Below are 115,343 nucleotides of genomic sequence, written 5' to 3'. Positions count from 1 at the left end.
AGGCTCCTTTCACCGCGGCCGCTGCCGCCTTATCGTCGGTTTCTACAATCCAGGTATCTTTACTGCCGCCGCCTTGTGAAGAGTTCACCACCAGCGATCCTTCTATCAAAGCCACCCGCGTCAAACCACCGGTCGTGACATGAATTTCAGGCCCTGAGAGTATGAAAGGGCGTAAATCCACATGGCGCGGCTGCGGCAACCCATTCGCTAGCGTAGGCGTAGTAGAAAGCGCCAGGGTGGGCTGGGCCATATAATTGCGTGGATTTGCCTTGATCAACTGCGCAAACTCATCGCGGGTCTCTTTGGTTGAGCGCGGGCCAATCAACATGCCGTAGCCGCCCGACTCATTGGCGGGCTTGACTACCAATTCATCCAGGTGGTCGAGCACATAGCGGCGGTCGTCTTCAAACATGCACAGGTAGCTCGGCACGTTGGGCAACAGCGGCTCTTGATCGAGGTAATAACGAATCAGCGCAGGGACGAAAGCGTAAACCACCTTGTCATCCGCCACCCCAGCGCCCGGCGCGTTGGCCAGCGCGACTTTACCCGCCCGCCAAGCGCGCATCAGGCCCGCAACACCCAGCATAGATTCAGGATTAAACGCTTCCGGGTCTAGAAACTCATCATCAACACGGCGGTAAATAACATCCACGCGGCGCATGCCCTCGACGGTGCGCATATACACCACATCATCGTCATCCACTAACAGGTCACTTCCCTGCACCAGCTCTACGCCCATTTGCTGGGCAAGATAGGCGTGCTCGAAGTAGGCAGAGTTATAAATCCCTGGGGTCAGCACCACAATTTGCGGGTCATCGCCGGGGCGCGGCGACATCGACGCTAGCATGTCGTAAAGCTGCGCTACGTAATCATCAACCGGCAAAATCTTGCCCGAAGCGAATAACTCCGGCAGCACTCGCTTAGTGACATTACGATTTTCAAGCATGTAAGAGACGCCGGAAGGAATGCGTAAGTTATCTTCCAACACATAGAGCGTGCCGTCGCCATCGCGCACTAGGTCTGACCCGCAAACATGCGCCCACACGCCGTGAGGGGGATTAATACCCACACACTGAGGGCGAAAATTAACCGACTGCGCCAATACCTCAGCGGGTAACACTTTGTCCTTGATCACCTTTTGGTCGTGGTAGAGATCATCAATAAATAAGTTTAGCGCCTGCACGCGCTGCTTGAGCCCCGCCTCGGTTTTACGCCACTCATTGGCGGGAATAATGCGCGGCACAATATCAAACGGCCAGGCACGGTCGATCATTGCCCCTTCTGAATAAACGGTGAAAGTAATTCCCATGGTACGGATAGCGATCTCCGCCGCCGTTTTCCGCTCTGCTAACTCTTCTGCGCTAAACCTTGCCAACATGTTGCACAATTCACCCGCTGACTCGCGTGGCTGACCGGGCGCGGCCATCAGCTCATCGTAAAAATCACGACACGCATAGTTATTCCAATTCACTTGGCTCATGGGCGCTCTCCTGGCGCTGGGGTGGAAGCGGCAACTTCCTCAATGCTCAGTGTAGGCCTGCCGCGTGCAAAACAATCAAACAATTGAGAGCAAAATACGTACCATCTTTTGCGATATTTCAACGTTCGCTTACTTAAACACTACTCAAACATTACTTGGCAGAACTTCAGCGCCCAACAAAACCTTTTATGCTTCTTTTGGTGCGTCTAGTTGGCTTCAAGTTGGTGCATAACGCCATTTCCACTTTAGTTAAACGTCTTACTTAAGATAGCGGCTGCAAAAAAGTAAAAGTGGAACGATACTTGCGAAACGTTCGGTTATTCCCTAACCCAGCCGACTATCCGGTTGATAACGGTTCTCTTGAGGGTGGCCCATGACCATTCGCGTTGCCTTGCATCATCGTACGACTTACCACTTTGACCGCCCGGTACGTCTATCACCCCATGTTATTCGGCTGCGTCCGGCGCCCCACTGTCGCACGCATATTGAGGCGTACTCACTCAAGCTCTCCGGTGATGACCACTTTTTAAATTGGCAACAGGATCCGTTTGGCAACTTCAATGCCCGCGTGGTGTTCCCCGAACCGCGTAAAGAATTAACCATTGCGGTCGAACTCATCGCCCCGATGACGGTGATTAACCCGTTCGATTTCTTCTTGGACGACATTGCGCAAACGATTCCCTTTGCCTACCCCGAAGCGCTGCGCCAGGAACTAAGCCCCTATCTGGAAATAACGGAATCCGGGCCGCGGTTGATGGAGTGGCTCAAGGCTGTTCCCCGCGAGCCCACCACCACCGTCGATTTCCTGGTCGCGCTGAATCAACGCCTGCAGGATGATATTGGTTATCTGGTACGCATGGAGCCCGGCGTACAGAGCTGCGAAGAGACCTTAACGTTCGCCAGCGGCTCCTGCCGAGACAGCGCCTGGCTGTTGGTGCAAATTTTCCGCCACCTGGGCCTCGCCGCACGCTTTGTCTCCGGCTACCTCATTCAGCTCAAGTCCGATGTTAAAGCGCTGGATGGCCCCAGCGGGAGCGAAGTAGATTTCACCGACCTACACGCCTGGACCGAAGTATTCCTCCCCGGCGCAGGCTGGGTGGGGCTCGACCCCACCTCGGGACTGTTCGCTGGCGAAGGCCATATTCCCCTCGCCGCCACCCCGACGACCGGCAGTGCGGCCGCGATTACCGGGTTTTCGGATAAGTGTGAAGTCACTTTCGATGTCACCATGGAAGTGGAGCGTATCCACGAAGACCCACGGGTCACCAAGCCCTATAGCGATGAGCAGTGGCAGCGTATCTGCGCGCTGGGTGACGAGGTAGATGCCGAACTGCTCCACCAGGACGTACGCCTGACCATGGGCGGCGAACCCACCTTTGTCTCGGTCGACGATATGGAGAGCCCACAGTGGAATACCGAAGCCCTGGGCGAGCACAAACGCGAACGCGCTGAGGCACTGCTAACCCGGCTCCAGGCCGCTTACGCCCCCGGCAGCGCTATTCAGCAACAGCAAGGCAAGTGGTACCCCGGGGAACCACTGCCCCGCTGGGCGCTCGCCTGTTACTGGCGTAAAGATGGCGTACCACTATGGCGTGATCCCCAGTGGCTGGCCTGCCTAGACGGCGCACCGGAGCTCCATGTAGATGATGCAATGGCCCAGCGCTTTACCAAAGCGCTAAGCGAACGCCTGGGTGTGGCCGAACGCTACTGGATTCCGGCGTTCGAGGATGCCTACTACTATCTATGGAAAGAGCAGTCGCTACCGGTGAACGTTGACCCACGCGAAGCCAATCTCAAAGATGACGCCGAACGTCACCGTTTAGCCCGCTTATTAGAACAAGGCTTAGACGAAGTGGTTGGCTATGCCCTACCGCTGCGCCACTCGCTTAGCCAGGCCCACCGCTGGGAGAGCGGACGCTGGCCGCTCAAGCGTGAACACCTGTTCCTGGTGCCCGGCGACTCCCCCATGGGCTTGCGTTTACCGCTTTCGGCGCTGCCTTGGGCTGCCCCAGAAGAGCAGCCTCAACCGGAATCGCTGTTCGCGCCTCGCCCAGAGCTGGGCGACATTCACGGCGAAGTTGCTCGCCGCAACGCCGAACAACACCACCTCAGCGATGCCGAACGCTTGGGTCGAACCAGCCACCCGAGCCCATCACACCCAGAGGGCGAATCGGTTCAGCAGCAGCCACGGGCGGAAATCGACACGGAAAGTGGTGTTATTCACACCAGCCTATGTGTGGAACCCCGGGATGGCCGCTTGCATATTTTTCTGCCGCCGCTAACCAGCTTGGAGCACTACCTCGACCTACTCAGCACCGTTGAGGAGTGCGCCAAGGAGCTCGCCTGCCCGGTGATGGTAGAGGGTTATTCACCGCCTCGGGATCCGCGACTGGAAAACTTTATGATCACCCCCGACCCGGGCGTGATCGAAGTGAATATTATGCCCGCCGCCAGTTGGCAAACCCTGGTCGCGCAAACCGAACGGCTGTATGCCGAGGCACGTGAAACCCGTTTGGGCACCGAAAAATTTATGCTTGATGGCCGCCACACCGGCACCGGCGGCGGCAACCATGTCACCCTTGGCGGGATTACCCCTGAGGATTCACCTTTTTTACGCCGCCCAGACTTGCTTGCCAGCCTAGTCACCTACTGGCAGCACCACCCTAGCCTCTCTTACCTGTTTTCAGGCCTGTTTATTGGCCCCACTAGCCAAGCCCCGCGGGTAGATGAAGCGCGCCACGAGGCACTTTACGAGTTGGAAATCGCCCTACAGCAAATGCCTGAAGGCGAAGTAGTGCAGCCCTGGCTGGTGGATCGCTTGCTGCGCCACCTACTGACTGACTTAACCGGCAACACCCACCGCGCCGAGTTCTGTATCGACAAGCTCTACTCGCCGGATAGCGATAGCGGGCGGCTAGGATTACTGGAACTACGCGGCTTTGAGATGCCACCCCATGCCCGCATGGGGCTGATGCAAATGCTGCTGATCCGCGCCCTTGTTGCGCGCTGCTGGAAAACACCCTATCGGGCCAAACCGGTGCGCTGGGGCAGCGCCTTGCAGGATCGCTGGATGCTGCCCCACTACTTGTGGAACGATCTTGACGATGTGCTCAGTGATCTACGCCACCACGGCTTCGATTTTGATCTTGAGTGGTTCGCTCCCTTCCTGGAGTTCCGCTTTCCGCTCCACGGGCGCTTGCACACGCCGATGCTGGATATCGAACTGCGTCAAGCTATCGAACCCTGGCATGTATTGGGCGAAGAAGCCTCTGCCGGGGGCACCGCCCGCTACGTCGACTCATCAGTCGAGCGCCTGGAAGTTAAAGTCAGTGGCATGAGCGGCGACCGCTACGTGGTGACCTGCAACGGTCGTAGGGTGCCGCTTTCAGCCACCGGCAGAAACGGCGAAGCGGTGGCTGGGGTGCGCTACCGCGCTTGGCAGCCACCGTCTGCGCTGCATCCGCAAATTCCCATTCACGCGCCGCTGGTCTTTGATGTCATCGACACCTGGAACCAGCGCTCCGTGGCAGGCTGCACCTACTACGTGGTACACCCGACCGGACGCAATTTCGACACCTTCCCGGTTAATGCGTTTGAAGCGGAAGCGCGCCGACTGGGGCGTTTTAGTGACAGCGGTCATCGCCATGGTCATCAGGTGCCCAAGCTGGAAACACCCAGCCTGGAACTGCCGCAAACCCTCGACTTACGCTGGACACCAAGCTAATGCTTTCCTCTTAGCGGCTAGTGCAGGATAATCCGCCCACCTTTCTCAGGATTACAAGGATAATGACGGCCCCTGTCTCTCCCTCACTTCTCGCGCCCGTGGCTAACGGGCTCGTTGAGGATTACTTACATCAGCTAGGCAAGGGACAGCCCGGCACGTTTGACGCCATGCTCGATGGCCAGGGGCAGCTACGCCCCGGCTGGCAGAGCTTACTGAGCTCACTGGAAGGCATGGGCCCTACGGGGCGCTTACAGCAGCATGAAGAAATACAGCGGCTGCTGGCTGAAAACGGCGTGATTTTTAATATGCATGATGACACCCAGGGGCGTTCGTGGCGGCTTGATCCGCTGCCCTGGGTGATCGATGAAGCACAGTGGCAAGCATTAGCCGTGGGGCTAACCCAGCGCAGTCGCCTGCTAAGCGCCCTTTATGATGATATTTATGGGCCCAAAACACTTTTTGAGGCGGGGCTGCTACCCACCCAGGAACTGCTTGCTTCAGCGCATTTGTTACTGCCCTGCCACCAGTCGCTACCCAATGACCGTGCAGCGATCAACTTTCACGGTGTGGATGTCATTCTGGATGCAAAAGGCCAGTGGCGGGTGATGGCAGACCGCCTACAGGCGCCATCAGGCACCGGTTTTGCGCTTGAAAATCGCATACTGATGGCCCGCGCCCTGCCGGATATGTACCGCAATGCACCATTAAAACGGTTAGCGGGGTTTCTCGACCTGCACCACCGTACGCTGATCGCCATGGCCTATCAGCATCGCGATAACCCCACGCTTATCCTACTAACGCCGGGGCCGGCCAGCCCACGCTACTTTGAGCACGCCTACCTGGCCAACTATCTCAATATCGCGCTGGTGGAGGGGCAGGATTTAGTCGTACGCGATACCCAAGTGTGGCTGCGTACGCTGGGCGGTTTACAGCCAGTGGATGTGATACTGCGCCACTGCGACGACGCTTACTGCGACCCGTTGGAACTGCGTGGCGATTCGCAGCTGGGCGTACCCGGGCTACTCCAGGCCATGCGCGCAGGCGGCGTAGCGCTATCGAACGCCTTGGGGGTGGGCATTTTGGAAGCCCCCGTATTAGCCGATTACTTACCGATGCTGTGCGAACACCTGCTGGGTGAAACCCTGCTGCTGTCCAACGCCGATGCCACGACGGTGTCCGCCACCGCACCGGTTTTTGATAGCTACCTACAGCGGCTCGAGCCCACCACCCTCAACCTACGCTGCTTTGTGACCCGCACGCCAGTCAGCGCCACGATCCACAGCAACGCTACTGCCAAAAGCAGTGAAGCCAGTGAGTACCAAGTAATGCCCGGCGGTTTAGCCTGGGTGGGAGAACCTGGCCTGCCATCACTAAGCAGCACTATCGTTAAGGATGTGTGGGTCACCGCCGCCGCTCCCCAGCCCCATGTTAGCCAGTTGCGCCAGGCCCGCGGCCCGGTGGTGGCCACCCGTGACGGCACCGACCTACCCAGTCGAGTAGCCGAAAGCCTGTTTTGGTTAGGCCGCTACGGCGAGCGCTTAGACACCCGCGCGCGACTGCTGCGTGAAGCGCTGATGAGGCTGATGGAGTACGACCAGGATGAGATCGCCGATCAACTGCTTGATGAACTCCTGTTAGCACTGGATATCACCACGCTAAACGAAGAGGACGAACAGCGGCTACAAGCACCGCTGATTGGCTTTGATTTAAAGCGCGCCGCGCTGCTGGCCCAGTTTGATGACGTAGATCCTCAGGCGTTGCAGCCCCTTTTTGCACAGTTAATGCGCAATGCACGCAGCGTGCGCGACCATTTAGGCGACGACTCCTGGCGGGTAGTCCACCAGTTGCGCCAGCGCATGGCCACCTTCAACCCCAGCTTAGGGGCCAGCGCTGCAAGGCGCGCCTGCGAAGGGTTGTCGGCCCAGCTAGCCGCCTTCTTTGGGCTGTGCAACGAAACCATGCCCCACCACTACGGCTGGCGGTTTATGGATATTGGTCGCTTTTTGGATCGTGTGCTGGGCTTGCTCTCACTGCTCAAGCTCACCCTCAATGCGCCGCACACACCGGGCTTAGCGCTATGGGAAGTGGTGCTCGCCACCACCGATAACTTTACCGCCTATCGCCGCCGCTACCGCAGCGAGCTTCACCCGGCGGCGATTCTCGATCTACTGCTATTCGATGAAACCAATCCCCGCTCGGTGGGCTATATGCTCAAGCGCATTGAGCGCCAGATGGATCGCCTGCCTGGCAGCACATCGCCCTATCGCAACGCTGAGCGACGGCTATTGATTCAAGCCAATGCGGCGCTGCACCTGGCGGATATTGATCGTTTAAGTCACTTGGCCGAGACGCCAGAGGCACAAGAGGCTTTAGAGCAACTGCTGGATGCGTTGATTGAACCCTTAAGCGCGCTTTCTGAAGCCATCAGCCAGAGTCATTTCAGCCATGTGGAGCGGCCACGCCAGTTAGTCAGCATGGAGCCTGATGCATGAACTACACGCTGCGCCATACCACTCGCTACCACTACAGCGCCCCAGTGACGCTATGCCATAGCGAGGCACGCGTGCTGCCCCGTAAAACGCCGCACCAGCAATGTGGCGCCTCGGAACTACAGGTCAGCCCTGTGCCCCAGGTGCAGATGGAGCGCCGCGATGTATTTGGCAATCGGGTGCTCTATTTCGCTATGGAGGATGTCCATCAAACGTTGGATGTGACGGTGGTAACACCACTAAGAACACAGCCCTTGGCAGCACTGCCGCCTACTTCCTCAGCGTGGGAAAGCGTTGCTCAGCACCTTAGCCAGGCAAACAGCTTTGACGTTCAGCTCTACCGCCTAGACTCACCGTTTATCCGCCGAAACGCGGAGCTAGCCAGCTTTGCCCACAGCTGCTTCACCCCAGGCAGACCGATCGTTGAAGCGGCATTAGCGCTTAATGAACTGATTCACCAAACCTTTGAGTACGACCCCAGCTTCACCACGCTGGCGACACCGCTAAGCGAAGTGCTCGCCAACCGCCGCGGCGTATGCCAAGACTTCGCTCATCTGGCGATTGGCGCATTGCGCTCGGTGGGTCTCGCCGCCCGCTATGTCAGCGGCTACTTAGAAACCCAGCCGCCGCCTGGGCAGCCACGCCTGATCGGCGCAGATGCTTCCCATGCATGGCTGGCAACCTGGATTCCTGAATGGGGTTGGCTGGCCCTCGACCCCACCAACGGCACCGTGGCTGGCGAGCAGCATCCGGTGCTGGCCTGGGGGCGTGATTACGCCGATGTCGCCCCGCTCAAAGGCGTTATGAATGGCGGTGGCGAGCATCAATTGGAGGTCGAAGTCGATGTGATGCCGCAGGCTATGATGCCGCCGATAGCCTCGACGGGACGCTAGGCCGACTCGTAGGCGGCCTTTAAGCGGTAAAACTCTTCTACTATCGCGGCCATTTCATCGGCGTCGTAGTCACACAGGCCACTCACCACAAGCTTCTTGGAACCGACGCCCACCGCTTCCCCAGCGGATTCAATCGAGAACTCCAGCAGCGCATCGGCGCGTTTCCCGTGAACCTCTAACGAAGAGTGGTTCAGCATTAAGCCCGGCGAAAAGGCATCTAAACGCTCAAGCGAAAACCCCATGCTATCGTAGATCACCAAGGGGCGTTTGGGGTTAAACATGACCCCATGTTGCTCCATCAGCGGTTTGAGATAGTGCGGAAAGTTCTTGCCTGAAAACGCGACATAGCAACGCGCAAAGGCTTCCACTACCGCGGGATCGTGAGTAATGTCACCACTACGCACCACCTGCAAGTAGCATTTGCCGCCCTCATCGCAAACGTGAAGTGCACCGTTTTCTGCTTCGCTAAACTTAAGCGGCGTGTCAGCGCCCACCATGTTGGTGAAACGAAATTCCATTTGCCGCGACAACCCAAACTTTGTGAGTATCAGCACAAACAGTAGATCACCGGGCACACAAAAGCGCCGTGCATCCGGGTTATGAATAGGGTTGTAGTCACCCGCCACGCCTTTGGCGAAACGACTGGCCTGCTCTGCAGAGATCACTACATACTCTCCGCGCTGCGCGTAAAAATCCTTGAACATGGCGTTTGTTGCCTGCCTAGCGTTGAAATCGAAAACCCGTCACTGCCCAACGCCGCGCATAATGCCACAAAACACGCCCCAACAGGAGTTCTCTGCTAGGGAAGCCACTATGTCAGACGCGAACACTGCTAAAAATCGCCTACCCCGCCTGCTGCTGAGGGTGTTGATTGGCCTGCTGTTTCTCATCCTTATATGGGTGGTAGGCAGCTATTGGCTGCTCAATAGCCAATGGCTTCCGGCACGCATTTCGCAATTCGAAGGTGTCGATATCCGCTGGGAAAAAGGCGCCAGCCGACACCCAGGCCGCTGGGAAGTCGAGGGGCTTTATCTAGCCCGTGAAGATAAAGCACTGCCCATCTCGATTGAGGCCGAACGCGCCACCCTTTCGCTGTCGTTACTGGCCCTGCTGCGCGGCGAGCTGCATATCGGTGCACTGGATGCTGAGGGTATACGTCGCCTGACCGTTGGTGACATCGCCCTCGAAGCTGACGGCGAGCTACAGGTCGCAGAGACCACCTTAAGTCGCGACACACTAGCGATCCCTCAGGTTTCCCTCGCTATCACTAATGGTCGTTTAGTTCGCCTAAGCGATCAAGCCACCTTAGTGCGCGCTATCAATCTTAACGCAGATGCCACGCTCAAAACGATAAACCCTGTCGATGTTGAGAGCGGTGAGTTGAACCCCAATCTACTGGCAACGCTCTCCGCACAACTTCAGTTGGATGCCCAGGCGGATGCCTGGGATGTCTTTATGCCCTACCTAGACGCCCTACCCTGGCTAACCTTGGAGGGGCGCGGGGCGCTGACGGGAGAGCTGGAGCTAACCGCAGGCAAGTTACAACCCGGTAGCGAACTTATGCTGGACGCACCTGAGCTGCGCTTAGCCGTTGATGAGCAGCATTTACGCGCACCGAGTGATTCGCCGCGCTGGATAGTGGCGGATAACCCGTCACCACGCCATACGGCTACCGGGGAGGGCCAAGTTCGCCTAGCGGTTAAAAACGATCAGCTGCATTTTTCGACGCAGTTGACCGATGTCGTATTAGCAGAAGAAGAGCTAGCCGATTCACACCTCGATTCACACACATATGCAGAGCACGCTGAGCTACGCCTGGCCAGCCAAATTCCCAATCAGCGCTTGGATCACCTCGACCTTCCTACAGCAGCAACACTGGCGCTTCAGGGCGATATTACCCGTTTGGATATGCTTAACCGCTACCTGGATACGAGTTTGGACGGACAGGGCGTTCGCCTTTCTGGCCATGGTCAAATCGAGGCCAATGCAAGCATTCGCGGGTCGCGACCTTTTGATGCCCAGCTGAGTATTCAAGCCCCTGAACTAGCAGCCGACACGCTTGGTTTTACTGCCCAAGGCAGCGGCTCACTGAACGCCCAGCTAACCCCCCAAGAAATGATTGAGGCAACGCTGAATTTTAGCCAGGCCACGCTGCATCACCAAGAGCGCCTGCTGCTTGACGATGCCGACATCAGTGTCGTCGCCACGAGCCCCATCGATGCACAACGAGCCCGTGAAGATGCATCCGCGACACTCAGTTGGCAAGCCGCGCGCCTGCCTGATATCAGCGTGCTACAAACTTACTTGGGTTCCATGCTGCCAGCCCCTGCGCCGTTGCAATTGCTTAGCGGCCAAGCCGCCAGTCACGGCCAGCTCAACATCGCTTCAGAACAGCTCAGCGGCGAGGTAAGCTTAGCCGGAGAAGCGCTGACCACTCGCTGGCAGCACGGCGACGAAAGCGGCACCTTAACCAGCGATATGCAGCTTTTACTGCCCATTGAGCAGGCGGCAATAGATGGCTCAGCGCTGAATATCAGTGGCGCTCGATTAAGCTGGCAAGTGGCCGATATCGAGCAACCTGGTGAGCGCTTACAGAGCGTATTGGTCTTGACCGACGGCCAACTTCAACGCCGCGACAACGTACCCAGCGGGCAGTTTGCGCTTGAAGGCAGCGTGCAACGGCTTAGCTTTTTAAATGCTTTTTTACCTGATGCGCACGGTTTAACTATCGCTGGAGAAGGCCAACTCTCCGCTCAAGGCGCCTTTCGCGATAACCGCTTACTGGCACCCACTCGGCTGCGGGTCAACGCCGACCAGCTAGAGGTCTCGTTTTTAGACTATACCGCCACCGGGCGTGGTGAGCTTACCGCCCAATTGGATAGCCCCGAGCAGGCCCAACTCTCGCTTGGCATTCCCCGCTTTGCGCTAAGGCGCCAAGATGATGACAGTCCTCACTTGGAAGGGCGCCACTTCGCCCTCACCACGCAAACCGAGCGCTTTAGCGATGTACTGGAATCCCCCCAGCCCGAGCATTTCACCACCCGCATTGCGCTGCCGATTACCGAGGTGCCCGACTTCACCCGCTACAACCGCTACCTGCCAGAAGGCGCGGGGATTACCTTACTGGATGGCCAGGCCAGCCTGGAAAGCGAGTGGCTGCTGGAGGGGTTAAACGCCCAGGGCGAAGTCACGCTGCGCGCTTTTGGCGCTGAGCTAGCGTTGCTGGACCAGCGGCTTAGCGGCGACTTACAACTCTATCTACAGCTAACCGAAGGTGACCTGGAAACACGACGCTTTACCGCCGACGACTCGTTCTTACGCCTGGAAAACGTTAATCGCCAGAGTGAAAATGGTTCTTCAGATGCTGGTTGGTGGGTGCAGCTTTCAATGAAGGAGGCAACCTTGGCCTGGGAAGATCCTATTCGCCTCGCCAGCCAGCTCCGCCTTGAGATGCGCGATACCGGCTTACTGGCCCGGCTGTTTCTCGCCCGGGCAAGGGACAGCGACTGGCTAGGACGACTGTTGAATGTTCACGATATCGAGGGAACGGCACAACTAGCGATCAGCGGCGAGCAAATTAGCCTGAGTGGCTTAACACTCACCGGCGGCCCACTGTTGCTCCTTTCGGATGTCACGCTGGCCGAGCGCAGTGCCAACGGCGCGCTCTATGCCCGGCTTGGCGTGCTTGGGTTAGGGGTGGAGCTTAACGACAGCGAGCCCACCTTGCGGGTGATTCAGCCGCGCCGCTGGTTTGACCGTTGGCGTGAAGCAAACCGCTCCCGAGGCCCTAACAATTAGACGTTAATGATTAGCCCTTAGGCTTTGTCTGAAAAGTCGGCGAGCGAAGGCCAGACAAGGCAAAAATCGGCGAAAAGACGGAGTTTACGTGTTGTAAATGAGTACTTTGAGCCGATTTTTAACGCCGTATGGTCGAGCGCAGCCAGTTTTCAGACAGAGCCTAGCGTTTTTTGCGCTCACGGCGAATTATCCTCACTCGCTCTTTAGCCTTTTGCGGCGTAGAGAGCGGAGCAGCCTCGTCTTGGATTTTCGGCGGCACCGTGACCCAGGCAAACACCGGCAACGCCAAGTGCCAATGGATCGCCGCCAAACGCAGCCCAAGGGTAACGCCTAGCGAGGCGGCAATCGCTATCGTCAGTGGTGCTTCCAGCGCATGCAGCGCCACGTAGACAATTCCTCCGGCCATCGCCGCCGTGGCGTACACCTCTTCGCGCAGCACCATGGGCACTCGCTGGGCCAATACATCACGGATCATGCCGCCGGCTACCCCGGTCATCATGCCCATCAATACCGCCACCGTGCCTGAGCTCCCCAGCAGCAGTGCTTTATGCGTACCAATCACCGTAAACAGCGCCAACCCAAACGCATCGGCGATGGGCAAAAACCCCCGCGAAAGGCGGTGGATATAGTGAAACCCCATCAACGACACGCCCACCGTGGCTAAAATCACCCAAAGGTAGGTCGGATCCGTCACCCAAAACACCGGCCTAACGCCCAGCACTAAATCCCGCAGCGTGCCCCCGCCAATGCCAGTGACCGCCGCCAACACCAGCATACCAATCGGATCCATGCGCGACCGGCACGCCAAAATCACGCCCGACAGCGCGAACACGATGACACCCGCCATATCCAGCCAGTAGACCACGCCCGACACGCCCTTCTCCTTTTGCTCGCATCTATGAAGGCAGGCAGGATAGCACTCCTGACTGACCAGTACCTCGACCAACACTGCTTAGCAGCTATTTAGAACACCGCCTGTTTAAATGCGGTACGCTGAGCGTTAGATGTGGATAACATTATAAATAGGAGAGCACATGGACTGGAATCCGGCTTATAGCTGGCTAGTACTCGCCTTGTTGCTGAGTTTGGCAGAGCTGACCTCTGGCGCTATGGTGCTACTTGCACTGGGTATTGCCGCTGCGCTCACAGCAGCGGTGACGGCGTTGGGATTAACGCTTCCCTGGCAACTGCTCAGCATGGCGATTTTTACCGGAATATTGTTGCCGATATCCATCATGGTGATTCGTCCGCGCTTCTCTCCGCGTGGAGTGGCTTATGGCACAACGGGCACAGGCGTGGAGAAAGGCAATCACTACATTACCCTTCGCCGCGATTTTGATGATGCCACGGGCATTAAAGTGAACGGCGATTTCTACCGTTTACGTGTACTTGATAACGGTGAAACCGCTTTACCCAGCGGCACCCCAGTCGTATTTAGACGTTTTGAGGGCACCACTGCACTGGTCACGCTACATCAGCCCGCAGATGTCGACTCTCAAGACGACAATTCCCAACGCAAGGAGCCCTAAAAATGGATTTACCGATTAGCCCAGGCTTAATAATAAGCCTTATTATTGTTGTGATCGCGGTAGTGATCATCTCTAAAGGCCTGATCATTATCCGCCAATCTGAAGTAATGGTGGTTGAGCGTCTTGGCTCGTTCCACCGCGTGCTAGAAAGCGGTATTAACATCATTATTCCGTTTATCGAGCAGCCCCGCGCGATCACCATGCTGCGTTATCGCAAAATGGGGGAAGACTATACCGCCATCACCACAGACGAAACCCGTATTGACCGCCGCGAAACGGTAATGGATTTTCCAGGCCAGCCGGTCGTTACCACGGATAACGTCACCGTGCGTATCAACGGTGCGCTCTACTACCAAATCATCGACCCTAAGCGGGCCGTTTATGAAGTAGAAAATATGAGCCAAGCCGTAGAAGTACTGGCCAAAACCACACTGCGTTCGGTGGTCGGTAAGATGGAGCTGGATAAGCTGTTTGAGTCCCGGGCTGAAGTGAATAACGAGATCCAGGCGGCGATGGAAGAGCCAGCCTCCAAATGGGGGGTCAAAATCTCGCGGGTCGAGGTGCAGGATATTGCTATGCCGGAAGAGGTGGAAACCGCTATGCGCCTACAAATGGCTGCCGAGCGTAAGCGCCGTGCGACCGTTACCGAAGCAGAAGGTGAAAAATCAGCAGCGATTGCCATGGCCCAGGGGCAGCGTGAATCTTCAATTCTAAATGCCCAAGGTGATAAAGAGTCGGCGATTCTGCGCGCTCAGGGCGAGCAAGAGTCGATTAAGCTGGTGCTTAGTGCCATTGGCGACAGCGAAGAGAATAAACGCACAGTTGTGGGCTACCTGCTTGGCCAGAGTTATATCAAGGTGTTACCCAATATGGCAAAAAATGGCGAGCGCGTTTTCGTACCTTACGAGTCCTCTGCTCTGCTGGGATCGATGGGTATGTTCCGTGAAATGGCGGGCTCACCTGAGGATACCGTGGCTAACCACCTTAAAAACCGCAGCGACAGCGACTTTCGCAGCGGGATCGTAGGCGGTGCTGCCAGCGGTCACTAATCGCGTTAGCAATGCGTACGCTGAAAAAGCGATAGGCCGGGCCACTGAGTGGCTCGGTTTTATTTTGCCCTGATGGCAAATAACCGGGCGGCTCAACGTTGAAGTAGATGTCATCGCCTAAGCTAAGTTTTTAGGTAAACTGTTAGTGGTTCAAGCCTATAGACCTTCCACAGCATCCACGCGAGGTAATCAGCCAAGTGACTGCATTGATGAGTAGATTGAACGCTACCCGTAGATGAGGACTCTCACCATGCTGCCCTGTGGGTTAGTCTTACGCCATGGCATTCTGCTAACGATGGCCTTTGTCATGCTGTTGGTGTTTTCTGTTGGCCTTCAAGCCGACACCTCTTCTCAACCACTGCAAAGCTGGGAGTATCGCTGGGGTGACTCTCCTTTCGATGCTGATAACCACCCCCAATGGCTGCAAAGCGACTCAACCGAGTGGCAAGGGATCGATACCCCTTCTAATCCACCCGGTCGCAACGGGCACGAACACCTCTGGCTACGCACTACAGTGCCCGCCGGTGATTGGAGCGATCCTGTCCTTTTTATCACCAGTATTAATTTGATTGGGCAAGTTTATCTAGGCGACGAGCTCATTTATCAATATGGTGAATTTGACGATCAAGGCAAAGGCGATTTTGCGGGTTGGCCCTGGCACATGATCGATCTACCCGAGAATGCCGCCGGTCAGACGCTCACCTTCCGCTTCTACTCTTACTACACCAGTATTGGCTTATGGGGCCAAGTTCAGATAATGGAGCGCATTGAGGTTCTAAAACAAGTTATCCACGACTCCACCCAGGATCTCGGTGTCAGTGCGTTGGTATTGGTACTCGCTATCCTGGCCACTATTTTCGCGCTAATAGGCCCCGAACGACGCGGCTTTGGGTCAATTGCCTTGTTTGCCTACGCTTCGGGGTTAATGCTGCTGGCTGAGACGCCTGCTCGTCAATTCATTGCCGATGGGCCACTCGCCTGGGACACGCTGCGCGCAGGTAGCTATTACACCTTGCCAGTGGCATTAGGCTTGCTACTCAGCCACTGGCTGGAAGGCACCGCTAAGCGTTGGATAACTCACTTGTGGGTTATTCACTTAGCGTACTTGATTCTTGCAATTGGTTTGGTTCAACTGGGGGTCTTGAGCCTTTCACTAACCTTCCCGGTCTTTGATGTCATGCTAGCCTTTACGCTTCCCGTGATGTTGGCGCTTGCGCTCATGCGTTTTAAAAGGCTCAGCCTTGAACAACGGCTTTTAGTAGTGAGTTTTACCTTTTTTGCCCCGCTGCTGTTGGCCGACATGGCGGTCGCCCACGGTTTTGTAGGCTGGCGTAGTGTGCCTTTGAGCTATGGCACACTGGCTTTTTCTTTGGCTAACGCGGCTATTTTTCTGTGGCACTACCGGCATACACAGCAACAGCTTGCGATGGCCAATGAGACCCTTGAGCAGCAAGTGGCTGCGCGAACCGCCGACCTTGACCGGCTAGTTCAAGAACTGGAAGGACTCTCACGCAAAGACCCGTTAACAGGCCTGCATAACCGACGCCATTTCGACATGGCATTTGAACACCAGTGTCAGCGAGTTAAGCAGCATGCCAGTCAACTTTCCGTGCTAATGCTGGATGTGGATCATTTCAAACAGATTAACGACGATTTTGGTCACGATGCAGGAGACGCTGTACTGGTCGAAATCGCTCTGTTACTGCGCCACCACCTACGGGATATGGACGTGATCTGTCGCTTTGGGGGTGAAGAATTTATTGCCCTGCTGCCCGCGACCTCTCGAGTTGCTGCTGAATCACGCGCCAAAGCGCTGTTAACATCCATTGCTCATCAGGCATTTGTCCATCAAGGCACCCCACTACGTAAAATCACGCTCTCTTGCGGTGTTGCAACGTATCCTGATCACTCTCAAGACCCTAAGAAATTACTGCGCCTTGCTGATGAAGCGCTTTATCAAGCCAAGCACAGCGGCCGTAACCGCTGTGTGGTATGGGAAGAGACACTTGAAGAGCAGGGGTTTATGCTCGGTAAACAGCAGCCTCAATAATCACTCATGGTATTGGTTTGATTATGCAGAACCCGTCGCCAGAAAGTGATCGATAAACACAGCGTAATCCTGCTCTGTGCAGTCAGCGTAGGCCACCGCCAGTGTTGACACTACCTCAACAAACAGGTCTTCACGACCTTTTAATCGTTGGCAAACGGCCTTTGCAAAGCGTGTTGAGTCACCTTGGTTAAGCGCCTTAGCACCGCGCAGGTGTTCACGGGCGAGAATTTCTCCCCACTGCTTTGCCAGTTTTCTATATGACTTAGCTCCCGAGAGCTTATGGGTAGGAAAGTCTTTCTTGAACGGCGAGCGCTCACGCACCGAAAACACCTTTCCGTTCATGGTTAGCCAACCAAGATAGGCGTCTGGGTGCTCGGCAATGGCGTGGAAGGCAGCTGCATGACGGATGGCTTCGTTGGGAAACAACTTACGCCACGCCTGCTGCTGGTTTTTATCCATTAATCGAAACGCTTCAGGGGGAACCTGCTCTTTGACATCCAGGATGATGTCATCGTGCTCGTGTTCAACACCACCTTCAATCAAGACGTAATAGCGCTCCACACCTAACGAACCGGTACCTGCATCCAAGCGTCGTGCCGTATCTTTGACGCGGAAATGGTGGGGATCGCTCTCTTTAATAGCGTGTTGCAGCGTTTGCTGATACTCCTGCTCAATTAAGCGGCGGAGTTGGCTGGCCACATCCGCCGGCAGGTTAGCGAGCTTGCCAGGCCGCTCAGCGAAATGGCGGCCTTGCTGCTCATCAAGTGTCGTCCACTTTTCGAGCATGCGAGCACGACTCTGTTTATCGGCCACTTTACTCATAAAGGGCTTTAGTGGACCTTTGGCGCTATCAAGCGTGACCGCTTCCACCGGCTTGCCGTCGACGTGGTCAGCCAGCGTTTGGCAATAGCCCTCTATTAACTTTTTAAGCGCTTTATCGATCGCTTTTGGATCTAACTCCGCGTTTTCACGACCATCAAGCACGGCACTTATGGCCAGTCGCCACAGATCGTATTGGTAGTCGCCAATCAACGCATCGTCGAAATCATCCATGCCATAGCGGACTTGATCATCATGATGACCATAGGCGCCGAAGTTGTAGACATGAGCATCGCCTTGCAGCCAAGTTTGAGTTTCCGGCCAGCCGCCAAACAGGGCAAAGCGCCAATCGTGCCATACATCATTCCAGTACAGATGGTTGCTACCGCGGTAAAAGCGGTAGGGCGACGCAGCCATTTTGGCGTACTTGGCTTGGCGGGTGGCCGCTGGCAAGGTCTTATTCGCCTGATGGGTTGCCTCAATTACCCGCTGAGGGCGGTTATGTCCAGTCAATGCATGACTCATCGAATTACCTTAGTTAATGCACAAAAGTTAATGCAAAAAAATTGATGCAAAAAAACACTTTGTTATAAAGGTAGTCGATAACCATGAATAGATTAAGTCAGTGGCTGCCCTACACTTATTGACTCAAGCGAGTAAATCCACGAGGGGCGGCAATACGAAAAAATCGCTCGACCACCTCCTCGTGGGTAACCGGTGTCATCAATGAGACCGCCACAAACACCGGTAGGTTGAGCATCAGCCCCCAGAACCCCGCATGTATCCCCAGCGGGTGCGGCCAAAGGGTAGTAAACGCCACGGTAATCAGAAAGCCCGCCACGATACCGGCCATCACGCCTAAGCGAGAAGCGCGGGGCCAAAAGAACATACCGATAAAGGCAGGCAGTACCTGGGAAGCAAACCCCAGCCCAACCAACAGAATCATTACCAAACTGCCGGGCTCGGCAATCGCCAACGGCGCTACCACTAAGAACATAATAGGCAGAATCAGCAGCCGGGCTAGTTTGCCGGTCACACCATCAGAGAGTTTTAACACCGGCTGAAGCACATCTTTGCTCAGCGACAGCGATACCGAGTGAATAAACGGCTCGCTAGAAGACATTGAGGCTGCCAGAGTGCCTGCGCCGAGCAGTCCAACCAGCGCCACCGGTAAGTGTTGCATGGCGTATTCGAGTACCACGGTATCGGCCCGGGCCAGCTCCGGCAAGGAGAAAATGCCGATAAAACCAACAACAACCATCGGCAGAATGACGACATAATAAGTGGGCAACCAAGTAGCGCTGCGACGAATAGTGCGCGCCGAAGAGGCGCTCATCCACTGGGTCCATACCGGTGGCATAAACGAAAACATCGAAACGATGATCGAGGTCGTCCAGAAGCTAAAGCTCATATCGCCGCCTGCGCCTGGCAGAGTGAGAAACTCGCTATGCTCCGTTTGAATGCGTTCGAATACCCCGGCAAAGCTCAGCCCGCCGGTAGCGCTGTGCACAGCCCAGAGACCGACCGCCCAAGCCACAATCAGCATCAACACGCCTTGAAAGGCATTGGTGCGACCAATCGCGCGTTGACCACTGGCATAGAGGTAAACGGCAATGCAGGCCAGTACCAGCACGACACCTAGCCAAATCGGAATCAAACCGCCGCTCATCACAAACAGAATATACGCCGAGCCAATGGTTTGCAGCACCGCGTAGGCAGTAGAGCCGATCGCCATTACGAGCGCCGCCAGTGCGCCCAGCGCGGGGCTCTGGTAGCGGTCGGAAATGGCGCTTGCCTGAGTCACGTGACCAAACTGTTCACCAAACTGCCACACCTTGGGGCCAAAGTACCACGCTACCAACGCCAGGTAAGCAAGGTAGATCGCTACATAAAATACTGCGACGCCTTTGGAGTAAGCCCAGCCGGGCGCACCCATAAAGGTGTAAGCACTCACACTGCCCGCGGCAATCAACAGGTAGAGCGTCACCGGCCCCATGCTGCGTCCTGCCACGCCCCACTCTTCCAGGCTATTCATGGAGCGCCCTGCCCTGGCGCGTAGGCCAATCACCATCGCAATGGCAACATAGGTCAAGGTAATCAACAGTGGCCAGGGGCTACTCATGGTCGTCTCGCTCCACAATGCGGTTGCCGATCAGCATCACCACCACGCAGGCAAAAATCACCAGGTAGCTCCACACCACTATCAACGGCAGGCCCATCACCAAGGTGGCCCGGTTCACTAACCCAATCACCGGCCACGTACCCGCCAGCAACAGCGCCACGAACGCGATTAACAGCCCCCAGCCCGCCCGAGAGGTAGGCAGCACCAATAATCGTCCCATGAGTATTCCCCTAAGTTTTAAAGACGGTTTTAAAGACGGTTTTTAACAACCGCTGTTTAATAACCGTTGTTTACGATGGTTGTTCTAAACGGTTTTTTAAAACGGCTTTATTGTGCCCCCATTTTATCCGTTGGCAGCGTTGGCCAGCGCATGGGTAGCGCCAAGCGCTCTTCAAGCTGTCGCGCCAGCTTGAGTACAAAATGATCCGCAAAACGCGGGCCAACCAACTGCACCCCCATAGGCATATTGCCGCTACTGAACCCAGCGTTAAGGGAAATAGCGGGCTGCTCGCCCATATTCCACGGCACGGTATAGGCAATGTGCTCAAAAGGCTGACGCGGATCATTAGTCGGCGATGGCCACTCAGCCGGAAAGGCGATATTGGGGGTGGTGGGTGAAATCACCGCATCGACCTCATCAAATACGCTTTCGGTAGCGCGTCGCATCATCATGGTTTGCTGGAAACCTTGCACCGCGTCTACGCCACTTAAGCGTGCGCCGCCGTCGGCCCAGGCTAAAATGGCGGGTAATACCTGCTCACGCTCTTCTGGTGAGAGCTTTAACAACTCGCTCCACTGGCGGGCCTGCCAGAAGTGATCCAGCCCATCCAGCATTTCACGGGTCAGCACGGGTGCCAAGGGCACTAGCGTTGCCCCGGCGGCTTCTAACTGCTTGGCAGCCTGCTCGACATGTTGGCGAATCTCATCATCCAACGCCAGCCCACAGCCCGCCTCCATCATCACGCCAATCCGCAGGCCTTTTATGTCTAGCGCTAGGTTCATCCAGTCGATCTCTTCGGGGGGCAGGCGCATCGCGTCGCGCCGATCCGTGCGGGCAAGCGCCGTCATCATAAGCGCGGCATCCCCGACGCTGCGGGTCATGGGCCCGGCACAGCGGCCCACATAATACGGATCTATGGGTACCCGGCCCAGCGTAGGCTTAAAACCGACGACCCCGCACCACGCCGCTGGCAGGCGTACCGAGCCACCAATATCGGTACCCACATGCAGCGGCCCTAGCCCAGCGGCGGCCGCCGCGCCCGCGCCCGCGCTTGAACCACCGGTATTGCAGGTCAAATCCCACGGATTGCGGGTTAGGCCATGAAAAGAAGAAAGCCCGGATGAGAGCATGCCAAAATCAGGGCAGGTGGTTTTTGCCAACAGCAGGGCATTGTCTTCCGCTAGGCGCGCAGCCGGGGGTGCATCCTCATTGGCAGTAGCCTGCTCACCCAGCCCCGTGCCCACCGGCACCGGCATCCCTTTAGTGGCAATCAACTCTTTAAGGGTGACCGGAACACCATCCAAACCACCGCTTGGCTCGCCTTTTGCCCAGCGTTGGGTAGACGCTTCTGCAGCTTTAATGAAGGCATCGGGCTGATAGGCATACAGCGCGTTAATGTGCGGCTCCCAGCTGTTGATATGCTCAACCAGGGCGCCTGCTACCTCACTTGGCGAGAACGTATGGGTTCGGTAGCCCACTAGCAACTGCGTGGCGGTTAGTTGGTATAGTTCAGGCATCACATCACCTTTTGCTGTTGTTGTCAGACGGCTGTTTTCAGGCAGTCGTTATCAATAAGCTCAGCATGAACCCACACAGCGCCCTCTGCCATTTCAATATTGACCGCAGCGTGTCCACTTTTTGTGTGCACTCCACTCTTTCGAGATCTTTCAGGTTCAAGATCTCTTAGGCTCAAGCCCTTTCAGGATGGCGGGTCTTGCCGGGTTTGCAGTGCACTCGCCAGCAGCGAAAGGCATGCCTCGGTGGCAAAGCTGCGCTGGCGATGGCGATAAACACAGAGATCAATCCGCGCTGCTTCGAGCTCTAAAGGAGATAAGGGAATGCTGACGAGTTCGCCTAACTGACACTCTCGAGCTACCGCCATCGGCGGCAATACCAGCACGCCTGCGCCGTTAAGGGCGAGTGCTTTTTGGGTTTCCAGTGAAGCAGTTTTGAAGGTGGGAGCCAGCACTATCCCGGCCTGATGAGCGGCGCGCTCCAGCGCTTGGCGAGCGCCATAGGATTCATCAGGTAGGATCAGCCGGTGCTCTGCCAAGGTGTGAAGACTCACCTCAGAAGCCGCGGCCAAAGGATGGCCTGGGGCCATCACTGCATGGTGATGCAACTCGGCACTCGCAAAGGGCACAATGTCATCATGGCGGGGCATAAAGAATGACAGACCAATATCTGCATCGCCTCGGCGCAGTGCCTCCACCATTTGGCTAGCGCTGGCGATGCCGATATCAAAACTCAAATGAGGATAGCGCTGCCCCATCTTGGCTAACGCTGGGGCTAACAGGCCAGCCACAACACCTTCCGCCACCTGCAAACTGACCCGGCCAGTGCGTAAACCTTTAAGGTCGGCAATATGCTCCTGCACCCGCTCAAGATCACGGAGGGTACGCTGAGCTTGGGCGGCTAACAGTTCCCCCGCGGCGGTGAGGCTAATGCCATTGGGGCCGCGTTCGATTAGCGGTGCGCCAAGCTGATGTTCCAATAAATCGATCTGTCGGCTAATCGCCGTGGGGGCGATATGCAGCTGCGCCGCAGCCTGACGTAAAGAACGGCAGCGAGCCACGGTATCGAAGTAGCGCAATGCACGGCCACTGATCATAAGGGCCCTTAAAGCTCCATCTGCCTCAACATTACTGTAATGGTTTCGCCCCTGTATTCAAAGCTTGTTAAGGCCAAGGGTATTCAGGAAGCTCGACTCCTTCACTAGCAAGACGCTGCGTGATACTGCGACGAAGTTCAACAACATCCGCCACTTCCTGGCTCCTTAGGTTATCAACCTCCTCTTCAGTAAAGTAATTAACTTTTTGGTCAGCTTGTCCCCAACGATCTACGAGATAGTTCATGACAGATGCTATGTCATTATTCGGCATACCAGCGCCGACTACTCCAGGAACATGCATTAAATAGAGACGCCCCTCTTCATCTTCAAAAAACCTGTTAATGAACCCAGGAAAAGGTGGAATACCTGCGTGTTCCACCCCCGTTCCATTCTGCCCATGACACCCTGCACAATGCAGTGAGTAATTGACATGAGGTGAACGTCCTGATTTTAAGTTCTGAGCCCCTGTTGGCTGCCATTGCTGAGTTGAATTATGATCTCTGGCTAGTAGCAGCCCAGCGTGGCCCATTGCTATAGCTGAGACCATCAACCAGGGCGCTATTGATTTACTGTTCATTGCCCCCCCCAGCACTACTTCGCTTAGCTCTTAATAAGCCATGATTCATCGGCTCGTTTTGGAGCGCTTCAACATCGCTTTCTGACGTAGTTACTGACAGGCCATTGAGGTCAGAAAGTACATAATCTGCGATATTGACAAGATCTGATGATTCAATGTGCGCCAATGGTGGCATCACTAATCCCTGATACACTTGACCATCAACTTCTAATTTGCCACTCATGCCGTTAGTAACGACGCCAACTAAGTAGTAGAGAGACGCTTGGCTACCTAGAGATTGCCATAGTTCCGGGTTTTTTAGTGGTGGCGCCAACCCTGGGGTTCCTATGGCGCCTACTCCATGGCAACTGCTACAATTTTGCTGAAATAACGATTCTCCCGATGCTAGCCCTTGCGGGCTAGCAACTATAAAAGCGCTTAAAAACAATATATTTAGATATCGTATATCAGGCATCAGCAAGCCCTACTACTACCGAAACCGTACAGTGATAGCCCTTGTTGGTATTTGCCATGCACCAATTGATATCATTGTGGAGACCCATTCTGTAACCTGGGCGCTCACCTTCGCTTCTAAAGCAAAAATTAGCGCTAGGAACGGAAGCACGTCCACAACAATCATTATATGAAACTAAATAGTCTTTATCGTCATTGGGATTCCGACAAGTTCCAACCCAAGCCACCTTAGATGCTTCAGACCCTGGTGGGCAACTCGTTAATGAACCGCCTGATTCAGAACAAAGATTGCCGTCAAGTGCACAGTGCTTCCAATAAGCACAGTCATTCTCATCAGATACCACGTCACTCGCCATAGCGGCTCCGCCAAGTGAGCGGTCAAAAGGTAAAATCGGCATTAACATAGCGCCAGCAAACAGGGTACTCGCCTTCGCTAAGAATGATCGACGACCATGTTGCTGGGCTACATTGCGGACTCCTTTCTCAGAAGTTTTGTCTATAACGTTAAAAATAGTATCTAGTAAATTAGCCATAGCTACATCCCTCGCTGATTAAAGTTGAGCTTCTTTACTCGCTAGATCTTGAATAGATGCATAGCCAGTTTCGAGTGCATTAAAAAGGCTTTCCAACTGCTCCCTAGTATTGACGAGCCCTTTAGCCTTCACGACGCCTTCTTCGTCTAAAATAACAGCAAATGGAAGCCGTGAAACACGATAAGTCACACCAAGCTGCTCTGAAAGTACATAAGAAAAACTGCTTAGTTTCATAGACTCGATAAAGTTATAGTGATTTTTCTCTTCACCATCACTTGCCAAGATAATTGAAAGCCAATTGGACTCTGTCTTATCAATAGATTTAAGTACTGGCAGTAATTTTTTGCAGATTGGGCAAGTGGGGGATAAAAAAAACACCAATGTCTTATTATCCGAAGGGCTACCTATTTGCACTTTCCCTCCAGTTAAACTAGGCAGATTAAAGACAGGTGAAATCTCACCGACTTTTGGTCCACTGTCATTAACCATAGCTCCTACTGGTGCTATGCGCTCGTACAAAATACCAATCTGCCGGGCCAGCACAAAAAAACCAAAACATAAACCCAAAACCATCAGGCTAAGCAATGAAACAGCAAATATTAATAGCGTCATGATGTTATTCTCACATTTCAAGTTTGGCGAAGATTTGATAACAAGCGGTTATTTTCCATTATTTTTCCCAACACGTTGTAAGACAACCAGAGGGCACTGCCAGCAAGCATTGCAACCACAAGCTCTAAATGGCTAGGCTGACTCGTATCGTAAATCGCGGGGAGCAGAGCTAACGCTGCTAATAGTAGGTTGCGTAACACCAAAGTCCACGCTACCGGATGAGCACTACCACCACAACCGCAGTCAATTAACCGATGTCCGCGCAGCAAATTAACACTCATAGCGACAGCATAAACGAGCAACAAAGCGCCAATTCCTAACGCAGCAAAGGTTGCTGTAAAAGGAAAAACAAAGAGCATCACGAGTAGCACTTCTGCGACAATAAGTCCGCGGGCGGCATTCTCTTCAAGGAATCTAGGCAATAGTTGATAGTTAGCAACTAGACCTAGAAACCTGCCGTAGTCCTGGGTTTTATGCCATGCCGATTGTGCGAATAAAAGCGCCAATAACACTAAGGAAGTTAACGCCACAAGCTCTGAGATGTTCATAGGCACTTACTTCCCTGCAATTGCATAAACAGTCCAGTCGCCGACGCTTTCCAAGCTGTGAGTCTCTTTAAGTTCAAATCCGGCGTTTGTATTAACATCAAAACGTGTAAGCGTACTTTCTTCATCCAAACCAAACAGTGTAGGCACCTCATTGCCGGTGACTGAAATAGATGACAGTTCATGAACAGGCGTCCGACTTAATACTTCCCCGCTACTCATATCTACAGCCCACACTTCCTCGGCAGCGTTTTTATGGCTACCCTCATAAGCGCCTGAGTGCATGGTAACGAATAACACATCGTTAGCTTCATTATAAGCAGAAACATCCACTCCACCAGGTGCCCAATCACCTTCGATATTGCCTGTTATAGAGAACTTATTAACTAAAGTCGGCGCATCGCCTACATCCGAAACTTCGTATACATTGCCAAAAAATGACACAAACAGTAATTCATTACCAGCGCGCTCACCTCCTATAAAAACAGGATCGGAGTGAGCATCAAATACAGCTTCGCTATATTCTGGAGATCCAAACTTATTATCACTTTCTTGAGAAAATGTTTGGAATCGTCCATCACCACATGCGGTGGTAAATTTCACAGAATCAATTCCAGGATAAATCCCGAAGCATCCTGGAGTGGGAATTTCTTCTATAAACTCTCCCGACTGTAAATCAACTACTGAAACAGAAGTCGCCGGAGTGGCATTTTGGATAAAGGCATAATTATCATCATAAGAAAGAGCAAGCATGGCGCTTGAGGGAGCAACTTGAACGGCTTTTTCTGGAATGACTATTTCGCGCTGTAAGCTCAGCGTATCAACATCGAACTCTTGTAGCACTACTTCGGTTGGTCCGTAGGTGATTCTCTGAGCATAAGAAGACATACTATAAAAACTCTTGGAATCTTTACTAGTTGCCATTTGCCCAACAATGCCAAAACTCAGATTACCTTTTAAAGTTAGGTCTTCTTGAGAAATAATGTTAACACGACTTGCTCCACTCCAGAGTTGATCCAAAACAAACACATTTGGCCCTGGCTCAATACGCTCCATAACGGTTAGTTTTTCAGGAACAAAATCTTCACTGGCTTGGACAGAGTTGATTAGCGTTACACTACCTAAAGTGATCAGAGTTAATTTTGACCAATACATTAACGACCTCCTGAGATTTTTTTGAGCAACTTTAGCTTTCGCTAAGAAAAAGCATAAATCATGCCAGAAAAAAATCACCAACAAGCCAAGAAGAGAAATAATTATTAAATTTCAACACTTTAGATTAAAATATATCAATCTGAATTTAAGAATATTACTCTATCACTCTTAAAAATATTCAACACATGCACTGAAATGGCTCCTTGTAAGCCTAGTAGGCTCACTTTAATGACCATAAATTTCGCCACGCACTACATACCTATTCATCGTCGCCTTACTCCGCTTTGCAGTTGCTGATAACCACTACTGCGCAGGCAAAACAAAAATCGGCGACAAAAACCGAAGCCGTACTCGATTTGATTGGCCGCCGGGAGCATGGTGTTTTCGCGTGAGCGAGCTTCTCTATAGCTAGACCAACTGCCTCAACATCACCGTGACAGTTTCGCCCCGGTACTCAAGGCTTTCTACATCCTGCCAACCCAGCCGTCGATAAAGCGCCTGTTGATCAGGGGTATAGAGATAGAAACGCTTAAAGCCATGCGCAGCTGCTTCGGCTTCTACCCGGCGTACCAACGCAGAGGCAATACCCTGCCCCCGCCATTCGGGCACGACGAATACGGAGGCCAGCCAGGGGGTAAATTCGCGACGAATACTCATATCATCGACAATGAGGCTAGCGGTCCCTACAGGGTTGTTCCCTTGCATCGCCATAAAGATGGAAGGCACACCGCCCTGTCCACAATTTGCCTGAGTACGTTCAATGGCTTGCTTTAGTGTGATCCCAGGATGCAAATGGCCCCAGGCTTCATATGTCCAGCCCGCGACTACTTCAGCGTTAGGATCGTCGGCTCTTAGCCGCTGGAGAATGATATCGCATTGCATAAGTAGCGCCTGTCTTATTTAGCACAAGCAAATACAGTAGCGATATATGGGTAGGCTGGCTAGCGCCGATACCTCCTGCACACGCCGCTAGCCAGAGATCTCACCGCCATGCGCTGTAAAAAAAACTGCAACCAGATAGGGCTAATCTCACCTTGCAAGCCCTGTTCGCTTAAGGGCTGGGCAGCAGCACGTTCAATTCATCAGGCGGTCACAGGCTTTAAGTGCTTAGCCAGTTCATCATCCAACTCATTGGCCCGCTTGGCTGCTGGCCTACTTTCCATGCGCTCAATGTACTGCTTGAACACCTCGTTGGGCGGGATGTTCTTCTGCATCGTTTCCCACCAGAGGTAACTGCTAACCAAGATATCTGCGGCAGTAAACTGATCGCCGCAGATATAAGCATTTTCACTGAGTGCTTTTTCAAGCGTATTGATACTGTCTTCCACTTGGCCACAGCCGACAGCCTGTGCGTTACTGCTGTCGATTTTCCAATCATAAGTCATGGCGCTGGTGGCCATTTCGAACGGGCCCGCCATAAAAAACAGCCAGCGATAGTAAACGCCACGTTCGGGAGATTGTGGGGGCGGTGACAGCTTTTTATCTGGAAACTGATCTGCCAGGTACGCGCAGATAGCCGCTACTTCCGTCACCACAGTGTTGCCATGTTTGATGGCAGGCACCTTCCCCATGGGGTTGATGGCCAAGTAGTCCTCGGCTTTCATCTCTGAGCCATACTCCATCGCTTTTACCGAGTAGGCTATGCCTACCTCTTCCAGCATCCAGCGCACCACGCGCCCGCGAGACATAGGGTGAGTGTAAAACGTTAGCTCTGACATATTAGGCTCCTTTTTCAGTCTATTTTTCGATGACATTAGGTACTGCCAAGTCAGATTAGTGTGTTAATAGGTGATAATCCGTCCTAAATAAAAGCCACAATGCATTTTTCTGCAGGACTTTAACGATGGCTTCAGGAGGGAGGCGCTAATGGCAGGCCCCACAACACGCGTACTTGCGGTGCTTGAGTTGCTTCAGGCTAATGGCCAGATGGGCGGCGCAGAGTTGGCCGAACGCCTGGACGTGGATCGACGCACTATACGGCGTTACATTACGGCACTGGAAGATATAGGTGTGCCGATAGTGACCGAACAGGGGCGCTACGGTGGCTATCGACTGGTGGCTGGCTTCAAGCTGCCACCGATGATGTTTACCGACGAAGAGACGTTCGCCGTTTCTCTAGGCTTAGTGGCCGCCAGCCAGCTGGGTCTGACGAACGCAGCGCCTGCCATTGCCAGCGTGCAAGCAAAGCTCGAGCGAGTGATGCCTGCGAATTTACAAAGACGGGTGCGCGGTATCAGTGAGACCACTCAGGTGATCTTACCCCGGCGTGAACCCAGCCGTGATGACCGTGCACTTGAGACTCTGACGAAAGCTACTGAAGCCATGCGAACCGTCGGGCTGATTTACCACTCTCCGCAGCACGATCAGATTGATCGTCGGATCGACCCCTACGGACTGGTTTTCCAACAGGGCCGGTGGTATGCCGTTGGTTTTTGCCACCTGAGGGGCGCCATGCGCTCATTTAGGCTGGATCGTATCAGCGGTGTGCACCTACTCGATGATACCTTCATACGCCCCGCTCGCTTCAATGCAGCCGATTTTTTGAGCGAAAGCCTTATGTCCTGGGGCCCAACTCATGAAGTATCACTGGTGCTACACATCGATCATGCCGTGTCCGCTGACGTTGAGAACCAATTTTTCTGTACAGAACCGTTCGAGGAGGTTGACGGTGGATTACTGCTCACCACCCGAACCGACAGCTTCGAGTGGTTTGCCTATTGGCTGGCACAGCTCCCGTTTCGATTTACCGTTCTCAAGCCAGATGGCCTCAAAGCGGCACTTCGCGAGCACGCCAACCATTTACTGGCCAGTTGCGAGACAGCTTCATCATATCCAATCGATACGCCCTGACACTGTCTGCAACTTATGAGAGTGAAACGAACTATTCGTCTGACGCCGGGATAGGGCTTCTTAGCCGCTTAGGTGCTAGTCTGTTGGTCAAATAACGTTAAATAAAGACTCACGAATGCAACCTTCTTTGAGACGCCCACACCGTCTTGCATTGGCAATAATTGCCCCACGCATTTTTGCCTTTTGCCATACCTTCGGGCTAACCGTATGGATCGCCGTCGCAGAAGGCAGCGGCTGGACGCTTATTCTACCTGGGATGTTGCTGCTGCTATGGCCCGGCGTCGCCTATGCGCTTGCAGCACATGCCCAGAACTCCAAGCGTGCCGAGTTCAGAAACCTCCTCTTTGACAGCCTGCTATTTGGTTTTTGGTGCAGCGTACTGGATTTTTACGTTTTAGCGACCATCACCATTGGGCTTGCCTGTTTGATGAATAATTTAGTGGTTGGTGGAGTGCGGAAAATGCTTATTGCAGCCGGACTTTTCATTCTTGCAGCTTTAATTGGAAGCGCCCTAACGGGGTTCACTTTTCGTCCCTATGTAAGCAACCGTTTAGACATCTATCAATGGGCCGGTGCAGTGGTCTATTTTCTAACCATTGGCCGCGTCACCTACAGTCAGAATCGCCAGATTGGCCGCAGCATAGGCGAAACTAGATTTCAGAACCGAGTCTTTCACGCCTTGCTTGATCTAGGAGCCGTCGCAAACCGCGCGATCAATATCCATACGCTGCTGGTTGACTCCTTAAACCACCTACAGACCCACTTCCCCGACTACGGATTTGCGGTTTTTCTACAAGAACGGCAGCGTTCAGAAGTGACACGTTTCGCGGCAGTGGCAGGGCTAAGCTCAGAGGATGAAAAACGCCTGAGATATTTATTGGCAAACGTTCATGGGCAAGAAGGAGACCCAACCACACTGCCGCAAACAGATAAAGGCGAAAATCTGTATATCGCGTCGATGGCGGGCCGACTAAGCATGTATGAAGGCTGGCTGATTGTGAAAGCTCCCAGTCGGGACGACGGTTTGGAGCAAATACTGTCTCTGTTTGCCGACCAGCTGGCGGCGGCTACCGAGAATAAATTGCTGCATTTGGAACTGAAGAAAACGGCTGAGCGTGACGGGCTCACCGGGCTTTATAACCGAGGTTTTTTGGAATCAGCGCTGCAGATGAGTATTCAGGGCAAGGTGCAGACGCCAAACCTGGATTTTGCGGTGCTGATGTTGGATGTCGATAGGCTCAAGGACGTAAACGACCATTATGGGCACGTGGCAGGCGACCAACTAATTGCCTGCGTTGCCCAGTACCTGCAATTTCACTGCAGAGACAGCGACATACTGGCTCGCTACGGTGGCGATGAATTCGTCATTCTGTTCCCCTCTGCCGACCTAACGGCAGCTAGGCGTATGGCCAACTTGATCCAAGAAAACTTGCCTGAACAGCGCTGCACTATCGACACCGCCAGCGGTGAACATGAAGAACTCATGCTTCATGTGAGCATAGGCTGCGCCAGCTCCAGTGAAGTTCCCGCCCAACAGGTGTTTGCGTTGGCAGACGAGCGCATGTACGCAAATAAAAGCCAACGCCGTAAGCAATGGGCAGATGGACTGGGCACAGCAAGCAGGCCCTTCCTATAGAAGCGTGCTCACAACCCACTGCTAAACGGCTGCCCCCACTTATCGCCATGCACCAAGTCACTTAAAGGCAGGCGGGAACGCCAGCCTTGCGCTTCAAGCTCTGGCTGATCTAAAAACTCACTCACGTAGCCAAGGCAGAGATAAGCCAGCGGGTAAACGTGCTCAGGCAGATTTAACGCAGTACTCAGCTGTTCCTGGTCAAGAATACTCACCCAACCAACGCCAATCCCTTCCGCCCGCGCTGCCAGCCAGAGGTTTTGCACGGCTAAACAAGTGCTAAACAGGTCGGTTTCCACAATGCTATTGCGCCCTAGCACATGGGGGCCGCCTCGGCTGCGGTCGCAGGTAATACAGAGATTAAGCGGGCTTTCCATAATCCCTTGCAGCTTAAGGCTGCGATAATGCTCTTTACGCTCACCTTCAAAGCGCTCGGCGGCCTTCTGGTTCTCTTGCTCAAACATCGCCAGCACCGTCTCCCTGACGTCGCGACTCTCAATCACGATGAAATCCCAAGGCTGCATAAACCCCACCGACGGCGCATGATGCGCGGCCTCCAAAAGGCGGTTCAGCACTTCAGGGGGAATCCGGTCAGGCAGAAACTGCGAGCGCACATCGCGCCGTTCATGTATGGCGCGGTAGAGCCCACGCCGCTCAGCATCGGAAAATAGGTGTTTCGCGTTGTTCATGGCGCTGCTCGGGCCTTTTACTGATCGGTGGTAGAGACAAGTGAGAGTCTACACGAGCTCAGCCTAGCCGCCATCGCAGCGGGTTTGTCTGGTGTAAAACACCCTCATCGTCCCAGTCGTCCCAACCCGTAAAGGGGATGGGTCTTTCGCCACTCAAGCTCACCAGACGAGATGCCCAGGCCGCCTTGCAAGCCTCTAGATGGTTAATGATGTCGGCCTCTTTTTGACAGCGAATACCGCCACCCTGAATGCCGTAGCTCACCTGAGGTGCTAACACGTCAAAGCCAACGTAATACAGCGATGCGTGCATGGGCCATAGCCAGTGAACCATATTGCCTGCGCGCCCAAAGGGCTGAAATGCTTTCTCCGGCGAGCCGGTGGTGACTGACAGCATCGCCTGCTTTCCGCGATAGTAACCATGATCGTAACGCATGCGGCTTGTATAGCGCCCTCCATACACCAGCACCCGATCAAACCAGCCTTTCAAAATGGCGGGCTGGGCGTGCCACCATAATGGAAACTGGAAGATCACCAAGTCAGCCCTCTCCAGCCGTGTCAACTCCCGCTCAACATCCTGCGGTAATGCGTTTTGTTGGTAGTGAGCCCGCTGCTCATTGAGGGGATAAAAGTATTCCACATCAACAGCTTGATGCGGATAGTGCTCGGCGCGCTCCACCGGATCAAACTGCTCAACATAGAGATCATCCACCTCAACTGTATGGCCCGCGTCCACCAGCTGTTTTACCGCCACATCCACTAGGCCGCCATTAAACGACTTGCGTTCAGGATGAGCCAAGACAATCAACACATTCATACGACGCCTCCCCTATCGATTGGTTTGACGACAGGCTAACCTGTTCATATTCGCTTAAACATTGGCTAAAAATGAGAACCAAGCTTGCATGAATGAACAGCAGATACGGTGGGATGATCTTCAAATTGTGCTAGCGATTGCCGAGGAGGGCTCGCTATCCGGCGCCAGCCGAGCGCTGCGTATCAGCCATGCCACGGTATTTAGACGTTTAAGCGAGATGGAGCAAGGGCTGGGGGTTACCCTTTTTGAGCGCAGTCGTACGGGGTATACACCGACCCTGGAAGGGGATGATCTGGCGGCTTCGGCCAAGCGCGTACAGAGCGAAATCAACGGTGCTGAGCGCCGTATCATAGGGCAGGATTTAACCCTCACCGGCAGCTTGCGAATCACCACCACTGATACACTTTTCGCGGGGCTGGTCTCGCCGCTACTGGCAAGCTTTCGCCAGCGCTATCCGGAAACCACGCTGGAAGTGGTTATCTCCAATCAGCTGCAAAGTTTGTCGCGGCGGGAGGCCGATATCGCGATCCGCCCAACTAAAAAGCCACCCGAAACTCTGGTAGGCCGCAAGATAGGCGATATTAACCAGGCAATTTATGGCCAAAAGGCGCTTTGGCAAAACGCCCCTCTGCCGCTAGGCACAGCGTCACTGCCAACAGAAAGCTGGATCGGCCCAGATGTTCATCTGGGCGACGCAACGCTTGAAAAGTGGATGATGGATAAAAGCGCCGCCTACCGGGTGGACAGCATGCTGGGCATGCAATCAGCGGTACGCCACGGGGCGGGTATTGCGGTACTGCCCTGCTACCTTGGCGATGCCGATGCAGCGCTACTCAGGCTAAGCGAGCCCATTGAAGCACTCACTACCCCACTCTGGCTGCTCACTCACCCGGATCTGCGCCATGTGGCCAGAGTCCGCGCGTTCATGGAGGCGATGAAGTGGGGGTTCGAGGCAGGAATCTCAACACTTAATGTTAAATGTGCGGATTAAATAGTGACTAGCTTGCCGCTAAGGCGCACCTCACTTCTGCTCAAACCCCGCCAAAAACTGCTTAAGCAGATCATCAAGTTGCTCTCGTTGCTCTTTACTCAGGCCCCTCACCAGCTGCGCCTGGGTTTCCACATGGGCGGCCACCGCTTCGTCGATTAACTCAAACCCACGCTGGGACAGAGAGATTAGAAAACCGCGGCCATCGTCAGGATTTTTAACCCGCTCAATCAACCCCGCCTTTTCTAGTTGATTGATACGGTGGGTCATGGTGCCCGATGTCACCATGGTGGATGCCATCAAATCCCCCGGCGATAGCGCGTAAGGCTCCCCCTCACGGCGAAGAGTTGCCAGAACGTCAAAGCTCGCGTCAGTCAGACCGTATTTCGCCCAGGTCTTCTCCATTGCGCGCATTAAAGTGTGGTTCAGCCGTTTAACCCGCCCGATGGTACCCATCGGCGCAACGTCTAGTTCAGGCCTCTCCAGCCGCCACTGCTTAAGAATGTTGTCTACATGATCCATGAGCCTATTTTGCGCCTAATTAGCTTGACGTCAAGATTAATCACACATAACTTGATATCAAGATAGTTTCAAAAACGGTACCAATGAGAACTTCGCCAATGACGTTATCAAGCACTGCCCGCACAACACACTCACGTAAAAGAACTTGGCTTGCCCCACTGATATACCTGCTAGCCGGTGGCGCCTTGTTGGGTCTATCGACTAATTTGGCGAAACTTGCCGGTGATATTCAGCTGTCAGCGCTCGCTTTTCTGTTCTGGTCGATTTCAGGGGCAGCGCTTATTTTATTGGTTCTCTCCGCCTTTCGCCGCAATCTACCGCCAGTGAACGGTCGTACCATTGAGTATTACGTTATTTCAGGGCTGCTGGGCGTAGCGGGTGCCAACCTACTGTTTTTCTCAGCCGTCCCCCATGTGGGTGCTGGGTTCGTGGCATTAATCATCACCCTGCCACCGCTACTCACCTACGTCGGCGCGCTAGCATTAAAAATGGAGCGCTTCCAGGTGTTGCGTGCGGCGGGGGTAATATCAGCCTTGGCAGGTGCCGTCACCCTGGCCTTCCATAAGCTTTCTGCGCCGGATGCCGATTATCTCTGGATTCTTCTCGCTTTAATCGGGCCCGTACTGCTAGCCATCGGCAATCTTTACAGAACCTTGCGCTGGCCAGAAGGCGTATCCAGCGATGCACTGGCACCTGGGATGCTCATCGCCGCTGCCGCCCTTCTGCTCAGCGTGGGTTTTCTGCCGGGCTTCTCACTGAACGTTCCAACAGACCGCTCCCTGCCGATCATGCTGATTGCCATTCAAGCAGTGGTCTTCGCAGGCCAGTTCCTACTGCTCTTCCTGCTACAGAAAAGTGGTGGCCCGGTGTTTCTAAGCCTATTGGGCTCCGTTGGCGCCGTGGTGGGTGTTCCAGTTGCCATAGTGTTGCAGGGAGAAACCGCCCCTGAGGGCTTACTGCTAGGCACCCTGTTAATTGGCACCGGCATTGCCCTGCTCAACATTGGCAAAGCCAAACAACTTAACTAATTAACCCGAGAGCGACTTAAACGAACATGACAGTATGGGCGCCGTTGGCATGGTGTAAGCAGATAGCCAGCCATACCTGATATTCATTGTGCTGACAGCCCTGCCCCGAAATCTTTTTGCAACAAACCGATTAACGCTGCGGCGATTAAAAAGGCGGCTGACGTTAATAACCCGAACGATAGCCCCCCGGTTAGATCATTCAACCAACCGCTTAACGTTGGCCCCAATGTCTGGCCAATACTAAACGCGACCGTCATCGCACCAATACCCGACGCCAAAGACGAAGCATCACAATTTCTCCGCACAAAAGCTGTCGTAGAAGCCACAACACCAAAAAAGGCACAACCGAAAACCGCAGCCGACACTAGCAGAACAGGCCAAGCACTTGATATAAGCGGCAATGCAGCGCCAATCAGGGTCAATCCATTAAGCATCGCAAATGCACGACCGTGGCGCTGATTTTGCAGTACACCAGCCCAAAGCCAAGGGAAGACAGTCACAGCCAAGCCCAGCACGACCCAGAATAGCGATTGAAACGCGGCACTCTCACCGTGGGACTGTATCCAGGCGATCATGAACGTCATGTAAGTAATATAGCCTGCCCCGAAAAAGCCATAGCCAACCAGCATCCACTGCATAGAAGCTAATGGTGCCAATGCATGTGCCTGAACTCGGCTTTGTGGCATGGCGCGAACACCCCATACGACGCCGAGTGCGAGTACCACTGATATGGCCGCCAATGCTAACCAAGCAGTAGGCCATGCCGTCGCGCCCCACTGGCTCAGAACCCAGGGAACGCCAACCCCCGAAAGCACAATGCCTAAACCTGGCCCCGCATAGAAGATGCCAAGTAAAAACGACGCTCGTGCCGGATGGCGTTGGGATACTTGGGCGGCGATAACCCCACCAGCAATAAACGCACTAGCGCCGCCTAGTCCAGCCAAAAACCAGGAGATATTGAGCAATGCAGTGTGGCGAAATACTCCCATCATGATCAAAGCGATCACGCATGCGAAGATCCCCGTACGCATGACTCGATTGGCCCCAACAACTCCAATAAAACGGGCCGAAATCAGCGCGGCAATAAAATACCCTGCTGCGTTTACCGAGGTCATCCAGCCTGCATCGGCATAGCTCCATCCAAGACTTGAGCTCATAGAGGGTAGAAGTAATGCGTAGGAAAATCGTGCAATACCTAGGCCGATTGCCGGCACCAAGGCCAGCGCAGCGAGTGTACGAAGGTCAGTTGTGAGTGCTGTAGGATCACGCTCGTGGAGAAAGTCAGATTGTGTCATATCGGCCACCTGAGTCTTTAATAAAGACTCAGATTAGTCGCGCTTAGTTCTGTTTTCAAACTTTGCTATCATTGGAATATGAAAAACCACACCGAAACACACACTTCTCACACACGTGTTCCCGTCTCAGAATGCTCGCTTGCCAAGGCGATCCGGGTTGTGGGAGATATGTGGTCGCTGCTGATTCTGCGAGAAGTGATATGTGGTGCTGAGCGCTTCGACCAAATCAGAGAAGACCTGGGTATTACTCGCTCAGTTTTGTCCAACCGGCTTGCCAGATTGGTTCAAGAAGGTATTTTAGAGCGCTACCAATACCGTGATTCAGGACAACGAGCCCGCAAAGGCTATGCGCTAACAGCGAAAGGCCATGCACTCTTCCCCGTGGTTATCGCCCTTCGCGAGTGGGGCGGAGAGCACTTAGAACCTGGCAATACACCGCTTCGCCTTCAGCTACAAACGAGGAATGGACTGCGTGTTGAAACGAAATTAATACGGGAGGATGGTTTAGAAGTGACCGATATGACAGACATCATTGCGACAGTAAAGGAGTAAGGCATCAGGGAGTACAACACGATTCAGTTTGAGCAGCTAATCAATCCTTTTCTCCATATAGTGAGTCCCGCCCTCGGTTTTACGCACGCGAAACCCCATACGCTCGTATAGCGCTATTGCTGGGTTGATACAAAACACACGCAGCCGAAGTAAGCGGATGCCCGACTGTTGGGCGATTTCCTTCGTGTGGCGGATTGCCGCTGTACCTAAGCCTTGGTGCTGCCACTTCTGATCAATTTGTAGCTCTCGAATATAGTAAGCGGCTTCATCGTGATTTATGCATAACAACCCTACTGGGCTAGCGTTAATAACTAATTCGTAACTGTCTAACTCATCCCATTGTTTATCAAACAGGGCTGTATTCCAGCACATATCCAACTGTTCGTAGTAAGCAGACATATTTTGGCGAATTAATTTTTCCGCGAACGCCTTGTCGTTAGTAGACCGAATAATAGGCGTCATATCTCGAATCCTAGTGCTGCTTTCACGAACTTGTAGCAAGAAGTGCAGTGTTAGCTCGGGCTATTTCATACTGACTAAACACGTGCACACCATGTTCCCGGAGCAGTGCGGCTGTTACTCCCATACCCGGTACTTTTTTACCAGAGAAACTGCCGTCATAAATAGCGGTGCTTCCGCATGAAGGACTGAACTCAGCAAGCACTGCGATATCGATATCGAATTTACGGCACAGGTTCAAAGCGATAGAGGCACCTGCTAAAAATTCATTGGTCACCTTGCCTCCATCGTTTTCGATAACATCGACCTCACCGTTTAAAACGCCCTTACCACTGCCCTTGAAAATCTCCGCGGGCGGCCTGGGAATACTCATCCCCGCCTCAACTTCAGGACAAACAGAAACGATTCGGCCTTCAGAACACCACTGTTCAACAATCTGATCATCCACGGAAAGGGCGCCACCATCATAGCGAACCTTTTTACCCAAGAGACAGGCGCTCATTAATACTTTTCTCAAATCACCAATCTCCAATACGGTGATGAACTCAAGAGTGACGCGTTCACTGAATCGACCCAACTAGGAAAGCTCTTCTTGTCAGCCATTCAACTTTAGCTGCTTTCGGAAATACACTCGATTAAACCCCGCTTCATGCCGACACTCGCCCCTGACGTATCCCAGTTTGGGGTACATGGCGAGATTTTCTGTCATGGCTTCATTCGTATAAAGTTCCACGGCTTCATATCCCTTTTCCTCGGCAGAACGTTCCACGTGATCGATCAATCGCTTCCCAATGCCGAGGCCGCCATACTCAGGCAGTATGGCAACGTTTTCGAGGTGAAAATGATCGCCTTCGGGGTAGAACACAACATAGCCCACAAAATGTGAATCAAGGATGGCAACATCTATGTAGCCGTAGTCGATTAGGCTTGCGAAGTCTGCATGCATGGGCGCGGGTTCACGGCCGATGCGGCAGATGTACTTTGAATAGGCCAGTCGTGCGCAGGATTGAATGTCCGGAACATCAGTTTCGAGTGCAGCACGGATGTCGATTAAGGGCATATTGACGTAATCCTAGTGCTAGGTGTGAGAACCATAAGTGTTTCCACCATCCCATACACATGAGATTTTCGCTCTTATAACGCTTGAAGCCAATGGTAAGCTGTCTTGATGCCCTCTTTGTTCACAACAAGGCTCAGATGCGATGCATTAGGCACCGTGACGATATCAGCGTGTGGAACGATGGGCCGCAAAGTGGGCTCGAAGCGCTCCGCAAAAAATGCTTCGTCATCAGATCCAGTAATAAGAAGGACTGGAGCCGCCATAGAACTGAGATCGTTCTGCCAATTGGCGGAAGCAAAGCCCTTCATAAGCCGGTACGAATACGCTAGCGTTTCTGAGCCCTGGCGGTATTCGGGCGGCAAATTAAAGTGCAGCACCGGTAGCTTATTGAAGTGGGTAATACCGAGTTCATTCAAAATGGATATAGCAATGATTCTGGTCACTTTGGGGTCTGCCCACCCGCCCGAGTTTTTCCGAACAGTAGGTGCGTCGTATCCCAGGTAAGGCGCTAGCAGCAGATAGGCGTTGGCAAGGTGCCCATGCGTACCACCAGCAAAACGTATTGCTAACCCGCCACCTGACGAATGCCCACCGACGACGATACGCGTTAATTGAGGATTGACCACTTTGATGTGGGCAATAAGATCGGCAAGATCATCCTCAAGCTGCTTGATATAGTCGATATCGCCGCGCCGAACGGGAGATGGCCCATGCCCTCGAATATCCGGGGTGTAAACAGCAGCGGCGCCTGAAGCAGCCAATCCGCGAGCAAAGGTTGCCAGGTATCGACTGTCGGTCCCTGAGCCGTGCACGAGCACCAGCGCCGTGTCGGATTCACTTGGATAATGCCGATATGAAAGTGTGGTGCCATCCCTTGCTTCAAACGGCTGAAGTGCTGGCAGTGGGCCTGCTGCGCCTTGCTCAGACACTAACGCTTCGAAATCCAAGCCGTTCGCATTAGTGCCTGTCGACATTATTAAAAATACTCCTATCACCAAGGCCAGCATATATTGTCGCACTGCTCCCTCCTAATCGCATACGCCGGGCAAAGCGACGGCTAAGCTTTCGCTGCAAACTTTAAACCCAAACGCCAAGGCACTGCCCTGGCGTTTATTATTTTCCCTCACTACATCACACCCTACCCCAGTTGAAAGGGATAAACCGGGCCGATTTTCAGCAGTTGAGTGAGTTCATCCAGTGCTGCAAGCGACTCTTCCGCCAGCTGTGGATCGGCCAAATCGTCCGGGGCGAGGCGATCGCGATAGTGGCGCTCCACCCACGCGGTCAGGTCAGTGTACAGTGCATTGGTGAGCAGCACGCGGCCAGAGAGCGCTGCACGTTCGGCCTCCGTTAGCACCACGCGCAGGCGCAGGCAAGCGGGGCCGCCGCCGTTGCGCATGCTCTGCTTGACGTCTTTAACGATCACTTCGCTGATGGGGTTATTGCCTGCTAGCAGGTGATTTTGGATGGTGTTCCATACTGCTTCGCGCTCCTGGCATTCGCCGGGCACTACCAGTGTCATGGTGCCATCCGGGTTGGATAGCAGCTGTGAGTTGAAGAGATACGAGGCTACCGCATCCTCCATGCTTACCGCTTCCAAGGGCACGCGCACGGGAATCAGCGGGCTGGCCATTTTGGCGCGCAGCTCATTGAGCGTGCCTTCTTCATCCAGAAACGCCATTTCGTGGTAGAGCAGCACGGGGCCATTACCTACGGCAATCACGTCGTTATGGAAGACGCCTGCATCGATGGCATCCGGGTGCTGCTGGGCAAATACTGTTTGCTCCTGTGTTAACCCGTGCTGGCGGGCTACTGCTTGGCCCGCTTCCAGCGTTTGCCTAGCAGGGAAGCGTGTTGGTTCGCGCTCACCGCTACGCACGTCACCAAACGCCTGGCGGCCATATACAAACAGGTGAACGCCGGGTTCGCCGTGCTCACCGCATAGACGGGTGTGATTGGCCGCCCCTTCGTCGGAAAAGGCTGGGGTGGCGGGTAGCACCGGATGGTGGGCGAAGTGCTGTTCGTCACGGAAGATCGCCTGCAGCACGCGGCCAGTGGTTTGCGGCTCTAAATAGCGGTGAAAGCTGGATTGCAGATTGGCTGGAGTGAAGTGTACCCGGTGATCTGATGCGTCGACGCTGGGGGTAATAGTTCCCGCGTTAGCCGTCCACATACTGGAAGCCGAGCATACCGCTCGCAGCAACTGTGGGGCTTCAAGAGCGGCGCGGGCCAGCACATCGCTATTACTACCGCTAAAACCTAAATCGCGCAGTGCGCCAATGTCTGGGCGCTGTTGAGGAGGCAGCACACCCTGGGCATAGCCCGCGTCCATCAGCGACTTCATCTTAAGCAGCCCCTGCAGCGCGCCCTCCTTGGGATTGGAGAGCAGGCCACCGTGGCTCATCGAAGCGACGTTACCGACTGCCAGCCCTGAGTAATTATGGGTAGGGCCGACCAAGCCGTCGAAATTGACTTCCCTGATATGGCTGAAGGCACTGCCGTTCATAGACTCACTCCTGGTGGCAAGGTTTCAGGCATCTCCAGGGTGTCGGCTTCCATGGAAGCAACCGGATAAGCGCAGTAGTCTGCCGCGTAATAAGCGCTGGGGCGGTGGTTGCCGCTGTCACCTACGCCGCCGAAGGGCGCATCACCGGAAGCGCCGGTGGTCTGGCGGTTCCAGTTGACGATGCCTGCGCGAATGCGCAGCAGGAAGTCGTCCCAATCGGCTTGATCGCCGCCAATCAACCCGGCGGAGAGCCCGTAGCGGGTGTTGTTGGCAAGCGAGAGCGCTTCATCCCAATCGCGATAGCGATGGATTTTCAGCAGCGGTCCGAAGTGCTCCTCGTCGGGAACGTCCAGGCCCGTCACATCAATCAGCGCAGGGCTTAACAGACTGGTGTTCTCTTCCAAGCGACGCATGCGATTGATCACCGTGCCCCCCATGGACTCCAGTTCCTCTTGCGCCTTGAGCAGACCATCTGCCGCCGCTACGCTCACCAAACCGCTATAGAATGGCGCAGGGTTCTCTTCGAACTGGCCCGCCACGTGCAGCTTAGCGATCGCCTCGGAAAGCGCATCGATCAGCCGGTCGCCCACGGCGCCCTCCGGCACCATCAAGCGGCGAGCGCAGGTGCAGCGCTGGCCACCGGAGAGAAACGCCGACTGCAGAATGGTGAGTACCGCTGCACGCTCGTCATCAATGTCCTTCACTACCAGCGGGTTGTTGCCACCCAGTTCGAGCGCCAGGATTTTATCCAGCTGTCCGGCAAACTGCTGATGCAGCATACCGCCCACTTTGGCGCTACCGGTAAACAGCAGGCCATCAATACCGGGGTTGCCTGCCAGCGCTTGACCAACGGCGACGCCTCCCTGCACCAGATTGATCACCCCAGCAGGCAGCCCGGCTTCCAGCCAGCACTGAAGGGTTAAATCGGCGGTCAGCGGGGTCTGGTCGCTGGGTTTGAAGACGACGGTGTTGCCCGCCAATAGCGCAGGAACCATATGGCCGTTAGGCAGGTGGCCTGGGAAGTTATAGGGGCCGAATACCGCCATCACGCCGTGGGGGCGATGGCGCAATACGGCTTTTGCATTGCCAACGGCTTTTTCACGCTCACCGGTACGCTCGTTATAAGCCTTGACCGATAGTGCGACCTTGCCCACCATCGCACCCGCTTCAGTGCGCGCTTCCCAGAGGGGTTTGCCGGTTTCAGAGGCAATCGCCACGGCTAGCGCCTCCCCTCGGGATTTCAGCACCTCGGCAAAACGCTCGACGAGGGCCTGGCGCTCGGCAAAGGGAGTGCGCGCCCAGCCAGGAAAGGCGCTGCGGGCAGCCTTTACGGCGATCTTGACCTGATCCGCGCTGGCCGTGGTGGCCTGCCAGAGCAGCTGACCGGAAACGGGATCGTGCTTGCTCAACGACGCGGCGTCGCCTGCTAGCCAGGCGCCATTGATAAGTTGCTGCTGTTGGGCGTGCATCGTTCTCTCCTTGCCATGTAAATGCGGGCTTATGTACGTACAGGCTTTCGGGCTCAGGTTTCCAACAGGCGAAGGTAATCACCGGTAGCGACACCCAAGCGGCTCGCTTCCTGCTCGTTAAGCACGATAGTGTTGTCGTCGGCGGGCGCGCGACCTATCCAGCTGGCAGTAAAGTTCAGCATATGGGTGGTAGCCGCCAGCCAGCGGCTGACGCTCTCTTCACGGGCAGCGGCAGACACCTCAACCTGGCATAGCCTTGAATTACGGATAGCGCGCACATCATCGATGTAAGCTTCCACCGTGGGGCCACCGTCGAAAATGTCGATATAGCCTTCCCAGCGCAATCCCTCTTTCTTCAACATTTCCAGTGCTGGGCGGGTGTGGCGATGTACCTGGCCAATGCAAGCGCGCGCCTCTTCGGCCATAAAGGTGGTGTAGATCGGGAACTTGGGCATCAACTCACCGATAAAGCTCTTCTGCCCCAAGCCGGTGAGTCGGTCCGCTTCGCTGAAATCCATGGGGAAGAAGTGTTTGCCCAGGCTCTCCCAGAAAGGGCTGGTGTTGTTCTCATCGAACACACCGCGCATTTCCGCCAACACTTTATTGGGGAATCGGTCACGAAACTGGGCGATAAACAACCAGCGCGCTTTGGAAAGCAGCGCGCCGTTGCGTAAGTGGCGATTGGCTTCACCACGATACTCCGGACGCAGGAACAGCGAGCACACCTCAGCATCGCCGGTGTGGTCGGAGCTTAAAAACAGCGTGTCGATGGTGCGGTGAAGATCCAATTGAATGGATGAGTGCGCCAAAGTACCCAGCCGATAGTTGTAAAACGGCACTTCGCGCCCTACCTGGCCTTCAATGGCACAACAGCCAGCAAGTTCGCCGCTCTCTTCATCTTCAAGAACAAAAAAGTAGAGCCGGTCATCCACCGGGGTGCGCTCTTCAAAGGCACTGGCGGCGGCTTCTATCTTGCCGGCCAGAAACTCGCGGTTATCCGGCAGCGAGGTAAACCCTACCCCGGCCTGCTGCGCAAGCGCCTGCAGCCCATCCAGGTCATTGCGGGCAATGGGTCGAATGCGCATTACATTTCTCCTTCATCGAGCGCGTCCACCGCGGCGGGTAAGGTAAGCGGTGCGGCCAGCACGGCTCGCCCTTCCGAAACGCCCAGCCGCTCGGCGTGCTCCGCCGACAGCATCAACTGGCCCGTGGGCGACAACGCATAACGCGCGACGATACAGCGGAAATCACCCAGCTTCTGGTTGGCAATCATCGCCGGTTCGGCATCTGGCAAAGCGTGTTCGGGACGTATGCGCACCGGGTGCCAGGCGGCTCGACGAAAGGTTTCCAGCCGCTCACGCTCGGCTTTGACAATCGGCCCAGCGTCGAAAATATCCACATGGCGCGAACGCACAAACCCCTCTGCCAGCATCTCTTCCAGCGCCTCTTCATGGGCGGGGTGTTCACGACCAATGGCGGCCCTCGCCTGGGGCGTCAACAGCGGCAGGTAGAGCGGGAATTGGGGCATCACTTCGGCGATGAAACTTTTCGAGCGCACCCCCGCAACGTGGTTGATGTCCTGGAAGCTGCGGGCAAAGAAGTGCCTGCCGACGCTTTCCCAAAACGGCGATTCACCGCGAGTATCCAGGTAGCCGGGGAACGCGACCGCCAGGATGCGCGAAAAGCGCTCTGGATATTGGGCAATAAACATCAACCGCGCCCGACGCAGCAGATTCTCGGCACTGGTGCCCTTATAGCGGGGATTCAGCGAAAAAGCGCACAGCAGGGTAGCATCGGAGACTTCGTGGGAAAGCGCCAGTGTCTGAACTTCACGACGCACATTCAACTGCTGCGAGGCGTGAATCAGCGTTTCCTGACGATAGGTGTAGTAAGCCTCATTGGCGCCTGCCTGGGCACGGATAGTGGCCGTTCCCAACACTTCCTCACGACTATCGTCAGCGAGCACAAAGGTATAGTGCTCGTTTTCTGGAAACTCGACCTCGCCATTGAAAGCCTCCTGGGAGCGCGCGATGCGCTCCTGAAGCCGCTCGCGATTGGCAGGCAAGTTGGTCAACCTGGGCACTGCATGCTCAGCCAACTGTTCGAGCGCCGGGAGATCCGACGCTTTAACGGGTCGCACTACCAGCATCTTCGACGCCCCCTCTGTTAACCCAGTAGGCTGCTCACTCATGCTGAGGCAACTAGCCGCTCAATGGCACGCTCTAGCCGAACCATGCCTTCGGCGATATCCGCCTCGGGAATCACCAGCGAAGGTGCCATGCGCAGTACATTGGGTCCTGCAATCAGGGCCATCAAGCCCTCTTCGATGGCCAGCGGCAGAATGTCCTTGGCGCGGCCTTCATAGGCATCCGACATCTGGGCACCTATGAGCAGGCCCATACCCCGGATCTCCTTGAACACCCCGTGCTTGCGGTTGATGGTTTCCAGGTGTTCGCGGAACAGATCGTGACGCTTTTTCACGCCTTCCAGCACTTCAGGGGTATCGATAAACTCGACGGCTGCCAGCGCCACGGCAGAGGCAAGCGCATTGCCGCCGTAGGTGGAGCCGTGAGTACCAATGACCAGCGACTTGGCGACGTCATCGGTGGCCAGCATGGCGCCAATGGGGAAACCACCGCCCAGCGACTTGGCGCTGGTCAGGATATCCGGGGTGATGCCGTAGTTCTTGTAAGCGTAGAGCTCACCGCTGCGACCCACGCCGGTTTGCACCTCGTCAAAAATCAACAGCGCGTTATGTTCGTCACACAGATCGCGCAAGCCCTGGAGAAATGCTGGTGTTGCGGGCACGATGCCGCCCTCGCCCTGCATGGGCTCGACCATGATCGCGCAGGTGTCGTCGCCCATCAGCGCACGAACGCTTTCCAGGTCGTTGTAGTTGGCGTGATGAATGCCGCCCGGCACCGGGCCAAAGCCCTGGGAATACTTGGGCTGGCCGCCCACGCTCACGGTGAAGAAGGTGCGGCCGTGAAAAGATTGATAAAACGAGATGATCTTGTCTTTCTGTTCGCCATGGTTATCGACGGCCCAGCGACGTGCCAGCTTCAGCGCGGCCTCGTTGGCTTCACCGCCTGAAGAGCATAGAAACACTTTATCAGCGAATGTACGCTCGACCAGCGTTTTGGCCAGGTTCAATGCGGGCTCGTTGGTAAACACGTTAGAGAGGTGCCAGAGCTTTTCGCCCTGCTCTTTCAGCGCATTGACCAGCACCGGGTGACAGTGACCCAGGGAGTTGACGGCGATGCCCCCAGCGAAATCGATATATTCCCGCCCCTGCTGATCCCACAAGCGGCTACCTTCACCGCGCACGGGTATGACCTGCTGCGGAGAGTAGTTGGGCGTCATGTAGTGGTCGTAATCTTGACGGCTTGGGGTATGACTCATGGCGCGTTATCTCCGGTGGAGGAAAGGAATGAAAACAGTATAAGGGGCCAACGCGGTTAACCGCTTTCAGCAATGGGACGGCAAATTATGAATAGCGACGCCCATTGAGTCGCGTTAACGCCTTGAAGAACGCTATAAGACCCCCATACTTATTGGCAAGCGATAAAGTCATGCTTGGATAGCGAGGTATCGCGACGTACTGACACTCAGGAAGAGAGGAGTACACCCTATGCAGATTGATCTAAGCGGTAAGCACGCCATCATTACCGGCTCGACGGCGGGTATCGGCTTTGCGATTGCCCAAGGGCTTGCCAACGCTGGCGCCAAAGTTGTCGTCACAGGCCGTTCGCAGGCACGTGTGGATGAGGCAATAGCCAGCATTAAACAGGATGCCCCAAATGCTCAGGTAGAAGGCGTGGCCGCCGATCTCGGCACCGCTGAAGGTTGCAAAATGCTGATCGAGCAGCAACCCAGCACGGATATCCTGATCAATAATGTGGGAATTTTCGGCCCCCAGGACTTCTTCGAGGTTGATGACGCGACCTGGCAACAATTTTTCGACATCAATATCATGAGTGCCGTGCGCCTTTCTCGCCATTATGCCCAGGGCATGCGCGACCGCGACTGGGGCCGCATCCAGTTTATCTCTAGTGAATCGGGCATTAACATCCCCACCGAGATGGTGCATTACGGCATGACCAAATCGGCGCTGTTATCGGTTTCGCGCGGGCTGGCCAAAGTGCTCAGCGGCACGCAGGTAACTGTCAACGCTATCTTGCCTGGGCCAACGCGCTCTGAAGGCGTGCTCACGATGATTGGTGAAATGGCAGAGAAAGAAGGCATTTCTCAGCAGGAAATGGAGGCACGCTTTGTTAAAGAGAACCGCCCGACTTCTATCATCCAACGCTTAGCAACACCTGAAGAAGTGGCCAGCATGAGCGTCTATGCCGCGTCGCCTCAAGCCAGCGCGACAACGGGTGCAGCGCTGCGCGTGGAAGGCGGCATTGTCGATACGTTAACCTGAGCCCTCTAACCTTATCTTTCTAACCCAGGCGCTCTTCTCTGGGCGTCATGCCAAAATGATTTCGGTAGGCGGTGGAAAAATGCGCACCGGAGGAAAAACCGGTAGCGAAAGCGATATCGCCTACCGGCCGGTCACTTTCACGCAGTTGTTTGCGCGCTTCCTGTAAGCGTAAATCCAGATAGTACCGGCTTGGCACCGCCTGCAGATACTTCTTAAACAGTCGCTCCAGCTGGCGCCGGGAAATCCCCAGGTGCTCGGCCAGCTCAAGGGTCGAGAGCGGCTCCTCGATATTGGCTTCCATCAGCGTGACGGCATCTATCAGGCTTTTGGGCGCATGGCCCAGGCGGGTGCGTAGTGGCACATGCTGGCGCTCGTCCGCCAGCCGAATGCGATCACACACAAACTGTTCCGAGACCTGCTCTGCCAAGCGTGCGCCGTGGTGCTGACCTATCAGCGTCAGCATCAGATCCATCGCCGCCGTGCCGCCGGCGCAGGTCAGTCGGTCGCGGTCAATTTCGAACAGCTGCTGGGAAAGGGTGACTTGCGGGTAGGCTTGCGCAAACGCCTCAAAGCGCTGCCATGGCAGCGTGGCACGATAGCCTTCCAGCAACCCACAACGCGCCAGCACTTCCGTCCCCCCGGCCAAACCGCCCAGCGCCACGCCGCGCCCCTGGTGGCCGCGCAACCACTCGTTAAGCTTTGCTGGCAACGTATAGGGAAGCGGCGTAGGCGCGCATATTAGTAATAGATCGAGCGGCCCCAGCGCTGTACTTAATTCATGCTGCGCAATCAGGGAAAGCTGCGCACCGCTGCGTACCGGTTCATCGCTAAGGCTTAACGTAACGGTGTGATAAAGCATCTGCCCGCTCAACTGGTTCGCCATTTGCAGCGGCTCCAGCGCGCTGGCGTGGGTCAACAGCGAGAATCCCGGCAGTAGCATAAACGCGACCCGCCGACGGGCTATCGCTGCTTTTGATGCTAAGTGATTGGACTGCATAATTATTGAAGAAACTGCATGAGAACCGCCAACGACTTGGATAAATAACCATCTTACCCAATTGCGCAAATGAAGGCAGCGCTTGTTACTCATACATAAAAAAAGATGTCGCCGCGTTAATAGCGTTAGCGCAGCTACCAAAAAGGGCAAGGCGTATCCGCCTTGCCCTCTTCATTAGTCACTAACGATTGACTGTATCAAACAGCACCTCTGTTAGTGTTGCTGCGTTACTGTTGCTGCGCCTCAGATAGCGTCATGTTGCCATCCACTTCGCTGTACTCATCTTCTTGGTAATTATTCGATGAAGCTTCAATTTCATCTTCGCCATAGTTTGTGTTGACAACGAGCTGATCATTTTCAAGCTGCATGTCATTGATAGGCAGCGCAATGTCCGTTGCGCCAAAGCCCCAAATACCACCTACCGAAACAATAGCAAACAAATCGCCAGACTCATCGTGCTTTGCAATATGTTGTACTCCACCGATCTCTTCATCTTCCTGATTCATCACTGTCATCCCTTCCAGGTCGCTGACCTGACGTGACATCAGTGAGTTGGACTGGTCATTTTGATCGGCCTGATCATTTTGATCATTTTGATCAGTTTGGTCACTCTGCTGATCATTCTGCTGGCGCTCTTGCTCGTCTTCATTGACATTAACCTGGGCGTCTTCCGCTTGCTCAATCGTCACCTCAGGCTCGCCAGTTTGCTCAACGGTGACATTAGGTTCGGCTTCTTCCACGGTCACATTGGGCTCAGGTTGCTCAATAGTGACTTTAGGTTGAGACTGCTCCACCGTGATATCAGGTTTCTCTTGCTCTACTTCTACTTCAGCAGGCTTTTGTTTAACGTTGATGTCCCTAGTTTCGTCGTTGCTACCCTGCCCTTGTGCATTTGTGTCTTGTTGCTGGATCGTTTGATTGCTTCGATCAGTGTCATTCTCGTTCTCTTCCTGAGCAAGAACGCCAGCTGATAAGCCTGCGCAAACCGCACCGATGGCAATTGCTAATGCTGTCCGTTTCATACAATCTCTCCTTGTGTTGGTTTACACTTAAGAAGCTAGTACACCGAAGTGTACTAAATCAAAGCCAAAACGAATTTCTTATAAAAGATTAATAAACATTAACCACTTGCCAACTACATCTATTATTTATGTAGACAAAGTATTCACTACCACTTTTACTATTTAGCCCTTAGCTAATAGAGCGCTAAAAAACACTGTGCAGCTATTTACATACTGAATATTACACCGAGACTGGCTAGCTGATTAATAATACAACTACCCAGGAAAACGCTTACCCGCCTGTTCATCCGACGCATCATAATCCTGAGTATCATCAGGGTCGGAGCCAAACTCCTCGGCTGTTTTGGCTTCAAAACGCCGTGCAGCGTCAATGGCTTGAGGTTCAGTTTCATGTTGAGAGATTTCCTGAGGCTCACTAGGCTCAGTTACATCTATCACTCGCCAACCCGAAATAATAAGCTTATTGTCTCGCTTGTTACTGATAGGCTCCACGCGTGCTACTCGTGTCATATATCCTCCTGCTTGAAAGGTATTAACTTTTTATAACCTCTTCCTTTCTTAGCAGAGCTTTCGCCCTCTGACGAATTTATAGGCGAAATTTAACAACGGTTGAACGTAATAAGCCTTCTTCTAAATATTAAGCGCCCTTTCCAAAACAAAATTGCCGGGCGCTCGGCCCGGCAATACGTCAGCGTGGTGACTGGCTAGTTACCCCGATTAATAATGCCTAGCACAATAATGCTCACTACGATCACACCAAGAATGATAATCACCAGCGGGAGTAACTTATACATCCCGCTGGGGCGCTTCTTGGCTTCAGGCTGAAGATGTGGCTTGGAAGCTTCAAAATCCTCAGGCACCCGCTCACCAATGATGTGCTCTTTCTGTTCTTCCGGGGTTTTGCTTTCCTTAGTATCCATAAACACCTCCCGCGTTCCGGTCGAATAGGCGTCGCTAACGCCTAGGTGAATGACTTACAGATTGACGACATCGAACGTAACCTCTGGATTGACGTCAGCATCGTAATCTACGTCGTCACGCTCGAAACCAAACAGCTTCAAGAATTCGTGCTTATAACCAGCATAGTCGGTAATGTCGAACAAGTTCTCGGTGGTCACCTCTGGCCATAGATCCTGACAAGCTTGTTGAACGTCGTCACGCAGCTCCCAATCATCCAAACGCAGACGCCCAGCTTCATCCGTCACGAGTTCGCCCCGCTGTCCTTGAGATGAGTAGAGGTGCTCACCGAATAGGCGGTTCAATTGATCAATAGTGCCTTCGTGCAGCCCCTGCTCTTTCATGATGCGATAGACCATGGCGATATACAGCGGCATCACCGGAATCGCCGCACTCGCCTGGGTAACGACTGATTTCAGTACAGCAACGTTGGCGCCACCGCCGCTCGCTTTTAATTTGCTGTCGATCGCCGCGGCAGCGCGATCCAGGTCTTCCTTGGCTTTACCTAACGCGCCATGCCAGTAAATCGGCCAGGTGATTTCGGTACCGATATAGCTAAACGCCACGCTGCGCGCGCCTTTCGCCAACACACCGGCTTGGTCAAGGGCATCCATCCACAGTTCCCAATCTTCGCCACCCATGACGGTAATGGTATCGTCGATCTCTTGCTGGGTAGCAGGCTCTACTTCCGCTTCGATGATGGCGTCTTTATTAGTGTCGATGGCTGTGGCACGGTAGGTTTCTCCAATCGGCTTCAGGCTGGAACGCTTCAGCTCGCCGCTGTCTGGCAGCTTACGCACGGGCGATGCTAGCGAGTAAACCACCAGATCAATCTCGCCCATGTCCTGCTTGATTAGCTCAATGGCCTTTTCCCGCGCTTCATGGGAGAACGCATCGCCATTGATCGACTTGCTGTAAAGCCCTTCCTGCTTGGCAAACTTATCGAAAGCCGCGCTGTTGTACCAACCGGCAGTACCCGGCTTTTTATCGGTGGCGGGCTTTTCAAAGAAGACGCCTAGCGTATCGGCCCCATAGCCAAACGCCGCGGTAATACGGGCGGCCAAGCCATAGCCACTCGAAGCCCCTATCACCAATACTTTTTTCGGGCCAGCCTGCTTATCCAAACCGCGGGCGCGGGTTGCTTCAATCTGCTCGCGAACATTCTGCTCACAGCCAATGGGGTGAGTGGTGGTACAAATAAAGCCGCGCACTTTGGGTTTAATAATCACATTGAACCTCGTTATAGGATTGATTTGGTTACCAACGTCGCCCTGCCAAGGCAACTTTTTGACTCAGTGGGGCTATTCTAGCTGTCTCCGTGCCGTGTGTCCGCTCTTGAGCTAATGTGTAGCCGTGCGCTATTGTCCGCCCTTGAGCTAGGGGCGCTTTCACGTCACGATAGTTGCCTAAGCACCGACTTTTCCAATGAGGCGACCATGAATGCACAGCAGCTAGTAGATGAACGTGGTGACCTTTGGCTAGCGCTAGCCCCGCTGTGGCTTGATCGTGAACCCAGCGAACGCGATTACGCCCATATGGTAGAGGTCGTGCAGCGCTACGATATGACCCTCAATGAACTTGAGTGGATGTTTCGCTTGGAAATGGCCCCGGTGATGTCTCGCCACCAACTTTCAATCGCTAGCGAGTGGCGACAATTTGATGATTATAAGCTGATGAAGCAGTTGGTTAATCACAACATGCGCTTGAAGGGCTGGCGACGCAAAAGCTGGGCGCTGTTTTCGGGATTGACCACGATGATGGTTCGCCACCGCTGGAATGCGCTAATGAACCGCGTCGCTGTCGGGCGGGGAGAACAGATTTAGGCTGACTTTTTCAGGCAGTCTCACTCTTGTTTTACAGATTAGCGTTATGGATAGGCTTGATCCAGCGCTTGCTCTAATGCCAGACGCAGCGGGCTCCCATGGTCGCGGGGCCCAAAGCGCGCTATCACTTTGCCATCGCGGCCTATTAAGAATTTGGTGAAATTCCACTTAATCAATTGGGTCCCCATCACACCGGGCGCTTCCCGTTTAAGCCAGCAAAACAGAGGATGGGCCTGGCTGCCATTGACGCTAACCTTTTCCATCAGTGGAAAGCTCACCCCAAATTTCTGTTCCCCAAACTGGCAAAAGGCTTGCGCGCTCTCGGGTGACTGGCGGCCAAATTGGTTGCAGGGGAAACCAAGCACGGTAAAGCCACGGTCCCGATAGCGCTGATAAAGTGCTTCCAGCTCGCTTAACTGAGGGGTAAAGCCACATTGGCTGGCAACGTTGACCACCAGCAGTACTTGGCCACGCAGCGCGCGTAGGTTAAACGGCAGCCCTTGGTGGGTATAGCAGTCTTGGTCGTAAATTTGCATCACTCGACCCCACAAAACCTCAAACGGCATAGCTATCACCATGCCACGACTCTACTTTTTACACCAGCGGCCCAGCGACCACTCTTAGCGCCAGCGCGATCAGCAGTACCCCGGTAATGCGGTTAATCCAGTGGGCACGCTGTTGCAGCCAAGGCAAAATGCGTGAGTAGGAAAGCAGCACAGCCACCAACACGTACCAACCACCATCAATAATCATCGCTGTTAGCACTATAATCGCTTTAGCCAGCGCACTCATGTCCGGGGTTACAAACTGACTTAGCAGGGCGACAAAAAATAGGATCAGCTTAGGGTTACCTAACGCGACGAGCACGCCCTCTTTGGCTGCTTGGCCCCGGGTAGTAGTCATCACTGTCGGCTGTAAGGCGCCCGCTTGACCGGCCCGCAGTGCTTTAATTCCCAGCCATGCTAAGTAGGCGGCTCCGCACCAAGTGATCAGTTGAAACAGTAACGGAAAGCCGGCAATTAATGCCCCCAAGCCCCACACGGTCAATAGCGCGTAAAAACCCACACCCAGGGCATGAAATATTGCGGCGGTCACGCCAGCAAAGCGGCCGCCGCCTAGTGTGTGGCGTAGTACCAGTGCCAAACTTGGCCCCGGCGACATAGCGCCCATGGCACAGATCGCGGCAAGTGATAGCCACAGCGTCAATGGCATGTGGTTGTCTCCTTGAGAGGTCGATATCACGATATAAGGCGTAAGCGCCAGTATACGCTAAGCCAAGTAACACTTCGGCCAGCTTCTTAAATAACGCTGTTAGCATGGTACGCTGTTGGGTAAAATTTGCTTTTTCGCTCTTTTTCACTCTTTTGAAGACACCCGCCCCGCTACTCAGTGCGCGGGGCATATAGAAAACTTAAGTCTAGAAAAATTAGGTCTAGAAAACATACATAGGACGGCAACATGGGTAGGGCTTTTCAGAACCGTAAGGAATCCATGGCCAAAACGGCCGATGCAAAGACCAAGGTCTACAGCAAATACGGGCGCGAAATTTACGTTTGCGCTAAAGCTGGTGGTACCGACCCGAACGGTAACTTAGCACTGCGCGGTTTAATGGAGCGTGCCAAGAAAGATCAGGTACCCTCTCACGTCATTGATAAAGCGCTCGACAAAGCCAGCGGTGCCGGTGGGGAAGATTTCTCTGCCGCGCGCTACGAGGGCTTTGGCCCCGGCAATGTGATGGTGATTGTCGACTGTCTAACCGACAACCCCAACCGCACCTTTGGCGATGTACGCGGCTGCTTTACCAAAACCAAGAGCAAAATTGGTACGCCCGGTAGTGTGAGCCATATGTTCGACCACTGCGCTATCTTCTCCTTCGCCGGAAGCGATGAAGACGCCGTACTGGAAGCATTGATGGAAGCCGATGTCGATGTCACCGACATCGAGCAGGAAGGCGAGCGCATTACGGTCTTCGCCCCGCATACCGATTACGCCAAAGCGAAACAGGCGCTACTGGATGCATTCGGTGAAATTGACTTTGAGGTTGACGAGATTCAGTTTCTACCGCAAACCACCACGCCGGTTGAAGGCGATGACGTGGCAATGTTTGAAAAATTCCTAGGCATGCTCAACGAGCTGGACGACGTGCAAAACGTCTATCACAGCGGTGAGCTGCCCGAGGAAAGCGAGAGCTAATCACTACCTCTTGAGGAAGCCGAGCCCACCGCGTTGCGAGTATCCAAGGCCGCATCCGGTGGCAACATCGCTGACTGTACGCCCGCGGCACTCAGCACTTTTTTGCCACGCAAGGTGAGATCGGTAATAAACAAGAATTGCTGGCGAGGGTCCACCGGGTAGGCGCGAATGCGATAGTGGGTACCCCAGGGTTTCTCTTCAGCTACGACAATAATTGGCTTATCGAACTTCAGGTAGGCACTGGTTAGCGCCACATCGCGCAATGCTTTGCGCACCCAGCCTGCTTCGTGCTCCGGGTGAAGATAAAAGCTCGCCACGCACTGCAGGCTGGTACCGCCGTTGTTGGCGTTATAAACGGCGTGATCCCACAGCTTTAAATGCGGCACATAGACCAAGTCATCGTCAGGGGTTTGGATGTCAACGGTGCGCAAGCCAACGTGCTTGACCTCGCCGTAGGTATCTTCAATCTGCACCCAGTCACCGGGCCGATAAGGCAGCTCTACCGCTGAGACAACGCCCGCTATCAGGCTGCTGACGTAATCTTTCATGGCAAAGCCAATGGCTAAGCCCAGCGCCCCCATCACGGTCACCATGTTGCGTAGCGACGGCTCAATAATAGTCGGTACGATGATGGCAAGCGCAGTAATCAATATCAGCAAGCGTGTCATCGGCACCAAGGCGAAAATACGAAAACGCACTTGGCCGTGCATTCGATTGCCGATCCAGTTCAGCCCGCGTTGGCTGACAATAATCAGCACAATGGTTGCTAGCAGCACAACACCTAACGTAATCAGCGTTTGGCTATCGATATCGTTAAACAGTCGCGCGTACTTCTGTTGTTCTTCCATGGAATGCCCTCCGTGGGCCTATCGAGAAGGGCTGCTTAAAGAGGGTCGACCAGATAATTACGCGATTCCAATAACTGACGAACGCTCGCGTAGCTTAGCGGTGTGATCTGCCAGCGCCCTTCGCAACTTGAAATAATGCCTTTGCGTTGCAGGGCTAAACGGGCATTCAGTGCTTCATGGTGTGAGAACGGCAGCACATCTCCTAGAGCGTGGTCATCCAGACCGCCATGAACCAGTAACGCATGCAGTACCAGTGTGGCGATATCCCCGGTGTCGGCGGAAAGCTCCGCCTCGGCGAGGGCATCCACCAGCCATAGGGCCTCTTCATCTTCTGCTTTTGGCTCACGCAGCCGCTCGCGCCAGTAGTGCCAAGCAAGTCCTATATGACCACGGCAGTGAGCCGCTAAGCGCAGGAGCTCTTTATTAGGCGCTTTACCGTTTTGCTCAGATGCTGAATCGGACAATACCTGCTTGCCGGTTCGCGTACTGTAGACCGCTGGAGGCTGCCCCTCATGAGTCGCCATCGCCGCAAAGTAGTGTGACAGCTGCTCACCCTCCATCGATTGCAGGGTAAACACCGGCGCGCCATCAATTCCGATCACCTGCTGAAGATACGCATAGGCCCAGCTGTCACAGCCAATCACGCCCTGTCCCAGACGGCCGCTTAAAGCGCGCTCAAGAAACTCACGAATACCCTGAATCCCTTGGGTATGGCGTAAAAAGTGGCGCTCAAGGGCCGGCACTGCCCACTTTTGTTGATTGACACAGCGCTCTACCCACTCAGTGCCCCCCTTGGTGAGTTCGTTAAGCGTGGGTGGCGATAAACAGGCAACTTGGTGCTCTTCCGCCCACTGTTTAACCACCGATGTATGGCCGCTATGAGGTGGGGTAATAAAAAAGGTGACCGGTGCTTCGCAGCTTTCAAGCTGTTGCGCTAACGCCTTAGCTGCAAACGACCAATCGATGGGTGGCACTAGATGCGCCAGCCGAACCTCAGGTAGCGCGTGTAGCTCGCTCTCTTCTTTCACTTGCTGTTCGGCGGCGTTCTTGCCCACTAGCCATGTTGACACCGAGCGTAATGAACGTCTCCACTGGCTGGCCTGGGTCTGCTCGGGGGTATGAAATTGATCAAGCTCAACGACTTCCCACAAAGGTGTGTCGGCTGATGATGGCTGCTCCCCCATGTACCTATTCCTGTCGCTAGAAATACCAGCACTTTAGCACGGCATTCCTAAAGGCTAACCTCATAACCGAACTTATAGTCTAAAATAAAGTCGTTAAAAGCAGTATTTAACGCTCTTATAGGACGGATGTCGTAGGCAACAGCTAAAGGAGAAAGCGATGAGTGTTGTTCAGGTCAGCGAAGAAGAGCTACACGCCAAATTAGAAAAATGCATTGCTGGTGAGCGGCTATTGATCGAGCATGAAGGTAATCGATTTAGTGCCAGAATTCAGCATGTCGGCTTGTTAGGCGTGAAAGTAATTCCAGAAACTGAAATTAAAAACAGCTACCGTACGCCAGGCGATGTGGAAGGGATTACAGTGCCCTACAAAGAAATACTTGAGCTTGAAGTAAAGGGGGTAGTCTATAGCCTATTGCCGGAATAACGTGAATTTGATCTTGCACGCCCACAAGTTCGGCTAGGCGTGCAAGCTTTCTGGCTATAGCGATTGTAGAAATGACTATGCCAACTGGCTTAAAACGTTAGACAAATCTTACCGAAGTGCTGACCAGACTCCTGGTGGTGAAAGGCGTTAGCGATTTCTGTCAGCGGAAATTCCCGGTCAATCACCGGATGCATATCGAACGTTTCGAGTGCACGGATCATTTCGATCTGTTGGCGACGACTGCCGACGATCAAGCCTTTCAAACTCGCCTGCTTGGCCATTAATTTAGCTGTCGGTATCTCACCCTCACGCCCCGTGAGCACGCCTATCAGGGCGATATGACCACCAATTTTTACTGCTTCAATGGACTGCGGTAGCGTACCAGGGCCGCCCACTTCGACAACATGATCAACGCCTTCACCGTTGGTAAGCTCTTTAACTCGCTTACCCCACTCAGGCGTCTCTTTATAATTGATGGTGTGCTCGGCGCCCATTTCCCGCAGCCGCGCCAGTTTTTCATTCGACGATGAGGTGGCGATCACACGCGCCCCCATCAGGCGGGCAAACTGCAGTGCAAAAATGGAGACCCCTCCGGTGCCCAGCACCAGCACAGTATCACCCGCTTTAATGTCACCATCGACCACTAAGGCCCGCCAAGCGGTTAAGCCCGCGGTCGTTAACGTCGCTGACTCAGCATGGCTGTAACCCTTGGGCTGATGAGTAAACCACTCCACGGGGCGTACAACCTGCTCACGGGCATAGCCGTCTACGCCGTCGCCCGGCGTAGTGCGAAAATCGCCTACTCTAGCCGGGCCTTCCAGCCAATGCGGGAAGAAGGTGGATACCACGTGGTCGCCCACCGCGAATTCGCTGACATCTTCACCGACCGCCTCTACCACTCCGGCCCCATCAGACATGGGAATGCGCAGGTCTTCCGTTGGAATCATTCCGGCGACCACGGCATAGTCGTGGAAATTCAGCGAGCTGGCGTGTAGATGCACTCGGATTTCACCAGGGCCCGGTTCACCAGGCGCGTCCATGTCGACAACGTCCAGCTTGTCCAAACCGCCAGGCTGATTCAGCTTGATCGCTTTCATCGTTACCTCAGTATGTACAGTTCAAATATGTACAGTGATGTATGTATCTACTGTTGGTTGGGGTCGTTGCCATCAATATCAAGCCCCAGGAAGCCACCTGACTGGCGCTGCCAGAGGCTGGCATAAATGCCGTTGTGTGAAAGCAGCTGCTGATGCGTGCCGCTTTCCACCATGCGCCCTTCATCCACCACAATTAACCGATCGAGCATGGCAATGGTCGACAGCCGATGCGCAATGGCAATCACCGTTTTGCCTTCCATCAGCGTATCCAGCTGTTCTTGAATAGCGGCCTCCACTTCCGAGTCCAGCGCCGAGGTGGCCTCATCCAGAACCAGAATCGGGGCATTTTTGAGCAGCACCCGGGCGATCGCAATCCGCTGGCGCTGCCCGCCGGAAAGTTTCACTCCGCGCTCGCCCACATGGGCATCCAGTCCGCGACGCCCTTTCGGGTCGACCAGATCATTGATAAAGGTATCTGCATGGGCGCGGCACACCGCGTTCCAAACGTCGTCATCACTGGCGTGGGGGCTGCCGTAACGGATGTTGTCACGCAGTGAGCGGTGCAGCAGCGAGGTGTCCTGGGTAACCATGCCAATCTGGTGGCGCAAGGAGGTTTGAGTCACCTCGGCAATGTTTTGCCCGTCGATCAATATCTGCCCACCTTGCAAGTCATAAAAACGCAGCAGCAGATTGGCCAGGGTAGATTTACCTGCGCCGGAACGGCCGATCAGGCCGATTTTCTCGCCGGGCTTGATGGTCAGGCTGAGTCCATCAAAGACGTTTTTACTCTCCCCTTTCGCCTGGGCGTATTGAAAGCGCAGCGCGTCAAACACAATTTCGCCATGGGGAACCTGAAGCGCTTTCGCATTGGGCGCATCGCTGATCGTTGGCTTCTGAGCGATGGTGTTCATGCCATCTTGAACCGTGCCAATATTTTCAAACAGCCCGGCGACTTCCCACAAAATCCAGTCGGACATAAAGCGGATACGCATGACCAGCGCGATGGCAATCGCCAAAACGCCCAGGGAAATCGCCTCCGTGTACCAGGCGCTGATCGCCATGGCCGCAGTACCCACCAACAGCGCCGTGTTGAGCAGCGTCAATCCCACGCTCATGATCGTTACTAAGCGCATCTGGCGGTGAACGGTGACCATAAAGCCTTCCATCGCGTCTTTGGCGTAGCGCTGCTCGCGCTCGGTATCGGCAAACAGCTTGATGGTTTGGATATTGCTGTAGCTGTCCACCACGCGACCGGTCATCTGGGCACGAGCGTCCGCCTGATCCATGGAGACATCACGCAGACGCGGTACGAAGTAGCGCATGATCGCCAGGTAGCCCACTAGCCATAAGCCCAGCGGAATCAGCAGCAACAGATCCGCCCGGCCCAGCAGGTAGGCCGCGCCAGTGAAATAGACGATGGCATAGACCAATAAATCCATCACCTTGGTGACGGTCTCGCGGATCGCCAGCGCCGTTTGCATCACTTTTTGCGACACCCGCCCGGCAAATTCGTCCTGATAAAATGCCAGGCTCTGGCTCAGCATATGGCGGTGGGATAGCCAGCGGCCGATCATCGGGTAGTTGCCGAAAATACTCTGATGGGTGACCAGTGACTGCATCAGCACCAACAGCGGCAAGCCGATCAGCAGCACTAGCCCCAGGCCAGCAAGCCACAGGCCGTTTTCAGCCCAAAAGCCTGCACGTTCAACGTTGCCCAGCCAATCGACTAGTTGACCCATGTAGCTGAAGAAAACCACTTCAGCTGCCGACACCAGCGCCGTGAACAGCGTCATGAGCAGTAACAGCGGCAGCATCGGACGGGAAAAGTGCACAATAAACGGCATTAAGCCCTTAGGCGGCGTTTTGACCTCGCCTTCTGGGTAAGGGTTAACCCGTGTTTCGAAATAACGAAATAGCGGCTGTAAAACACGCGATAGCATGATGTTTCCTTACGTCACTGGCGTTGGTATTGACGGTCTTTGGGTTCTTTATAATTTAACGTTTGATTGTTCGAGTATCAGGCGGCTGAACGGCGCATAAGCCAGCGCGCCCAGAACGGGGCAATGATCATTAGGGTGACCATTCGCAGTAAGTGGTGGAAGGCAACAAATACCGGATCGATATTTAGCGCTACCGCTAGGATCGCCATTTCACCAATGCCACCGGGTGCCAGCGCCAGTAGCGCCACATCGCGCCCGACGCCCAACAGCTGGTGGATTAGCTCGGCAAACAGTGCCAACACTATCAGCGCTAACAGCGTAGCAACGCCAGACTGCCATAAATAACGCCCAAAAAGCCTGCGCGTCATACCTTGAAAGCGCGACCCAATGGCACTGCCCAAGACCCATAGCATCACGTTCATTCCCCACCCTGGCAGAGCGAGACTAGCAATATCAAAACCGGATAACAGAGCAGCCATCAGCAGGGGTGCCAACAGTGCCGAGCTGGGAATGCGCAGCCAGCGGCCTAGCGGCAACAATAGCGGGATAAGCAGTAGCATCCAACCATGCTCCAAGCCGCTGTGCACAGGCCCTATCCCCTCACCCCCTCCTTGATAGGCCCAAAATAGGGGCGGCAAAAAGAGAATGACTAAAATGATGCGTAGCGACTGGGCAACCGCAATGCGCTGAGGGTCCCCGCCACACTTTTCTCCCAGCAGTATCATCGCTGTCATGGCGCCAGGAGAAGCGCCAAACCAGGCACTGACCGGGTCAAAACCACAGCGGCGATACCAGGCAGCGGCAACGGCGGTGGAAGCGGCGACCCCCAGCAGTAATAGCGCGGCGGAAACAGGCCAGTCCAGTACGCGGTTCGCTAACTGGGGCGTCACTTGGCTACCTAACACCATCCCCATTATTGCTAGAAATACGTTGCGCAGCGGCTCGGGCACTGCGACCCTCACGCCTTTTGAAGAAGCCAGCAGGTTGGCAATCAATGGGCCTAGCATCCAGGCGAGGGGTAAACCGGTCAGTTGAAACAGCGTGCCGCCGATGGCGCCAATGGCTAACGATGTTAATAGCGCTTTTGCACTCCTTGCCGACACTCCCTTTACGCTGCCCCTCACACGCACTCCTCACCTTAGCCATGTTTTCACTGGCAGCCCTGCCAAGAAGCGAGCGGCCAACAACCGTTAACAAGCTAAGGATATCGATTAACGTCAGCTATGGCTATTGACCGGGGCTGTTCTTCCAGGGCTGTTCTTCACGAACTATTGCTCAAGGGCTATCAAGTGCGCTGATTCAATAAGGCTGCGGAATCTCGCCGTCGTCGTCATCGTCGCGCATACGCGCCTGACGTTCAGCCTCTTCCTCTTTGGCATCGTCGATGACTTCCATCAACTCATCGACGTTCGCAATATGAGTGTCGGCATCGAAGTGGCCAGTGAGCTTACTATCCGGGTGTAGTTCACCGGTTTCATACAGCGCCCACATCTCTCTACCATATTCGGTGTTCAGAAGCGCTGGCGCGAACTGGCCGAAGTAATTACGCATGTTATCCACATCGCGATACAGCATTGCCGCTGCGCTGTTGTTGCCTGCCGCGTCAACGGCCTGAGGTAGATCGATAATCACCGGGCCAGAGGCATCGACCAGCACATTAAATTCCGACAAATCGCCGTGAATCAAACCCGCGCAAAGCATTTTAACCACGTCTTGAATGACTTTGGCGTAGTAGGTAACGGCCTGCTCTGAGGTAAGCGTGACTTCATCCAAGCGCGGTGCCACATTCCCCTCGGCATCGCTGATCATCTCCATCAGCAGTACACCGTCGACAAAGCCGTGAGGTTCGGGCACCCGTACACCCGCAGAGGCAAGACGATAAAGCGCATCGACTTCGGCATTGAGCCATGCCTGCTCCTGCTCTTTCTGGCCGTAACGGGTTTTCTTGGCCATTGCCCGTGAACGGCGGCTGTTGCGCTCTTTACGTCCTTCCTGGTACTGAACGGCCTGTTTAAAGCTGCGCTGTTTGGCCTCTTTAAACACCTTGGCACAGCGTACATCTTCACCGCAGCGCACCACGTAGACCTGCGCCTCTTTGCCACTCATTAACTGAACCAGCACCTCGTCGATCATGCCATCATCGACGAGGGGCTGTAATCGCTTAGGGATTTTCATGGTTAGCTGCGTCGGCTCCTCTTTGGTACGCTTTCAATAACGGATACGGCGAACACGGAAAGCCCGCCCTTTTAATTTATCACGCTCGAGTTTGGCCTGAGCCTGCTGAATCACATCGCGCTCAACGGCCACATAAGCACTGCGCGCGAGCACTTTAATTTTACCCACTTGCTCGCCGCGCAAGCCGCCTTCACTGGTCAGCGCACCAAGAATATCGCCGGGGCGCAGTTTATCTTTCTTACCACCGGCTAATTGCAGCGTTGCCATGAGCGGCTCAAACGGCAATGAGTGCTGGGGCTTTGGCAAGCTTTCAGTCGCAATAGGCTGTTCCAGCAACCCTTCCAGTCGCTCTAAGCGGTAGCTTTCTTTAGGGGTCACTAACGTACACGCAATACCGCTGGCACCCGCGCGACCCGTGCGACCTACCCGGTGCACGTGGACATCAAGCTCGCGAGCAATTTGGTAATTGAACACAGCGTCCAGTTGGGCGATATCCAAACCTCGGGCGGCAACGTCAGTGGCCACTAGAATAGAGGCACTCTGATTAGCAAACAGGATGAGTATCCGGTCACGGTCTTTCTGCTCTAAATCGCCATTCAGCGCCACGGCGCTAAACCCGGCATCCGTTAGCTGTTCAGCCACTGCTTGGGTTTCACGTTTGGTGTTGCAGAACACTACACTGGTGGCAGGCCGATAGGTCAGCAGTAGCTGACGCAGGGCGTCAAATCGCGCGTCTTCATCGGCAACGCTATAAAAGTGCTGCTGAATTGTGCTGGCGTCGTGCACTTCGGCGATTTTCACCATTACGGGTTCACGCATCACGCCACGGGTCATCACCGTTAGGCCGCCCGAGGACTCCTCATCGGGGAAGGTCGCGCTGAACAACAGCGTTTGGCGGTCAGTTGGCGTATCGGCAATGATGTCATCAATAGTGGCCTGGAAACCCATATCCAGCATGCGGTCGGCTTCATCCAGCACCAGTATCGAGAGCGAGTCGAGGGTCAACGACCCTTTGCGCAAATGCTCGTCAATACGCCCTGGCGTGCCCACGACAATGTGCGCGCCATGCTCCAAAGAGCCAAGCTGGGGCCCAAACGGCGCGCCCCCGCAAAGGGTTAGTATCTTCACATTCGCCATACCACGAGCCAAACGGCGCAGCTCTTCTGCCACTTGGTCAGCGAGCTCGCGAGTGGGGCACAGAACTAAGCCTTGCACCGCAAAGCTCTCTACTTTCAATTTAGCCAGCAGCGCTAAGCCAAAGGCCGCCGTTTTACCTGAGCCGGTTTTCGCCTGCGCCAGCACATCGCGTCCGGCCAGCATAGGCGGCAGGCTTTCAGCTTGCACTGGCGACATTTCATGGTAGCCAAGGGACGCAAGGTTGCTCAGCAAAGCTTGCGGCAACGCTAACGAGGAGAAAGAGGAGTCAGACACGATATTACCTTGCTTGGGCCACAGGTGGGCGGCCATCAGAAACACAGCGTGCGCCCCCTGGAGGGCAAGTGACGCACAAACGTAACCGCACCATACCAGAAAGTGCTTCGGCCTGCGCCGCCATCACGTTGCCAAAGGTACAAAAGCGGCCTGACTCAGGGTGGCTAGATCCCTAGGCGAGAGCTCGATCTCTAGCCCGCGCCGCCCGGCACTGACATAAATATTGGCAAAAGTTTCTGCGGAGCTATCGATAAACGTCGCCAGACGCCGCTTTTGGCCCAGTGGACTAACGCCGCCCAGCACATAGCCGGTGGTACGCTCCACTTCCGATGGTTCCGCCATCGTTGCTTTCTTGGCCCCTGCAGCCTTGGCGATCTGCTTCAAGCCTAACTGGCAATTTACCGGCACAATGCCCACTGCCAGCTGTTTGCCATCCAGCTTCACAACTAACGTTTTAAATACCTGCTCCACTGCTACGCCCAGCTTCTCCGCTGCTTCCAACCCGAAGGATTGTGCGGAGGCGTCGTGCTCGTACTCATGAAGCTGAAAGGCAAATCCTGCGTGTTTCGCGCTATGAATAGCCGGTGTCATGTCACTCTCTTCGTTAACAGCGTTGATACTCAAGATTTACTGTGGAGGCGCATTTCGCCCTTTAGGTTAATAGCGCGACAGGCAAAAGAAAGTCAACCGATTAGAACAGGTGGAAGGTTTGATTGATGCTTCTGGAAAGCTGCGCCCCAGCTACTATGCTCAATAATGCAGTGTTTAATTGTTAAATGCTTAATAGTGCAGTCGGTAAAAGGAAGCTAACCGAAAGGAGTTCAGCAATGCCAGCAACCTCTAAAGCACAGCAGAAAGCGGCGGGCGCGGCACTTTCCGCCAAGCGCGGCGAAACCAAGCCGAGCGAACTTTATGGTTCGTCTAAAGAGATGTATGACTCGATGAGCGAGAAGGAGTTAGAAGAGTTCGCGAGTACAAAGCGCAAAGGCAAACCGGAAAAGAAACAGGACTAACGATTCTCTTTGCGTACAAAATCGCCAGCTTATCGAAGCTGGCGGTTTTGGTTCTGCTAACGATTACTGCTTGCAAGGCACCACTTTACGTAGGGTGTCTTTCGCCCATAGCGTTTGGTCATCGGGGGTACGGCCATGCTCGTTCCAACGTTCTGTAGTTTCCAGGCAGAACGAACCGGCGCTTTCGACCGTTGCATCCCGATTGGAGGGACGTTCACCGCCAATCCGCATGACATCAGGATTGCTGGAGGTATAGCTTGGAGCAATGGTAGAGCTTGCACAGCCAGCGACCATGACGGTCAGCAGCAGTACGGGTAAACAGCGGCGCAATGGCATGTTTTTACAACCCTCAACGTATCAATATTAGGCCGACACCTATTGTCGGTAGCGCCAAATAGCATTGGTTTAAACAGAACGTCAATATTTTTCGTACATCTTAGCCAGCAACCAGTGTCAGGCTTGTCACCGGGCGCAGATTTAGCCGCTTACAACGCTGCTCTACGCTATCGACAATTTCTTGGGCATCATTGAACTGCTGTTTGTCGAGCTGGATATCCACCATCAGAAAACTGCCCACCTGGGCCAGACGCACATCGTCGGCGCAAACATCAAAATCGGCGACATCTTGCACCACATTCTGGCGCACGCTGCTGCATGAGCCGCCAAACATAAGCTCACGTAATGCCCCTTTCACCATCCTGATCGGCATAGGTAAGAAATAGCCTGCAATGATCAGCACCATCACAGGATCGGCAAAGCGCGCATAGCTGGCCCAGGGCGACTGAGTTAACACCCAAGTAAGCCCAAATCCAAGCATGACAGCGGCACTCAGCCAGGTATCCATCTGCCACTGGCGTAACTCGGCGGCTAACAGCGAGGAGCGCGCGACACGAGCGTAGCGCGCCAGCCACCACCAGGTTAATAAACAGCCCGTTACGTTGACTACGCCAAACATCAGCGCCAAGTCCAGCGTCACCAGACGGCCACCATCAAGCAGGCTCCACAGGGCGGACACTAGCGACACGATACAAACCATAGCGATCACTACGCCTTTGAGCAGCACCGCAAGCGGCTCCACCGTCAGCCGCCCAAAGGGGTAGTGATCATCCGCCGGTTTGCGCGCCTGCTTGAGGGCATACAGCGATAACGATGCCAACACTAAGCTCAATAGCGAATAGCCACTATCAAATAGGATGGTGATTGAACCGCTGGTAAGCCCTAGCGCAAGCCCGGTAAACGCAAACAGGCTAGCTGAAATGGCTGAGAATTTTAGCGCACGGCGCTCGGCAACAAAGGGGGTCACGCGGATAACTCCATAGCATTAGTCAAATTGTGGGCCATAATAGAAGGGAGTGATAACAATCACGAATCGCTCAGCGCCAAGTTAAATGGCGCTCAACGAGTCCAGCGGAACGATTATGCGTGCGGAACAGGTTCAAGCCTTTATTGATGTTACCGAACATGGCTCTTTTGCCGCCGCGGCGCGGCATACCGGTCTCAAGCGGAGCACCCTTAGCGCTGCGGTTAATGCGTTAGAGGACAGCCTGGGAGTGGCGCTATTTGAGCGCTCTGGCAATAGCCTCACCCTCACCGCCGTAGGCGATAGCGTACTGCCCGACTGCTACCGGTTACTCACCAGCGCCAGCCGGATCAAAAAGCACTGCCACCAGCATTTGCAGGGCGTTGAAAGCCAACTCTGCATTGCCCGCGATGACGCTTTGCCTGAAGTTTTTTGGCGTCAGGTGATGCATGACCTAAAACAGCAGTTTCCGCTCACCGCGATTTCGGTTTATTTGGTACCTCCTCAGGAGCATACCCAGTTTGTGCAGCGCCAAACGGTGGATATTGCCTTTGGCCTGTACACCGCTGAAGGCATTGACGCCAACGCCGCCAACCTAGCACCGGTCAGCATGCGTTTAGTGGCCGCGCCTCAACACCCGCTGAGTCGCCTGCCTAGCGTTAACCGCGACGACTTAGCTCAGTACACCCAAGTGTGTTTAACCCACGTGCAGGATGACAAGCTGATCAGTGAAGCACTGTTTTCAGGCAATTATCTTGGGCTAACGATGTTTGAGGTCATTCGCGACGCCGTTATCAACGCAACCGGTTGGGCGCTACTGCCTTACCCGCTGGTTAAAGGTGCCCTGGAGGCGGGCACACTGTGCACGCTTAACCATGACCTTGCGTTAGATAGTCACTACTACCGCTACGTTGAGAGCGACAACCGCGGCGTGGTTGCCACTGCCTTATTGACGAAAGTGGCACACTTCTTAGCCTCCCAGAACTGATACACAGAACTAACACACAGAACTAACACACAGAACCGGCTGACATATCGTTGAAATCTTTTTTGTGGCGAAAAACACCAAAGCCTTCCACGCTATTAAAAATAGCTAAATAAGGAGCCGCCAGGACACGCCACGTGAGGGAGACACAGGCAAGTGTCATCTAGGCGTAATACGCACCTGCCAGTGTCGAAGTTGCCGTCAACCAAGGAGTGATTCCAACGATGGTACGACTCGATAAGAAAGCCACTCGGCTGTATGTGTTGGACACCAATGTCCTCATTCATGACCCCGCCGCGCTTTATCACTTTGATGAGCACGATGTCGTTATCCCCATGACAGTTCTGGAGGAGCTTGATAAGCACAAAAACGGTGTTCGTGAAATCGCTCGCACGGCTCGCCAAATCAGCCGTACGCTCTCTGACCTTACTAGCCAAGTCACCTTTGACGAGATCCAACGCGGCATTTCGATTCCACGCATCAGCGGCGAAACAGGACGCCTGCACTTCTTATGCTATAGCGACTTAAAACTTTTTGACGCCCTAGATGATAGCCCAGACAACCGCATACTGGCGGAGACCTGCCGCCTACGCGAAGAACGCCCCGACGCCTCCGTCATCCTGGTCACCAAGGATATTAACCTCCGTGTAAAAGCCGCTGCATTGAAAGTACCGGTTGAAGATTACCTTAACGACCGAGCTTTCTCCGACAGCGACGCCATGATCGAAGGCGCACAGGTTTACGCCTCAGCAGGCCATGATGGTGCGTCACTCTGGGAAACGTTGAATGTAGATGTGACCGTTGAACGCGTTGGTCACCATACGTTCTATCAGCTCACTGGGAATATGCCCCGCCAATGGCACGTTGGCATGCTGGTCTCGGATAGCGAAAACGGCGCCGAGTTTGAGGCGATCATTCGTGAACTGGGGCCTTCCTCGGCTCGTCTGCAACTGCTGACTAACTACCGCCATCACGCAGGTGTCTGGGGCGTCCACGCTCACGACAGCCGGCAAAATTTCACCTTAAACCTTCTGATGGACCCCGATATTGACCTAGTGACCATTGCGGGTAATGCCGGTACGGGTAAAACCTTTATGACTCTGGCCGCCGCCTTTCAGCAGACGCTGGATGCCAAGCTGTTTGAGCGCATTGTGTTTACCCGCGCGCCGATTCCGATGGGTGAAGATATTGGCTTTCTACCCGGCACCGAAGAGGAGAAGATGTCGCCGTGGATGGGGGCCTTCCACGACAATATGGACAACCTGTTACGCAATGAGGAGGGAGAATCAAGCTGGGACAACGGCGCCACGCGGCAGTTGATTGGCTCGCGGGTACAAATACGCTCACCGAGCTTTATGCGCGGCCGCACCTTAAACGACACTTTTTTAATCATTGATGAGGCACAAAACTTTACTCCCAAACAGCTCAAGTCACTGGTCACCCGGGCGGGGCGCAATACGAAGATTGTCTGTCTGGGCAACGTTGGGCAGATCGATACGCCGTATCTCACGGCTAACACCTGCGGCATGGCAGCGGTAGTTGAGCGCTTTCGTGATTGGCCCCACGCCGGGCACATCACACTGAAAAGCGTTGAACGTTCACGCTTGGCGCTGGCAGCGGAGGAGTTGTTATAAAGTACATCTATTAAAGATGATTCCCCCTCCTGCCTCAGGGGTAGGAGGGGCCTTACCCTGTCCCATGCTCAGCGTCTAACTCTCTGAATCGCCGGTCGACCCCATATCCGGCCGGGGGGCACCAATCGTATCAGCGGCAAACGCTTCACGCTCACCTAGCGGACGCGACTCCCCCGTTGTGGTGTCGTTATAGGTTTGACGCTCCATTTCGCAATTAACTTCCGCACCAAACAGCACCACAAATGCAGACAACCAAAACCAGATCATGAGTGCCACGACGGCACCTAGCGATCCATAAAGCTCGCTGAAAGTTGAGAAATAGCGCACATAGAGCGAAAGTGCGCCGGAACCCAATAGCCACATCACCGTTGCCAGAAGCGTGCCATAGCTTAACCAGCTCCACTGCGCGGACCGTCGATAAGGCGCATAGCGGTAAAGCAGTGCGATCAGCATGCTCATCATGAACAGCAACGCTGGCCAGCGTAGCCATTGAAGGATCTTATCCAACGGCGGATCAATCGCCAGGGAGTTAACCACCACCGGCACGATGGCGATAAAACCCAGCGAAATCAGCGTCATAATAATCAAGCCAAAGGTCAGTGATACCAATACCGTACTGCGGTGTAACAGGCTGCGCTTTTCAGTTTCGCCATACACCACGTTTAGGCCGATCACCAACACCGCCACCCCCTTCGAGGCAATAAACATTGCAATCAACAGTCCGGCGAGGGCACCCAAAAAGTTACCTGACTCCGCACTTTCAACCACCTGCTGAGCCTGTTGATCAATCAATTTAGCGGCATCGGGGGGCATGAAACGACTAATCTCATACAGTTGCTGGCCTGCTTCATAAGGGTCAAACAGCAGACCCCAGAGTGAAATCACCGCGGCGATAGTGGGGAACAATGCCAGCAACGCGTAGAAAGCCACGCCTGCGGCCAACATGGTAATACGGTTTCGGCGAGCGGCTCGTACCACACGCCAGGCAATATCGTGCCAGCCACGCTGCGGGATATCGCCGGGCACCAGAGCGCGCCGACCCCGCGCAAGCTTACCCACAGAGAGCTCCTGATAAATGCCTGCTTAGGTGCGTTCCAAACAACTGTTTTTCTAACAGACGTATCATTGCTGGCCTTCCCACATCATTAGCGCCGCTAGTAGTACGGCAAGCATCATCATTAAACCGCTAGTATGGTGACGCAACCAGGACTCCCCCGACAATAGCCGAGTTAAATGGCCCATCAACGTCTCTTCGGCTTTTTGAGCGGTTACCACGCTTGCCGATTTCAGTCGGCCGCAGCCGTGACCCAAAGCCCGGATAGGCACCAGCACAGCGCCAATAACAAATGCATAGAGCCACCATAGATCGCCCGCGGGAAGCGTTTTGCCCTTCAATGGGCGCGTTAGGAACCACCCCACCACCGCGAGCAGTACGCCTACCGGAAATGGCCACATGATCCCCTGCCACTCTTTCAGCGGCGGCATCTCGATGCTGCCAGCAGGCAGGGGAAGCCAAAGCGGCGTCAACAACGCTGCGATGATGGCCACTAACCAGGCGCCCCTCTGCTCTAGGTTGCTGCCCCCTTTATGACGTTGCTGCCACTGTCGCCAGAGGGCAACGCTCACCAGCGCCGCAGTGCCCACAGCGGCCCAACTGAGCAGCTTGATCAGCGACTCATGGTGCATTTCATAGAGCGGACCTTTCACTCCCCACTTGCTAACCATGCCCGCGCCGATAGCGCCCGACAGCGATATACCGGGCAGCGCTAGCAGTGCCCATATCAATGGTAGCGGCCAGCGCGGTAAATGCTCGCTGATACTGGTGCCCATAAACAGCGAGCCTTTTGCCAGCGCGTGATGAGCAGCAAACAGCACTAAACCTGGCCACAGCAGCGGCCATACGTCTGGCGCGACCAATCCCATCGCCACCAGGGCGGTCATCATGCCCATCTGGCTAATACTGGAGTAGGCCAATACGGCTTTTGGATGGCGCTGAAAGACGCCATACAGCGCGGCGCCAAATGCTGCCGCCAAGCCTACGATCAACATACCGTTGCCAAACTGGGCTAGCGGTTCTGACACTTGCTCATTACCTAATGGCAGTACACTAATCCAGCCTAGCAACCCGGCCTTAATCATCGCCCCGCTCAGCACGGCACTGGCTGGCGCAGGCGCTACCGGATGCGCCAACGGCAGCCATACATGCAAACCGATTACGCCTGCTTTTACGCCAAACCCCAAACACAGCAAGGCGGCCATCCAGGCGCCATGCTCGGCGACCAGGATGCCCTCACGCACACCTTGTAACAAAAGCGTGTCGGCCTCTCCTGCCGCCCATAAAAACCCACCTAAAATGAGCCCTTCACCAACGACGGCTAATATCAAATAAGCCTTGGCACCCAGCTTGGCCTCGTCTGTACCGCTATGTACCACCAAGGCGTAGGCGGCGAAGGTCATCAGCGCAAAACCTAAATAGAAACTGGCGATATCCTGGGCAATGACCAGCAGCACGTTGCCCAGCAGGGTTAATGGCCACAGCACCGAAAGCCTTAGCAAGCGCCGCTGTGCGTCCTGATCCCCCGCTTGGGCCTTCTCCTGCTCCGCCGCAAAATAGCCTCTGGCATGAAGGGCGGCGATGCTCCAAAGCAACGCAGTAAATGCAAGCCATGGTCGGCTTAGCGAGTTTAGCTCCCATTCGCCACCCAGCATCCAGGCATCGATTGTCCAGTGCGCCTCCCCGCCATAGGCCAACAATAGCGCTGGCCAAGCAGCGCTTAGCCATAACACTGAAAAATAGCCCCGCTGTGCGGCGGGGGTACGGTAGGCATTCCACACCGCGCCACCCGCAACGCCAAGCGGCCAAAGCAGTGCCAACACCAGCAGCAATGTCATCATGGCAGATACTCCCCGGACGCCACGCGAGCGGCCCAATCCAAGGGGCTAAAGGGGAGCCCGGCAAATAACCCCGCGCCCAGGCTGACCATAGCGGTAAACACCATGGGCCAAAGCAGCCAGCCATGGGTTTCTAAACGGCCTAAACGCTGCTCTTTGGGCCAACTGCCTTTGCCATGGGATGGCCCCAGTCGAAACCACAAGCGGTGTACAATCGGCAAAAAGTAGATGGCGTTGAGCGTGCTGCTCGCTACCAATACGGCAACGACCCAGTACATTTCGGCCTGAATCGCACCGACTCCGAGATACCACTTGGTAATAAACCCAGCCACGGGAGGTAGGCCAATCATGCCTAACGCGCCAATGGTGAACGCAATGCTGGTCAGTGGCATACGCTTACCGGCACCATCCATTTCGTCAATGCGATGGATCCCCAACTCTTCGGCGTAGTTACCGGCACAGAAGAACAGCGTGACCTTCATTAAACCCTGGTGAAGCAAGTGTGCTAGCGCCCCGACAGTACCAAAAGGGCCAAACAGGCCTATCCCAAGAATGATGTAGGAGACTTGGCTGACGGTAGAAAACGCCAGACGTGGTTTCAATTCCTCCTGGGCAATCGCCCTTAAAGAACCGTAAATAATCGTGATGGACGCTGCCACTGCCAACACGGTAATCACACCCAGCTCTACGCTCAGCTCAATACCGTAGAGGTCGTAAACAACCCGCAGAATGCCGAAAGCCCCCGCCTTAACCACCGCCACCGCATGCAACAGCGCACTCACTGGCGCAGGCGCCACCATCGCTCTCGGTAGCCATCCATGCAGTGGCACCATGGCAGCCTTTACCGCAAGCCCACCTACTAACAGGGTAAATATCAGCGTTAGCAGTCCACGATGATCGTTTAAATAGTCGCCCAAGCCCTCTTCAGAAGAGAACGATTGGTCCCCTGTCAGGGTATACAGCAGCACCGCAGCCAGCAGCAGTACCACGCCCGCGCTTAGCGTGTAGCGCAAATAGACGCGTCCTGCATTGAGGGCTTGCTGCGTACCGTTGTGCACCACCAACGGGTAGGTGGAGAGCGTCAACATTTCGTAGAAAATCAGAAAGGTAAACAGGTTATCAGCCAGCGCAATACCGATCGTGCTGGCGACGCAGAGGCTGAAGAAGCCAAAGAAACGCTTTCGATTAGCAGAACCTTCCAGGTAACCAATGGCGTAAATGGTGGTACATAGCCACAGCAGCGATGACAGCCCGGCAAACATCACCCCTAGTGCATCGGTACGCAGTACGAAATCAAGGCCACCAATGACTTGAAAGCTAAAAATGTCTTCATGCCCGGCGGCGACCCGCCTGACCATCAGGGTGACTAGAATAATCTTAAACACCGCTGCCACGAGGTTAATGGTCGTACGGAGCCGCCTAGCCTCTTCAGGCAGTGTAAAAATAGTCACGGCGACCAGCAACGAAGTGGCCAAAGCGGTTAACGGTAACCACGCGGCGTTCATGGGCTTCCTCCATGCATCAATTCCAGCGGAAAATGTGCTAGTAGCCCAAGCGCGAAAGCAGTTAATGCGAGAGACAGTGCAATGAAGTCCATACCCGGCGCCAACGGCTGATACCGATGGCGCGGCGCCGTCTCATCAAAGGAGTAGCGAAACATGCGAAAAATATAGGCTGCAGTCAGCAGCGTACCGGTTAATAGCGCTGCCACCGCCCACCACTGCTCAGTAATGATCATCGCCTGAAGCAGCATCCACTTAGCCGTGAAGCCAGCACTCGGTGGCAGGCCCATTAGGGTGATCGAGGCAATGCCAAACACTAATAGTGAAAGCGGCAAACGGCGACTGGTGCCGGCCAACCCTTTAAGCGTGCTCTCGCCAGTGGCCAATATCAGGTTGCCAGCAGCCATGAACATAGCCGCTTTGGCAAAGGCATGACCCATTAATTGCAGCCAAAAACCCTCCCAAGCCAAGGCACGCGGTAACGGTGCGATATCCGGCCCCAGTAACAGAGGGAAAGCCACCATCAGATAGCCCAACTGCGCAACGGTTGAGGAAGCGACCAAGGTTTTAAGCGAGTCTGTTCGCCAAGCCAACAGCCCACCCCATACGATCGCCAACATGCCCAACCAGGCGATCACACGCGGAGCGAAGAACGTATCCGGCAGCAGGATGCTCCAGAGCTGCAGCAGCATGAACAGCGATGCCTTGATCACCAGTGCGGCATGCAGCGAGCTCACCGGTGTCCAGGCATTCTCGTGCACGGGGGTCAGCCACGCATGTAAGGGAAATAGTGCAGCTTTTAAAGCAAGCCCGGCGCCTATTAGCGCGGCGGCGAACCATGCAACTGGACCTGGCTCTACTACCTCGGCTAAGCCCTGCAAATCCAACCGCCCCCAGTGGCCTAAAATCAGCGCCACGCCGAGCAGGTAAGTGAGCGACCCGACCAGTGCCAAGAGTAAATAGCGCATCCCCGCCACGATGGCTGGAACTTTCCCTGAAAGCATCAACATGCCCACCGCTGCCAGTCCCATTAACTCCAGGGCGATATACAGGGTGAGCAAGTCGGTGGCTAACCAAATTAACGAAAGCGCACTCAACAAAACGCCCATCAAAGGCCATAGCCAGCGTGCCAGCGGCCCGGTTTCGCTCAGTCGTAAATAGCCAGGGGTATAAAGCGCCGCAGCAACGCCGATCAACTGTGTTGTTAATAGCAGCAGCACACTCAGCCCGTTTAAGCGTAGCGACAGGTGAATACCGGCCACTTCCCACTGCCAGCGCAGTAGCCCCGCCTGTTCAAAGGCAGCCAGCAGCATCACTCCAGACGCCAATACTGGCAGGCTAGCGAGCACAACGGGAAAGGCACGCTTAGGGGGAAACAGGGCGGCTAACAGACCCAAAAGCAGCGGCAAACCCAAGGCGCCTATTAGTGCCCAGTGGGTGCTGAAAAGAGGTTCAAAAGTGCTATCGAAGAGACCAAACCGCCAGATCATGAAGTGCGCTCCTTGAGGGCGCCGTCACGCCCCAAGGCCTTGACCCCTTCCAGATGTAACAACTGCCTTATCAACAGTGCTCCAAGCATCGACCCCAGCCACGCAACAAGAAGCCCCACGCTGATCAACGCTTGGGCAGCCGCAGAGGTGCCCGCCACGCCAGCCAGCAGCATAAACACCCCAGAGCCAAGAATATTGAACGCCAGCAAACGGCGCAGCAGATGACGATGCAACGCAAACGCCCCCAAGGCACTGGCCGCAATCAACACGCCCGCTAAAAGCAACGGATGCTCCGAAGGTGAATACACCATGTCGGCGATGACATAACGAATAGCCGCGCCGACCATGACAAACCAAGCCAGCGCCAACACTACGCGCATGGCCACCCGTGACCAAGGCTCATTGAATGTATCGTGTTTAAGAGGCGATGAAGCGCCAGGAGAAAGATGCCCCAGCGCATAGAAAAAGCAGGGGCCCGTCAGCATTACTCCCAACAACAGCTCTGCCGCTGCCAGCCAGGGCGCATCAAGTTGCCACCAAGCCAACACCATCGAGACTGCAAACACGACGAAGAAACAACAGGCGCGAATCAGATGGCGATCAAACAGGCACACAAACGCCGACCCCGTTAAACACAGCGCCAGCAGCACTTCTATTGCGTCAAAGGAAGCTATCATTCGTTTTCGCTACATCCTTGCATCGGTCACGAATAAGCGCTCAGCTTAGGCGAGTACTTAGCCACTTTCCAATATCGTTAACCTGCTGCGGGCAGAGCGCATGCGCCATGGGGTATTGGCGATAATTGACCGCGTAGCCCATCGCTTTTAGGCGATCGGCGCCGCTGCGGCCCAGGCTCTCGGGCACAATCGGATCAAAATTACCGTGCTGCACTTCCACCGGAATCTGACGATTGGCTTCTGCGAGAACGATATTGTCTGCTGTCGCAAAGTAGGTCGACATCGCTAAGAGTCCGCCCAGCGGCGCGGGAAAAGTAAGCGCTGCGTGATAGGCAACCGCGCCCCCTTGTGAAAAACCCGCCACAATAATGCGCTGGCTGTCGATACCCTGGTCGATTTGCTCTTGGATCAGCGCCTGGATTCGTTCAGCAGATTTCTTAAGCTGGCTCTCGTCTACCCTGCGCCCCAAATCCATGGCAAGAATATCGTACCAAGCGGGCATCACCATGCCGCCATTAATCGTCACCGGCAGGCGCGGTGCATGGGGCATAATAAAGCGCACATGTGCCGATTTGGGCAACCCTAACGCCGGCACCAGCGGTTCAAAATCGTGACCGTCCGCACCTAAGCCGTGAATAATAAACACACACGCATCGGCGGGTTGACCATCTTTCGGTTCAATAATCAGTTCGCCAGGAGCAGTCATGAAATCGTATTCCTTATCTAAAAAGCGCCACCCTAGCGCAAACCAGCGTTTACCGCGAGCGGCAGTCCGCTTAAAAAAATGCGTTCTCAACTTAAAAGGGCCACACCAGGGGAATCAAGAGTAGCGCTATCGCGCCGGTCAGTATATTCAAACCGCTCCCCAGACGAAGAAAATCGCTGACCCGATAGCCGCCGGGGCCATACACCATCAGATTGGTTTGATAGCCGATAGGGGTTAAAAAGCTCGCCGAAGCGGCAAACATGACCGCCACTACATAGGGCATTGGGCTAACGCCCAAACTTTCTGCGGCACTCATCACCACTGGGAAAATAATCACCGCTGCTGCGTTATTGGTCACCAGCTCCGTGAGTAGCACGACCACGCAATAGGTGCCGATCAACAGCAGTAAAGGATTCCCCGCCACAAAAGTGAGTACCCCACCCGCCATCGCTTGCGCAGCACCGGAGCTCTGCAGCGCGGCACCCACACCAAAAGAAGCAGCAATCGTAAGTAGCACCTGTGTATCCAGGCCGCGCTTGGCTGCCCCCACAGAGCAACACCCCGTAAGAAGCGCTAATGCCGCCCCTAACATGGCGGCGTTGAGCATACTCAGTACGCCTAAGGCAGCGAGTAGCACGGCCCCTAACAGCAGGCCCCATGCTAGCGGTGCTTTTTCGTGTATGGGCCGGGCGGCGCCATTCAGCTCGCTAATCAATAAGAAGTCGCGTGACTGACGATGACGCTCAATAAACGGTGGTCGTGCTTCCAGCAGCAGAACGTCTGCAGGCTGTAACCGCACTTGGCCCAGGTTGCCTTTCACGCGCTCGCCACCTCGGCAGATCGCCAGCACCGCCGCCCCATACAAGGTTCTGAAGTGGCCGTCGCGAATACGCTGACCGATAAACTGGCACTGATTAGAAACCACCGCCTCAACCAAACGGCGCTCCTTGAACTCTTTCTCCAGACTGGACGTATCATCCCGTGAAGGAATCAAACCACGAATTTGCTGCAACTCCACTGCGGCATCGGAGGTCCCCGCAAACACCAGCCGGTCACCGCCTTTTAACTGTTCACCAGGGCCAACCACACTCACCACGTTGCCTGCGCGCTCAATTTCAACCAGAAACAGCTCCTGTAAGTGGCGCAGTCCCGCTTCTTCAACGCTGCGGTCAACCAGCACGCCCGCCGGGTCGACCTCCATTTCAATGGTGAACTCGCGGGGGTTGGCGAACGCATTGGCCACCCCTTCTCGGGAAGGCAGTAAACGCGGCCCAAGTACGATCAGATAAACCAGCCCCACCACTGCCACAGGAATACCCACCCAGGCTAAATCTAACAGCCCCATACCCAGTTCGGGGTAGCGTTCTAACAACAGCCCATGCACCACTAAATTAGTGCTGGTACCAAATAAAGTAATCGTCCCGCCTAGAATAGACGCAAAACTAAGCGGCATCAGGAGTCGCTGGGGAGATAATCGCAGCCTACGACTCCAGCTCATGACGGCAGGAATGTAGGTGGCGACCACGGGCGTATTATTAACAAAGGCGCTGAGTGTCGCGACGGGTAGTAGTAGGCGGATGAGCGCACCTCTTTCTTTAACAGGGCGTCCAAGCACATAGCGGATAATCAGATCGATACCGCCAGTTTCACGAATGCTGGCTACCAGCACATACATAAAGGCAACGGTAAACAGACCGCTATTGGAAAAGCCTCCCAGCGCCTGCTGTGGGTCAATCACACCCAGCGTCATCAACACAATCACCGCGCCCAGCAGAATGATATCCGGCCCTAGACGTGAAAACGCCATGAGCGGAAAAATGGTCAGCACCACCGTGACTGCAATCCAAGCATCAACCGACATCACCACAACACCCTCAATAAATAAACATGAGGTATTGTGAGGCCAGCTTCATATTCTAAAAAGTTATTTTTAGAAACATTTAAAGATCAAAATGGAATATATAAATGTGAGGTGTGAGGTGTGAGGTGTGAGGTGTGAGGTGTGAGGTGTGAGGTGTGAGGTGTGAGGTGTGAGGTGTGAGGTGTGAGGTGTGAGGTAGGTATCGTTGCACTCAATCGTATAAATACAAAAAACCCCGCACTTGGCGAGGTTCTTTGGTCAATCAACGCTAGGCGGTGATTGCTAACATCTCAATATTTAAGAATTAACTTAAACAACTTTGATGTTAGAAGCCTGAAGGCCTTTTTTACCCTGGGTGACGTCGAAGGAAACCTTCTGGCCGTCTTGCAGAGATTTGAAACCTTCAGACTGAATTTCAGAGAAATGCGCGAACAAGTCGTCGCCATTGTCGTCAGGAGAAATGAAGCCGAAGCCTTTAGTGTCGTTAAACCACTTAACTGTGCCAGTTGCCATGATCGAAATCCTCGATGTAGCTAATTAAATCCGGGAAATACCCGAAGTGCAGTGGGTAGAACAAGAAACCTTCACCAGATTTAACGCTTGAGGCGCTTCTATGCTGCTGACAACGTTCGACTTGCTAACCAACTGGGGTCATTTTGCGCCTAACCCGCGTGCGCGTCAACACACTTATAATCACGGCTATGCTGGCTCGTGTGACGGTATGTTGGCCGATCATTGAGCGCGCTCAGCAAGGAGCCAACCGGCTGCTTTCTCCGCAATCATCAGCGTGGGTGAGTTGGTATTGCCACTGGTAATCGTCGGCATAATACTCGCATCAGCCACACGTAGCCCGCTAATGCCATGTACTCGCAGCCGACTATCGACTACGGCCATGGCGTCATCTTCACGGCCCATTTTGGCAGTGCCAACAGGATGAAAAATCGTCGTGCCTATATCCCCCGCCAGCCGGGTTAGCTCGTCATCGGTTTGGTACTCAACACCGGGCTTCACTTCTTCTGGAGCGTACTTGGCAAACGCGGTCTGTTCGGCGATCCGCCGGGTGACACGCAGAGAATCCGCGGCCACCTTTCGATCCTCGGGTGTGCTCAGGTAATTGGGCGAAATAGCCGGTGCCTGTCGGGGGTCGCTGCTTTTTAGCCGCACCGTGCCACGACTGGTCGGATTCAAGTTACACACGCTAGCGGTAATCGCCGGGTACGGGTGCAGTGGTTGGCCAAAAGCCTCCAGGCTCAGCGGTTGCACATGGTATTGAATATTGGGGTACGTTTGTTCCTTAGAGCTGCGGGTAAATGCCCCTAACTGTGAAGGCGCCATACTCATAGGCCCAGAGCGCTTAAGCAGGTACTCCAAGCCAATCCCCGCTTTACCTAACAGGGTGCTTGCAATGGCATTCAGGGTTTTGCCATTGGTGATTTTATATATCGAGCGAATCTGCAGATGATCCTGCAGGTTCTCCCCCACCCCGGGCAATTCATGCACTAACTCAACGCCATGTTCGTCTAGCAATCCCCCCGACCCTATGCCGGAAAGCTGAAGTAGATGCGGCGTACCAATAGCGCCTGCGCACAGCACCACCTCGCCGCTCACCATGGCACGCTGCACCTGACCATTCCGCTCCACCTCCACACCTGCGCAGCGCAGCGCCTCCCCACGCTTTTCAAATAGCAGTCGATTGACCTGAGTGGAGTGCCAGAGCGTTAAGTTGTCGCGCTTCAGCGCGGGACGTAAAAACGCCTTGGCTGTATTCCAGCGCCAGCCCGAGCGCTGATTTACTTCAAAATAGGCCACGCCTTCGTTAGAACCACGGTTAAAGTCCTCGGTACGCGGAATGCCTGCCTGGACGGCAGCCTCGGCAAAATCATCCAGCACCTGCCATTTGAGGCGCTGCTTTTCAATCCGCCATTCGCCACCGTGGCCGTGGAAATCTCGATGCTTCGCATCGGCATCACCGCCGCCGTCAAGACGATAGTGATCTTCGTGCTTGATGAAATCGGGTAAGCAGTTCTCCCACCTCCAGGCATCGTCGCCCGCCACCTCAGCCCAGTGGTCGTAATCCCGGGCCTGCCCACGCATGTAAATCATGCCATTGATGCTGGAACAGCCGCCCAGCGTCTTGCCCCGCGGATAGATCAACGAGCGGCCGTTAAGGCCTTTGTCGGGTTCAGTCCGAAACAGCCAGTCGGTACGTGGGTTATTGATGCAGTAGAGGTAGCCCACCGGAATATGAATCCAGTGGTAATTATCGCGCCCGCCCGCCTCTATCAGCAGTACACGGTGGTTGGGGTCGGCACTCAGCCGATTCGCTAGCAGGCACCCGGCGGTGCCTGCTCCCACCACGATATAGTCAAACTCTAAACCCGCATTCGGCGCTGCTTGTGATTGTTGTTGAGCCATTATTGTTATCTCCGCTGAGCTTACTTCGCGGTCGGCATGACGAACTCAGCACCGGCATCAATTGAGTCCGACCAGCGCTGCATAATTGATTTCTGCTTGGTGTAAAAACGCACGCCCTCTTCACCGTAGGCATGAGTATCGCCAAACAAGGAGCGCTTCCAGCCGCCAAAGCCGTGCCACGCCATCGGCACCGGGATAGGCACATTGATCCCCACCATGCCAACCTGAATACGGCGACCAAACTCCCGCGCCACCGTACCGCTTTCAGTGAAGCAACTGACGCCGTTGCCAAACTCGTGATCGTTAATCAACTGGATCGCGGTGGCGATATCCGGCACTCGCACACAGACCAATACGGGGCCAAAGATCTCCTCTTTATAGATCGTCATCTCGGGGGTAACGTTGTCGAACAGCGTGCCGCCCATCCAGAAGCCTTCGGCGCAGCTCTCACCCGCCGCAGAGGCCTCAAAGGTGCGGCCATCGACGACCAGTTCAGCGCCTTCCGCCACGCCTTTTTCGATATAGGCGGTAATCCGCTGGTGGGCTTGGCGGGTCACAATGGGGCCCATTTCCGCATCAAGATGCATACCGTCTTTTACTTTTAGCGCTTTAGCCCGCTCAGCCAGTGCCGGGACGACTTTATCCGCCACGTCGCCGACCAACACCGCCACACTAATCGCCATGCAACGCTCACCGGCAGAGCCGTAGGCGGCGCCGATCAGCGCATCGACTGCTTTATCAAGGTGGGCATCCGGCATCACCACCATGTGATTTTTAGCCCCGCCGAGCGCTTGAATACGCTTGCCATTTCGTGCGCCGCGCTCGTAGATCAAATTGGCAATCGGCGTAGAACCCACAAACGACAACGCCTTAACGTGCGGATGGTCGAGCAGCGCTTCCACCGAATCCTTGTCGCCCTGGACGACGTTGAAAACGCCGTCGGGCAGACCCGCCTGCTTTAGCAGATCGGCCATCAACAGTGAGGCGCTTGGGTCAAGCGGGCTTGGCTTCAAGATAAACGTATTACCCGCCGCAATGGCGAGTGGGAACATCCACATCGGCACCATGGCCGGGAAATTAAATGGCGTTATACCCGCGACCACGCCTAGGGGCTGGCGCATCGTCCAGTTATCGATGCCGGTACTTACCTGCTCGGTATAGTCACCCTTGAGCAACTGGGGAATTCCGCAAGCAAACTCGACAATATCAATACCGCGTGCCACTTCACCCTGGGCATCGGTAAATACTTTACCGTGCTCTTTGGTAATCGCTTCGGCTAGCTCGTCTTTGTGAACATTTAACAGCTCTAGAAACTTGAACATCACACGGGCACGGCGAATGGGCGGTGTGTCGGCCCAGGCCGGAAAGGCAGCTTGAGCCGCTTCAACGGCGGTGTTCACATCTTTTGATGAAGCGAGCGATACACGGCCAGTCACGCTACCGGTGGCGGGGTTAAAAACGTCCTGCGAGTTTGAAGACTCGCCAGCGGTGACCTGGCCATTAATAAAGTGCTGAATCGCTGTTGTTGTCATGGGAGTACCTATTTTAAGAGCGTGGTTTTAAGAGCATATGTTAAATGCTTACGAAAAAGAGCCTGCGTTTAGCCTAGCCTACTGGGCGCTGGGAACAGATCAATTGAGTTATTTAAAAGCCAGTTATAAGCTTTGCTAATATCATTGGCATGCGTTGAGGCCCATCATGCAAGACTACGCGACACTCCGCGCCTTCGTGGCCGTTGCAAGAACGGGCAGCGTCTCGCGCGCCGCTGAACAGTTACATTTGACGCAACCTGCGATCAGCCTAAAGTTGAAGCAGTTACAGGCCAATTTAGGTCTCACGCTGTTTAGTCGCCGCCCCCAGGGCCTAGCGCTGACATCCGATGGCCATGCCCTGCTCCCAGCCGCTGAAAAAGCTCTGGCCAGCGCCCAGGCGTTTGAGCAAACCGCTGGAACGCTGCACAGCACGCTACGCGGCAAGCTCTCCATTGGCACCATCGTTGACCCGGAATTTCTTCGGTTAGGCGCCTTTTTAAGTCGCCTGATGGCACGGGCACCTCAATTAGAAACCGAACTGCAGCATGGAATGAGCGGCAGCGTGCTAAACCGCATCGCACAGGGTGACCTGGATGTCGGCTTTTATCTGGCACCACCTGGTGAAGGCCCTGGATTGAACCAGGGCCATGAGGCACTGGCTTGGCGCGAACTGACCCACTTTGATTATCATGTGATTGCCCCTGCGGGCTGGGAAAACCGACTCATTGATACCCGCTGGGAGCACTTAGCCACGCTGCCCTGGATTGTGACGCCACAGGATTCCGCCCACCATCGGCTGCTGAAGCAAGCACTCGCCAAGAGCGGCGCAGTGCCTAACCGGGTAGCCCAGGTTGACCAAGAAGCCTGTATGTTGGATTTGGTCCGCGCAGGCGTTGGCTTAAGCTTGGCCCGCGACGCCCTGGCAATGACTGAGCGCCAAGAGAGTGGCCTGGCAGTTGCAGACAACATCCGCCTGCCCTGCGCATTAAGCTTTGTATGGCGACACGACAGCACTGCCGAATCGACCGTGAACGCTGCACTCAACACGCTGGACGAAGTATGGCCACATCGCTTGAGCTAGGTTGTCAGAAAAGGGTTGTAAGGAAAGGGAACGCCAAGCCACTAATCGACTCAACATAAACGATGACTCGCCACCGCCACTGGAGTGCTTGCAATGACCCGATTGTCCCTTCTTCGTCCATTCACGCTTAGCGTGTTGGCTGCCGCTGGTCTCGCCAGCACTTCGCTTCAAGCTCAGGCCACTCAAGCGGAGGCCACGTTTGCAGGCGGCTGCTTCTGGTGTATGGAACCCCCTTACGACAACCAACCCGGTGTTAACGCCACCATCTCCGGCTATATCGGCGGCGAACTCGAGAACCCCACTTACGAGGATATCTCCAGGGGTGGTACGGGGCATGCGGAGGTTGTGCAAATCGAATATGACTCAGAGCAGATCAGCTACGAGCAATTGTTGGATATTTTCTGGCGCAACATCGACCCCTTCGCGGTAGATCGTCAGTTTTGCGATGTGGGCGATCAATACCGCTCGGCAATTTTCTATCACGACGAAAGCCAGCGTGAACTCGCCGAAGCCTCCAAAGCGGAAATGGAAGAACGCTTCGACCGGGAAATCGCCACCCAAATAGTACCGGCCACCACCTTCTGGGCGGCCGAGGAGTACCACCAGGATTATTATCAAAAGAACCCCGTTCGCTATAAATTCTATCGCTTCAGCTGTGGGCGCGATGGACGCCTGGAAGAGGTGTGGGGCGAAGAAGCTGGTGGGCCTATGTTTGAATAAACAACTTCTTTAGCATTTTGCAACTTTCTACTTTGATAGCCGCAGCAGCTTATTAGTAGTAAGCATCATAATATGAAGCCCACAGATCAAAAGTCTGTGGGCTTCATTAAACGCTACTACGTTTTCGTGGAAATCACGCAAAGCTAACCTAATCAGACTAAATTTTGCTACTCAGCCATTTGCTTAATACCCAAGCACAGATACTTCAGCTCGGTGTATTCATCGATGCCATAGCGTGACCCCTCACGACCGATACCCGACGATTTGACACCCCCAAAAGGCGCCGAAGCGGTCGAGATGAGCCCCGTATTAATGCCCACCATGCCATACTCCAACGCTTCCGATACGCGCCAGATCCGTGACACGCTTTCAGCATAGAAATACGCCGCCAACCCATACTCCGTATCATTGGCCTGACGAATAACCTCCGCTTCCGTCTCAAACCTGAACACCGGCGCCAGTGGCCCAAAGGTTTCCTCGCGAGCACATGCCATGTCAGCGGTTACGTCAGCCACGACCGTTGGCTCAAACCAGGTACCGCCTAAGGCGTGTCGCTTACCACCGGTGATTAAGCGACCACCTTTATCGAGTGCATCCTGCAAATGGGATTCAACTTTCTCTACCGCCTTTTCAGAGATGAGTGGCCCCACCTCTACGCCTTCATCGCTACCTTTACCGACACTCAGTTCACTGGTGCGCTGGGCCAAACGTTCAACAAATGCATCGTAAACACCGCTTTGCACATAAATACGATTAGCGCAGACACAGGTTTGCCCGGCATTACGGAACTTACTGTCCAGCGCCCCGGTGACAGCATCTTCAATATCGGCATCGTCAAACACAATAAAGGGCGCATTACCGCCAAGCTCAAGAGACACCTTTTTGACCGTTGGAGCACAGGCAGCCATTAAATGCGCGCCCACTGGGGTAGAACCGGTAAAGCTCAGTTTGCGCACAATCGGGCTATCTGTCAGCACGGGGCCAATCGTTTTGGCATCACCGGTAACAATATTAATCACCCCGGCAGGAATGCCCGCTTGCTCGGCTAACGCCGCTAGCGCAAGCGCCGTCAACGGGGTTTCCATAGCGGGCTTAACGATAATCGTACAACCCGCCGCCAAGGCAGGCGCCACCTTGCGGGTAATCATGGCCGCAGGGAAGTTCCACGGCGTAATCGCCGCACAAACGCCCACCGGCTCGCGGGTAACAATGATGCGTTTATCAGTCGCATGACCGGGAATAGTATCGCCGTATAAGCGCTTCGCCTCCTCAGCGAACCACTCGATAAAGCTGGCCGCATAGCCGATTTCACCGCGTGCCTCTTTTAACGGCTTTCCTTGCTCCAAGGTCATCAGCTCGCCTAGCGCCGCCTCATTTTCCATAATCAGTGCATGCCAGCGTTTTAAAAGCTGCGAACGTTCCGCTGCGGTTTTAGCACGCCAAGCAGGCAATGCGGCGTTAGCAGCTTCAATAGCCTGACTGACTTGCTCCGCACTCAAGCTAGGGACATGGCCAAGCGTCTCACCGCTAGCAGGGTCGGTGACCGCGACACTACTGCCATCCGTTGCGGCCACCCACTGGCCGTTGATGTACGCGTTTTGTTTAAAAAACGTTTGCTTGGAGATAGACATTATTTTTCCTTTCAAAGTGAAGGTTAGATAAGTTCTTGACGCCAACGTCGCTGTTTTTTGACCAGCGTAGATTGATCGATGCCCAATGCAGCGGCTGCCGCTCGGGTCGTGCCATGGCGAGTAAGCGCCTGTTGAATGACTTGCTGTTCAAACTGCATTACCTGCTGGCGAAGATCACCACTCACGGGCGGTTGGCTAAACAGAGTGCTTGGGAATATCTCGTTCGGCAGTGCCGTTGCGGTTATCTCATCGTCTAAAACCGTGACGGATAAACGTTCGGTTAAGTTGATCAGCTCACGAATATTGCCAGGCCACGAATAGCTAGAAAGCAACTCCAACGCCTCGGGGTTCCAACCCCTTTCTACCCCATGCAACTGATTAAAATGGTCTAGGTAATAGTTCAGCAATGGAATCACCTCATCGCGCCGTTGCCGCAAAGGGGGCAGCCATAGCGGCACCACGCTAATGCGATAAAACAGATCCTCGCGAAAAAGCCCTTGCTTGACTCGTTCATTCAAATCCTGGTGAGTAGCGGTAATCAGACGTACGTTGGCATGACGAAAAGCTGTCCCACCTACCGGCAAGTAGCGATTCTCTTCCACCACTTTGAGTAGTTTTACCTGCAGTGCGAGAGGTAAATCGCCAATTTCATCCAGAAAAAGCGTACCGCCATGAGCCACATCCAATAGCCCCTGTTTGCCTCTAGGGGACGCCCCGGTAAATGCGCCTGCGGTGTAACCAAACAGCTCCGCTTCCAGCAACCCTTCAGGAAATGCCGTACAGTTAAGCTCCATAAAAGGTCCATCCGCACGGTCGCTTTGCTGATGTATATAGCGGGCCAATAGCGTTTTACCGGTGCCTGTTTCACCTTGAATCAGAATCTTCGCCGTTGTTTTCGCGACTCGACTGGCAAGCGCAAAGCAGGGCTCCGTTTGTTGGCTGGTGATCACCCCCGGCGCGCTTAGCGCCATAACCTCGGGCACTTTATATGCCTCGCGGATGCGCTGAATTTGCTCTAGCTGCTCTTGGGCATGTTTCGCCAGTAGCAACTCAGTGATATCCCGAACACTGGTAACCACATAAGCAATCGAGCCATCGGCACTGAACATAGGCGTTCCAGTGACTACGATCTTGCGGCTGTTATGGATAGTCTGCGCCAGCGTAATCGGGCGGCGTTCACGGATGACTTCCAACGACGCGGATTTGGAAATAAACCCTGCCTTCACCAAATCCGCCATATGAAAGCCCACTACCTCAGCGCGCGAAATGCCGGTGATACGTTCATAGGCTTTATTGATCGTTACCGTAATACCGTTGGCATCGGTGATATAAACCCCGTCATGCAAAGCATCCAACAGTGAACGCATCGGCTCTTGGTCAAAACCAAACGCATCTACGCTTTCAGCTTCCACCGGCGGTTTAATACCGGTGACACGGTAGCGAATACACTCGCCCACCAACTGGCCCAACGTCGCATCACACTGCGCCTTTTCGATATCGGTACGGGTCAACACCCCAATGACCTGACCTTGGGTATCAAAGACTTCCACCGCATCAGTGCCGTGTAAATCAAATAACGGCAGTGCGGTTTCCAGTGAAAGCCCCTCTTCGATCCGTTGCATAACAGTTCCTCTCACAGGCCAGGTCCACCGCCTAAGCGGTGAACACTGGTTTTCCAACCTTTTGGCGATTAAACCACTATAAAGGCAGAGACTGTTATTTGCGCAATGGCACTTCCGGCTCAGGATCCTCAACGGGCTGGGATGCCTCATCCCAATCCTTAACGAAAGTTTTATCCACCTCACCGGAGAAGAAGCGCTTACCGTAAATTAACGCGCAAAGCAAAATGCCCACCCCAAAGGCCCAGGTAGCGCCCTTTATCACCAGCATGGCCGCGATAATGCCCGCGATACCCAAGTCCCGTTGGCTGCGCGCTTCCATAATGCCGATGCGCACACTGACATAGCCTTGAATCAACAGCGTCAGCGCCAGCGCAATTCCTAGAATAGGCTCCACCAGGCTCACGATCGGCAGCAACAACAGCCCCGTATTCGTCCCCCAGCGAAATGAACCAGAACCACCGAAGATAGAGTTCATCGCCGCTTTGCCCTGCTTGTAACGCTCAACCGTTACCACATGCATCGCTGCCCAGAGCGGACCACACATCACCACATCAGGGCCAAAAATACTCATCCCAAAGTTACGCCCACCAAAAATCATATGAGCGCGGTTAGGGTTATAGTCGATTTTTTCATCCTGGCGCTTCTCATCAGCTTCTTCCAAAAGTGCCTTGCTTTGAAGCACATCGCCAAATAGCACAATGTAGGCCGCAATAACGGTCGGAATGGCCGTTAAAAACATCATCAACGGAGGTAAACCAACGCCAAATACCGTGTATTCACTGAACATCAGCGCGAAATCAGGCTGACTAAAGCCCCACTCAACGTCTGGCCAGGGCGCTTCACCAAACAGTGGAGCCACCACAATCGCCAGCACGATAATCGGGAAAATACCCAGTTTACCCACGGCACCCCACAGGCCGCCCTGCGCTTTCAGCTTGTTGAAATGGCGAGAGAAAATCAGATAAAACGCGACACCTACGGCAATCGCAATGGTAAAGGGGTACTGCTCAAAACGACCGCCTTCATCAAACACCACCACTATGGCGGCTAAGCCCGCGCCCATAATGACCCCCGCTTTAATGGCGGAAGGAATGAGCCGCACCACTTTACTGGCCATACCCGTTACCCCCAGGCCCAGTGCCAGTACCCCCAACATCATCTGAAAGGCAATCAGCGCATGCACCCTGTCTACCCCCTCGGGAAAGGTCGACACATAAGCCATCAACAGCGGAATAGCAGGTGTGATCCACCCTGGAATGACAGGGTCACCCAACAGGTGATGCAGCAAATAAAGCAAGCCATTTAAAATGACGATGGCCAACGCCGCTTCAAACGGCATGCCCAGTAGCTGCATCATCAATGGGATCGCGGCAAGATCCACCGCGCACATCAAAAGCCCTTGCAGGTAATCGGGCAGTTCAAAACGATAATGGTAAAACGGCAGGCGTAGCTTAAACGGCCCTAATGGTGTGTACGGGCTTTCTTCACCGTCAACGCGTTGCTTCCAAGCGCTCATGGCATGGACTCCTGTTTAAAGTTGTTAGTATTTTTAATAAACGTTTTGTCGTTATAGCGTTTTAATTAGCGACGAATTAATAAGCGGCGTGGTAAATCGCCTCAACATCCGCAAGCGTTAATACCCGCGGGTTATTACGCAGCAAACGTTCCACCTTAATGGCCTCGGCGGCCAACTCAGGAATGGCGGATTCAGGAATATCAAACGAGCGTAAACCGGAAGGAATCTCCACATCAGCACACAGCTTATGCATGCGCTGGATAACCGCTTGGGCGACAGCATCATCCGAAAGCCCAGCCACGGGTTCATCAAAGGCCACCGCAATGCCCCGAAAGCGCTCGACGCAGGCCAGCTTGTTCCACTCCATTACGAAGGGCAGTAACAGCGCATTCGTCACCCCATGGGCCAAGTGGTAGCGCCCACCTAACGGATACGCCAATGCATGGACTGCGCCCACGCCAGCATTACCAAAGGCAAGGCCTGCCAGCAGGCTACCGGTGGCCATATCTTCACGGGCCTGGAGATTGTTGGGATTGGCAAACGCCTTGGGGAGCGAATGCACAATGAGGTTCATTGCCTTAACCGCCAGTGCATCGGTAATCGGCGTGGCAAAGTTAGATAGATACGCCTCCACTGCATGGACTAACGCATCCACCCCGCTGGCCGCTGTCACAGAACGTGGGCAACTCAACGTAAGCTCAGGGGCGACAATCGCGACATCCGGTAATAAGCAGTCACTGACGATGCCCTTTTTCATCTGTTGGGCTTTATCCGACAGAATCGCGATATTGGTCACTTCAGAACCGGTGCCCGCCGTGGTGGGCATGGCGATCAAAGGTATTGTGCGTTGGTCAACCTTGTTCTCGCCAAACAACGCCTCCAGCGGACCTTCGTAGTGCGCATATACCGCTACACACTTAGCGATGTCCATGGCACTCCCGCCGCCTACAGCGATGACGCTGTCGTGCTTGCCAGCATTGAAAGCACGGGTGCACATTTCGACTATTTCTACTTCCGGCTCGGGCGTTACCTGATCAAACACCTCATAGGTCACCTTTAGTGCCGTGAGCTGCTCAGTAATCATATCCAGCGTGCCTGAAGCCACCACACCACTATCGGTAACGATTAAGGGGCGCTGCATACCCAACGATTGAACATAAGGCTGCAACTGCTGAGCGGCCCCATGGCCGGTAATCAGCTTCCCGGCGCTTTTAAAGCTACTCACTTGATTAAAGCTAGTTAACTGCATATGGCGCTTCCTATTAGCTTTTATTGGTGGTTTTACCAGCTCAATTATCAAACCGAGAATAACGCTGGCTATTTTTTACTTAGCAAACGCCATGCCAACCAAAAAAAACAAACAACCAACTGATTTAATTGATAAAAAAATTAAAGATAAAATCATGCAGGTATATGGGATGCAAAAAATCATCGAATAGCGACATTTTGATGACTTAATTCATCAACGTAACCACATATTGGCCCGAGCAAGGTAACTACGCCCTTCAAACAAACATGTCAGATATTTTTATCGCTATGCGATAAATAATAACTCTTGCCGATAAATAAAACTCACCTAGGCTCTGAAATGACGTTACCGAATAGCTTTTAACAAGGCGTAAATAACAATCCCCAACACTCTCAATGGTGACCCAATGAAACGCACATCCAACAGCCAACCTCTTCTTCACTTTAAAAAAGCGATGCTGTTACCGGCGGTACTGGGCGCAGCCTTATCGCTTGGTGCTACTACGGCAAACGCACAGGAAGTGCTAAAAGCAGGCGGAACGCCAAGCGGGATTCCGTTTACGTTCCTGGACGTGCAAACCAATGAGATCACCGGCGCGATGGTCGATCTGGTCAATGCACTGGGCGAAGATATGGGCTATGAGGTCACTATTCAGGAGTCTCAGTTCAACGCCTTGATACCCTCGCTGACCGCTGGGCATATCGACATAATTTCCGCCGCAATGCTGAAGACCGAAGAGCGCGCCAAACAGGTCGCGTTCAGCGATGATGTCTACCCCTATGGCGAAGGGGTCGTTACCCGTCAGGACTACGATGGCGAGATCAACACACTGGAAGACCTCTCAGGCGAAGTGACTGGCGCCCAGGTCGGTACCACCTACGTCGAACAGCTCAACAACATGGGCATTTTTCCAGAGATCCGCAATTACGACTCTTGGGCAGACATGATGCGTGACATCTCGTTAGGCCGCATCGTGGCGGGTGTCGGTGATGCCCCCATCATGAGCTACCACCTCAGCCAAGACCGCTTTCCAGAACTCCAGCTAGCAGACAACTACGAGCAGGAAATGGTTGGCCATATCGGCTTTGCGGTTGACCAGGAAAACACCGAACTGCTGGAACAAGTGAACACCTCGCTTGCTCACCTGAAAGAGAATGGCACTCTCGATGCCATCTTCGAAGAGTGGGGCTTGTAAACCACACCCAGGTAACCCACCGGCAGCGTTAACGAAACAGCCTGCTAATGATCACCCCAGCACTGCTTCACTGCCTCTTCGGGGGTAGTTGAAGAAGTGCATGCAAAATAAAGGCTTCCCATGGAGTTTTCGGACATCACCGCCTTTCTACCCATTCTATTAAAAGGTGCTCTGATTACGGTGCAGATCACCATTGGCGCCCTACTGCTAAGCACCCTGCTCGGCCTGCTCTTAGCCCTGATGAAGCTCTCGCCCGTGCGGGCGCTGTCGCTCACTGCAGGCACCTTCATCAATGTGGTGCGCGGCCTACCGATTATCGTTCAACTGTTTTATATCTACTTCGTACTCCCCGAACTCGGCATACAACTTAGCGCCTTCCAGGCAAGTATTATCGGGCTTGGCGTCGCCTATAGCGCCTACCAGGCGGAAAACTTCCGCGCCGGTATCGAAGCGATTGAAGCAGGGCAAATTGAAGCCGCCAGATCCATCGGCATGAAAAGCAAGCTCATCATGCGCCGCGTCGTACTGCCCCAGGCGATACGCATTGCGCTGCCACCCTATGGCAATACGGCCGTCATGATTCTGAAAGACTCATCGCTAGCCTCCACCATCACTGTCGCCGAAATGACCCGGGCCGGGCAGTTAATTGCCGCCTCCACCTTTCAGAACACCACGGTCTACACTCTGGTCGCCCTGCTCTACCTCTGCCTTAGCCTACCGCTGATTTTTGGGGTTAACCGCCTAGAGCGCTATTTCGGAAAGTCGGCGAAAGGAGGTAAAGCATGATCAACATCAACGCTATTCACAAATCCTTCGGCGATGTAGAAGTGCTCAAAGGGGTCAGTCTAACCGTCGCCAAGGGGGAAGTGGTGTGTCTGATTGGCCCCTCGGGCTCTGGCAAATCGACGGTGCTTCGCTGTATCAACGGGCTGGAGTCCTATGACCAAGGCAGCATTACGATCAACGACCGTCAGGTTGATGTGGCCAGCAAGGATATAAACGACCTGCGCACCCAAGTCGGCATGGTTTTCCAGCGCTTCAACCTGTTCCCCCACCGCACGGTGGTCGAAAACGTGATGGAAGGGCCGATCTTCGTCAAAAACGAACCCCGTGAAACCGCCCACGCCAACGCCATCGCGCTGTTGGAGAAAGTCGGGCTGGGTGACAAAGTCGAAGCCTACCCGCAGCAGCTATCCGGCGGCCAACAGCAGCGTGTCGCCATTGCCCGCGCCCTGGCCATGCAACCGGAAGCCATTCTGTTCGATGAACCCACCTCCGCCCTCGACCCCGAACTGGTGGGCGATGTGTTAACCGTCATGCGCGACCTGGCCAATGAAGGCATGACCATGGTGGTCGTCACCCATGAAATGGGCTTTGCCAAGGAAGTCGCCGACCGCGTCTGCTTTTTGTATGGCGGACAGATTGTCGAATCCGGCGATGCCCACACGCTGCTTACCCAGCCTACCCACGAGCGCACCCAGGATTTCCTGCGTCGTGTGCTAAACCATTAACGGAGACCAAGGATGGCAAACTCATCTCATATGCCCCCCCTCCCTGTGGGCTGACACAGCCTCCGCGGGCAGAGACTACCCAGCGTTGCAGGGCGCTCAGCGCAGCGATGTGGTGATCATCGGCGGCGGTTTTACCGGCCTTTCCGCCGCCCTGGCCCTCGCCAAGCGCGGCATCAGCACAGTGTTACTGGAAGCCGAAAGCATCGGCTGGGGCGCCTCCGGCCGTAACGGCGGCCAAGTCATCCCCGGCCTCAAATACGACCCGGATGAACTGATCACACGCTATGGCGAAGAACGCGGAGAACGCATGATCGCGCTCTCAGCCCACAATGCCGATGTGGTGTTTGACCTGATAAAGCAGCACAACATTGACTGCGACGCCCAACAGCGCGGCTGGATTCAACCCGCCGTTACCCACGCCAGCCTGAAAGCGATTGAATCCCGCGCCCGCCAATGGCAATCACGCGGCGTAGAGATCGCCTGGTTAAACCAGCAGCAGTGCGCGGAGCGTCTCGGCACCTCAGAGTATCTTGGCGGCTGGGTAGACCCCAGGGCCGGCGGGCTAAATCCGCTCGCCTACGCCCGCGGGCTGGCACAGGCAGCGCATGAACATGGAGCAAGGCTGCATGAACACACCCGCGTCACCTCGCTGACCCGCACCGAAGGGCGCTGGCGCGTCACGGCGGAAGGCGGTGCGGAAATTCAGGCAGAACGGGTTCTACTCTGCACCAACGGCTACAGCGACGCCCTGCAACCCAAGCTTGCCAGCAGCCTGATCGCCGCCAACAGTTATCAGATCGCCACCCGCCCCCTCACGGCAGAGGAAGGCAGCCAAATATTGCCCGGAGGCGAAGTGGCGTCGGATGCCCGCAAGCTGCTGCTCTATTTTCGCCGCGACCGAGACGGCCGCCTGCTGATGGGCGGTCGAGGCTCCTTCAACGACCCGCGTAAGCCCAACGACTTTCGGCACCTCGAAAACGCCATTATCAAACTCTACCCACAGCTAAAGGACGTAGAGATCGCCTTTCGCTGGGCAGGCCGTATCGCCATCACCCAGGATTCGCTTCCACATGTACACGAACCCCAGCCAGGGCTCACCGTGGCGCTGGGCTATAACGGCCGAGGTGTTGCCATGGGTAGCCATCTGGGTAAATTACTGGGAGAACACCTCGGTGAACATTCGCTGGAGGAAGCCCTACCTTTTCCCATAACCCCCATCAAGCCGATTCCCCTGCACGGCCTACAAAGGCTGTATGTTGAAACGGTGGTCAATTACTATCGGGCCAGAGACTGGCTGGAGCGCTAAACCGCCCAGACGCTTCCACACCAACACACAAGATGTTGATACGCTCCCCTTGCGGCCTCGCCCCCAAGGGGAACACGTAAGGAACCCTATAAAAGCATGAAGCACGCCAACGCCAACGAACCACGCTCGCCGCAGTTCAATCAATCCCTTGCGAAAGCGTTTGACCTGCTTGAGCTGTTTGACGCCCAGCACAGCGAGCTCAGCCTCTCAGAAATTGCCAAGTTTTCAGGGTTGAGCATGGGCTCGGTGCAGCGCATCACCCACACGCTCGAACAGCTCGGCTACCTGGTCAAAGCCCCCTCCAGCCGCAAATACCGGCTCGGCATCCGCCTGATGACCCTCTCCGCCAACTATTTGGAAGCCGATTTACTGGTCGATTGCGCCAACCCCTACCTCTCGGAACTGAGCAACAGCTGCCTGGAAACCGTGTCGCTCACCGAACCCTGCGGGCTCGATATGATCTACATGGCCCGTTTTACCAGCCGCCACTACATTCCCATTCATATGCCGGTGGGCAGCAGCGTGCCAATGTACTGCTCCGCCTCCGGAAGAGCATACTTATCGGCGATGGACGACACCCGCGTTCACGACTATTTAACCGCCTGTGAGCTAAAGGCCCATACGCCCAATACGATTACCGATATCGACACCCTTAGCGAGCTGATCCGTGAATGCCGCTCACGCGGGGTCGCCTGGAACGACGCCGAATACTTTCTCGGCGATATCAATATTGCCGCGCCGATACGCAACGCTGCGGGTACTCCCGTCGCTGCCGTGCACATCACCACCCCTAGCAGCCGGTGGACCCTCGACCGCGCCCTGGAACAGCTCGCGCCCTCGTTAATGGAGTGTGCCCGCGCCATTACCAAAGCGGCCCGCATGCGTAGCTAAAACTATTGATTACGCCGAATATTTTTAAAATCACCATTACACCTCGGAGAAACAAAATAGACTTATAAAAATTCAATGAGCAATAAAAGGAACTGATTGACTAAATCAATGCCCGACACTGAGTACCTCTATTATGCAGAGGCGCTCAGTTTGTACTAGAGTGGTCCTGTATTAGAAATAGACCGGTCGATTAAGCGTCCAGGAGCTGGACGTCATGACCAACACATTGATCTATAGATAGGAGATCTTATGAGCAACAGCATCACGACGATTAACCCGACTAACGGTGAAGCACTCGATACTTACGCACTCATGAGCAGTGTTGAAGCCAAGCAAGTAGTCGATGCCTGCTACGATGCTTTTCTCGATTGGCGCCTGGAGTCACTCGAAAGCCGCGCCAAAACGGTGAAGGCGATTGGCCAAGCGATGCAAGCGCACAAAGAAGAGCTTGCTGACCTGATGGTCAAAGAGATGGGCAAACTACCTGAACAAGCGCGTCAGGAAGTCGATCTGTGTACCGCTATTTGTGACTACACCGCGGAACACGGTCCTAAGAAGCTAGCCGATGAAGAGCGTCAGCCGGGCAATGGCGAGCGTGGCTTTGTGACCTATTCACCCATGGGCGTCATTTACGGCATTCAGCCCTGGAACTTCCCCGCTTATCAAGTAGTTCGCTACTCTATTGCCAATATTATGGCGGGTAACGGCGTCCTGTTGAAGCACGCAGAAAACGTGACGGGTAGCGGACTGCTGTTGGAAAAGATCTATCGTGAAGCGGGACTTCCCGAGAACGTTTTCCGCACGCTCGTGATCTCTCATGACACTTCCGACGAAGTCATCGCTCACTCTGCAGTGCGCGGTGTTACGCTCACAGGCAGCGACGGCGCGGGTCGTAAAGTGGCCGTTAAAGCCGCTGAGCACCTCAAAAAGACCGTGCTTGAGCTGGGATCTAACGATGCTTATCTGGTGCTTGATGATGCCGACATGGATGTAGCGATCGACACCTGCGTTCAGGGGCGTGTCTACAACGGCGGCCAAACCTGTGTAGCTGCCAAGCGTTTTGTAGTGACTGAAAAGAACTATGAAGCGTTTAAAGAGCGCTATGTAGCTCGCATGCAGTCGCTAAAGGCCGGTGACCCGACCCAAGAAGGTAGCGACCTTGGCCCCATGGCCCGCGTTGACCTGCGCGATGGTCTTCACGACCAAGTGGAAGAGAGCGTTCGCAAAGGCGCGAAGATTCTCTGCGGTGGTGAAAAGCCATCCGGTAAAGGCGCGTTTTACCCGGTCACCGTGCTGGATAACGTGACCCCTGGTCAGCCAGCATACGACGACGAACTGTTTGGACCGGTTGCAGCGCTGATTCGCGCCAAAGATGATGAAGATGCGATGCGTATCGCCAACGACAGCCGTTACGGCCTGGGTGGCGGCATCATCTCTAAAGACGTTAAGCGCGCGACAGAGCTTGCCAGCAAGTACTTCGATACTGGCATGGTGTTTATCAACGGCTTTGGTGTCGCCACACCGGAAATGCCCTTCGGCGGGGTGAAAAACTCCGGCTATGGGCGTGAACACGGCGGCTTTGGCATGCTTGAGTTCGTTAATGCTAAGTCGGTGATTGTCGTTCAAGAGTAATGCGCTAATTCGTTAGCCTATAAGCAGTAAAAAAATAGCGCCGCAAACCTTGTTTTCCCAGGCTTGCGGCGCTTTTACTGGTTAATCGACGCTTTGTTGAGAGAGACGGCGCTGCCAAATTTTTAGCCCTATCGCCATCACTACCCACGTCACCAAGGCAGCCACCACATCGTCCATCACAATACCAAAACCGCCATGCAACTGCTCAGTAAGGTGAATCGGTGGCGGCTTTAACGCATCAAAGAAGCGGTAAACACCAAACCCGAGCGCCATTACCACGGGATGCCGCGCTGCCGCTAACCCAAACACCGCGAGCGGAAAGGCGACATACTCGTCGGCGACAATACTGCCATGATCCAACCCATCATAATGCCAGGCGGCAACGTGGCAAACCGGCACTGCCAGCACCAACAGAACCGCCATAACGATCCCTTGCTGGCCCAATGGGCGGCTCAATAACCACCACGCCAAGGGAATCCCCAACAGAGAGCCAAACGTACCGGGTGCAATCGGCGCTAGCCCTAGTCCAAAGCCCGTCGCTAACCAAAAATTAAACGTATCCAGCATTAACCCGCCTGCTCGGCTTGGCGCTCAAGTTCAGTTGTCATTTCTTTAGGTAAATTAAGCGCGCTAGCCAACTGATCCAGCCAGGCACGTTCCATAGGATTTTGGTCATCGGTCACGGCCACACTGATCAGGTACATCTCGCGTGCTGCCTGGGGAGAGTCCGCTTCACGTGCCAGGGCCTGAGCATCCAGCGGTGCTTTTAGCTGCCGCTCTACCCAGTTGTGCATCTCTTGATCGGCACCTAAGGCATCGATCTGTTCGGTGATCAACGCCTGTTCCTGCTCATCGATGTGACCGTCGGCGCGTGCCGCCATAATCATAGCCTGCAGTAGCTCCAGGCTGCGGCGCTCTTGGATCTCACCGCTGAGCACTTCAACCCGTTCGCCCTCTGACGCATTTTGGGTAGTATTCTGCTGGCCACTGTCAGTTTTTGCCGCCTGAGAGCTTTGCCAAGCTTTCCACGCCAGCATGCCTACCCCGGCAATGGCGCCATATTTAAGCGCTTTGCCACCCATGCTGCGGCCGCGCTTAGAGCCTACTAACATGCCCATGGCGCCGCCACCGAGCAGGCTTTTAACATCGAAGCCGCTAGAAGAGCCGCTTCCTTGGCCACTGCTACCGCCGCCTAATTGCTTAGAAAGCCCACTCAGCATGCCTTTAACATCGACACCGCTGCTACTGCCGCCCTTCTGGCTGCCGCCGGCTTGCTGCATCAGCTGCTGTAAAATCTTGCTTGCGTTCATCCTTGCACTCCTAAGTTGATATTATCTTTAGAGCTCGTTTGTCGATTAACACACTTTATAAATCATTCTATATGAACGCAGCATGAACTAACGCTGGCTTGGGCTTTAAATGTCATAGCCTTTAAATGCCTGAGTCTTTAAATACCTTAGAAATTAAAGAAGTGCGCCCTTCACTTCCACCGAGCTCCCGTGCCGGCTGGCACGCACGTCTATACGGACTGGCATTTGCTCTTTGAGTTCGCTGACATGGGAGATTACGCCAATCATACGCCCGCCCATTTGCAGTTCGCTCAGCATGTTAATGGCTTGATCCAGAGCATCCTGATCGAGGCTACCAAACCCTTCATCGATAAATAGCGTATCCAGTTGAATACCGCCAGCGTAAGCCTGCACTACATCCGAAAGGCCCAGCGCTAACGACAGAGCTGCCATGAAAGACTCCCCGCCGGAAAGCGTTGCTACCGAACGGTTCTTGCCGGTGTAAGTGTCAGCCACATCTAGCTCAAGGCCTGACGCTTTATTGCCCTTAGTGGGGTCCTCGCGGCGCACCAACTGATAACGCCCGCGGCTCATGCGTACTAGCCGTTCAGAAGCCTGAATCAGTACGTCATCCAGCAGCACGCCGAGCACGAAGCGTTGCAGGCTAATGCGATGCCCGGTGCGACCGTTAGCGACTTCGCTTAGCGTGCCCCACACCTGATACTGGGCTTCAAGTTCAGCCTGAGCCGTGTGAGCCTTAGCCAGTTTTTGGCGGATGCCATGCAGTGTGGTTAAGCGTCCATCCAGCGTCCGCCACGCCTCTAGCTGGGAGTTTTCTTCCGCTTGGGCGGCCTCGGTTTGACTAGAAAGCGCAGCCAAATCGGGGGGCGTTTTTTCAGCCAGTTGAGCGTGGTAATTCTGCAGCGCCCCTTCTAATTCGGCCAAACGACGCTGGTACGTGTCTACCTGATGAATGAGCTCCTGACGCTGAGCGTCATCCAGTTGGGCTGCCTGAAAGGCAGCCTCATCCTCAAAGGGGCTGGCCAGAAGCGCTGCCTGCCACTCTGCTTGGGTCTGTTCAAGTGTTTGTTTAGCCTGCTCGACTCGCTCGCTGGCTCCCCTTAGCTGCTCGTCTGCTCGTGCCAGTTGGGTTTGGCTGTTCGTCAGCGCCAGCTGAGCACTATCCCAGGCTTGTTCAATTTGGGTAACTTGGCGCTCGAGTTCCGTGAGCATTTTTTGCATTGCGGCAGGATCACGAGCGTCGTCAGGCAGCGACTGACTCAACTGATCGCGCTGGCTTTCTAGCCTTAACGCGTCCTCTTTGGCTTTTTCAACCGCGGGCCGCTGGGCTTTAAGCTGTTTATCCAGTGCGCCCCACTCACGCCGTAGCGCATCACGGGCAGTGGTTTGTTGGTGAAGCTCTCGCTCAATGCTTGACTGCCGAGCGACCTGGCGATGCAACTCATCGCAGGTTTTTTGTAGCTCATTCAGCGGTTGGCTAGCCCACTCGCCTAATTGCTGATTGAGTCGCTGCACTTGCTCGCTGTGGTAGCTTATCTGCTGCGCTAGCTGTTGGTGATGGCGTTCAGCGCCCTGGAAAGATTGACGGGCCTGCGCCTGGGCTGAGCGCGCGTTTTCCACCTGCTCTTTGGTGACGATGTCTGCGTTATTAACGGCCGGGGTCGGATGCGCCAGGCTGCCGCAGACAGGGCAAGGGGCATCGTCCTCAAGAGTGAGCGCTAACAGCGCAGCCTGCCCTTGATGCCACCGCATCTCCTGCTCGGTAGCGAAGCGTTCCGCCTGCTCTGACTCGCTGCGCCGCTGGTCTAGTGCTGCCGTTGCCTGCTGTTGTTGCGTGGTGAGCTCGCGTCCCTGGTCGATTAGCGCATCCAGCTCTTTACGTTGGGTTAGCAGCGTTTCATAGCGGTTTAGCTCGACAGGGGCGCTGGCCAGCTGCTGGCGTTCCGCCTGTAACCGTTCGAGATTAACGCCTGCCGCCTCGCCCTGTTGGCGAATGGTGTCCAGTTGCTCCTCATCGCGCTTGAGGGCACCGTCAGCTTGTTGCCAAGCGGCCTGTGCCGTTTGGAATCGCGCCTGTAGTTCGCTTAATTGTTGGCCTTTTTGAATAAACTCGCTCAACTGGCGATGACGCTCGCGCAGCTCAGGGAGCCCTGTCTGACGCTCGCGGGCCGCCTCAAATGCACGCTGTGCCTGCTCCGCGCTAGTGCGCTGGCTGCTCAGTGCGGCGTCTGCCTGCTGCTGTTCCGCGTGCGCGGTGCTTAGCGCCTGCTGCGCTTGGGTTAACGCCGTACGCTGGGGGCGCAACGCCTGTGCGTGTTCACTTTGGGTCAAATGGTCTTGAATGCTGACGACCTGGCCCTGCTGTTCAAGATGACGCGTTTTTTCAGCCGCCAAGCTCTCCCGCGCTTCAAACTGACGCTGAAGTGCCTGGGCATCATCACGCTGTTTTTCGGCTTTACGTCGCTGCAGTTGGGCGGTTTCGAAGTCCTTTCGCGCTTGCTCAACCTGGGGCGTCAACGCTTCCAGCTCTTGCTCTAAAGCAGCTTCACTCTCCAGCTCACCACCGGCGAGAATGCCACTGATATGTTGGCGATGCTCTTTCACTTCTCGTTCTATCTGATTGGCCTGAAGGCGCAAACGCTCTTCAATACGCTGAAAGATTTGCGTTTGAAACAGCTGGGAAAAAATCTCCTCGCGCTTTTTGGAGTCAGCGATCAGCAATTCGCGAAACTTGCCTTGGGGCAGCACCATCACTTGGCGAAACTGGTTGGCATCCAGGCCTATCAAGGTTTGCAGCTCAGCGGTGGCATCGTTGACTTTGCGCGCCACCAAGCAGGTCTCTACCTCGCCATCCGCGTTTAAGCGCCATAGCTGCGCTTCCGCGTTATGCGTAGTGGTGCCTTCGCCACGTGCCTTGGGGCGCTCCTGTTGAGGTACGCGGCGCACTCGGTAATCCGCCCCGCGCAAGCGAAAATCAAGCGTAACTTCCGTTAGCAGCGTGGCGTTCGCTTGGTCACAGCGCATCTGAGAAGGTTCACGCTCATTACCCGTCGTTTGGCCATAGAGCGCAAAACATAACGCATCGAGAATCGAGCTCTTGCCCGCCCCGGTGGGCCCGTTAATCAAAAACAACGGGCTTCTACCAAGCACGGTGAAATCAATAGTTTCCGTACCCGCGAAAGGGCCAAAGGCCTGCATGGTAAGGGTTAACGGCGTCATTCTTGGGCCTCATCGCGCTGCAGCTGGCTAATCAACTCGGCCATGGCACTAGCCTGCTTATCGCTCATGGCATCACCGCTGGTCTGAGTAAAGAAGTCACTAAACATATCTAGGGCATCAAAGCGTAACCGCTCGCGGTCAAGTTGCTGAGTGCCTCGTGCTTCCAGCATGCCGGGCTTTTCCAGATGCAGCACATTGGGATACACCTCACGCAGCTTGCCCATAGGGTCGAGAATGGCGTGGCGATCGGTCAACCGCACTAGCAAGTAGTCATCTGCTTGTGCGTCCGTTCTTCCCTGGGCGATTAGCGTATCAATCTCATCCTCTAATACGCGCACTTCACGGCTGGGTATTAGCGGAATCTGTTCAATGTGCTTTATCCCGCTCGCGCCTACTTCCACCAGCGTGACGCCTTTGCTCTGACTGGCTTCTGAGAAGCTGTATTTGAGCAAGGAGCCGCTATAGCGAATATGTTCACCGCCGCGATACTGGGGGCCGTGCAGGTGACCAAGCGCCACGTAATCAAAGTGCCGCATAGGCTCCCAGGCCACGCTTTCGGCACCGCCTAACGTTAGCGGGCGCTCCGAATCAGACGCGCTGCCGCCATCTACAAAGCAGTGGCTCATCAGTAGGCAGGGGCGTGTTGCATGGCGGCGCTCGCTAATCTGCTCGACCAAATAGCGATGGGCAGCGTCAAAGTCGCGCACTTCCACGTTAAACTGGCTGCGCACATGCTCAGGGTCGGCGTAAGGAATGCCGAATATATCCACTTCGATGCCGTCAATGGTCAGCGTGACGGGCGTGGCGAACTCAGCTAAATCGGAGAGAATATGCAGCCCGGCTTGGCGCAGGTGGCGCGCGCCAAAGCGCAACCGCTCGGCGCCATCATGGTTGCCTGAAATCATGATGACCGGCAGCTTGCGCACCTCGCATAGCGCATGTAGCACCTCGTCGAGCAGCGTTACCGCCGCCGAAGGCGGAACCGAGCGGTCATAGATATCGCCCGCAATCAGCACCGCATCGACGTTTTCCCGGTCGATTATCTCGATGAGCTGGTTAAGCACATGGCGCTGGTCTTCCAGCAACGAAAGGTTGTGAAATAGCCGACCCAGGTGCCAATCAGCGGTGTGGAGTAAACGCATAACAAGCTCAACAGCCAATAGTGTCGCGGCATCATAGCAACCTATTGGCGCTGCGTTTAGCGCTGGCGTTGAGCTTGTAAAAAATGCCGCTACGGCGTTCTGGGGAGCTGGCGTTTATGATCGGTGCGTTGATAGGTGTTGGTAATGGTGGTGTAGGCCTGTTCGCTAACCTGCTGACCGGTAAGAAAGGCATCGATTTCGGTGTAAGTGACGCCTAATGCCTCTTCATCAGCCAATTGAGGTTTAAGCGACTCTAAATCTGCAGTGGGCTGTTTCTCTACCAGTATAGCGGGCGCTCCTAACGCAGCACCGACCTCTCTCACCTGTCCTTTGGTAAGTCCTGTCAGCGGCACCAGATCGCAGGCGCCATCACCATACTTGGTGAAAAAGCCCATCAATGCTTCTGCTGCTTGGTCGGTCCCCACCACTAAACCCGACTTGGCGCCAGCAACCGCGTACTGCGCCACCATTCGTTGACGCGCCTTAATATTGCCTAATACAAAGTCGCGTTGGGCGGCATCTTGAAACGTTAATCCACCCTCCTCCAAGGACGCTAGCAAGGCGTCACTGGCTGGCTTCACATTAATATCAAGCACTTCATCAGGGGTAATAAACATTAGTGCCTGTTGAGCATGATCCTCATCTTTCTGCTCGCCGTAAGGCAGCCGGATGGCATAAAAGCGTGCCTCAACCCCTTTATCGCGGGCCTTTTCGACGGCCAGTTGAGCTAAACGACCAGCAACGGTGGAGTCCACCCCGCCGCTAATCCCCAACACAAGCGCGTTCTGTCCTGTCTCTATCATCTGGCTGCACAGAAAATCGACGCGCGCCTCAATTTCATACTGCGGCTCAATCGATGCTTTTACCTGCAAATCTGCCTGGATACGCTGCTGAGTTACTTGGTCAGTCATGTGGCTTCCTGCCTCCCGGTTACGGATAGAGATTTCATCATTAAGATTCATCAACGCGGGGCGCTTTGCCTGCCAATACATCACCATGATGCTTTGGCACCATTTCTAGCGCATAGTGCGCAGCGGCAAGACGTACCTCATTACGATCACCTGAAAAGCGTTTCGTCTCCACTATTATGTATTCCTCTTGGGCATGTCGAAACGCCCAGGCAAAGCAAACGGTTCCCACCGGTATATCATCATGAGGCTTCGGGCCCGCAATACCGGTGTTCGCTATGGCAACATTGGCATCGTTATTGTTTAAAGCGCCTAACGCCATTTCGCGCGAGGTGACTTCGCTAGTCAGGCCATACGTATCAATGGTGTCAAAACTGACGGATAAATAGCGATTTTTGGCCTCGGGCGAGTAAACAGCCAATCCACAATCGATCGATTGCCCGCTACCTGGTATGCCCGCTAGCTCTGAAACAATCAACCCCGCCGTGCACGATTCCGCCGTAGCCATTTTGAGCTCGTGCTTTTTTAGATATTCACTAATATTTTCAAGCAGTTCCATTGCTTATCTCCTTATAACGTCATACCTCTGACTCCATTTACACCTTTGAGGCACTATAGTTAAGCACCGTTATTTGTCTAAAGCCTGTCGCCATTATTAACATTGTTTATGTGCGTGAATTAACGGCAAAACAGCTATAAAAAAGCCCCGCCCGAAGGCGAGGCTGTGATTTGCTAATGGGTTATATTAGCGCCGAAATGCATCGGGATAGTTGGTTAGATCCACGTTCCATAACACCGGCAACAAGAAATAAACCGCCGCGACGATGAGTAGCATGGCAATAATGTTGATCCAAAAACCGGTGCGCACCATCTCAATGATTTTGAGTTTACCAGTGGCGAAGATAATCGCGTTAGGCGGCGTACCCACCGGGAGCATAAAGGCACAATTGGCGGCCATGGCGGCGGGCACCATCAGTACAAAGGGATGAATATCCAGTGCAAGGGCCAACGACGCTAGCACCGGCAGAATCATCGTGGCCGTGGCGGTATTCGAGGTGATTTCAGTTAAGAACAACACCATACCGGTCGCTATCAGGATAACCAGCAAGAAGTTAACGCCTTCCAGCACGCTCATTTGCCCACCGATCCACTCGGCCAGGCCCGAAGAGCCAAACCCTGCGGCAATCGCTAAACCACCGCCGAACAGTAACAAAATGCCCCAGGGCACATCTTTGGCAATATCCCAACCCAACAGGCAGCCGCCTTTACTTTTGGAAGGGATCAAAAACAGCAGCAGGGCCGCGACCACCGCAATCATGGTGTCATTGATGCCGGGGATATTAATGATCTGGCCTTGCCATAAAAACGAGCGGGTAATCCACATAAAGGCCGCAAACAGGAAGACCACCAGCACCGCTTTCTCTTCAAAACTGGTTTTACCCAGGGCCTCTTTTTCTTTGTGAATTAGCTCCCGCCCACCCGGCAAGTGACTAAATTCAATTCTGAAAAATACCCGTGTCAGTAGCAGCCACGCGCTAAACAGCAGCACCAGCACGACAGGGAAAGCAAACATTAACCAGCCAGCAAAAGAGATTTCGATACCAAACAGCTCATTAACAATCGCCGCCAGGATAATGTTCGGTGGCGTGCCAATCAGTGTGCCGAGGCCACCAATGGTACCGCCGTAGCCAATACCAAAAATCAATGCCTTACTGAATTTTTCGATTTCGTCACTGTGGTCCCCATCACTTTTTTCAAGTTCCTGGCTAACCTGGTAAACAATCGCGGTACCGATAGGCAGCATCATCATCACCGACGCTGTATTGGATACCCACATCGATAAAAAGCCGGTCGCGGCCATAAAGCCGAACACAATGCTATTAATACTGGTGCCCAATACGGCAATAATCGACAGGGCGATACGCTTATGCAAATCCCACTTTTCCATCGCCAAGGCGATCATAAAACCGCCCAGAAACAGGAAAATAATCGGGTTGCCGTACGCCGCCGTTACCGTATTGCCATCCAGTGCGCCGGTAATGGGTAATAGTACAATGGGCAGTAGCGAGGTAGCAGGAATGGGGATAGCTTCGGTGATCCACCAAACCGCCACCCACAACGTAGTAGCCAACACCATACGCCCTTCAAAGCTTAAATCTTCAGGGTGAAAGAACATCACCACAAAAGCGAACAGCAGCGGTCCAAGCAGCAATCCAATTTTCTGTGGGTTGGTATAGGCAGGTGGCTTAGGTTGATGAGATGGCTCGCGCTTGGCACTGGGAGCCGCTGCCTTCGCGGCACCGCCCGTGGGCAGCGCGCACATCAATAGTTTTTTGGCTTGGTAGTGGGAGTGCCATAGCTGATCCCATACCGTCATCAGGGCTGTTTTATGCATAACGTAAGCGCCACTTGCGTTCAGAGTGAAAAGAAAAGGTCGGAGGCAGCTTTGCGATAAATGAGCCGCCCCAAGGGCCATACTGGTTCTCCTTTGGCGCCCTTTATTAACTGCAATAGGCAATTAGTCCAGTCATTTGCCCAAAATTGCCACTAAAGTCTAACGACTTTAGTTTTATTATTAGCGCTTACTAACAGTGACATAAGTGCATTGCCCACGTAAGTTAGCGCTACTATTAAATAAATAGTGACGCATTAAGATTAAGGAGAATTGAGTGCTCGACCGCTGGACAATGCCGCTTACCCATCGCCCCTTAAAATGCATCGCACGCCCCTTGCAGCAAGTAGGCATAACGCCTGACCAAGTGACGCTAACTGCTTTTTTAATCGGCATTTCCGCATTACCGCTGTTGGCATACGAGCAGTATGGGTTGGCCCTGCTGGTCATTGTGCTTAACAGACTCGGTGACGGCGTGGACGGGGTCTTGGCACGGTTGAGTGGCCGCACTAGCGACGCTGGCGGTTTTCTGGATATCGGACTCGATTTTGTTTTCTACGCGGCCGTGGTGCTGGGGTTCGCGCTGGCAAACCCTGCCCAAAACGCACTCGCTGCTGCCTTGCTGCTATTTGCTTTTATCGGCACCGGCACCTCGTTTTTGGCGTTTGCGATTGCGGCCAAACAGCAGGCAATAGAGCGCCCTCACTTCCCCAATAAAGCGTTCTACTATTTAGAAGGTTTGACCGAAGGCACCGAAACGGTGATGGCGCTGGTGGTTTTTTGCCTATTCCCGAAGCACTTTTCAATACTGGCTATACTGTTCTCAATTGCCTGTCTCATCACCACGGCAACAAGATTATGGGGAGGTTACTGGACACTGCGTCGGCATGAATCCCACTAACATTGCGAATGCTGACGGATAAATAAAGTGATGTGCTCTCAAGAACAGTAGAATATTAGTGCTGTGAATAGAGCGCGATTAGAACCGTTGAGCTGAGAGTGTTATGCCGTGGTCAAAAGCGAAAGTGATCGCTTAATGCCTTACCAAATCCAACAACTAGCTCGTAGCGTTTAACGCTAACTAAAAGCGCTTAAATTCGCCCACCGTAGGCAAATAAAACACGCAATGTGCGCTAGCGCACGGACGCCAACCCTCTGCACGACCATTGTTCTGGTAAGGAAGCATCGTTTGTGCGGCCATAAAAGCGCACTTTCACCAGGATGGAATCTGTGAATCAATTTCTCCGTTTTGTGCGTCCGCACCATGCGTTTGCAGCGCTGTGGGACTCGACTATTCCCGTAAGAGAAGAGCTCTTCAGCCCGGAACGACTTGAGCAGCACGCAGGCAGTCTGGCGCTAGCCCAGACGGTGACCAGCAGCCCACCCAAGGTAGTGTCGTTAACGCGGCGACTCAACGATAACGCGAAAACTCTGTTGAGTGTTTACCGAGCCAGTGCCGCTGCGCTGGCCGAAGGTCGCGACATTGTCCCTGCGGCCGCTTGGCTGCTCGATAATTACCACCTGGTTGAAGCCCAAATTCGTGAGATTCGCAGCGACCTTCCTCCCGGTTATTATCGCCAGTTACCCAAATTAGCCAAAGGCCCTTTTGCCGGTTACCCAAGGGTGCTCGGCATTGCCTGGGCATTTGTGGCACATACCGATAGCCATGTTGACCTGGATAATCTGCAAACTTTTATTATGGCCTATCAACGCGTTCAGCCGCTTACCATTGGTGAGCTTTGGGCCGTTGCTATTACCCTGCGCATTGTACTGATTGAGAACCTTCGGCGCCTTGCTGACCAAATTATCAGTGAGCAAACGGCAAGGGATGAAGCGGATGCTTTAGCCGCTAAATGGCTAAAACCCGCCGATCAGCAATCAGCGCTAGAGCGCCACACCTTTAGCGTAGAGACCAACACGCTAAATTTTCACCAAGGGCCACTGGCTGAGCCCTTCACCGCCCAATTGGCAAAGCGCTTACGTGGCTTAGACCCACGTAGCAGCCCTCTGGTCGGCTGGCTTGATGAACAGCTTAGCTTCCAGGGTGAAACCATTGACGAGATGGTTCAACACGCACAGCAGCGCCAAGGCGCCGCAAACGTTACCGTCCGCAATATCATTACCAGCATGCGTTTTGTCTCCAGCATCGACTGGGCAGAGCTGTTTGAAGGCGTCAGCCTGGTGGACGAGCGCTTGAATCAGCACAGCCATTTTGCGCAATTGGATTTCCCCACCCGCAACCAGTACCGCAGTGCGGTAGAACAACTCGCCCGTGGATCACGGCGTGCCGAGCTTGAAGTGGTGGATACCGTGCTTTCGCTATGTCGACATGCTTTCGCCAGCAACGGTAACCCGGTTGAAGCGGCCCGTATGGGCGACCCCGGCTACTTTCTAATCGGCTCAGGCCGCACCACCCTTGAACAAACGCTGGGATTTACGCCTACCCTTCGTCAGCGCCTGCGTCGAACGCTTATTCACCACGGCATTCGCAGCTATATCGTAATGATGGCGGTAGTGACGCTTAGCTTGATGACGTTGGCGGCCGTGCTACTGCTTTCATTGCCGCTTGAAATAGGCGAGGTGCCTTTACCTTGGCTAATGTTGCTGGGCTTATTTGGCTTTCTACCGATTATTGAAGTGGCGACGCTGATCGTTAACCGTCTGATCATCTATTGCATCGATGCCCAGCCGCTGCCCAGTCTCGACCTTGCCAAGGGAATACCAAACCATCTACGCACGCTGATTGCCGTTCCTACGCTGCTGACCAGTGAAGATGACTTACAGGAACAGATCGAACGGCTTGAAGTGCACCACTTATCGAGTGGCGAGGGTGCCCTTTCCTACGTCCTTCTTCTTGACGGCGTTGATGCTCCCCAAGCGGAATTACCCCATGAGGCAGCGCTTCTCTCGGCCGCCCACGCCGCCATTGAGCAGTTAAATGAACGTTACCGTCTACACGCTCCAGGCGGTTTACAAACCCCAGGCGATTCACAAGCCTCCGGTCAACACGCGCTGGGCAGCGATAAACGCTTCTTTCTGCTGCACCGTCGTCGGATATTTAACCCCAGTGAAAACACCTGGATGGGCTGGGAGCGTAAGCGTGGCAAGCTCCATGAGCTAAACCGCTTGCTACGCGGCGCGCAGGACACCACCTTTATCGATCCACCCCCGCTGCCTGGGGATGTTCGCTATGTCATTACCCTGGATGCCGACACTCGCCTTCCCAGAGGCGCAGCCAGCCGGTTGGTAGGCAAGATGGCACATCCGCTGAACCAGCCGCTGATGGATGAACAGCAACGTCGCGTGGTGCAGGGTTACGCCATTTTGCAGCCTCGCGTCACACCGTCATTGCCTACCGGTGGGGAAGGCTCTATCTATCAGCGGGTATTCTCTGCGCCTGGCGGGCTGGACCCTTACGCCGCCGCTATTTCAGACCTTTATCAGGATTTGATCGGAGAAGGCTCATTCGCGGGCAAAGGGATCTATGCCGTGGATGCATTTGAAGCATCGTTGGCGGACCGAGTGCCTGAAAACAGCCTGCTCAGCCACGACTTATTTGAAGGGGTGTTTGCCCGAGCGGGGCTCGCCTCCGATATCGAAGTGATTGAGGATTTTCCCGCCCGCTATGACGTGGCCGCCAAGCGTCAACACCGCTGGACCCGCGGCGATTGGCAGTTGCTGCCCTGGCTACTTGCGCCCGCGCTGCCACTAACGGGGCGCATGAAAATGCTCGGCAATTTACGCCGCTCAGTATTGCCACCCTTAGTACTCGCCAGCCTGGCGGTCAGTTGGCAGTTCCCGCTCAGTATGGCCATCGCCAGTACGCTGTTGCTCTTAGCCGTGGTGGGAGCGCCGGTTCTATTATCCCTAGCCACCTCGCTTATCCCCTTCCGGGCCACAACTAAACTGCGCCACCATTACCACCTCTGGTTTGATGAGCTGAAGCTAGGCAGCGTGCAAATTCTGCTGCTGGTCATCTTTTTACCCGACCAAGCGTGGCGCATGCTGGACGCCATTGCCCGAACCTTGGTTCGAGTTTTGCTTACCCATCGTCGACTGCTTGAGTGGACGTCTGCCGCTCAGTCGATGAAAAGCCCTGCGCTATCCGTTATAGGGTTCTACCAGCGGATGGCTCCCGGCACTGCGTTGGGTCTAGCGGTGACGATCGGTACGCTCTGGACAGCCACTAGCGCCTGGCCCATTGCGCTACCGATGGCGCTACTTTGGTTGGCCGCACCGGCCGTGGCGTCATGGTTAAGCAGCAGCAAAAGCGCTGTTGTCCAGCCGACCATTTCGGTGGACGAGGCACGCGAGCTACGGCTGATTGCACGGAGAACCTGGCGCTATTTCGAAACGTTCGTGACCGCCACAGACAACCGTTTGCCGCCCGATAATTTTCAGGAAGATCCTCAACCCGTGCTTGCCCAGCGCACCTCGCCGACCAACATGGGGCTTTACCTACTTTCGACCTTGGCAGCGCGTGATTTTGGCTGGGTGGGCACTCAAGCTGCCCTGGAACGTCTTGAGGCTACCCTTGAGGTCATGCAAGGACTGCCGCGCTACAGGGGGCACTTCTATAATTGGTACGCCACCCACGATTTGCGCCCGCTCGACCCCCGCTATGTCTCCACGGTGGATAGCGGCAATCTGGCAGGACATCTTATCGTTATCGCCAATGCCTGCGAGAGCTGGCAGGCGGAACGCTGTTTAGCGGATCCCCGTGTGGGTATTGCCGACACGCTGAACCTTGCGTGTCAGGCACTCCAACACGCTTCAACACTGTCAGAGAAGTTAACGGTTCAGCTGGCCTTGCAGTTTAAAGCTATCGACGCGCAGTTAAACGGGGCATTGATGTCCTCGGAGTGCCTGGCCGATATCGCTGAGCTCACCCATAAAGCCCTGAGCCTGGTCCGCGCAGCGCTGAATGAAAAGACCGACACGTACAGCGAAGATGTCCTGTTTTGGGTCGAAGCATTGCACTCTTCAGTGGCCCAACACCGCGATGACCGCGATAGTCAGGCAAGCGCAAACGAGATTGAGCCCTCACTGCGCTTGCAACAGATCGCAGCGTCAGCGCGACGCCTGGCGATGAACATGGATTTCGCCTTTCTACTCAACAGCGAACGCCAACTGCTGTCGATTGGTTACTCCCTTGACGACAACTGCCTGGATACCAGTTGCTATGACCTGCTGGCGTCTGAGGCGCGGCTCGCCAGCCTGTTCGCCATTGCCAAAGGGGACATCCCTACTCGTCACTGGTTTAGGTTGGGCCGGGCGGCAACGCCGCTTTCCTTTGGCTCGGCTCTGATCTCCTGGTCGGGTTCGATGTTTGAGTACCTCATGCCGTCCCTAGTGATGCGCGCTCCGGGCGGAAGCCTGCTTGAACAAACCAACCGGCTCGTCGTGAAGCGTCAAGAGATCTATGCCACACAGCTCTCTGCTCCGTGGGGTATCTCCGAATCCGCCTATAACGCCCGTGATATGGAGTTCACCTATCAGTACTCCAATTTTGGCGTGCCTGGCTTAGGACTCAAGCGGGGGCTCTCTGCGGATCTGGTGATTGCCCCTTACGCCACCGGTCTAGCCACGATGGTCGACCCCAACGGCGCTTGCCGTAACTTTGAGCGCTTAGCGGAAATGGGCGCGCTAGGCCGCTACGGATTTTATGAAGCGCTCGACTTTACCCGCTCGCGTCTGCCTGCGGGGGAAAGCGTGGTCATAGTACGCAGCTTTATGGCCCACCATCAGGGCATGACGATCGTCGCTATCGCGAATACCCTGCACCATGGTCAAATGCGCGCGCGCTTTCACCGTGAGCCGATGATTCAAGCCAGTGAGCTACTGCTGCAAGAGCGTGTGCCGCGCGATGTGGCAATTGTTCACCCCCGCGCGGAAGAGGTGAAGTCAAACGCCAGCCAGATTATTAACGAGGCACAAACCATTCGCCGTGCAGCAACGATAGCCAGTGGCCCGCCCGTGACCCACTTGCTCTCTAACGGCTGTTATTCCGTGATGTTAACGGCTACCGGCGGTGGCTACAGTCGGTGGCGCAATATTGCGATTAGTCGATGGCAGCCCGACGCCACCCGTGACCATCTGGGTAGCTTTATTTTTCTACGCGACACCCAGCTCCCCGGCGTATGGACGGCAACCGGCCAGACTGTCGGACATTCGCCCGACGCTACCGATGACCACAATCATGTGATATTCGCCGAGGATTACGCTCGCTATATGCATCGCCACGACGATATCACCAGTCACATGGAGGTATTGGTGTCAGGGGAAGATGATTGTGAAGTGCGCCACCTCTCGCTCACCAATAGCAGCCGGCATGCCCGTGATATCGATATTACCTCCTACTCTGAATTAGTGTTGACCACACCCAGTGCCGACAATGCGCACCCTGCCTTCGCCAAAATGTTCGTGGTGACCGAATACTTAGAAGCGTTCAACGCGCTGATTGCGACAAGGCGACGGCGCTCGCCTGACGAAGACCAGGTTTGGGTGGCCTACTTTGCCGTGGTAGAAGGCGAAACCGTGGGTGAGCTGCAGTACGAGACTGACCGAGCTAGGTTCTTGGGCCGCGGAAGGCGTACGCTGAACGCTGCAGCGCTGAACAAAGACCAACGCTTATCGGGCACCGTGGGTAGCGTACTGGATCCCGTGTTTGCATTGCGCTACCGACTGCGGGTCGCCCCCGGCAAGGCCACCCGCATCGCTTTCTGGACGGTAGTAGCCTCAACCCGCGAAGCATTGATGGATCTAATCGATAAGCACCATGACCGTAGCGCTTTTGAGCGTGCCAAAACACTCGCCTGGACACAGGCGCAGGTTCAGCTTCGCCACTTGGGTATTCAGCCTGAAGAGGCGGCCGATTTTCAGCGTCTAGCCGCGCCTATCTTATATCCAGACCCACGCTTCAGAGCGCCAGCCGATGCCATCGAGCGCGGCGCAGGGCCGCAGTCACGGCTATGGCAACACGGCATCTCCGGTGATCTACCGATTATTTTGATGCGTATCGACACCCTCGATGACATTGCCCAGGTACGCCAACTATTGCGCGCCCATGAGTACTGGCGCATGAAACGGTTAGGCGTCGATGTGGTGATTATTAATGAGCGAGGCGCCTCTTATGTTCAGGATCTGCAGCAAGCAATTGAAACGGCCATTCTCAGCAGCCAAACCCAACCGCGGTTTAAAAAAGATCATATTCAGGGCGCTGTTATTTCGCTGCGCGCGGACCTAATGAGCCTGGAAATGCGAACACAGCTGCAGTCGATTGCATGCGTTGCGTTCATGGCACATCGTGGCAACCTTGCTAACCAATTAGCCCTTACGCTGCCCGAACAGCGCTCTTTGCCATCACGCTCTTTTATCAGACGCCATCTGCCCAAGCACACTCCCACAAAACCCAGTGAGACTGCCCTGCCCCCCCTTCCAGCGCTTGAGTTTTTCAATGGGCTGGGGGGCTTTGCTGAGCAAGGCCGTGAGTATGTGACCGTACTTGATGCAGGCAACGCTACGCCTGCACCGTGGATTAACGTGATTGCCAACCCAGGCTTTGGTTTTCAAGTATCGGCGGAGGGCGCGGGCTATGTATGGGCAGACAATAGCCGTGAAAATCAGCTTACTCCGTGGTCTAACGACCCAGTGGCAGACCCCAGCGGCGATGTGATTTATATTCGTGATGAAGAGTCGCTGGCGCTCTTCACCGCGACCGCACACCCCCTGCGCGATCATGGTCGCTATATAGCCCGGCACGGCTTCGGCTACAGCCAGTTTGAGCATCAGTCAGATGGTATCGGCCTTGAGCTACTGCACTTGGTGCCGTTAGATGCCCCGCTTAGAGTATCGCGGCTACGCCTTAGCAATCACTCAGGGCGTCCCCGCAAGCTTTCCGTGACGGCCTATGCCGAGTGGGTATTGGGCACTTCGCGCAGTGGATCAGCGCCGTTTCTTATCTCACGACCCGACGCTGAAAGTGGCGCGCTAATGGTAGAAAACCCTTGGAATATCGCCTTCCCTGGCCGGGTGGCGTTTCTGGATATCGGTGCTCAACCCACCCATTGGACAGCCGATCGGTGCGAATTCATCGGCCACGGGAGTAGCTTGGCTGCGCCCTTGGGGTTACGCAGCAATACGCCGCTTTCCGGTACTCACGGTGCGGGACTGGATCCCTGTGCCGCACTACAGCGCAGCGTAACGCTCGCTGCAGATGAAAGCGTTGAGATGATCGTCCTGCTGGGTCAAGCAAGCTCAATGGCCGAAGCCCAGACGCTCATTGCCCGCTATAGAGAAGCCGATATTGACGCTGAACTGGCCACGATAAACGCACACTGGCAAACGCAGCTCAATGCCGTGCAGGTGACAACGCCCGACCGCGCCATGGATATCATGCTTAACGGCTGGCTGCTTTACCAAACCATTGCCTGCCGGATCACTGCGCGCTCAGGGTTCTACCAGGCCAGTGGCGCCTATGGTTTCCGCGACCAGTTGCAAGACGGCATGGCGTTGACGTTCACCAGCCCAGACACCACCCGTCAACATTTGTTACGTGCGGCTTCTCGCCAGTTTGTCGAAGGGGATGTCCAGCACTGGTGGCTGCCCCACTCCGGCCAAGGGGTGCGTACGCACATATCCGATGATCGGGTGTGGCTCGCCTATGCCTGCGCTCGTTATATAGCCACCTCCCATGACGTAGCGGTGTTGGACGAGCCCGTCAGCTTTCTTGAAGGCGCGTTATTGGCACCTGATGAGCACGACTGCTTTTTTCAGCCCATGATTGCCGGGGAAACGGCGTCACTCTTTGAGCACTGCGCCCGAGGCTTGGACCAAAGCTTAACGCTGACCGGCGAGCACGGCTTGCCATTGATCGGTGGCGGCGATTGGAACGACGGCATGAACCGTGTTGGCGAGGCAGGTAAAGGTGAGAGTGTCTGGCTCGGTTGGCTACTGGTGCATACTCTGGAGCTGTTTTTACCCTTTGCAGAACAGCGTGAACAGTCGCTATCTAGTGCCTCCCCTTCGGATGAGCAGGAAACAACACGTACCGAGCGGTGGCGGGCCCATGCGATCTCGCTTCGTAGTGCGCTGGAAAGCAGTGGATGGGACGGCCAATGGTATCGGCGGGCCACCTACGATGACGGTCATTGGCTGGGCAGTAAAGAGAGCGAGGCGTGCCGAATAGATTCGATTGCTCAGTCATGGGCGGTGCTTTCAGGCGCAGCAGAACCCCACCGGGCAGCGCTCGCCATGCGTTCGCTAGAGCGCGAACTCATCCTGCACGATAAGCAACTTGCGCTACTGTTCTGGCCTCCCTTTGACCAACCCCAGCGCGATCCTGGTTATATCGGCGGCTACCCACCGGGTATGCGCGAAAACGGCGGCCAATATAGCCATGCTGCCATGTGGGCGATACTGGCATTTGCCAAGTTAGGCGAAGGCGGTAAGGCGCACGCGCTTTTCTCGCTGCTGAACCCCATCAATCATGCCCGCACGGCTGAAGAAGTGGTTCGCTATCATGTCGAGCCTTATGTGGTCGCCGCTGATGTTTACTCCGTTGCGCCACATACCGGGCGCGGCGGCTGGACATGGTACACGGGCTCGGCAGGTTGGATGTACCGCGCGGGGGTTGAAGGCATCTTGGGCATCCGCCGGGAAGGGAGCTGGCTGGTGATCGCTCCCTGCCTTCCCCACGATTGGGCAGGATTTAGTGCAATGCTGGCCATTGCTGGCACGCACTATGCGGTTAAGATCACCACTACCGATGAGGCGCCCAGCGCACAGCTTGATGGCCGGCAACTGACACGCCAGCAAGGCGAAGTGCGCATTCCGCTGGATGGTAAACAGCACCAGTTAGAGGTGTTTATCAAGCCAAACACAGTCGACGAAAAGTAGTCTTTTTCCGCAGGCTTTTCTCATTTGCTTCTCACTCACGGCTATATTAAGCTCAGTTGCGTACCGACAGGTACCATTCAAATTCAGGCGGTTACCTCAGGTTAACCGCTGTCGCAATCACACGGAGCCGTGATATGCATAGCGAAACGTTAAACGACCTTTCCCTGGCGGGCCTTCAAATCGCCATTCAAGATATCAAGGATGATCTGTTCGACACTCCCGAGTGCGACTACGCGATTGCCCAACTGCTTAACCGCTGGGGCCAAGCTGAAAAAGCCGAACAACTGCTGGATGAGATGCTGCTCAAGTGGGGCACCTCCCCTGACGTTCTAGCCTTAACGCAGCGTGGCCATACAGAAATGAAAGCTGAAATGACGTCAGAGATGACCGGGAGTGAACTGCTCGCGGAGAATGACGAACCAATGCGCAAAGCACCCAAAACAGCACCGGCACAAGTTCGCGTTGTTGCGGCTTGACCCGCTAATTTAGCTTTTATCAATGCCCCTGGCCGCGTTCTCGGCAGGGGCATTTTGATCTACATCAGCAGGCGTTAATCGAGATGATCCAGCGTCACGATAATGTCTTCAGTTGAGACATCCACGTTCAAGAAGGTGTAGCTGTCATTATCTTCATCGACGAGGCGGATATCGAAATAGGGGTTGGTATACCCGGTTAACGTCACCCGTTGAGTATCGCCGTTCATCAACACATCACTGCCCAACACATCCTCTTCCCAACTTTTTGAGCTCCCCGGGCTCACGTACATGTAGTAAATGGTATAGCCGGTTCGATTCGTGATATCCACATAGTAATCTGCCGCTACCGCCAGTGATGACGCTATTAGCGCCACGAGTGCAACCAACACCGTTCTAATACGCATTGGGAAGTTCCTTGGACTTTTTTAGGTAAACAGCAAGTTACGAGTAAAACACCGCTGAGTTTAAACACTCGGCGACATTTTCAGTATATAGCCTGCGAGTCTTCTAAACAGCCGCCCGCAGCATACAAGCAACTGATAGAATACCGCCCCTTTCAGGTGCGTTAGTGGCCCATCGCCGTAATGCCCTCCTTTT

Annotated in this window: 98 protein-coding genes (1 of these 98 only partly in view); 30 read left to right on the top strand and 68 right to left on the bottom strand. The window is 54.7% G+C overall.

Annotation, left to right across the window (positions count from 1 at the left end; translation table 11 throughout):
* Nucleotides 1-1,480, bottom strand: partial view of a circularly permuted type 2 ATP-grasp protein gene (locus V8L70_RS01000; protein WP_101145667.1) — the 5' portion only. 2 nt of this gene lie to the left of the window's left edge; the window shows 1,480 of its 1,482 coding nt (coding positions 1-1,480); its start codon is at nucleotides 1,478-1,480; the stop codon is cut by the window's left edge — 1 of its three bases falls inside, at nucleotide 1.
* Nucleotides 1,481-1,853: 373 nt separating this feature from the next.
* On the opposite strand from V8L70_RS01000, the gene V8L70_RS00995 reads away from it, so the two are divergent.
* The 3 genes from V8L70_RS00995 to V8L70_RS00985 all read left to right on the top strand — a co-directional run bounded on the left by V8L70_RS00995 (nucleotide 1,854) and on the right by V8L70_RS00985 (nucleotide 8,586).
* Nucleotides 1,854-5,204, top strand: coding sequence for a transglutaminase family protein (locus tag V8L70_RS00995; protein WP_336268530.1), 3,351 nt, complete (start codon nucleotides 1,854-1,856; stop codon nucleotides 5,202-5,204).
* Between the two features lie 62 nt (nucleotides 5,205-5,266).
* The gene (locus V8L70_RS00990) at nucleotides 5,267-7,696 is read left to right on the top strand and encodes a circularly permuted type 2 ATP-grasp protein (RefSeq protein WP_336268529.1); all 2,430 of its coding nucleotides are present in this window, start codon (nucleotides 5,267-5,269) and stop codon (nucleotides 7,694-7,696) included.
* On the top strand, nucleotides 7,693-8,586 hold the full coding sequence (locus tag V8L70_RS00985) for a transglutaminase family protein (RefSeq protein WP_336268528.1): 894 nt from the start codon (nucleotides 7,693-7,695) through the stop codon (nucleotides 8,584-8,586). Before V8L70_RS00990 ends, V8L70_RS00985 begins: the two co-directional genes overlap by 4 nt.
* On the opposite strand, the gene V8L70_RS00980 is transcribed toward V8L70_RS00985, so the two are convergent.
* Entirely contained in the window at nucleotides 8,583-9,290 is a 708-nt protein-coding gene (locus tag V8L70_RS00980) for a DUF3581 family protein (protein WP_336268527.1), read from the bottom strand. The two genes, V8L70_RS00985 and V8L70_RS00980, sit on opposite strands and share 4 nt — an antisense overlap.
* Nucleotides 9,291-9,399: 109 nt before the next feature.
* Between V8L70_RS00980 and V8L70_RS00975 the strand changes: the two genes are divergently transcribed.
* The gene (locus V8L70_RS00975) at nucleotides 9,400-12,384 is read left to right on the top strand and encodes a translocation/assembly module TamB domain-containing protein (protein WP_336268526.1); all 2,985 of its coding nucleotides are present in this window, start codon (nucleotides 9,400-9,402) and stop codon (nucleotides 12,382-12,384) included.
* Nucleotides 12,385-12,544: 160 nt separating this feature from the next.
* Here V8L70_RS00975 and V8L70_RS00970 read toward each other — a convergent pair whose 3' ends face one another.
* The gene (locus V8L70_RS00970) at nucleotides 12,545-13,258 is read right to left on the bottom strand and encodes a trimeric intracellular cation channel family protein (RefSeq protein WP_336268525.1); all 714 of its coding nucleotides are present in this window, start codon (nucleotides 13,256-13,258) and stop codon (nucleotides 12,545-12,547) included.
* A 160-nt stretch (nucleotides 13,259-13,418) separates the two neighbouring features.
* Here V8L70_RS00970 and V8L70_RS00965 point away from each other — a divergent pair, with 160 nt between their 5' ends.
* The 3 genes from V8L70_RS00965 (at nucleotide 13,419) to V8L70_RS00955 (ending at nucleotide 17,012) form a co-directional block, all read left to right on the top strand.
* Nucleotides 13,419-13,913: a nodulation efficiency, NfeD-like protein gene (locus V8L70_RS00965; protein WP_336268524.1), complete on the top strand. Its 495-nt coding sequence runs from the start codon at nucleotides 13,419-13,421 to the stop codon at nucleotides 13,911-13,913.
* Between the two features lie 2 nt (nucleotides 13,914-13,915).
* On the top strand, nucleotides 13,916-14,962 hold the full coding sequence (locus V8L70_RS00960) for an SPFH domain-containing protein (RefSeq protein ID WP_035584696.1): 1,047 nt from the start codon (nucleotides 13,916-13,918) through the stop codon (nucleotides 14,960-14,962).
* A gap of 250 nt (nucleotides 14,963-15,212) precedes the next feature.
* Nucleotides 15,213-17,012 (top strand): GGDEF domain-containing protein, encoded by a 1,800-nt coding sequence (locus tag V8L70_RS00955; protein WP_336268523.1) that lies wholly within the window; start codon nucleotides 15,213-15,215, stop codon nucleotides 17,010-17,012.
* Between the two features lie 21 nt (nucleotides 17,013-17,033).
* Here V8L70_RS00955 and V8L70_RS00950 read toward each other — a convergent pair whose 3' ends face one another.
* From V8L70_RS00950 to V8L70_RS00890, 13 genes are all read right to left on the bottom strand, one after another.
* A complete protein-coding gene (locus tag V8L70_RS00950) occupies nucleotides 17,034-18,356 on the bottom strand; it encodes a DUF2252 domain-containing protein (RefSeq protein ID WP_035584702.1) in 1,323 nt (440 codons plus the stop codon).
* 115 nt (nucleotides 18,357-18,471) lie between these two features.
* Nucleotides 18,472-19,953: a sodium:solute symporter family protein gene (locus tag V8L70_RS00945; RefSeq protein ID WP_336268521.1), complete on the bottom strand. Its 1,482-nt coding sequence runs from the start codon at nucleotides 19,951-19,953 to the stop codon at nucleotides 18,472-18,474.
* Nucleotides 19,946-20,173 carry a hypothetical protein gene (locus V8L70_RS00940; protein WP_336268520.1) on the bottom strand — a complete coding sequence of 76 codons (228 nt, stop codon included), beginning with the start codon at nucleotides 20,171-20,173 and terminating at the stop codon, nucleotides 19,946-19,948. The genes V8L70_RS00945 and V8L70_RS00940 overlap by 8 nt, the downstream gene beginning before the upstream one ends.
* 107 nt (nucleotides 20,174-20,280) lie before the next feature.
* Complete coding sequence (locus tag V8L70_RS00935) at nucleotides 20,281-21,690, bottom strand: amidase (RefSeq protein WP_336268519.1); 1,410 nt, start codon at nucleotides 21,688-21,690, stop codon at nucleotides 20,281-20,283.
* Between the two features lie 182 nt (nucleotides 21,691-21,872).
* Nucleotides 21,873-22,784: a LysR family transcriptional regulator gene (locus tag V8L70_RS00930; protein WP_035584713.1), complete on the bottom strand. Its 912-nt coding sequence runs from the start codon at nucleotides 22,782-22,784 to the stop codon at nucleotides 21,873-21,875.
* Nucleotides 22,785-22,851: 67 nt separating this feature from the next.
* Nucleotides 22,852-23,361, bottom strand: a complete 510-nt coding sequence (locus V8L70_RS00925; protein WP_336268517.1) for a c-type cytochrome — start codon at nucleotides 23,359-23,361, stop codon at nucleotides 22,852-22,854.
* The gene (locus tag V8L70_RS00920; protein ID WP_273191565.1) at nucleotides 23,351-23,815 is read right to left on the bottom strand and encodes a c-type cytochrome; all 465 of its coding nucleotides are present in this window, start codon (nucleotides 23,813-23,815) and stop codon (nucleotides 23,351-23,353) included. The genes V8L70_RS00925 and V8L70_RS00920 overlap by 11 nt, the downstream gene beginning before the upstream one ends.
* Nucleotides 23,808-24,347, bottom strand: a complete 540-nt coding sequence (locus tag V8L70_RS00915) for a methylamine dehydrogenase light chain (protein ID WP_273191566.1) — start codon at nucleotides 24,345-24,347, stop codon at nucleotides 23,808-23,810. Before V8L70_RS00915 ends, V8L70_RS00920 begins: the two co-directional genes overlap by 8 nt.
* Nucleotides 24,348-24,365: 18 nt before the next feature.
* Nucleotides 24,366-24,959, bottom strand: a complete 594-nt coding sequence (gene mauD, locus V8L70_RS00910; RefSeq protein ID WP_273191567.1) for a methylamine dehydrogenase accessory protein MauD — start codon at nucleotides 24,957-24,959, stop codon at nucleotides 24,366-24,368.
* A 17-nt stretch (nucleotides 24,960-24,976) separates the two neighbouring features.
* On the bottom strand, nucleotides 24,977-25,507 hold the full coding sequence (locus V8L70_RS00905; RefSeq protein ID WP_273191568.1) for a MauE/DoxX family redox-associated membrane protein: 531 nt from the start codon (nucleotides 25,505-25,507) through the stop codon (nucleotides 24,977-24,979).
* 6 nt (nucleotides 25,508-25,513) lie between these two features.
* On the bottom strand, nucleotides 25,514-26,659 hold the full coding sequence (locus tag V8L70_RS00900; protein ID WP_336268516.1) for an amine dehydrogenase large subunit: 1,146 nt from the start codon (nucleotides 26,657-26,659) through the stop codon (nucleotides 25,514-25,516).
* A 408-nt stretch (nucleotides 26,660-27,067) separates the two neighbouring features.
* The gene (locus V8L70_RS00895) at nucleotides 27,068-27,541 is read right to left on the bottom strand and encodes a GNAT family N-acetyltransferase (protein WP_336268515.1); all 474 of its coding nucleotides are present in this window, start codon (nucleotides 27,539-27,541) and stop codon (nucleotides 27,068-27,070) included.
* 200 nt (nucleotides 27,542-27,741) lie between these two features.
* Nucleotides 27,742-28,377, bottom strand: a complete 636-nt coding sequence (locus V8L70_RS00890; RefSeq protein WP_273191571.1) for a glutathione S-transferase family protein — start codon at nucleotides 28,375-28,377, stop codon at nucleotides 27,742-27,744.
* A 148-nt stretch (nucleotides 28,378-28,525) separates the two neighbouring features.
* On the opposite strand from V8L70_RS00890, the gene V8L70_RS00885 reads away from it, so the two are divergent.
* Nucleotides 28,526-29,509: a helix-turn-helix transcriptional regulator gene (locus V8L70_RS00885; protein ID WP_336268514.1), complete on the top strand. Its 984-nt coding sequence runs from the start codon at nucleotides 28,526-28,528 to the stop codon at nucleotides 29,507-29,509.
* Nucleotides 29,510-29,624: 115 nt separating this feature from the next.
* Entirely contained in the window at nucleotides 29,625-31,145 is a 1,521-nt protein-coding gene (locus tag V8L70_RS00880; protein WP_336268513.1) for a sensor domain-containing diguanylate cyclase, read from the top strand.
* 8 nt (nucleotides 31,146-31,153) lie between these two features.
* Here V8L70_RS00880 and bluB read toward each other — a convergent pair whose 3' ends face one another.
* Nucleotides 31,154-31,831, bottom strand: coding sequence for a 5,6-dimethylbenzimidazole synthase (bluB, locus tag V8L70_RS00875; protein WP_336268512.1), 678 nt, complete (start codon nucleotides 31,829-31,831; stop codon nucleotides 31,154-31,156).
* 58 nt (nucleotides 31,832-31,889) lie between these two features.
* Nucleotides 31,890-32,645 carry an NAD(P)H-dependent oxidoreductase gene (locus V8L70_RS00870; RefSeq protein ID WP_336268511.1) on the bottom strand — a complete coding sequence of 252 codons (756 nt, stop codon included), beginning with the start codon at nucleotides 32,643-32,645 and terminating at the stop codon, nucleotides 31,890-31,892.
* 88 nt (nucleotides 32,646-32,733) lie between these two features.
* Here V8L70_RS00870 and V8L70_RS00865 point away from each other — a divergent pair, with 88 nt between their 5' ends.
* Nucleotides 32,734-33,636, top strand: coding sequence for a LysR family transcriptional regulator (locus V8L70_RS00865; protein ID WP_336268510.1), 903 nt, complete (start codon nucleotides 32,734-32,736; stop codon nucleotides 33,634-33,636).
* A 30-nt stretch (nucleotides 33,637-33,666) separates the two neighbouring features.
* On the opposite strand, the gene V8L70_RS00860 is transcribed toward V8L70_RS00865, so the two are convergent.
* Entirely contained in the window at nucleotides 33,667-34,155 is a 489-nt protein-coding gene (locus tag V8L70_RS00860) for a MarR family winged helix-turn-helix transcriptional regulator (protein ID WP_336268509.1), read from the bottom strand.
* Between the two features lie 98 nt (nucleotides 34,156-34,253).
* Between V8L70_RS00860 and V8L70_RS00855 the strand changes: the two genes are divergently transcribed.
* Nucleotides 34,254-35,183 (top strand): DMT family transporter, encoded by a 930-nt coding sequence (locus V8L70_RS00855; protein WP_336268508.1) that lies wholly within the window; start codon nucleotides 34,254-34,256, stop codon nucleotides 35,181-35,183.
* Between the two features lie 83 nt (nucleotides 35,184-35,266).
* Here the strand turns inward: V8L70_RS00855 and V8L70_RS00850 are convergent, their stop codons facing one another.
* Nucleotides 35,267-36,478: a YbfB/YjiJ family MFS transporter gene (locus V8L70_RS00850; RefSeq protein WP_336268507.1), complete on the bottom strand. Its 1,212-nt coding sequence runs from the start codon at nucleotides 36,476-36,478 to the stop codon at nucleotides 35,267-35,269.
* Between the two features lie 168 nt (nucleotides 36,479-36,646).
* On the opposite strand from V8L70_RS00850, the gene V8L70_RS00845 reads away from it, so the two are divergent.
* Nucleotides 36,647-37,030 (top strand): winged helix-turn-helix transcriptional regulator, encoded by a 384-nt coding sequence (locus V8L70_RS00845; RefSeq protein ID WP_336268595.1) that lies wholly within the window; start codon nucleotides 36,647-36,649, stop codon nucleotides 37,028-37,030.
* A gap of 36 nt (nucleotides 37,031-37,066) precedes the next feature.
* Here V8L70_RS00845 and V8L70_RS00840 read toward each other — a convergent pair whose 3' ends face one another.
* From V8L70_RS00840 to V8L70_RS00800, 9 genes are all read right to left on the bottom strand, one after another.
* Nucleotides 37,067-37,492, bottom strand: a complete 426-nt coding sequence (locus tag V8L70_RS00840) for a GNAT family N-acetyltransferase (protein ID WP_336268506.1) — start codon at nucleotides 37,490-37,492, stop codon at nucleotides 37,067-37,069.
* A gap of 22 nt (nucleotides 37,493-37,514) precedes the next feature.
* Entirely contained in the window at nucleotides 37,515-38,021 is a 507-nt protein-coding gene (locus V8L70_RS00835; RefSeq protein ID WP_336268594.1) for a 2-thiouracil desulfurase family protein, read from the bottom strand.
* 63 nt (nucleotides 38,022-38,084) lie between these two features.
* Nucleotides 38,085-38,549, bottom strand: coding sequence for a GNAT family N-acetyltransferase (locus tag V8L70_RS00830; protein WP_336268505.1), 465 nt, complete (start codon nucleotides 38,547-38,549; stop codon nucleotides 38,085-38,087).
* 74 nt (nucleotides 38,550-38,623) lie between these two features.
* Nucleotides 38,624-39,523, bottom strand: coding sequence for an alpha/beta hydrolase (locus V8L70_RS00825; protein WP_336268504.1), 900 nt, complete (start codon nucleotides 39,521-39,523; stop codon nucleotides 38,624-38,626).
* A 164-nt stretch (nucleotides 39,524-39,687) separates the two neighbouring features.
* On the bottom strand, nucleotides 39,688-41,055 hold the full coding sequence (gene astB, locus V8L70_RS00820; RefSeq protein ID WP_336268503.1) for an N-succinylarginine dihydrolase: 1,368 nt from the start codon (nucleotides 41,053-41,055) through the stop codon (nucleotides 39,688-39,690).
* Nucleotides 41,052-42,524, bottom strand: a complete 1,473-nt coding sequence (gene astD, locus V8L70_RS00815; RefSeq protein ID WP_336268502.1) for a succinylglutamate-semialdehyde dehydrogenase — start codon at nucleotides 42,522-42,524, stop codon at nucleotides 41,052-41,054. Before astD ends, astB begins: the two co-directional genes overlap by 4 nt.
* Before the next feature lie 53 nt (nucleotides 42,525-42,577).
* The gene (astA, locus tag V8L70_RS00810) at nucleotides 42,578-43,609 is read right to left on the bottom strand and encodes an arginine N-succinyltransferase (protein ID WP_008958092.1); all 1,032 of its coding nucleotides are present in this window, start codon (nucleotides 43,607-43,609) and stop codon (nucleotides 42,578-42,580) included.
* Nucleotides 43,609-44,673 (bottom strand): arginine N-succinyltransferase, encoded by a 1,065-nt coding sequence (locus V8L70_RS00805; protein ID WP_008958093.1) that lies wholly within the window; start codon nucleotides 44,671-44,673, stop codon nucleotides 43,609-43,611. Before V8L70_RS00805 ends, astA begins: the two co-directional genes overlap by 1 nt.
* A 38-nt stretch (nucleotides 44,674-44,711) precedes the next feature.
* The gene (locus tag V8L70_RS00800) at nucleotides 44,712-45,926 is read right to left on the bottom strand and encodes an aspartate aminotransferase family protein (protein WP_336268501.1); all 1,215 of its coding nucleotides are present in this window, start codon (nucleotides 45,924-45,926) and stop codon (nucleotides 44,712-44,714) included.
* 229 nt (nucleotides 45,927-46,155) lie between these two features.
* Here V8L70_RS00800 and V8L70_RS00795 point away from each other — a divergent pair, with 229 nt between their 5' ends.
* Nucleotides 46,156-46,950 carry an SDR family NAD(P)-dependent oxidoreductase gene (locus V8L70_RS00795; protein ID WP_336268500.1) on the top strand — a complete coding sequence of 265 codons (795 nt, stop codon included), beginning with the start codon at nucleotides 46,156-46,158 and terminating at the stop codon, nucleotides 46,948-46,950.
* A gap of 19 nt (nucleotides 46,951-46,969) precedes the next feature.
* Here the strand turns inward: V8L70_RS00795 and V8L70_RS00790 are convergent, their stop codons facing one another.
* The 5 genes from V8L70_RS00790 to fabV all read right to left on the bottom strand — a co-directional run bounded on the left by V8L70_RS00790 (nucleotide 46,970) and on the right by fabV (nucleotide 51,155).
* Nucleotides 46,970-47,947 (bottom strand): GlxA family transcriptional regulator, encoded by a 978-nt coding sequence (locus V8L70_RS00790; RefSeq protein ID WP_431313205.1) that lies wholly within the window; start codon nucleotides 47,945-47,947, stop codon nucleotides 46,970-46,972.
* 227 nt (nucleotides 47,948-48,174) lie between these two features.
* On the bottom strand, nucleotides 48,175-48,969 hold the full coding sequence (locus V8L70_RS00785; RefSeq protein ID WP_336268499.1) for a PRC-barrel domain-containing protein: 795 nt from the start codon (nucleotides 48,967-48,969) through the stop codon (nucleotides 48,175-48,177).
* A 255-nt stretch (nucleotides 48,970-49,224) separates the two neighbouring features.
* Nucleotides 49,225-49,479 carry a hypothetical protein gene (locus tag V8L70_RS00780; protein WP_336268498.1) on the bottom strand — a complete coding sequence of 85 codons (255 nt, stop codon included), beginning with the start codon at nucleotides 49,477-49,479 and terminating at the stop codon, nucleotides 49,225-49,227.
* Between the two features lie 194 nt (nucleotides 49,480-49,673).
* Complete coding sequence (locus tag V8L70_RS00775) at nucleotides 49,674-49,889, bottom strand: hypothetical protein (RefSeq protein WP_336268497.1); 216 nt, start codon at nucleotides 49,887-49,889, stop codon at nucleotides 49,674-49,676.
* Between the two features lie 54 nt (nucleotides 49,890-49,943).
* A complete protein-coding gene (fabV, locus tag V8L70_RS00770) occupies nucleotides 49,944-51,155 on the bottom strand; it encodes an enoyl-ACP reductase FabV (protein WP_336268496.1) in 1,212 nt (403 codons plus the stop codon).
* 207 nt (nucleotides 51,156-51,362) lie between these two features.
* Here fabV and V8L70_RS00765 point away from each other — a divergent pair, with 207 nt between their 5' ends.
* Nucleotides 51,363-51,749 carry a DUF7079 family protein gene (locus V8L70_RS00765; protein ID WP_336268495.1) on the top strand — a complete coding sequence of 129 codons (387 nt, stop codon included), beginning with the start codon at nucleotides 51,363-51,365 and terminating at the stop codon, nucleotides 51,747-51,749.
* A 44-nt stretch (nucleotides 51,750-51,793) separates the two neighbouring features.
* On the opposite strand, the gene V8L70_RS00760 is transcribed toward V8L70_RS00765, so the two are convergent.
* Both V8L70_RS00760 and V8L70_RS00755 read right to left on the bottom strand, forming a co-directional pair.
* The gene (locus V8L70_RS00760; protein ID WP_035586876.1) at nucleotides 51,794-52,285 is read right to left on the bottom strand and encodes a glutathione peroxidase; all 492 of its coding nucleotides are present in this window, start codon (nucleotides 52,283-52,285) and stop codon (nucleotides 51,794-51,796) included.
* 58 nt (nucleotides 52,286-52,343) lie between these two features.
* Nucleotides 52,344-52,961 carry a LysE family translocator gene (locus V8L70_RS00755; protein ID WP_101147747.1) on the bottom strand — a complete coding sequence of 206 codons (618 nt, stop codon included), beginning with the start codon at nucleotides 52,959-52,961 and terminating at the stop codon, nucleotides 52,344-52,346.
* A gap of 246 nt (nucleotides 52,962-53,207) precedes the next feature.
* On the opposite strand from V8L70_RS00755, the gene V8L70_RS00750 reads away from it, so the two are divergent.
* Nucleotides 53,208-53,942 (top strand): YebC/PmpR family DNA-binding transcriptional regulator, encoded by a 735-nt coding sequence (locus V8L70_RS00750; RefSeq protein WP_008958104.1) that lies wholly within the window; start codon nucleotides 53,208-53,210, stop codon nucleotides 53,940-53,942.
* Here V8L70_RS00750 and V8L70_RS00745 read toward each other — a convergent pair.
* Entirely contained in the window at nucleotides 53,939-54,790 is an 852-nt protein-coding gene (locus V8L70_RS00745; protein WP_008958105.1) for a mechanosensitive ion channel family protein, read from the bottom strand. The genes V8L70_RS00750 and V8L70_RS00745 overlap by 4 nt on opposite strands.
* A gap of 35 nt (nucleotides 54,791-54,825) precedes the next feature.
* Nucleotides 54,826-55,974 (bottom strand): hypothetical protein, encoded by a 1,149-nt coding sequence (locus V8L70_RS00740; protein WP_336268494.1) that lies wholly within the window; start codon nucleotides 55,972-55,974, stop codon nucleotides 54,826-54,828.
* Between the two features lie 157 nt (nucleotides 55,975-56,131).
* On the opposite strand from V8L70_RS00740, the gene V8L70_RS00735 reads away from it, so the two are divergent.
* Nucleotides 56,132-56,398 carry a hypothetical protein gene (locus tag V8L70_RS00735; RefSeq protein ID WP_101147745.1) on the top strand — a complete coding sequence of 89 codons (267 nt, stop codon included), beginning with the start codon at nucleotides 56,132-56,134 and terminating at the stop codon, nucleotides 56,396-56,398.
* Between the two features lie 89 nt (nucleotides 56,399-56,487).
* Here V8L70_RS00735 and V8L70_RS00730 read toward each other — a convergent pair whose 3' ends face one another.
* From V8L70_RS00730 to ybaK, 6 genes are all read right to left on the bottom strand, one after another.
* Nucleotides 56,488-57,495 carry a zinc-dependent alcohol dehydrogenase family protein gene (locus V8L70_RS00730; protein WP_101147744.1) on the bottom strand — a complete coding sequence of 336 codons (1,008 nt, stop codon included), beginning with the start codon at nucleotides 57,493-57,495 and terminating at the stop codon, nucleotides 56,488-56,490.
* A gap of 47 nt (nucleotides 57,496-57,542) precedes the next feature.
* Entirely contained in the window at nucleotides 57,543-59,435 is a 1,893-nt protein-coding gene (locus V8L70_RS00725) for an ABC transporter ATP-binding protein (RefSeq protein WP_101147743.1), read from the bottom strand.
* Nucleotides 59,436-59,512: 77 nt separating this feature from the next.
* A complete protein-coding gene (locus V8L70_RS00720; protein ID WP_101147742.1) occupies nucleotides 59,513-60,538 on the bottom strand; it encodes an AbrB family transcriptional regulator in 1,026 nt (341 codons plus the stop codon).
* A gap of 196 nt (nucleotides 60,539-60,734) precedes the next feature.
* The gene (locus tag V8L70_RS00715; protein WP_101147741.1) at nucleotides 60,735-61,610 is read right to left on the bottom strand and encodes a PA4780 family RIO1-like protein kinase; all 876 of its coding nucleotides are present in this window, start codon (nucleotides 61,608-61,610) and stop codon (nucleotides 60,735-60,737) included.
* A 33-nt stretch (nucleotides 61,611-61,643) separates the two neighbouring features.
* Nucleotides 61,644-63,077, bottom strand: coding sequence for an ATP-dependent RNA helicase DbpA (gene dbpA / locus V8L70_RS00710; RefSeq protein WP_198556145.1), 1,434 nt, complete (start codon nucleotides 63,075-63,077; stop codon nucleotides 61,644-61,646).
* An 87-nt stretch (nucleotides 63,078-63,164) separates the two neighbouring features.
* Entirely contained in the window at nucleotides 63,165-63,632 is a 468-nt protein-coding gene (ybaK, locus tag V8L70_RS00705; protein ID WP_101147740.1) for a Cys-tRNA(Pro) deacylase, read from the bottom strand.
* Nucleotides 63,633-63,868: 236 nt separating this feature from the next.
* Here ybaK and V8L70_RS00700 point away from each other — a divergent pair, with 236 nt between their 5' ends.
* Complete coding sequence (locus V8L70_RS00700) at nucleotides 63,869-64,054, top strand: DUF3008 family protein (protein ID WP_101147739.1); 186 nt, start codon at nucleotides 63,869-63,871, stop codon at nucleotides 64,052-64,054.
* Between the two features lie 63 nt (nucleotides 64,055-64,117).
* On the opposite strand, the gene V8L70_RS00695 is transcribed toward V8L70_RS00700, so the two are convergent.
* Together V8L70_RS00695 and V8L70_RS00690 are read right to left on the bottom strand one after the other, a co-directional pair.
* Nucleotides 64,118-64,390 (bottom strand): hypothetical protein, encoded by a 273-nt coding sequence (locus V8L70_RS00695; RefSeq protein WP_101147738.1) that lies wholly within the window; start codon nucleotides 64,388-64,390, stop codon nucleotides 64,118-64,120.
* A 100-nt stretch (nucleotides 64,391-64,490) separates the two neighbouring features.
* Complete coding sequence (locus V8L70_RS00690) at nucleotides 64,491-65,357, bottom strand: cation diffusion facilitator family transporter (protein WP_101147737.1); 867 nt, start codon at nucleotides 65,355-65,357, stop codon at nucleotides 64,491-64,493.
* Between the two features lie 115 nt (nucleotides 65,358-65,472).
* On the opposite strand from V8L70_RS00690, the gene V8L70_RS00685 reads away from it, so the two are divergent.
* Together V8L70_RS00685 and V8L70_RS00680 are read left to right on the top strand one after the other, a co-directional pair.
* Nucleotides 65,473-66,342, top strand: a complete 870-nt coding sequence (locus V8L70_RS00685) for a LysR family transcriptional regulator (RefSeq protein WP_101147736.1) — start codon at nucleotides 65,473-65,475, stop codon at nucleotides 66,340-66,342.
* Between the two features lie 221 nt (nucleotides 66,343-66,563).
* Nucleotides 66,564-67,973 (top strand): PhoH family protein, encoded by a 1,410-nt coding sequence (locus tag V8L70_RS00680; protein ID WP_101147735.1) that lies wholly within the window; start codon nucleotides 66,564-66,566, stop codon nucleotides 67,971-67,973.
* 75 nt (nucleotides 67,974-68,048) lie between these two features.
* Here the strand turns inward: V8L70_RS00680 and V8L70_RS00675 are convergent, their stop codons facing one another.
* The 10 genes from V8L70_RS00675 to V8L70_RS00630 all read right to left on the bottom strand — a co-directional run bounded on the left by V8L70_RS00675 (nucleotide 68,049) and on the right by V8L70_RS00630 (nucleotide 81,048).
* Nucleotides 68,049-69,032, bottom strand: coding sequence for a YihY/virulence factor BrkB family protein (locus tag V8L70_RS00675; protein WP_336268491.1), 984 nt, complete (start codon nucleotides 69,030-69,032; stop codon nucleotides 68,049-68,051).
* 63 nt (nucleotides 69,033-69,095) lie between these two features.
* On the bottom strand, nucleotides 69,096-70,868 hold the full coding sequence (locus V8L70_RS00670; protein WP_101147734.1) for a complex I subunit 5 family protein: 1,773 nt from the start codon (nucleotides 70,866-70,868) through the stop codon (nucleotides 69,096-69,098).
* Nucleotides 70,865-72,370 carry a complex I subunit 5 family protein gene (locus V8L70_RS00665; RefSeq protein WP_101147733.1) on the bottom strand — a complete coding sequence of 502 codons (1,506 nt, stop codon included), beginning with the start codon at nucleotides 72,368-72,370 and terminating at the stop codon, nucleotides 70,865-70,867. Before V8L70_RS00665 ends, V8L70_RS00670 begins: the two co-directional genes overlap by 4 nt.
* A complete protein-coding gene (locus V8L70_RS00660) occupies nucleotides 72,367-73,857 on the bottom strand; it encodes a complex I subunit 5 family protein (protein ID WP_101147732.1) in 1,491 nt (496 codons plus the stop codon). Before V8L70_RS00660 ends, V8L70_RS00665 begins: the two co-directional genes overlap by 4 nt.
* Nucleotides 73,854-74,534: a hydrogenase subunit MbhD domain-containing protein gene (locus tag V8L70_RS00655; protein ID WP_101147731.1), complete on the bottom strand. Its 681-nt coding sequence runs from the start codon at nucleotides 74,532-74,534 to the stop codon at nucleotides 73,854-73,856. The genes V8L70_RS00660 and V8L70_RS00655 overlap by 4 nt, the downstream gene beginning before the upstream one ends.
* A 40-nt stretch (nucleotides 74,535-74,574) precedes the next feature.
* Entirely contained in the window at nucleotides 74,575-75,240 is a 666-nt protein-coding gene (locus V8L70_RS00650; protein ID WP_101147730.1) for an alpha/beta hydrolase, read from the bottom strand.
* Nucleotides 75,241-75,331: 91 nt separating this feature from the next.
* Nucleotides 75,332-77,101, bottom strand: a complete 1,770-nt coding sequence (locus tag V8L70_RS00645) for an SLC13 family permease (RefSeq protein WP_101147729.1) — start codon at nucleotides 77,099-77,101, stop codon at nucleotides 75,332-75,334.
* Between the two features lie 309 nt (nucleotides 77,102-77,410).
* Complete coding sequence (locus V8L70_RS00640; protein ID WP_008958127.1) at nucleotides 77,411-77,614, bottom strand: cold-shock protein; 204 nt, start codon at nucleotides 77,612-77,614, stop codon at nucleotides 77,411-77,413.
* A 219-nt stretch (nucleotides 77,615-77,833) separates the two neighbouring features.
* The gene (locus V8L70_RS00635) at nucleotides 77,834-79,516 is read right to left on the bottom strand and encodes a GMC family oxidoreductase (protein WP_101147727.1); all 1,683 of its coding nucleotides are present in this window, start codon (nucleotides 79,514-79,516) and stop codon (nucleotides 77,834-77,836) included.
* 20 nt (nucleotides 79,517-79,536) lie between these two features.
* A complete protein-coding gene (locus V8L70_RS00630) occupies nucleotides 79,537-81,048 on the bottom strand; it encodes a CoA-acylating methylmalonate-semialdehyde dehydrogenase (RefSeq protein ID WP_101147726.1) in 1,512 nt (503 codons plus the stop codon).
* A gap of 166 nt (nucleotides 81,049-81,214) precedes the next feature.
* Here V8L70_RS00630 and V8L70_RS00625 point away from each other — a divergent pair, with 166 nt between their 5' ends.
* Nucleotides 81,215-82,129 (top strand): LysR family transcriptional regulator, encoded by a 915-nt coding sequence (locus V8L70_RS00625; RefSeq protein WP_101147725.1) that lies wholly within the window; start codon nucleotides 81,215-81,217, stop codon nucleotides 82,127-82,129.
* A gap of 93 nt (nucleotides 82,130-82,222) precedes the next feature.
* Entirely contained in the window at nucleotides 82,223-82,849 is a 627-nt protein-coding gene (msrA, locus tag V8L70_RS00620) for a peptide-methionine (S)-S-oxide reductase MsrA (protein ID WP_101147724.1), read from the top strand.
* Between the two features lie 167 nt (nucleotides 82,850-83,016).
* Here the strand turns inward: msrA and V8L70_RS00615 are convergent, their stop codons facing one another.
* The 4 genes from V8L70_RS00615 to V8L70_RS00600 all read right to left on the bottom strand — a co-directional run bounded on the left by V8L70_RS00615 (nucleotide 83,017) and on the right by V8L70_RS00600 (nucleotide 88,867).
* Entirely contained in the window at nucleotides 83,017-84,480 is a 1,464-nt protein-coding gene (locus tag V8L70_RS00615) for an NAD-dependent succinate-semialdehyde dehydrogenase (protein ID WP_101147723.1), read from the bottom strand.
* Nucleotides 84,481-84,503: 23 nt separating this feature from the next.
* Nucleotides 84,504-86,102, bottom strand: coding sequence for a sigma 54-interacting transcriptional regulator (locus tag V8L70_RS00610; protein ID WP_101147722.1), 1,599 nt, complete (start codon nucleotides 86,100-86,102; stop codon nucleotides 84,504-84,506).
* 94 nt (nucleotides 86,103-86,196) lie between these two features.
* The gene (locus V8L70_RS00605) at nucleotides 86,197-87,618 is read right to left on the bottom strand and encodes a hypothetical protein (protein ID WP_101147721.1); all 1,422 of its coding nucleotides are present in this window, start codon (nucleotides 87,616-87,618) and stop codon (nucleotides 86,197-86,199) included.
* A gap of 76 nt (nucleotides 87,619-87,694) precedes the next feature.
* Nucleotides 87,695-88,867, bottom strand: a complete 1,173-nt coding sequence (locus tag V8L70_RS00600) for an iron-containing alcohol dehydrogenase (protein ID WP_101147720.1) — start codon at nucleotides 88,865-88,867, stop codon at nucleotides 87,695-87,697.
* A 406-nt stretch (nucleotides 88,868-89,273) separates the two neighbouring features.
* On the opposite strand from V8L70_RS00600, the gene V8L70_RS00595 reads away from it, so the two are divergent.
* The 6 genes from V8L70_RS00595 to V8L70_RS00570 all read left to right on the top strand — a co-directional run bounded on the left by V8L70_RS00595 (nucleotide 89,274) and on the right by V8L70_RS00570 (nucleotide 95,402).
* Entirely contained in the window at nucleotides 89,274-90,062 is a 789-nt protein-coding gene (locus V8L70_RS00595; protein WP_198556143.1) for an ABC transporter substrate-binding protein, read from the top strand.
* A gap of 120 nt (nucleotides 90,063-90,182) precedes the next feature.
* Nucleotides 90,183-90,848 (top strand): amino acid ABC transporter permease, encoded by a 666-nt coding sequence (locus tag V8L70_RS00590; protein ID WP_101147719.1) that lies wholly within the window; start codon nucleotides 90,183-90,185, stop codon nucleotides 90,846-90,848.
* A complete protein-coding gene (locus tag V8L70_RS00585) occupies nucleotides 90,845-91,573 on the top strand; it encodes an amino acid ABC transporter ATP-binding protein (protein WP_101147718.1) in 729 nt (242 codons plus the stop codon). The genes V8L70_RS00590 and V8L70_RS00585 overlap by 4 nt, the downstream gene beginning before the upstream one ends.
* An 85-nt stretch (nucleotides 91,574-91,658) precedes the next feature.
* Nucleotides 91,659-92,879 carry an NAD(P)/FAD-dependent oxidoreductase gene (locus tag V8L70_RS00580; RefSeq protein WP_198556142.1) on the top strand — a complete coding sequence of 407 codons (1,221 nt, stop codon included), beginning with the start codon at nucleotides 91,659-91,661 and terminating at the stop codon, nucleotides 92,877-92,879.
* Nucleotides 92,880-92,975: 96 nt separating this feature from the next.
* Complete coding sequence (locus V8L70_RS00575) at nucleotides 92,976-93,770, top strand: IclR family transcriptional regulator (RefSeq protein WP_101147716.1); 795 nt, start codon at nucleotides 92,976-92,978, stop codon at nucleotides 93,768-93,770.
* Nucleotides 93,771-94,019: 249 nt separating this feature from the next.
* Complete coding sequence (locus tag V8L70_RS00570) at nucleotides 94,020-95,402, top strand: NAD-dependent succinate-semialdehyde dehydrogenase (RefSeq protein WP_101147715.1); 1,383 nt, start codon at nucleotides 94,020-94,022, stop codon at nucleotides 95,400-95,402.
* 81 nt (nucleotides 95,403-95,483) lie between these two features.
* Here V8L70_RS00570 and V8L70_RS00565 read toward each other — a convergent pair whose 3' ends face one another.
* From V8L70_RS00565 to V8L70_RS00535, 7 genes are all read right to left on the bottom strand, one after another.
* A complete protein-coding gene (locus V8L70_RS00565) occupies nucleotides 95,484-95,969 on the bottom strand; it encodes a phosphatidylglycerophosphatase A family protein (protein WP_101147714.1) in 486 nt (161 codons plus the stop codon).
* Nucleotides 95,969-96,712, bottom strand: a complete 744-nt coding sequence (locus V8L70_RS00560) for a tellurite resistance TerB family protein (RefSeq protein WP_101147713.1) — start codon at nucleotides 96,710-96,712, stop codon at nucleotides 95,969-95,971. The genes V8L70_RS00565 and V8L70_RS00560 overlap by 1 nt, the downstream gene beginning before the upstream one ends.
* A 153-nt stretch (nucleotides 96,713-96,865) precedes the next feature.
* A complete protein-coding gene (locus V8L70_RS00555) occupies nucleotides 96,866-99,931 on the bottom strand; it encodes an AAA family ATPase (RefSeq protein WP_101147712.1) in 3,066 nt (1,021 codons plus the stop codon).
* On the bottom strand, nucleotides 99,928-101,073 hold the full coding sequence (locus V8L70_RS00550; protein ID WP_101147711.1) for an exonuclease SbcCD subunit D: 1,146 nt from the start codon (nucleotides 101,071-101,073) through the stop codon (nucleotides 99,928-99,930). The genes V8L70_RS00555 and V8L70_RS00550 overlap by 4 nt, the downstream gene beginning before the upstream one ends.
* 89 nt (nucleotides 101,074-101,162) lie before the next feature.
* Nucleotides 101,163-101,984, bottom strand: coding sequence for an NAD(+) synthase (gene nadE, locus V8L70_RS00545; protein ID WP_101147710.1), 822 nt, complete (start codon nucleotides 101,982-101,984; stop codon nucleotides 101,163-101,165).
* A 40-nt stretch (nucleotides 101,985-102,024) separates the two neighbouring features.
* Complete coding sequence (locus V8L70_RS00540) at nucleotides 102,025-102,540, bottom strand: CinA family protein (RefSeq protein ID WP_101147709.1); 516 nt, start codon at nucleotides 102,538-102,540, stop codon at nucleotides 102,025-102,027.
* A 186-nt stretch (nucleotides 102,541-102,726) separates the two neighbouring features.
* A complete protein-coding gene (locus V8L70_RS00535; RefSeq protein WP_232774965.1) occupies nucleotides 102,727-104,376 on the bottom strand; it encodes a DASS family sodium-coupled anion symporter in 1,650 nt (549 codons plus the stop codon).
* A gap of 274 nt (nucleotides 104,377-104,650) precedes the next feature.
* On the opposite strand from V8L70_RS00535, the gene V8L70_RS00530 reads away from it, so the two are divergent.
* From V8L70_RS00530 to V8L70_RS00520, 3 genes are all read left to right on the top strand, one after another.
* Entirely contained in the window at nucleotides 104,651-105,274 is a 624-nt protein-coding gene (locus V8L70_RS00530; protein WP_101147708.1) for a CDP-alcohol phosphatidyltransferase family protein, read from the top strand.
* Between the two features lie 320 nt (nucleotides 105,275-105,594).
* Nucleotides 105,595-114,270: a glycoside hydrolase family 94 protein gene (locus V8L70_RS00525; protein ID WP_198556141.1), complete on the top strand. Its 8,676-nt coding sequence runs from the start codon at nucleotides 105,595-105,597 to the stop codon at nucleotides 114,268-114,270.
* 134 nt (nucleotides 114,271-114,404) lie between these two features.
* Nucleotides 114,405-114,746 carry a hypothetical protein gene (locus V8L70_RS00520; protein ID WP_008958142.1) on the top strand — a complete coding sequence of 114 codons (342 nt, stop codon included), beginning with the start codon at nucleotides 114,405-114,407 and terminating at the stop codon, nucleotides 114,744-114,746.
* Between the two features lie 74 nt (nucleotides 114,747-114,820).
* On the opposite strand, the gene V8L70_RS00515 is transcribed toward V8L70_RS00520, so the two are convergent.
* Nucleotides 114,821-115,150: a hypothetical protein gene (locus V8L70_RS00515; RefSeq protein ID WP_008958143.1), complete on the bottom strand. Its 330-nt coding sequence runs from the start codon at nucleotides 115,148-115,150 to the stop codon at nucleotides 114,821-114,823.
* Nucleotides 115,151-115,343: the final 193 nt, after the last annotated feature.

It is taken from the genome of Vreelandella arctica, assembly GCF_037070215.1.
Lineage (GTDB): Bacteria > Pseudomonadota > Gammaproteobacteria > Pseudomonadales > Halomonadaceae > Vreelandella > Vreelandella arctica.
Note: the sequence above shows the minus strand (reverse complement) of the source record. Positions and strands in the feature narration are given on the sequence as shown.

Excerpts from the sequence above, each read along its gene's own strand:
- V8L70_RS00995 (WP_336268530.1), top strand. The coding sequence starts at position 1,854 with ATGACCATTCGCGTTGCCTTGCATCATCGTACGACTTACCACTTTGAC.
- V8L70_RS00990 (WP_336268529.1), top strand. The coding sequence starts at position 5,267 with ATGACGGCCCCTGTCTCTCCCTCACTTCTCGCGCCCGTGGCTAACGGG.
- V8L70_RS00985 (WP_336268528.1), top strand. The coding sequence starts at position 7,693 with ATGAACTACACGCTGCGCCATACCACTCGCTACCACTACAGCGCCCCA.
- V8L70_RS00980 (WP_336268527.1), bottom strand. The coding sequence starts at position 9,290 with ATGTTCAAGGATTTTTACGCGCAGCGCGGAGAGTATGTAGTGATCTCT.
- V8L70_RS00975 (WP_336268526.1), top strand. The coding sequence starts at position 9,400 with ATGTCAGACGCGAACACTGCTAAAAATCGCCTACCCCGCCTGCTGCTG.
- V8L70_RS00965 (WP_336268524.1), top strand. The coding sequence starts at position 13,419 with ATGGACTGGAATCCGGCTTATAGCTGGCTAGTACTCGCCTTGTTGCTG.
- V8L70_RS00960 (WP_035584696.1), top strand. The coding sequence starts at position 13,916 with ATGGATTTACCGATTAGCCCAGGCTTAATAATAAGCCTTATTATTGTT.
- V8L70_RS00955 (WP_336268523.1), top strand. The coding sequence starts at position 15,213 with ATGCTGCCCTGTGGGTTAGTCTTACGCCATGGCATTCTGCTAACGATG.
- V8L70_RS00950 (WP_035584702.1), bottom strand. The coding sequence starts at position 18,356 with ATGAGTCATGCATTGACTGGACATAACCGCCCTCAGCGGGTAATTGAG.
- V8L70_RS00945 (WP_336268521.1), bottom strand. The coding sequence starts at position 19,953 with ATGAGTAGCCCCTGGCCACTGTTGATTACCTTGACCTATGTTGCCATT.
- V8L70_RS00940 (WP_336268520.1), bottom strand. The coding sequence starts at position 20,173 with ATGGGACGATTATTGGTGCTGCCTACCTCTCGGGCGGGCTGGGGGCTG.
- V8L70_RS00935 (WP_336268519.1), bottom strand. The coding sequence starts at position 21,690 with ATGCCTGAACTATACCAACTAACCGCCACGCAGTTGCTAGTGGGCTAC.
- V8L70_RS00930 (WP_035584713.1), bottom strand. The coding sequence starts at position 22,784 with ATGATCAGTGGCCGTGCATTGCGCTACTTCGATACCGTGGCTCGCTGC.
- V8L70_RS00925 (WP_336268517.1), bottom strand. The coding sequence starts at position 23,361 with ATGAACAGTAAATCAATAGCGCCCTGGTTGATGGTCTCAGCTATAGCA.
- V8L70_RS00920 (WP_273191565.1), bottom strand. The coding sequence starts at position 23,815 with ATGCCTGATATACGATATCTAAATATATTGTTTTTAAGCGCTTTTATA.
- V8L70_RS00915 (WP_273191566.1), bottom strand. The coding sequence starts at position 24,347 with ATGGCTAATTTACTAGATACTATTTTTAACGTTATAGACAAAACTTCT.
- mauD (WP_273191567.1), bottom strand. The coding sequence starts at position 24,959 with ATGACGCTATTAATATTTGCTGTTTCATTGCTTAGCCTGATGGTTTTG.
- V8L70_RS00905 (WP_273191568.1), bottom strand. The coding sequence starts at position 25,507 with ATGAACATCTCAGAGCTTGTGGCGTTAACTTCCTTAGTGTTATTGGCG.
- V8L70_RS00900 (WP_336268516.1), bottom strand. The coding sequence starts at position 26,659 with ATGTATTGGTCAAAATTAACTCTGATCACTTTAGGTAGTGTAACGCTA.
- V8L70_RS00895 (WP_336268515.1), bottom strand. The coding sequence starts at position 27,541 with ATGCAATGCGATATCATTCTCCAGCGGCTAAGAGCCGACGATCCTAAC.
- V8L70_RS00890 (WP_273191571.1), bottom strand. The coding sequence starts at position 28,377 with ATGTCAGAGCTAACGTTTTACACTCACCCTATGTCTCGCGGGCGCGTG.
- V8L70_RS00885 (WP_336268514.1), top strand. The coding sequence starts at position 28,526 with ATGGCAGGCCCCACAACACGCGTACTTGCGGTGCTTGAGTTGCTTCAG.
- V8L70_RS00880 (WP_336268513.1), top strand. The coding sequence starts at position 29,625 with ATGCAACCTTCTTTGAGACGCCCACACCGTCTTGCATTGGCAATAATT.
- bluB (WP_336268512.1), bottom strand. The coding sequence starts at position 31,831 with ATGAACAACGCGAAACACCTATTTTCCGATGCTGAGCGGCGTGGGCTC.
- V8L70_RS00870 (WP_336268511.1), bottom strand. The coding sequence starts at position 32,645 with ATGAATGTGTTGATTGTCTTGGCTCATCCTGAACGCAAGTCGTTTAAT.
- V8L70_RS00865 (WP_336268510.1), top strand. The coding sequence starts at position 32,734 with ATGAATGAACAGCAGATACGGTGGGATGATCTTCAAATTGTGCTAGCG.
- V8L70_RS00860 (WP_336268509.1), bottom strand. The coding sequence starts at position 34,155 with ATGGATCATGTAGACAACATTCTTAAGCAGTGGCGGCTGGAGAGGCCT.
- V8L70_RS00855 (WP_336268508.1), top strand. The coding sequence starts at position 34,254 with ATGACGTTATCAAGCACTGCCCGCACAACACACTCACGTAAAAGAACT.
- V8L70_RS00850 (WP_336268507.1), bottom strand. The coding sequence starts at position 36,478 with ATGACACAATCTGACTTTCTCCACGAGCGTGATCCTACAGCACTCACA.
- V8L70_RS00845 (WP_336268595.1), top strand. The coding sequence starts at position 36,647 with ATGTGGTCGCTGCTGATTCTGCGAGAAGTGATATGTGGTGCTGAGCGC.
- V8L70_RS00840 (WP_336268506.1), bottom strand. The coding sequence starts at position 37,492 with ATGACGCCTATTATTCGGTCTACTAACGACAAGGCGTTCGCGGAAAAA.
- V8L70_RS00830 (WP_336268505.1), bottom strand. The coding sequence starts at position 38,549 with ATGCCCTTAATCGACATCCGTGCTGCACTCGAAACTGATGTTCCGGAC.
- V8L70_RS00825 (WP_336268504.1), bottom strand. The coding sequence starts at position 39,523 with ATGTCGACAGGCACTAATGCGAACGGCTTGGATTTCGAAGCGTTAGTG.
- astB (WP_336268503.1), bottom strand. The coding sequence starts at position 41,055 with ATGAACGGCAGTGCCTTCAGCCATATCAGGGAAGTCAATTTCGACGGC.
- astD (WP_336268502.1), bottom strand. The coding sequence starts at position 42,524 with ATGCACGCCCAACAGCAGCAACTTATCAATGGCGCCTGGCTAGCAGGC.
- astA (WP_008958092.1), bottom strand. The coding sequence starts at position 43,609 with ATGCGCATTCGACCCATTGCCCGCAATGACCTGGATGGGCTGCAGGCG.
- V8L70_RS00805 (WP_008958093.1), bottom strand. The coding sequence starts at position 44,673 with ATGCTGGTAGTGCGACCCGTTAAAGCGTCGGATCTCCCGGCGCTCGAA.
- V8L70_RS00800 (WP_336268501.1), bottom strand. The coding sequence starts at position 45,926 with ATGAGTCATACCCCAAGCCGTCAAGATTACGACCACTACATGACGCCC.
- V8L70_RS00795 (WP_336268500.1), top strand. The coding sequence starts at position 46,156 with ATGCAGATTGATCTAAGCGGTAAGCACGCCATCATTACCGGCTCGACG.
- V8L70_RS00790 (WP_431313205.1), bottom strand. The coding sequence starts at position 47,947 with ATGCAGTCCAATCACTTAGCATCAAAAGCAGCGATAGCCCGTCGGCGG.
- V8L70_RS00785 (WP_336268499.1), bottom strand. The coding sequence starts at position 48,969 with ATGAAACGGACAGCATTAGCAATTGCCATCGGTGCGGTTTGCGCAGGC.
- V8L70_RS00780 (WP_336268498.1), bottom strand. The coding sequence starts at position 49,479 with ATGACACGAGTAGCACGCGTGGAGCCTATCAGTAACAAGCGAGACAAT.
- V8L70_RS00775 (WP_336268497.1), bottom strand. The coding sequence starts at position 49,889 with ATGGATACTAAGGAAAGCAAAACCCCGGAAGAACAGAAAGAGCACATC.
- V8L70_RS00765 (WP_336268495.1), top strand. The coding sequence starts at position 51,363 with ATGAATGCACAGCAGCTAGTAGATGAACGTGGTGACCTTTGGCTAGCG.
- V8L70_RS00760 (WP_035586876.1), bottom strand. The coding sequence starts at position 52,285 with ATGCAAATTTACGACCAAGACTGCTATACCCACCAAGGGCTGCCGTTT.
- V8L70_RS00755 (WP_101147747.1), bottom strand. The coding sequence starts at position 52,961 with ATGCCATTGACGCTGTGGCTATCACTTGCCGCGATCTGTGCCATGGGC.
- V8L70_RS00750 (WP_008958104.1), top strand. The coding sequence starts at position 53,208 with ATGGGTAGGGCTTTTCAGAACCGTAAGGAATCCATGGCCAAAACGGCC.
- V8L70_RS00745 (WP_008958105.1), bottom strand. The coding sequence starts at position 54,790 with ATGGAAGAACAACAGAAGTACGCGCGACTGTTTAACGATATCGATAGC.
- V8L70_RS00740 (WP_336268494.1), bottom strand. The coding sequence starts at position 55,974 with ATGGGGGAGCAGCCATCATCAGCCGACACACCTTTGTGGGAAGTCGTT.
- V8L70_RS00735 (WP_101147745.1), top strand. The coding sequence starts at position 56,132 with ATGAGTGTTGTTCAGGTCAGCGAAGAAGAGCTACACGCCAAATTAGAA.
- V8L70_RS00730 (WP_101147744.1), bottom strand. The coding sequence starts at position 57,495 with ATGAAAGCGATCAAGCTGAATCAGCCTGGCGGTTTGGACAAGCTGGAC.
- V8L70_RS00725 (WP_101147743.1), bottom strand. The coding sequence starts at position 59,435 with ATGCTATCGCGTGTTTTACAGCCGCTATTTCGTTATTTCGAAACACGG.
- V8L70_RS00715 (WP_101147741.1), bottom strand. The coding sequence starts at position 61,610 with ATGAAAATCCCTAAGCGATTACAGCCCCTCGTCGATGATGGCATGATC.
- dbpA (WP_198556145.1), bottom strand. The coding sequence starts at position 63,077 with ATGGCCGCCCACCTGTGGCCCAAGCAAGGTAATATCGTGTCTGACTCC.
- ybaK (WP_101147740.1), bottom strand. The coding sequence starts at position 63,632 with ATGACACCGGCTATTCATAGCGCGAAACACGCAGGATTTGCCTTTCAG.
- V8L70_RS00700 (WP_101147739.1), top strand. The coding sequence starts at position 63,869 with ATGCCAGCAACCTCTAAAGCACAGCAGAAAGCGGCGGGCGCGGCACTT.
- V8L70_RS00695 (WP_101147738.1), bottom strand. The coding sequence starts at position 64,390 with ATGCCATTGCGCCGCTGTTTACCCGTACTGCTGCTGACCGTCATGGTC.
- V8L70_RS00685 (WP_101147736.1), top strand. The coding sequence starts at position 65,473 with ATGCGTGCGGAACAGGTTCAAGCCTTTATTGATGTTACCGAACATGGC.
- V8L70_RS00680 (WP_101147735.1), top strand. The coding sequence starts at position 66,564 with ATGGTACGACTCGATAAGAAAGCCACTCGGCTGTATGTGTTGGACACC.
- V8L70_RS00670 (WP_101147734.1), bottom strand. The coding sequence starts at position 70,868 with ATGATGACATTGCTGCTGGTGTTGGCACTGCTTTGGCCGCTTGGCGTT.
- V8L70_RS00665 (WP_101147733.1), bottom strand. The coding sequence starts at position 72,370 with ATGAACGCCGCGTGGTTACCGTTAACCGCTTTGGCCACTTCGTTGCTG.
- V8L70_RS00660 (WP_101147732.1), bottom strand. The coding sequence starts at position 73,857 with ATGATCTGGCGGTTTGGTCTCTTCGATAGCACTTTTGAACCTCTTTTC.
- V8L70_RS00655 (WP_101147731.1), bottom strand. The coding sequence starts at position 74,534 with ATGATAGCTTCCTTTGACGCAATAGAAGTGCTGCTGGCGCTGTGTTTA.
- V8L70_RS00650 (WP_101147730.1), bottom strand. The coding sequence starts at position 75,240 with ATGACTGCTCCTGGCGAACTGATTATTGAACCGAAAGATGGTCAACCC.
- V8L70_RS00645 (WP_101147729.1), bottom strand. The coding sequence starts at position 77,101 with ATGTCGGTTGATGCTTGGATTGCAGTCACGGTGGTGCTGACCATTTTT.
- V8L70_RS00640 (WP_008958127.1), bottom strand. The coding sequence starts at position 77,614 with ATGGCAACTGGCACAGTTAAGTGGTTTAACGACACTAAAGGCTTCGGC.
- V8L70_RS00635 (WP_101147727.1), bottom strand. The coding sequence starts at position 79,516 with ATGGCTCAACAACAATCACAAGCAGCGCCGAATGCGGGTTTAGAGTTT.
- V8L70_RS00630 (WP_101147726.1), bottom strand. The coding sequence starts at position 81,048 with ATGACAACAACAGCGATTCAGCACTTTATTAATGGCCAGGTCACCGCT.
- V8L70_RS00625 (WP_101147725.1), top strand. The coding sequence starts at position 81,215 with ATGCAAGACTACGCGACACTCCGCGCCTTCGTGGCCGTTGCAAGAACG.
- msrA (WP_101147724.1), top strand. The coding sequence starts at position 82,223 with ATGACCCGATTGTCCCTTCTTCGTCCATTCACGCTTAGCGTGTTGGCT.
- V8L70_RS00615 (WP_101147723.1), bottom strand. The coding sequence starts at position 84,480 with ATGTCTATCTCCAAGCAAACGTTTTTTAAACAAAACGCGTACATCAAC.
- V8L70_RS00610 (WP_101147722.1), bottom strand. The coding sequence starts at position 86,102 with ATGCAACGGATCGAAGAGGGGCTTTCACTGGAAACCGCACTGCCGTTA.
- V8L70_RS00605 (WP_101147721.1), bottom strand. The coding sequence starts at position 87,618 with ATGAGCGCTTGGAAGCAACGCGTTGACGGTGAAGAAAGCCCGTACACA.
- V8L70_RS00600 (WP_101147720.1), bottom strand. The coding sequence starts at position 88,867 with ATGCAGTTAACTAGCTTTAATCAAGTGAGTAGCTTTAAAAGCGCCGGG.
- V8L70_RS00595 (WP_198556143.1), top strand. The coding sequence starts at position 89,274 with ATGAAACGCACATCCAACAGCCAACCTCTTCTTCACTTTAAAAAAGCG.
- V8L70_RS00590 (WP_101147719.1), top strand. The coding sequence starts at position 90,183 with ATGGAGTTTTCGGACATCACCGCCTTTCTACCCATTCTATTAAAAGGT.
- V8L70_RS00585 (WP_101147718.1), top strand. The coding sequence starts at position 90,845 with ATGATCAACATCAACGCTATTCACAAATCCTTCGGCGATGTAGAAGTG.
- V8L70_RS00575 (WP_101147716.1), top strand. The coding sequence starts at position 92,976 with ATGAAGCACGCCAACGCCAACGAACCACGCTCGCCGCAGTTCAATCAA.
- V8L70_RS00570 (WP_101147715.1), top strand. The coding sequence starts at position 94,020 with ATGAGCAACAGCATCACGACGATTAACCCGACTAACGGTGAAGCACTC.
- V8L70_RS00565 (WP_101147714.1), bottom strand. The coding sequence starts at position 95,969 with ATGCTGGATACGTTTAATTTTTGGTTAGCGACGGGCTTTGGACTAGGG.
- V8L70_RS00560 (WP_101147713.1), bottom strand. The coding sequence starts at position 96,712 with ATGAACGCAAGCAAGATTTTACAGCAGCTGATGCAGCAAGCCGGCGGC.
- V8L70_RS00555 (WP_101147712.1), bottom strand. The coding sequence starts at position 99,931 with ATGACGCCGTTAACCCTTACCATGCAGGCCTTTGGCCCTTTCGCGGGT.
- V8L70_RS00550 (WP_101147711.1), bottom strand. The coding sequence starts at position 101,073 with ATGCGTTTACTCCACACCGCTGATTGGCACCTGGGTCGGCTATTTCAC.
- nadE (WP_101147710.1), bottom strand. The coding sequence starts at position 101,984 with ATGACTGACCAAGTAACTCAGCAGCGTATCCAGGCAGATTTGCAGGTA.
- V8L70_RS00540 (WP_101147709.1), bottom strand. The coding sequence starts at position 102,540 with ATGGAACTGCTTGAAAATATTAGTGAATATCTAAAAAAGCACGAGCTC.
- V8L70_RS00535 (WP_232774965.1), bottom strand. The coding sequence starts at position 104,376 with ATGCATAAAACAGCCCTGATGACGGTATGGGATCAGCTATGGCACTCC.
- V8L70_RS00525 (WP_198556141.1), top strand. The coding sequence starts at position 105,595 with ATGGAATCTGTGAATCAATTTCTCCGTTTTGTGCGTCCGCACCATGCG.
- V8L70_RS00520 (WP_008958142.1), top strand. The coding sequence starts at position 114,405 with ATGCATAGCGAAACGTTAAACGACCTTTCCCTGGCGGGCCTTCAAATC.
- V8L70_RS00515 (WP_008958143.1), bottom strand. The coding sequence starts at position 115,150 with ATGCGTATTAGAACGGTGTTGGTTGCACTCGTGGCGCTAATAGCGTCA.